Here is a 115,343-nt window from a genome sequence, read left to right on the forward strand (position 1 = left end):
CAAAAAGCAGGTAAAAAAGTAGTAGTGGTCGCTAACCATATTTCATATCTAGATCCGCCGCTAATTGCTACTTACTTACGAGAAGAAATGACTTTTGCAATTAGTCCCGATATACAAAAAATATGGTGGATTAAACCGTTTTTACGTATGGCAAGAACTTTGCCGGTTGATCCAAGTAACCCAATGGCAATAAAGACTTTAGTAAAAGAAGTACAAAAGGATCAGAAAGTAGCAATTTTCCCTGAAGGTAGAATAAGCGTTACCGGCTCTTTAATGAAAATATACGAAGGACCGGGAATGATTGCCGATAAAGCCGGTGCTACCGTCTTACCGGTTAGAATAGACGGTACTCAATTTACTCATTTATCAAAATTAAAAAACATATTAAAAAGAAAAATATTTCCTAAAATTACTATAACCATTTTACCGCCGGTAAAATTCGCTAATATGGATGCTACAAGCAATCAAGAACGACGCAGTTATATATCTAGGACTCTTTATGATATCATGGCTGACATGATGTTTGAAAGTTCAGACTATCAAAATACTGTATTCTCATCTCTTATAGAAGCTGCTAAAATTCATGGATTTAAGAAAAAAATAGTTGATGATTTTGAAAATAATGCGGTTACTTATCGAGATTTAATATTAAAATCTTTTATCCTAGGTGATTTAATCAAAAAGAATAATATCTTTGGCAGAAATTTAGGCTTAATGTTGCCTAATACCACGGATACGTTAATTACTTTTTACGCTATGCAATCTAGCGGTTATGTGCCTGCTATAATTAACTGGAGCAGCGGCATAAGTACTGTTATTAACTCCTGTAAACTTGCACAAATTAAAGTAGTTTACACTTCAAAACAATTTATTGAGAAAGCAAATTTATATGAATTAATAACTAACTTATTAGATTTCGGTATTAAAATAATATATTTAGAAGATTTTAAAAATCAGATTGGTACAGCCCTAAAACTAAAAGCAAAAATAGGCAGTTATTGTGCCCAAACTTATTACAATTATTTTTGTCGTAATCGTGATGACGAAAAACCGGCAGTGATAATTTTTACTTCGGGTACTGAAGGTAAACCTAAAGCCGTATTATTATCTCACAGAAATTTACAAACTAATAGATATCAAATAACTGCTAAAGTACCTTTTAGCCCTGAAGATATAGTATTTAATGCGTTACCGCTATTTCATTGTTTTGGTCTTAGTGGTGCAATTATTACAACTTTAAACGGTATTAAGCTGTTTCTATATCCTTCTCCACTAAATTATCGTAGCATTCCTGAAGTTATATACGATATTGGAGCAACTATATTAATTTCTACCGATACTTTTTTAAACGGTTATGCTAATTACGCTCACCCATATGATTTTTACTCATTACGCTATATATTTGCCGGTAGCGAGAAATTAAAAGAATCTACACGACAATTGTGGCTTAATAAGTATGGCATACGTATTTTTGAAGGATATGGGATTACAGAAGCCTCACCTATTATAGCTTGCAATACCCCTATGCATAATAAAGCAGGCACGGTAGGAAGATTATTACCGAAAATTGATTATAAGCTTGAGAAAGTAGAGGGAATAAATGAAGGGGGACGTTTATTCATTAAGGGTCCTAACATAATGCTTGGTTACTTGGACTTAGAAGGTCACCGTACTTATAAAGAATGGTACGACACAGGCGATATAGTCAAAATTGATTCTGAAGGATATATAACAACTCTAGGACGTTTAAAACACTTTGCTAAAATAGCAGGGGAAATGATATCTCTTACAAAAATTGAAGAACTTGCAAGCGAAATTGATCCTGATTCCTTGCACGCTGCTATTTCTATTCCCGATAAAACGCACGAAGACAAGATTATTTTACTTACTACCGGTTCCAATATAAATAGAGAGAACTTTGCAGATGCTGTATCTAAAGCTCAAATTCCTTTACTACATTTACCGAAAGTAATTATTACCGATTCAGAAATACCTCTACTTACAAACGGCAAAATTGATTATCTTGAGATTATGAAAAACGTGGATAGATTTTAACGTCATTGCGCGCGACTGCAAGGAGCGTGGCAATCTCAGGAATCGTGCATGAGATTTCTTTGTCGACGCCTATGGCGTCTTCTCGCAATGACGGAAAAAAATGCCACACACAACAACGCTGGTCAAACCACAGGACGACATTTATTTTTTCTTTTGACTATTTAATAGCAACATTCAAAACTAATTTAAACCACTTACCTAATAACTCTTGATCCTCCATAATTTCAGGTAACACTTTCCAATATTATAGAGTTACAAGTTTACCTTTACTTTGATATACAAATGACTCAGAACCGAAAGATTGAAAATATTCATAAGTGTTTAGGTCTAACTTAAAATATAATTCATTGCTCTTAATAATTCCTATCATAACACCACCCTTATATATACCATACCCACCAAACATTACACGAACGACTACTGAACCATATTGGTTCTAACAATTCTTTGACATATTCAGTAAATGCATTTTGGTTCATAATAATCGCTTTAAATACAACAAACCATAAATAAACGTACCTAATATAATAAACAATGGAGTTAAAGGTAAATCAAAGTAGAAAGAGCTAAATGCAGCACAAAAATTAATAAATAAAGATATAAGAATTGATATTATAATCATCTGGGAGGGGCTATATGCTACAAACCGTGCAATCATTGCAGGAATAAGTAAAATAGCAGTTACCATAAGTACTCCGACAATCTTTATAGCAGAAAATACCGATAATGAGAGAAGAAGTAAAAATATTAGCTCAATAATATTAACCTTTAAGCCTTTTATGACGGCAATATCTCTATTGATAATGATAAGAAGAATTTGATTATAAAAATATACTATAAAGCCTATAATAGTTATGAGCACTATTGCAAGTATCATCAAATCATTAAAAGATACGGATAAAATATCCCCAAACAACAAATTCACTATATTATTCTGCAAAGAAGTAAAATAATTAATAACTAAAGCAACAGCTAGCATAAAGCTAGAAATCAAATTAATAACTGCGTTTTTTTCAGAATTATTTTTAAAAATAAACACAAAAAACGAAAAAAGAATTGCAACTATTATGCCTGAATATATTAATGGAACATGTGCTATAATACTTATACTAGCCACTAAAAAACTACTATGAGCAAGCCCGTCACCGAAATAAATATATCTCTTCCATAGGGCAATGCAGCCAAGCGGGGCAAATATGCAGCTAATTAAAATTAAGGCTAGTATTATTAAAGTCATCTGAGTATATTATATATGTTTGTTGTATGGCCTCTTGTTATCCCGTGGCTTGACCACGGGATCCACTAAAGTTCTTAGGCTGTACTTATGGAGCCCGTGGTCAAGCCACGGGATAACATTGGAAAGAATCATAGACTATGTCTTCAATCGATAAAAAAGAATTAGAAAAATTTGAGAAAATTTCTCATAATTGGTGGAATAAGGACGGAGAATTCGGCATCTTACACCGAATAAACCCTATTCGCCTTGAATATATAATAGAGAAAATAACTACGCATTACAATAGACACCTTTCCAAACTCGCTTATAGAGAGGAATTTGTAGGAAACATGCAGCACAGCACTGCAGCGTACGCTTTGGTACGTGAGGATGCAAGCAGCAGATTGATACACAAATTACCTCTAGAAGTAGAGTTTGAAAAGATGTCTAACGATATTTCTAAATTAGAAATATTAGACGTCGGTTGCGGTGGAGGGTTAATTGCAACGCCTTTAGCGGCTCAAGGTTTTAACGTTACAGCCATTGATGCACTGCAAAGTAATATTGAAACGGCAACTGCTTATGCTAAGGCAAACGGCGTAAAGATAAATTATTTACAATCTACTATAGAAGAATTAGAAAGTGACAAGCTATATGATGTGGTAATTTGTCTTGAGGTTATTGAACACGTAGCAAACGTACAGCAATTTATACTAAATTTGGTGAAGCATATTAAGCCAAACGGTATGGCAATAATTTCTACGATTAACCGTACTAAAAAAGCTTATATACTTGGAATAATAGTTGCCGAATATATTTTAGGTTGGGTACCAAAAAACACTCATGATTATAGCAAATTCCTAAAACCGTTGGAAATTTACGAAATGCTTACGGATACCAAAATTGAAATTCAAGAGCTGAAAGGCTTGGTATATGATCTGGCTAAAAATGAGTGGAAATTAAGCGATGATATAGATGTAAATTATTTTATGTGTTTGGGGAGAAAGAGTATGTGTTATCCTAGCTAACTTGATCAGCCTTGTGACATGAATACCGAATCGTCATTGCGAGCGACTGTAAGGAGCGTGACAATCCAGAAAAATAATAAAAAAATGCTAACTTTGAGCATTTTTTACTGGATTGCTTCGTCAATTGCTATGCACTTTCCTCGCAATGACGCAAAAACTGATCCATACAACACAGCCAACTTGATCGCGGGATCCAGTTAAACATACTAATAATATTAGTATGTTTAGTTGTTTTCTGGATACCGTGGCAAGCCACGGTATGACACAGTTCTTAGTATATATTTAAAAAAGATAATAAATGAATAATAACGTAATTACTAGATTTGCTCCGTCACCGACAGGGTTTTTACATATAGGTTCGGCAAGAACCGCCCTTTTTAATTATTTGTTCGCAAGGCATCATAACGGTAAGTTCTTGCTTCGCATTGAAGACACTGATAAAGAAAGGTCAACTAAAGAAGCGGTAGAAGCTATATTCTCAGGTCTAAAATGGCTAGGGCTTGATTGGAACGGTGAGGTTATATTCCAGTCTAAACGTAATAATCTTTACAAAGAAGCTGCACTAAAATTACTGCAAAACGGTAAAGCATATTATTGTTTTACTCGCCAAGAAGAAATAGAAAGACAGCGACAACAAGCTTTAGAAAATAAACAGCATTTTATTTTTAATAGCGAGTGGCGTGACAAAGATCCATCTATCTATCCTACTGATATTAAGCCGGTAATACGTCTAAAAACTCCAAGAGAGGGTAGCATAACAATTCATGACACTTTACAAGGTGAGGTAGTAATTGAAAACTCTCATATAGACGATATGGTACTATTAAGAGCAGACGGCACTGCTACTTACATGCTAGCCGTTGTAGTGGACGATCATGATATGGGTATAACTCATATTATTAGAGGTAACGATCATTTAACCAATGCAGCAAGGCAACTCGCTATTTATCAGGCTTTCGGATATGCAGTACCGAGCATGACTCATATACCGTTAATTCATGGAGCAGACGGAGCAAAATTATCCAAAAGGCATGGAGCATTAGGCATTGAAGCTTATAAGGATATGGGGTATTTACCGGAAAGTTTGTGCAATTATTTACTGCGTCTTGGATGGAGTCACGGCGATGATGAAATTATCTCAATGACTCAGGCTATAGACTGGTTTAATCTTGATTCACTCGGTAAATCACCTGCTAAGCTTGATTTTGCTAAGATGAATAGCCTTAACTCTCATTACTTAAGAATGCTTGACAATGATAGCTTAACTTCAAAGATTGTAGAGATATTGGAACAAAATTATAATAAACTTCTTCAGAAGCTCGCTTATAGGGAGGAATTTGGAGGAAACACGGAACGCAGCACCACAGCGTATATAGACATACGTGAGGATGCGAGTACCGGATTGACGTACAAATTACCCCTAGCAGTAGAGTTGCCGAAAAAGTTTAAGGTTAGTGAGCAGGAAATAGGCTATATCAAACAAGCAATGCCAAGCTTGTTAGTTAGAAGTGAAACATTACTAGAACTAACACGCCTTGCTCAAATTTATCTAGTAGATTCGCCTATCATCTACAGCCAAGATTCAAAAGAAATTATAGAAAATTGCGATAAGAATTTAATCAAACAAATTATAGAAAACTTAAGCGAACTTGAGCAGTTTGATAAGGAATCCGTACAGAATAAATTTAAAGAAATAGCAGCAGCAAACGACTTAAAGCTGAATGACATTATGAAACCGGTAAGAGCTTTAATAACAGGTATGACTGCATCACCTAGCGTATTTGAGATTGCAGAAATTTTAGGAAAAGAAAATATTTTAAAAAGGTTAAAAATTATATGAAAGATTGTATAAAAAAAATTGCTTTTATTTTTAGTGGATTATTTATAATAACCGGCACTTTTGTTTTGTATAGCATAGAAAACGTCAACGCATCAACAGCACCAAAAAAGTACGGAGCTTGGACTTTAAGTTGTACTCTTAATAATGAGAAAAAACAACTTTGCTTCTTATCACAACAAATTAATAATCTAGAGAAAGATAAAGAAAAGGAAATATTAGCCATTTATCACATAGGTTATTTCAATGGGGAACAAGAAAAACAGGAATTAAAAATAATAGAAATAGTCCCGTCAAATGTTCAAATTCCGGCAGGTACAGTTATTAATAGCGGTGACAAACGAATAGCAGCCGGAAAATACGTAAATTGTACAGTAAACGGCTGTCAGGCTTTAGCTATTATTACAAAAGACGATCTAGACATGATTTTATCAAACGATAATTATATAGAACTAATTACCGCAGACGGCAAACAAGCTAAAATTTCATTTATAAAAGACGGCTTAAAGGAAGGCCTAAAAGCTTTAAGTAGATAGTAACGCAAGAATTTAAGCATTGTTGCTGCGAGCAACTGAAAGGAGCGTGGCAATCTCAAGATTTTGGTCCGAGATTGCTTTGTCAAAATTTTTAATTTTTCCTTGCAATGACGACTTGGGTATCCGCACAACAAAGCTTTGAGTCGCTTAGCGCATAACCACGCGCTACTAAGTTGCTTTAAAGCTTAATTAAGCATCGTGATGATGGTGTCCATGTCCAGCCCTTCACCGCCTAAACTTGCTTCATATTCAAGAACCCATTATTGATGAAATGCCATGCCGGTCAGCGACTATCCATCTCTCTAAAAGAACGCGAAACCGCTCTTCTCTTTCCAGAAGAATTATTGAGTGATCAGTATAAGCAGGTAATGGATGGCTCCAAAATGGCTTTTCTTGGCTTATATTTTCAAAAAATGTCTTAAGCTCATTAAAAGTTAGTCTTTGAGAAAAATCATTAGGATAATCAGTGATCGCATATGTATAATAACCACGTGTTTTATGTGCCATGGTATAACCCCAATGTATATCAAACTTGTCACCGACTTTTACTTTATGAACATGATGGTGCTTGCTTCTATCTCTCCAATCAAATGTTTTGTCAGATGAAAATTGTCACATTTCTGCATTAGTATAATTAACAGAATCTCTCTTATCTTCTTTTCCAACGCTAAGAAGATGTCCCTCTTTAATTTATACTAATTCAGCTAATAGTTATACTTACGAATAACTAAACACCAATTAAAGCAATAAACTTAATGAAGTTCTATTAATATTTCTAATTAATTTGCTATTTTTAGTAAATATTAATAAAACCCAGCTTTAGTTGATATTAATAGGAAAAATTAAGCTTGTGGCGAGCTTCGCACTACCCCCTACCCTATTATTTTATCTTTTATCCTTTAGATTGCTTTTAGAACCTAATTTTTTAAGTTTTATATATAAAATTTAAATTATCTTATTTTAGTCTTTCTTAACTGTATAAATTATAAGATTTTTTTAAAATAAGAATAGTAATTTTCTAAAACCTTACTAATTTTAGTTAGCATAGTTTAACCAACCAAAAGCTAGAAACTGTTATTACTAATTTTTTAAATTAAACGAATATAGATTAACCTTGCCTATAACTACAACAAGAAATCTATTCTTAATAATTAAAGCGTAAAACCGCTTAAAACCTTTTGATCATCCTATATAAGGCTGTTAACAAAATAACTTTAATTGATAATTAAAGAGATTTTTACAGTAATAAATATCCCTATTTCAAAAAAATCTTATAATTTGTAGTTAAAAAGAATTTAATGAGCTTTAAAATTATTTTGTTAACAGTCTCATAGGATAAATACCAAAGGTTGAGCTATTATAATGAATTAAAAAATATTTGCAGTCATTTATTGAAATAATTACAAGAAATTCTATATTTTATTTTTTTAGGAAGAGTTTTATTAAAGAGTTTATTTTCACATTAAGCAAAGAATCGCTTTAAAACCCATTTGTTGCATAAATCAGTTGTGTCCTACTGCGACTTTTAATAATGTGTTGTACAGCACGTTGTTAAAATCGTCATTGCGGAGCAGGGCATTGCCTGCGTGGACTAGTTTCTCAATTGTCATCCTGCGAGCTTGTAGCAGAATCCAGTTTAAAATGCTAATATTATTAGTATTTTTTCTGGATACCATGGTTAAGCCATGATATGACATTGAACAGGTTTTGCGGTCCACGCAACAATGCCTCCTTACAATGAGGGGAACAAGCAATACAACACAACGGGTTTATTAGATCTATTGCATAACCTATCTTATAGAGATATAGACTTAGAAATCCATACCGCCCATGCCTCCCATACCGCCACGCATTGGCATTGGCTCTGCCTTATCAGAAGGTTCGTCAACAATTAAAGTTTCCGTGGTAATAATTAACGAAGCAACGGAAGCAGCATCTTGAAGTGCAGTACGCACTACTTTAGCCGGATCAATAATTCCTGCTTTAATCATATCGACATATTGCATATCTTGAGCATTAAAGCCATAATTTTTATCCTTATGTTCTAGTAATTTACCAACTACTACGCCACCGTTTTCACCGGCATTTTCAACAATCTGTTTTAACGGATCCTTTAAAGCTTCTATTACTATTTCAATACCAGCTTGTTGATCCTTATTCTCTACTTTAAGCTTTGTTAAAGGTTGTGATGCATGAAGTAATGTTACACCGCCACCGGCAACAACACCTTCCTCAACTGCCGCTCTTGTAGCAGCAAGTGCATCTTCAACACGATCTTTACGCTCTTTCACTTCAACTTCCGTAGCACCGCCAACCTTTAATACGGCAACACCGCCGGAAAGTTTAGCTAAACGCTCTTGCAGTTTTTCTTTATCATAATCAGAAGTAGTTTCAGCTATTTGAGATTTAATTTGTAATACTCTATCTTCAATATTTTTCTTATCACCGTTACCGTCAACAATTACGGTATTTTCTTTAGAAATTGTTACTCTTTTTGCTGTCCCTAGACTCTTAATACTCACATTTTCAAGCTTCATACCTAAATCTTCAGTAATAAGCTCACCTTTAGTTAGGATAGCAATATCTTCCATCATTGCTTTTCTTCTATCGCCAAAACCGGGAGCTTTTACTGCCGCAACTTTTAAACCACCACGTAATCTATTGACTACAAGCGTTGCAAGAGCTTCGCCCTCAACATCCTCAGCAATAATTAATAGCGGACGTTGTGATTGTACTACAGCCTCAAGTATAGGTAACATCGGTTGTAAATTTGATAATTTTTTCTCAAATAGTAAAATGAAAGGATTTTCAAGCTCAGCAACCATTTTCTCGGAATTCGTTACAAAATACGGTGATAGATAACCTCTATCAAACATCATACCTTTAACTACTTCAACATCGAAGCTAAAATTCTTTGCTTCTTCAACGGTTATCACGCCTTCTTTACCGACTTCCTCCATTGCCTTAGCAATTTTCTCACCGATTTCCTTATCACCGTTTGAAGAGATAGTACCGACTTGTGCGATTTCCTCTTGGCTATTGATTTTTTTACTGGATTTTTTAATTTCTTCTACTACTGCGTTTACCGCTAAATCCATACCACGCTTTAAATCCATAGGATTATAACCGGCAGCTACTAGCTTATTACCCTCACGAGCCAAAGCTCTAGCAAGTACCGTAGCTGTAGTAGTACCATCACCGGCTACTTCTGCAGCTTTTGTAGCAGCTGATTTTAATAGCTGAGCTCCCGCATTTCTAATTTTATCTTTTAACTCGATCGATTTTGCAACCGTCACACCATCTTTTGTAATTTTCGGTGAACCGAATGATTGCTCTATAAGTACATTTCTGCCTTTTGGACCTAAAGTAACTTTTACTGCATCTGCAAGTATATCAATGCCTTCTAACATTTGCTCACGAGCTTTTGAGCCGTGTTTAATAAGTTTTGTTGCCATATTTAATTTCTCCTTAAAAACAAATAATTAATTAATAATACCAAATACGTCGCTTTCTTTCATAACGATCAGTTTTGTGCCTTTAATTTCAATTTCGGTACCTGCCCATTTACCGTATAAAACTTTATCGCCTACTTTTAGCTCTAAAGGATGAATTTCGCCTTTTTGATTACGAATACCATTACCTACGGCTACTACTTCACCTTGCATCGGCTTTTCTTTTACAGTATCCGGAATAATAATTCCACCTTTAGTTTTTTCTTCTTGTTCGATAGGCTTTATTGCAATTCTATCATGTAATGGTTTAAAAGACATTTTAACCTCCAATTATTAAATCTTTAAATGTACATACTATATATATTTTATTTTTGTTAGTTCAAGGGGCAAGAATAAATTTTTTTTATTAGAGGTCTATTCTTTCTCAAAATCCTCTAAACTAGTGCCGTGTTTAGTTTTACTCCATTTCAAATTCACAGGACAGAAAATTATTTCAAATACTGCTTTATATGAAGCTACAGTATGTAATATAAAATAACTAGCCCATAAGCTCAAAGCTACTATATCCTGAAATTTTACTTTTCCGCTTTTTAAAGAATTTTTTAATATATACAGAGCTGTACCATATAGATATAAAAGCGAAAAAATACTATTAATAAGCCATAAATAATTAATTATAGAATTTTTATTTATAACAATAGAAAATATTATAAAGGGTAAACTCCAAAATTATAAGTAGATAAGGAACACATACATTGTTATTACTTGCAATAAAGTAAACTTTTGGCATTTATCTTTTTGTGCTTTAAATACCAAAAATGTTTCAAAAAGCCTTGAATCCAATGTGATCTTTGATTTAGCCAATTACCTAAACTATTCGGAACCTCTTCTAGAGTATAGGAATCACGAATAGCTACTTTATAGTTCTGTGAGTAAATTCTTATACCAAGCTCGGCATCTTCTGTTACATTATAAGAATCCCATCCGCCAAGCTTATTTAATATATCCGTTTTAAAATGATTACTAGTACCCCCAAGAGGTGTAGGAAGTTTTAGTAAACTTAATCCTTTCAAGATATATTCAAACCATAAACTATATTCTATATTAAACATTTTTGAGAATAGGTTAAAATATTCTCATTTTTATTATAAAAATTAAGCTTAACTTGAAGACAAGAATATTCTAGAGGTAAGTTTTTAAACATTGCTAGAGCTTTAAGTAGCTGTTCAGGTTTATCTTCAGCATCATATACTACTAGATACTCACCACGTGAATATTCTAGAGCATAATTAAGGGCTTGCGGCTTTTAGTTCTTGGTAGACTTTTCAGAACAGATATAACATGAAAATAAGACGGTAAATTATATATTTCTTTAATCATTAGATAATCGTCATCTTCGATAATCATTTTAACGCCTAGCTTATCTTTTGGATAATTAATTAATGAAATATTTTTAATTATTGACCTTAACTTACTTAATTCTATAACGGTACTAAAACTGTATAAACCGGTAAAGCTTTCTCCTCATTTTGAAAAATTTGTGATTCCACCGAATGATTTTTAGTACTACTTGTTTTGTGAAGCGATTCCACCTCTATCATCCCGCGACTTGATCGCGGGATCCAGTTAAAAATACTAATATTAGTATTTTTAATTATTTTCTGGATACCGTGGTCAAACCACGGTATGACACCGAATACGCTTTTCAATCCATGCAACCCTTACCGAAGGCGATGCTCTTACTACCCTTATACATAACAGAGATTTTAAAATATTTTGCAAACAATAGCTTATATTATTAACAACATGAAATAAAACCGGCAGATAAATCAATGTGGCTATAAACACGACGAAAAATATTATTATTTTATTGGTATAATTAATATTCTTAGCAATAATCGGCCCGACTTTAAATTCAAGAGCATATTTTGCTTTGATACTAGTTAAATAGGCGAAATTTTTTTCTAATAATTTATAAAAATAATATTTCTTGATCAGCATTATAGAGCTAAAAATATTATTATTACTAAACAATATTTTTAGATCTATTTATAGCAGTTATTGTATTACTATGAACATCGTCATATATACAATAACCATTCACTACATAGGCTTGTATATAAGAATAATTATAAATTTTAATATAAGAAATATTGCTTATTAGCAGCAATATTCCATTTTCATATAATATATCAATCATTATCTCATTATCGATAATTGCTTCTTCGATCATAGCTTTTAAACTATTAGCTTGTTTTTTACCTAATAAATTTTTATCTCTGATTATCTGTAATATTATACCTTCATTTATACATCTAACCATGCTGAAAATTTATACCTGATATTTTATATTTCTTAATTTGAAAGACTGTGATCCCAAAAATGACCGATTTGAGCAGTTAACAAGTTTCTATTCTCTTTACCAAAATTAATTATCTTTACAATTCCTAACTGCTCATAAACTGAACTATCATATACATAACCGTAATTTTGCCGAGTATGGTATTTTGTAAAACTTGTAAGCATTATGCCGTTTTTAAATTTAATCCCTTCACAAATAGAAAAATTACATCTTCTTAGAACCAATATTAATTGAATGTCCAAAGCTAAATATATTGTGATTAAAAATAATAACAGGGCGGATATTTTTAGACATTCCCATTAGTAAAGATATCTCGCCTAAAAAATCTTCTTTAAGTTTTTTACGCTTACTCATTAAAATTTTAGGCTGAGCCGCAATAACAAAATCTTTATCTTCAAATAGCTTCAATTTATAGTAAATAGAAGCATCCGTGCTTATGTTTTTTTCATTCAAAAATTTATCTTCTTTGTACAAAAAATGTACTCCAATATTTTGATTATCGGTAATACCGTATTCTACAGTACTACTTACAAAGTGCTCATATTGATCAGAGGATAATTCTACTAATAAGGCATAATAGACAATAATATAATCTTAATACCATAGCCGCTTAAATTTAAAAAATACACTATAATAGCAATTATAAATTGAGTAAAGAGCTAGGTTAAAAAATTTTTAATTGAAGTAGTATATGGCATATTGTAGTAATGATTTTATAACTTAAAATTCATTCAAAGAGGAAAATATGAAAGATCCAAAATATAGAACTATTACTTTTACCGAAGAAAGTAGAACAGCAAATATTAACATATCCCCTCAATAAAATAACAATTGGCGCTAATCAGCGTGTTACGTTTGAAAGCCTAGGCAATGTTGCGGAATTAATCTTAGGACTACATAGTAGTGTTAAAGTAACAGATCTTAATCATAAGGTATTTATAAATAATACCCGAGATAAGATAATTATATTATCAGGTGAACATATTGCTTTTCATGATAATCCATACGCTTAATAAATACGTTCTTCTCGTGGAAGATTGGTTGCGTGGATACATGCACCGTCATTGCGAGGAGCAAAGCGATGCGGCAATCCAGAGCAATAATAAAAAAATACTATAAATTAGCATTTTTTGCAATGACGGGAACACTGATCCACTTAGCAACTTTCTAAGACCCAAGCAGTACCTGATTTTGTAGTTTAAATAATTCCGCAGCTCCGCCTTTAGCAAGTTTTAACATTGCTAAAAACTGCTCTTCGGAAAAAGGATTTTTCTCTGCCGTGCCTTGTACTTCGATTAAATTACCGTTACCTGCAAACACAAAATTACTATCCACGTCCGCATCACTATCTTCTAAATAATCCAAATCTAGTATCACCTCACCTTTATATATACCGCAAGAAATAGCTGCAATTTGACTAATTAACGGGTTCACCTTTAAAACTCTCTTTTTCATCAAGGACCTAATAGCTAGGTGCAATGCTACGTAGCTCCCTGTTATTGCTGCAGTTCTAGTACCGCCGTCAGCATTAATAACATCACAATCTATGATAATTTGCCTCTCGCCTAGTTTCCTCACATCAATTACACATCGCATCGCCCTACCTATTAAACGCTGTATCTCTTGCGTTCTTCCGCCTTGTTGCCCAAGTGCCGCTTCTCTTTTAATACGCTGTGATGTAGAACCGGGAAGCATACCGTACTCGGCAGTAATCCAGCCTTGATTTTGTCCCCTCAAGAATGGCGGTACGGTAGTTTCACAAGTAGCACTACACATGACATGTGTATTACCGATTTTAATAAGACATGAACCTTCCGCATTAATAAGCGGGGATAATTCTAATGAAATAGGACGTAATTGGTTACTTTTTCTTCCTGACTGTCTCATAATACAATTTGTACTCCATAAGTAAAAATAAATAGTAAAGTTTAATGTGGAAAAGAGTAAGGAGTTTCATATTTTTTGACCGCAGCATACATACTAGTACGTGAGGATAAAAAAATACGAAACAACGACACCAATTTTTCAAATTAAACGAGTATACCATTGAAAAAATTTTTATTATATCTATATATACCTCAAAAAAGAAATAAATATAAAGTAAATAATATGATAGACGATAATATAGAAAATAATGAACAAACAATAAATGATATTGCTGAAGAGATAGTTGAAACAGCAAATCCGGAGGTAACAGCGTTAAAAGCCGAGATTGAAGAGCTAAAAGATAAGCTAATAAGAACTACTGCTGAAATAGACAATACAAGAAAGCGTTTAGAAAAAGCACGTGACGAAGCAAAAGATTATGCAATTGCTACATTTGCTAAAGAACTACTAAATGTTAGTGATAATCTTTCAAGAGCATTAGCACATAAACCGGCAAATTCTGATGTAGAAGTCACAAATATTATTGCAGGCGTTCAGATGACTAAAGACGAGCTAGACAAAGTCTTTCATAAACATCATATTGAAGAAATAAAGCCGGAAATAGGATCAATGTTCGACTATAATTTACATAATGCAATTGCACAGATAGAACATCCTGATCATGCACCGAATAGTATTATTACTTTAATGCAATCAGGATATAAAATTAGAGATAGACTACTGCGTCCTGCTACCGTACAAGTAGTTAAAAAACCTTAATGCTCGATCAACTTCAAAAATTGGCGTCGTCGTTTTACAAGACACGTATTAAGTATACGCTGTGACCTTCGCCTTGTGAACTCCTAGCTCTTTTTGCAGTTGATCTTCGTATAGAAAATGAGGAAAGTAATAATGAATAGAACCGTTATATTTTGGCTAGTTTTTTTAGGGCTTTTTATCAGCGGTTTTATGCTAATTTCAGACGCAATAAAACCATTTTTTATCGCATTTATAATATCTTACTTACTACAGCCTGCTATAGGTTTTATCGCATCAAAATTTAAAATATCAAATAAATTTGCATCAAGCATAATTTATCTGATATTTTTGAGCATATTTTTCTTAAGCTTAACTATTTTAGTGCCGATAATTTATGGACAAATTTTTACTTTTATAAATAATATTCCAAAATATAACAATTATTTACAGGCAGAAATATTACCGCCTATAATGGTAAAAATTTATTCGATAGAACCTGATATTGCCGATAAAATCAAGAATTCTTTAAGCAATTTTATAAATAGTATATTTACTATACTTGGCAGTATTGCTAATAATTTTTGGCGTTATACTATTATAACTATTAACATATTTGTTTTATTTTTACTTATACCTATAATATTATTCTATTTCCTACGTGATTGGGCTAAAATTATTGCAAACATGAAATCATTATTACCTATAAAAACCCGACCGAAAATCCTTGAAATATTATCGGCAATTAATAATCTGTTATCTGCTTACATAAGAGGACAGCTAAATATTTGCTTATTATTATCTACTTATTATAGTATTGCATTTACCGTAATAGGTATTGATCTCGCTCTTTTACTTGGCATTTTAACAGGATTTTTAGTTATTATTCCTTTCCTTGGTACTTTTATATCATTTCTTTTAACTCTAATTATCGGCTATTTAACTTTTGGTGTAACTACTAAATTACTATATATAATGATAATTTATCTAGTTGGAAATATTTGCGAGTCTTATATTTTCACCCCTAAAATTATCGGTGATAAAATAGGGTTGCATCCTCTTTGGATTATATTCTCAATTTTTGCCTGCGGCAGTTTATTTGGAATTATTGGAATATTTTTTGCTATACCGATTGCAGGGATTACAAAAATTTTACTTTTGAATCTAATTAAATTTTATCAATCTAGCCAATTCTATCGAATAGACGACTAAAAAATTTTTATAACAGTGCAGCAATATATATTTCGTTTTACTACTTCTAGTAAATATCATCCTGATGAATTTATTGTTTCTAGTTCTAACGATCAAGCTTATAATATTATAAAAAATTGGCAGTGCGGCTTTGGCGTTAACCCTTATAAATTTACTTTATTAATTAAAGGCCCTTCTTCATCAGGCAAAACTTATTTAACCAAAATATGGCAAAATTTAAGCAATGCCTATATTATTAAAGATATTTTTTTTAATGAAGAAATTTCAGAAAAATATAATGCTTTCATCATTGACGATATTGAAAACTGGCAAGAGCCGACATTACTTCATATATTTAATATTATTAACGAAAAACAAAAATATCTTTTACTTACCGCATCTGATAAAAGCAGAAATTTTACTTTACCCGATTTATCTTCACGTATTAAATCAGTACTTAGTATTCTATTAAACTCACCTGACGATGAATTAATCAAAATTCTAATATTTAAGCATTTTGCTATTGCTTCGGTAACAATATCCCGACAAATAATAGATTTTCTTTTAGTAAATTTGCCTAGGGAATATTCGAAAATTATAGAAATATTAGACAATATTAACTATTTTGCTTTAATTTCCAAAAGAAAAATCACAACTTCATTAGTCAAAGAAGTTTTAAATAAGTATAATCATAAAACATTGTAACTTTTGCCTTGAATTTATAGACTTGAAATCGTCTCAATATAACCTTTCTATAAATTAACTTTTTAGAAAAAATTGTGTTGGGATACGAAAAAAAACAAAAAAGTTTAAACAGAGAACAAAAACGGGCTATAGGCATAGGCTTACTATCTATAGGTACTTTTTGAGAATATTTTGATCTTATGCTATATGTTCATATGGCAGTACTAATTGATGAGCTTTTCTTTCCGCAATATGATACTCACGTTAATCGACTTCTTGCAGTTTTTTCTTTTTGTTCTACTTTTATTTTTAGACCCTCTTAGGAGCTTTATTATTTGGCTGATAATATAGGTCGGAAATCCACAGTCATTATTACCACTATTTTAATGTCATTTTCTTGAATCGTTATGGTTAATCTTCCTACTTATGCCTAAGTAGGTGCTAGTGCCGCCTGCATAGTAACAATATGCCGTATAGTGCAAGGTATGTCATCCATGGGAGCAAGAGTAGGAGCAGAATTATATTTAACGGAATCTGTTGGAGTTCTTAAACGCTTTCCTGCCTTAGCATAGGGGTGTGTGCTAGCTTAGGATTAACTGTGGGCCCTTGGCGTAGAAACCTGAGTTACATCCTATGACTTTAATTAGCGTATCGCATTTTGGGTAGGTACAGGAATTGCATTAATAGGTAGTGCTGCTAGGACTACTTTGCGAGAAACACCGGATTTTGTTGATGCTAAGTGTAGAATACAAGAAACGATAAAAGATAGTAATATAATTGATGTAGCAAAGATAACAAATAATCCTGTATGGCAGGAAAAAGTTAATAAGCAGGCTGCAATTTATTATTTTTTAATACAAATTTCTATAGTAGAATTTTTTGTAGCACTAGCACTTACGTGTTTATGCTATAAATGCAATTAGTAATATTTTTAACTTTTCTTCTATCTAGTCCATTAATATTAGATAATATAACGCAAGGTTAGCAAAGTCTCTTAATTCCACTAATTGTAGTGACTTTTTCTCCAAGTGAATCCCCGGCAATGCCAATATTTTACAAAAGTTTTCCGGTTGTAAAACGATTTACCTATGCTAGCTTTATATATGCTTATTCAAGAGCTATGTATGTAATTAGTTCTTTTGGGCTTGTTTATTTAACAGAACGTTTTAATAATTTAGGATTGTTGATGATAGTAATTCCTATTATTATAGGGTATAGCCTCGGTATATCACCTTTTAAAAAGCTAGAAGTTGAAGCAGGAAATTATTATTGAATATAAAAGGCGAAATGCGGCTTGCACGCTTGCAGCTTTTATATAAATTAAATTAGTTATATACTGTATCTTCTTCAGCTAATTCAGTTTTAATTCTTTCAAGCAGAGCAAAAACCTTACAATATTCTTCAAGCTTTGCGTTTATTGTTTGCAGCTCATCTAAAGTACTACTCAAATCTTCTTGTATTAAATAGGTTTCTACAATTTGATTCTGCTCTAATGTTTTAAGCATAATATCTTGTAACAATTTATTATAGTGATTTTCTAACTTAGGTGTATTTGACATAATGATTAATAAATAACTTTGTATTTTAATTAATATATGAATTTTTTAATAATACAATCACTTTTAGTTAGTGTATGTTATTATTTATCTCTCTTTGCTCTATTAACACTAATTCATGATAAAGATTTACCTTAAATTTGCATTTTAAGTAATTTAATTATAGATAATTATTAAAATTTGTTAATAATTATCTATAATGCACCCTAAAACAGATTAAAGGCATACAAATGGAGCGAATAGAATGGCAAGACCTATAAAAAAGAAAAGAAATATGCCACACTCACTAGAAAAGGATTTAGAGATTGTAAAGGCATCATCCAATAATATAGACACAGTAACTAAAAAGCAGCCTCCAATATTTAGAAGTATGGATGATATAGAAGTTATACAAAGGCGTAACTTGGAGCGTATAATTTCTCAAGAAACAGTAAAAAGTAAAGATGATTTATATATAATAGAGCAAGAACGAATACAGCAATTAATGAGTAGAGGCACACACGCCTTAACAACCCATGAACAACACCGCAATACTAATTTATAAAAGTGAGTATAAAGCACAAAATAACTCAAGAACATCCAGTATTATAAATAGTATTAAGACCTCAAAATGGGGTAATATAAAGAAAATAAGCAACGTAACAGGAAAGATTCTTTTTAATAAAACCACAGCTAGCGTACTTGGATTAATAGCAAGTAGTATTATGCTGGCAACTATAGCATGCCACAGCTCCATTTATGTTTGTATCAGCTGCTGCCATGGCAACATCTATAGTAGGTAAAGCCATAATAGATGTAGTACATACTCGCAAGATACGTCTTCTTACACAAGAAAATAAATTATTAGAAAAACATCGTGATGATTTGAGTAAACAACAAGCTCTTCTAAAAATTGATCCAAAGTTAAAAGATATTTTAAAAGATGATTTATATATACATAATGAGCAGCAACAAACGAAAGACAAAAGTAATAAAGGTACTAAATCATTATTTATAGCATCGGTTATAACAAATGTAATAAATAATATAGTAAACGTGGCGGGGATATAAGCATCTATAGTCGGTAATAATGTAGCACAAATAATTTCATCAATAAATATAGGATTACAATCATTAAACGGTTCTAAAGATTCGGTCAATCAGATCCAAGATAGGATAAAGTTAATTAAGGAGCTAAACCATAATATTAATCAAGAAACACAAAAAGCAGATATAGGTAATTATAAAAATATACAAGCATTAGCAGAGATAGGATATAAACACACTATTCAAACTGTAGCATTAAACTCATTACTACAAGATAAGAATTACTTTAGATTTACCGATCAAGAAAAACAACAGCGATTTAATCAGCTTAGTGCAGAAATAACATCACAAAATATAATAGTAGATATACTAAAAGATATAGATAGGGCACATAGTCCTTTTTATAAACAACCGAAACAAATAACTACTCATAAAAGCGTGTTAACAAAAACAGTTGAAAATACAAATACTAACGATCATAAGGAATACAAAACGATACAGTAAAAAAAGAAATTAGAACTAAGCGGCACAGAAAATATAGTAAATAGAATTGGGAAACAATTAATTAATAATACTATTTCTAATAAAAATACAGGTACGCCAAATAATTATATAAAAAGAATTGAAAAAAAAGATTTAGGGTTAATAAGGTAAAATAGGAAATCATCAATAGACTTCTTAGCAAAATTTCCTATTGACTTTTATATAAAACAGTATAATTTCTTTACAATTTAACTTTTGTAAAGAAATTATACTCGGCTATGAGAAAGAACAAAGAAGCTTAACACATAAGCAAAAAGAAGCAATAGGACTATTTATCTATTGGTATATTTCTTGAGTATTGTGACCTAATGCTTTACGTGCATATGGTAATACTTTTAAATGATTTATTTTTGCCTAAGTATGATCCTTTTGTTAATTCACTTCTTAATGCTTTTGCGTTTTGTTCTACTTTCGTTTTTAGACCGGTAGGGGCTATATAATATTTGGTTGGATTAGTGACAATATAGGCAGAAAAGTAACTGTTATTATCACCCAAGCTATTATGGCAATTACTATTACAGCGACTCTTGCTCCTTACTCAGAAATAGGTATAGCTGCTACCTATAGTTATAACATTATGTAGAGTTGCTCAAGGGATCTAATCAATGGGCGAGATTATGGGGGCTCAAATTTACTTAACCGAAATCACAAAACCTCCTACTCAATATTCAAGCGTGGCTATGATTTCACAGCATCTACTGTAGGAGGCGTTGCAGCACTCGGTATAGTATCTATAGTTACCAGCTATAGTTTTAGTTGGCGTATAGCCTTTTGGATGTGAGCAGTTATTGCCGTGATTGGACTAACTGCACGAACTACTTTATAGGAAACTCCTGTATTTGCAGATGCAAAACACCAACTTCAAGAAAGCTTAGCTGATGCTATTGAAAAAAAGGAGATATAAATATTAAAAAATTAAAAAACCATTTTCTGCTACAAGAAAAGGTCAATAAAAAAACCTGTTTAGCTTATTTTTTAATTGAATGTTGCATGGCCTGGTATCATTTTATTTTACCTACTCACATTGTAGTAATATATTAAAAAATACCTTTGGTTACACCAGTGAACAGATCATACATAATAATTTTATTGTCTCAATAGTAAATTTAGGTTCATATATAATATTAACTTATCTATGCTATAAAATATATCCATTAATTCTTATAAAATTTAAGTTATTAATATTTTGGTTATTTGCTTTATCACAATCCTTAATGCATATTTTCTTTTCTCAGGTGATTTAGCTCCTAAAGTCTGTATATTATGGACTCTATCAAAAAATTTTATAAGTGCCGTATTATATCTTTGCTGTTTAATTAATAGATTTAAGCTTTCTTCAGCAGTAATTTTCCCGTAAGGTTTTAATGCGAGTTAGGTCTTCTACATGTTTTGCTACCTCCTGCTCCAAAAATGCCGTTAATCATTTCTTCAGTTAATTCTGTATCCTCAATAGTATCATGAAGTAACGCAGCTTGTAGCATTATTGTATTTAAACAACTATCATTTTACTTTATTAGCTGCTTTAACTTCCACTTCCTCGTACAATTTATACTTTGCTATTTTTTTTTGAAAATCTAGTAAAAATAAAGGCAAAAGTAATAAATAATGCAGAAAAGAATTACAGTAGAATTCAGAAAGGTTCCGACAAGATAAATGTCAAGGCGAGCGAGCTAGGCGTATATTAATATGTGAGCAAAGGCGATAGTACAAAATTCGCTTGTATCAAGCTTTATGAATTATGCTGTATATGAAAGATTCTAAAAACTCGTATGGATCAGGACATTTATTCAGTGTCATACCATGGCTTGTTGACCACGATATAGCATTATTACGCAGATCGATTCCACCCATATCATTCTAGTTCGCTTGACCGCAGGTTCCAAAAACAATCAGCCAAGTAATGTATAATATTAATACGTAACTATGGCTAAAGCAAGATAAAAAAGATATAAACTGTCATACCGGGACTTGTTCCCGGTATCCAGAAAACCTTAAAAAGTTTTGGATGCCGTGGTCAAGCCACGGGATGACAAATTAATAGCATACCATTTTTATTTAACCCTAGCTATATCAATCTCTTCTCGTTTTCTTCTTGTCAACGAATTAACGTAAACTTTATTAGACTTCTTCAGAAATAAGGATTTAGAGAGGAATTTGAAAGAGACACTTCACTTTGAACCGAAGCATACATACTAGTATGTGAGGATGAGTGGTAAGGATCGACATACACATTACCTCTAGAAGTAGAATGTCTGAAGAGGTCTATTGTATGAAACTGAACGTATTTCCTGATTTACACAATAAAAAACTATAACTATAAAGAACCCGGGAATTTAGAAAAAGTACTAAAAAATGCTAAAATTTAGTATTTTTATACTGGATTATTTCGTCAATTACTTTGTAATTTTCTAGCAATGGCATTAAATTATTAACTAATATATACTTAGTTAGAAATGCCATTTCACAAAGATATTGTTTTTCTTGATAGGTTTAACTATTGCAACATTTAAAACTGAAACACTTGAGTTTAAGCTTCATTCATTGTTTGATCGTTGAAATACTAAAAACTTTTGATTGGTGGGCGATGACGGACTCGAACCGCCGACACTCTCGGTGTAAACGAGATACTCTACCAGCTGAGCTAATCGCCCATATTTTTTATTAATTAGTAAAATAACATCATTTATAATCAATAAGAAGTATATAAATAATTTAGCAAAATTTTATTAGTTTTTGCTTTTAAATTACTATAAAGTGTTATTTACTTTCAAACTTTTTATTTGCCTTGATAATCTGCTGATTTTTCTTGAGGCGGTATTTAATTTAATTATATTTTTTTTCACACCTTGCATTACCTTAGACTGAGCAACAGATAAAGCTATGTTAGCATTTTCTTTATTACCAAGACTGATTTCATGTACAACTTTCTTTATAAAAGTTTTTATTGCACTAGATCGTTTTTTATTGATTAGAGTTCTTTTTACTGTTTGTCTAGCAGCTTTTTTTGCTGAAGAATGATTAGCCATCACCGAGTCCCTTATATTTTAATTTTTAATTTCTTCATTAGCATCTTGCTGTATATTTCCTTTAGCATTAATATCTCTATCCACAAATTCAATATATGCTATCGGTGCTAAATCACCATAACGGAATCCGGCTTTTATTATTCTAGTATAACCGCCAGGTCTATCTTTATATCTGGTACCTAAAATATTTATAAGCTTTTCTACTGCTGTTTTATCTTTTATTTTTGATAAAACGCTTCTTCTTACCATTAAATCAGCTTTTTTAGCTTTAGTAATTAGAGTTTCAATATAAGGTCTTAATTCCTTAGCTTTTGGTAAAGTAGTTTTAATTTGTTCATGGGTTACAAGTGCTACAGCCATATTAGCGAGCATTGCTTGCCGATGACTACTTGTTACATTTAACTTTCTGCCTTTAATTTTATGTCGCATTTTTTAGTCCTTAATTATAAGAATCTTCATAACGTTTAGATAATTCCTGCATATTTTCCGGTGGCCAATCCGGTACATCCATACCGAATCTTAAATTAAACTTTGCCAATATTTCTTTAATCTCATTTAAAGATTTTCTACCGAAATTTGGAGTTCTTAGCATATCGGCTTCCGTTCTTTTTACTAGATCCCCTATATATATTATATTATCATTTTTCAAACAATTTGCCGATCTAACCGATAATTCCAATTCATCAACTCTCTTAAGTAAATAAGGTGAAAATGGTAAAGCATCAGTTTTAACTTGCTTATCTTCTTCCTGTTCTTCAAAAGAAATAAATAATTGTAATTGCTCCTGTAAAATACGTGCAGCTAAACCTACAGCCATTTCAGGTAATACAGCACCGTTAGTTTCTACAAACATAATTAATTTATCATAATCGGTAACCTGACCTACCCTAGTATTTTCTACCTTATAAGTAACACTCTTTACCGGATTAAATAAAGCATCTATAGCTATTTCACCAATAGGTAAATTATCCTCATAATTATTTGTGCTAAGTACATATCCTTTACCAACCTTGCAAGTTAATTCCATTTCAAGCTGCTTGTCCTTAGCTAGATCACAAATTACATGATCCGGATTCAGTATTTCTACATCATGACCTGTCTCAATCATACCGGCCGTTACAACACAAGGTCCTGTTGCTTTTAATTTCATGATACGTTTTTCTGCAACATACATTTTTACTTCAATACCTTTAATGTTTAAAATCACTTCTGATACATCTTCTTTTACACCGGGTATAGAAGAAAATTCATGTTCTATAGCAGGGATCTTTATAGACGTGATAGCTGCTCCTTGTAAAGAAGAAAGTAATACTCTTCTCATAGCATTACCGAGTGTTAAACCAAAACCTCTTTCTAAAGGTTCAACTACAATTTTAGCTTTATTATTGGTTTCTGGAAAATTTTCATAAGCAACTTTATTCGGCTTTATTAAAGTATTCCAATTTTTACTTAACGATAACATTTAATACCTATGATTCTCTTATACTCTTCTTCTTTTTGGCGGTCTTACTCCATTATGAGCAATTGACGATACATCTAAAATTGATGTAACCACAAAATTTTGTCCGAATAAAGCTCTCATTGCTGATTCACGCTGAGCCCCCGGTCCTCCAATCCTAATAGAAATAGTTTTTAGACCATATTCTTTTGCTTTTTCCGATGCTCTATCAATTGTTACTTGAGCTGCATAAGGTGTTGCTTTTCTTGCCCCTTTAAACCCATTACCTCCTGCCGATGCAGAAGAAATGGTATTACCTTGGATATCAGTAAATGTTACTATAGTATTATTAAATGATGCTCGGATATGCACAACACCAAGAGTGATAGTTTTTTTCTTTTTCTTAACTTTAACCGTCTGATTCATTATTTATACTCTATACTTAAACTATTATTTTACAGCTTTTTTCTTTCCGGCTATCGCAATAGCTTTACCTTTTCTAGTTCGAGCATTAGAATGCGTGTTCTGTCCTCTCACCGGCAACTTACGTATATGTCTAAGTCCTTGATAACATCTTATATCTTTCTTTTTCTTAATATTAAGCGTAACTTCTCGTCTTAAATCACCCTCAACTTTATACTCACTTTCAATAATATTACGTAAGCCTATTAACTCTTGATCTGTCAGTTCTTTCACTTTTTTATCTTTCGATATTTTTGCTTTATTACAGATCTCTGCTGCCATAGTAGGCCCAAGACCGTAAATGTAAGTTAAACTCACAACTAAACGTTTATTATCAGGAATATTAACACTTGCAATTCTTGCCACAAATAATCTCCAACATTTTACTGGTAACTAAAAGATAATATAAAAATCTTTGATAAAGTCAATTTATTTTTAGTATTTTCTGTATATCCATTTCTATTTCTTGTTCATTTTTACTGCCATTAACTATATAAAAATTACCACTATTTTTATAATAATCTATTAACGGATATGTTTCTGTTTTATATACTTCAATTCTTTTTTTTATTACTTCTTCATTATCGTCTTTTCTATAATCAAATGTACTTGAACCACAAACATCACATACATTATCAGTTTTAGGCTGCAAGAAGTACCTATTATATATTTTACCGCAATTTTTACAACTATATCTTCCTAAAATTCTTTTAATTAATAATTCACCTGAAACATCAAAATATATTATTTTAATTTTTTCTTTAATAAATGATTCAAAAAATTGCGCTTGCTCTAAATTACGCGGATATCCATCTAATATGTAGCCGTTTTTATATTCAAAGGATAATAAAAAATTTTTGATTACTTGATTAACTATTTCATTAGGGATAAGCTCCCCTTGCCTAACATAATTATTAATTAACTCTGCTTCACTAGTTGATGTTTTAATAATCGTTCTAAATATATCACCGATTGCTATATGTGGTAAATCAATTTTTTTAGCTATCTTTTTTCCTTGTGTGCCCTTTCCCGCTCCTGGAGGACCTAAAAAAATTACTATCACTATTTAAACTCATTTTTAATTTTTTAATTTTATTTTCTTCATTAAACCTTCATACTTACTACTAAATAAGTAAGTTTGAATCTGAGTCATAGTATCAAGTACCACGTTCACTACAATTAAAAAACTCGTACCTCCTAAAGAAAGAGAGATTACATATTTATTCATTAATAGCTCCGGAATTACACATATTACACTTAAATATATCCCACCTATAACCGTAAGCCTTGTAAGTATATAATCAAAATAATCAGACGTATTTTTTCCTGGTCTTTTACCTGGAATATAAGCACCGTACTTTCTTAAATTATTAGCAGTTTCTTCAGAATTAAATACTATTGCAGTATAAAAAAAACTAAAAAACATAATTAATGCTACATATAATAAAATATATACAGGTTTTCCATGCCCTAAGTAATAAGTAAGCATGCCCATAGTTTCTGAATTACTATTAGAAAAATTAGCAAGCGTAGCAGGAAATAGTAAAATTGAACTAGCAAATATTGGAGGTATTACACCAGAAGTATTTAACTTGAGAGGCATATGGGTTGCTTCGCCTCCATAAATTTTATTTCCTACTTGTCTTTTAGGATACTGCACCAATAATTTTCTTTGGGCTCTTTCAAAAAATATAATTATAGCTATTAATACAACTACTCCAATACAAACAGCTATCGCTATTAAAGGCGATAATGCTCCTTTTCTTGATAATTCAAACATACTAATAATAGCACTAGGTACTCCTGAAATTATACCTATAAATATAATTAAAGACGTACCATTACCTATTCCGCGCTGTGTAATTTGTTCTCCTAACCACATTAATAGCATCGTGCCTACAACTAAAGTAATTACGGTTGTAACTCTAAAGAAAAAACCTGCTAAGATTACTACAGGACCAGTATTTGTTACAATCGACTCTAAACTTATAGCAACTCCATAAGCCTGAAAAGAAGCAAGTAGAACCGTTAAATATCTCGATAGCTGATTTACTTTTCTTTTGCCGACTTCCCCTTCTTTTTTTAAATTTTCCAAAGGTTTATATGCAACTGACATTAATTGGATAATAATTGAGGCAGTAATATACGGCATAATTGCTAAAGCAAAAATGGACATTCTACCTAGCGATCCTCCGGATAGCATATTAAACATTCCGAGTATTCCGGATTGATTCTTTGCAGCCACACTACTTAAAGCAATTGAATCTATACCAGGTATAGGTATAAAAGACCCAAATCTACATACTATAAGAATGAGCATAGTAAAAACAATGCGACTAACTAAACCATTACCGGATTTTTTAGAAAAATTCTGCCCCATATACTATAATAATTTTCCACCTGCTTTCTCGATTAAATCCTTAGCTTTAGAAGAATAAGCATCTAATTTTAATGATAGAGGAGCAGCGAAATCATCACTACAAATAGATAATAATTTCACTAATTTCTTATTATTTTTATTATTAACTACTCTGGCTTCTACCAATTTTTCTTTCGTAATATTATCATCAGCACTTAAACGCCCATCGGCTAATGCTTCTTCAATATTATAAATATTTATTATATTGTATTTTTTAGTTGAAATACAATTAAACCCTCTTTTAGGTAGTCTTTTGATCATAGGTGTTTGACCACCTTCAAAACCTTTTATTGCAACGCCGGATCTAGATTTTTGACCTTTAATTCCTCTACCACCGGTTTTTCCTTTACCACTACCAATACCGCGTGCTATTCTTTTCTTATTTTTTTTAGCACCTATATTATTATATAATTCATTTAATTTCATTTAAAAACTCTAATTACATATTTTCTATTTTTAACAAATGCTTTACTTTTTTAACCATCCCTTTGATTGAATTAGTATTTGCAAGAATAACGCTCTTATTAATTTTGTTTAAACCAAGCCCAACTAATATCAACCTTTGATCATACTTACGACCTATAGCACTGTGAACTTGAGTAATTTTTATATTATTGATCTTATTATTCATAACTTCACCTTACTTATGCAACATTATTCATTAACTTGAATGTCAGCAGATTTTACAGATATTTCATTTACTTTTTTATCTCTTCTCATAGCAATAGATTTTGGTGATGCAAGTTTATTTAATGCATCAAATGTTGCAGAAATCATTGCGTAAACATTCGTTGAACCTATTGATTTAGCAACAACATCATGAATGCCTACAGAGTCAAAAATTGCTCTCATAGATCCTCCGGCTATAACGCCTGTACCTGCTTTAGCTCTTCTTAAAATCACTTTAGCAGCTCCACTTTTACCGACAACGTCATGGTGAATAGTCCTATTTTGATATAACGGTACTTTCATCATTCTCTTTTTAGCGGCTTGTTTTGCCTTTCCTCGAGCTTCATTTACTTCTTTAGCTTTTCCGTGTCCCGCTCCGACTCTGCCAGCTTTATCACCGACCACTACATAAGCAGAAAAAGCAAAGCTTCTACCGCCTTTTACTACTTTTGTAACTCTATTTACATCAACTAAAACTTCACTTAAAGTCTCGTCATTTTTTTTAACTTTAGACATTACTACAACCTTATAACCTAAAATTTTATTTTCTCTCTAGCTGCATCAGCTAGCGCTTTTACAACACCGTGATACTTATATCCGCCTCTATCAAACACTACGTCTTTTATCCCTGCAGCATAAGCTTTTTTTGCTATTTCTTCGCCTACTTTGATAGCATTTTCAATATTACAATGAGATTTTTTTCTTTTCTCATCTAAAGTTGAAGCAGCAGCAATCGTTATAGACTTAGAATCATCAATAATTTGTGCATATATATGTCTACCTGACTTAAATATTGATAATCTAACTCTATTAGATGTTTTAGATATTTTATGTCTTATTCTACTTCTTCTTTTTTCAAATTTTAGCTTAGCACTACGCATATTTAACTCTTAAATTTAATTTTTCTTACCTTCTTTACGCGGTATAAATTGATTTTCAAATTTAATTCCTTTTCCTTTATAAGGCTCAGGTGGTCTCTGTTTTATAATAATTGAAGCAAATTGTCCTAATTTTTCTTTATCTATTCCCTCAAGAATAATAATATTTTGCTTAGGCATCTCTATTTTAATATCTGAAGGTATTTCAATTTTTGTATTATGGCTTTTAGCAAGCATTAAATTTAAATATTTACCTTTTACCATCGCCCTGTAACCGACTCCGTTAATTTCGAGTTTAAGCTTAAAACCTTCTTTAACGCCGGTAACCATATTTGATATTATGCTTCTTGCAGTCCCCCACATAGCACGTGCATTTTTCTTTGCGGCTAAAGGTTTTACTAAAAGCTTATTTTCTGCCAATGAAATTGCTATATTACCTTTAAAAGTTTTTGATAATTCGCCTTTAGGTCCGGATATTTTTACTTCTAAATCATTTAAACCAATTTTTACACCTTCAGGTATAGTAATTGGCAATTTTCCAACACGTGACATTTTTTACCTTAAAATACTTTACAAATTACTTCGCCGCCGACATTTTTAATATGAGCTTCTCTATCAGACATAACACCGTAAGGAGTAGAAAGAATATATATACCCATATTATTATAATATCCTTTCAAATCTTTAATAGCAGAATATACTCTTTTTCCAGGCTTTGATACTCTATGAATTTCGCATATAGAAGCATCGCCATTAACAGAGTATTTTAAAGCTACCTCAGTATAACTAATATTATTTTTTTGAGTAGTTATATAATCTTTTATATAACCTTCTTTTTGCAAAACATCTAAAATTGAAGTTTTAATTTTAGAACTAGGAAAAGAAACATTTATCAATTTGCTTTTATAAGCATTTCTAATTCTAGTTAACATATCTGCTACATTATCCGTCATTGACATATGATTTACCTATCGACTCTTACCAACTTGACTTAACTACACCGGGAACTAAGCCTCTGCCTATTAATTCTCTAAGCTTATTCCTCGATATACCAAACTTTCTTGTAACACCTCTTGGTCTACCTGTAAGCTCACATCTATTTCTTATTCTAGTAGATGATGAATTTCTAGGTAATTGTGCAAGTGACATTACCAAAGAAAAACGCTCTTCTAATGAAATATTTTTATCATAAATTTTACTTTTTAGTGCTAAACGTTTATTATGTAAACTTTGTGATTTTTTTTTCCTACTTTCGTTCTTTTTTATAGAACTTACTTTTGCCATTATATATATCCTAAAAATTAATTATAAAAAGGTAAATTAAACCCTGATAACAAAAATTTACTTTCTTGATCTGTTTTAGCAGATGTAACGATTGTAATATCCATACCTCTTATTGTATCGATTTTATCGTAATTAATTTCAGGAAAAACGATCTGCTCTTTTAACCCAAAAGTAAAATTCCCTTTACCATCAAAACTTTTATAAGAAAAACCGCGAAATTCCTTAACACGGGGTAATGCAACAATTACTAACCTCTCTAAAAAATCATACATTCTATCTTTACGTAATGTAACCTTGCAACCTATTTTCATATTTTCGCGTAACTTAAAAGTTGCAATAGATTTTCTTGCTAACGTTACAACCGGCTTCTGACCGGAAATCAAAGTAAGATCATTTACTGCATTATTAATTACTTTGGAATTGGCTGTTGCTTCCCCTACTCCCATATTTATCACAATTTTCTTAATTTGCGGTATTTCGTGTTTATTTTTATAAGAAAAATTTTTTTGTAAGTTTTCAATAATTTTTTGCTGATATAATTCTTTAAATCTTAACATTATTTACCTTCCTTACCAATAATTTCCCCTGATTTCTTTGCTACTCTAACCTTAGAACCGTCTTCTAAGACTTTAAAAGCTACCTTGGTAGGGTTACCGGTTTTTGGATCGATGTGTGCAATATTTGAGATATGTATAGGTAATTCTTTAGTTATTATCCCGCCTTCACTCATTTGATTAGGTTTAGTATGCTTTTTTACTACATTTACTCCAGAAACAATTACTTTACTGTCCTCCGGGAAAACGTTTAATATTTTACCTTTTTTTCCTTTGTGCTTTCCGGTAATAACAACAACTTCATCACCTTTTTTTACTTTTAATTTAATCATTTATAACACTTCCTCTGCAAGCGACATTATTCTAACATATTTTTTCGCTCTAAGTTCTCTTGTCACAGGACCAAAAACTCTAGTACCGATAGGCTCATCTTGTTTATTCAAAAGCACTAATGCGTTTTGATCAAATTTTATTGTACTACCATCAGGTCTTACTACTCCAGTCTTTGTACGAACAATCAGGCCTTTATAAACATCACCCTTTTTAACCTTACCGCCGGGTATAGCGTCTTTAACAGATACAACTATAACATCACCCAACTTTGCCACCATATGGTGAGAGCCACCTAAAACTTTAATACACATAACTTTTTTAGCACCGGAATTATCTGCAACTTCCAAGATGCTCTGCATTTGAATCATAAACTACTTCCAATTTTTTATACACGAGAAATAAAATAAACAATCTACCTTATAAAGTCAAAGATTAAAAAACTTTATTCCCCATTTACCACTACCCATGTTTTGGTTTTTGAGATAGGCCGACTTTCAATTATACTAACTTTATCTCCTTCTTGATATTTATTTTCTGAATCATGAGCAGCATATTTTTTAGATACTTTCACAAATTTTTTATAAATAGGATGCTTAAACTTTCTTTCTACTTTTACTGTAACCGTCTTATCAGCTTTTGAACTTATAACCACACCTTGTAACACTCTTTTCGGCATTTTAATATTCCTCACTATTAGCTCTTTTTGTTAATTCAGTTTTAATACGTGCTATAGACTTTTTGACTAACGAAAACCTACTAGTATTTTTTAAATCACCTAAAGCTTGTTGAAATCTTAAATTAAACAATTCTTTTTTTAAAAGATTAAGGTTTTTATAAAGCTCTTCTATTGTTTCAGTAGATAACTTACTTCTTAATAATTTTAAATCATTCATAACGTCTCACTATCCTTGTTCTAACAGGTAATTTTGCACTTGCAAGCTCCAAAGCTCTAAGTGCAACATTTTCTTCTACCCCTTCAATTTCAAACATAATTCTTCCAGGCGAAACTCTAACTGCAAAAAATTCAGGAGAACCTTTACCTTTACCCATTCTTACTTCGGCAGGCTTTTTAGAAACGGGAACATCCGGAAAAATGCGAATCCATAATCTTCCTTGCCTTTTCATACATCTAGTAGCAGCTTTTCTTCCTGCTTCTATTTGTCTTGCAGTAACACGCCAACCATCTATAGATTTTAGACCAAATGATCCAAAAGCAAGCGTCGTACCTGCTTTTGCTGTTGAAGCAACCCTACCCTTATGAGCTTTTCTAAATTTTTGTTTTTTCGGAGCTAACATTTTAATACTTAAAATTAATTATATCTTTTATTTTCTGTATATTCACCTTTATAAATCCACACTTTAACCCCTATAACTCCATAAGTAGTTATAGCCTCAGCTGTTGAATAATCAATATCAGCTCTTAAAGTATGTAACGGCATTCTTCCTTCTATATACCATTCGGTTCTAGCAATTTCAGCACCTCCAAGTCGTCCTGAACAACTAACCCTGATACCTTGTCCACCTTGTTTAAATGACGCCTGAATTGCTGTTTTCATGGCTTTTCTAAAAGAAACTCTTTTTTCAAGCTGTAGTGCTATAGTTTGAGCTACTATAGCAGCATCTATATTAAATTTTCGAACTTCGTGAATATTTATATAAACTTCTTTTAAAGAAGTCATTTTCTCGATAGCTTTTTTTAGCTTATCAATTTCACTACCGTTTCTACCGATAATGATATTTGGTTTTTTGGCATTAATATTAATTATAATACTTTTATTAGACGGGCGTTCAATTAAAACTCTACTAATTTGGGCTTGATTAAAACCCTTATTTATTAAATCCCTAATTTTTAAATCTTGTATAAAAAGAGTTTTATAATGTTTTTCTGCATATAATATGGAATCCCAACCTTTAATTAAAGTCGGTCCAACTCTAAAACCATGTGCACAAACTTTCTGCCCCATTTTAATTATCCTCTTTTTCTGTAACAGTTATATAAAGATTACTAAAAAACTTATTTATTCTAGTTGCTCTTCCTTTTGCTCTTGGCATAACTCTTTTCATTACTAAAGCCTTACCTACAGTCGCTTTAGTAATAACCAATCTATCTATATCTAGACCTAAATTATTTTCAGCATTTGCAACAGCAGATTGTAAACAATCTTTTACAACTTTTGCAATTCTTTTAGGAGAAAAAGTTAATTGTACCAATGCTTCAGATACTTTCATATTTCTAATAAAGGCTGCAACTAAATTGAGCTTCCTTGAACTTACTCTAATAGATTTAGCTTGTGCCGTAGCAAAATTTTTATTTTCCTGTACCATATAAATCTTTATTTTCTTTTGATTTTTTTATCTGCTCCATGACCGTGAAATGTTCTAGTAGGAGCAAACTCACCTAATTTTCTTCCAACCATTTCTTCATTTACAGAAACCGGAATAAATTTATTTCCATTATGCACAGAAAAGGTAAACCCTACAAAAATAGGTAAAATCGTTGACCTTCTAGACCAAGTTTTAATCATTTCAGATTTACCTGATTCCATTAATTTTTGAACTTTCTTTATTAAATAACCGTCTACAAAAGGCCCTTTCCATATTGAACGTGCCATACTAATACCTAATTAATTTAAAATCTATTTTCTTTTCTTTACGATAAATTTTGAAGTACGTTTATTTTTACGTGTCTTCTTACCCTTTGTTGGGAATCCCCAAGGAGTAACAGGATGGCGACCTCCTGAAGTTTTACCTTCACCACCGCCATGAGGGTGATCTACAGGATTCATTGCTACACCTCTAACATGCGGTCTCCAACCTAACCATCTATTTCTACCGGCTTTGCCTAAATTAATATTTTTTTGATCCGGGTTAGATATACTACCTATAGTAGCTTTACAATCTAAAGGTACTAACCTAAATTCACCTGATCTTAATTTAATCTGAGCATATCCTGAATCTTTACCCACTAGATCTACTGAAGTACCTGCAGACCTTGCAATTTGACCGCCCTTACCGACTTTCATTTCAACATTATGTAAAGTAGTACCGATAGGAATGCATTTTAAAGGTAAACAATTTCCTATTTTTATATCAGCATCTTGACTTGATATTACTCTATCACCTACAGATAATTTTTGTGGTGCTAGAATATAAGAATATTCCCCATCTTCATATTTTATTAAAGCAATAAAAGCAGTTCTATTAGGGTCATACTCTATTCTTTCAACAATAGCAGAAACATCAATTTTATTTCTTTTAAAATCAATAATACGATATAATTTTTTGTGTCCTCCACCTCTGTGCCAAGAAGTAATTCTACCTTGATTATTTCGTCCACCGGTTTTAGATATACCTTTGGTCAAAGATTTTAAAGGTCTGCCTTTCCATAAACTAGTTTTATCAACTTGAACTAACGCTCTAAGAGAAGGAGTAATTGGATTAAAGTTTTTTAAAGCCATTTATTTAATTCCTCCGGCAAAATCGATATTATGGTCTTTTTCTAATGTAACAATAGCTTTCTTTCTATTGATTTGAGTCCCTATAATTCCTTTAAATCTTTTCTTCTTACCTTTAACGTTTAAAATATTCACTTTTTTTACTTTTACTTTAAATATTTCTTCTATAGCCTTTTTAAGGGTAAGTTTTTCAGCAAATTTATCTACATAAAAAGCGTATTTATTTTGTTCCGAAAGGGTTGTAGTTTTTTCTGTAATAATAGGTTTTCTAATTAAATCGTAGTATTTATAAGCACTCATCTTAACCTCTCTTCTAAAGCACTCACTGCTTCTTGTGATAATAGGACATATTCATGTCGTATTATATCATAAACATTGGCTCCTATTTGTGGAACAATCACAGTATTATAAATATTTTTTGCAGCTAAAGAAAAATTAATATCTACTTCATTTCCGTCTATTACAAAGAAACTTTTCCCTTGAAATTTGTTTAATATATTTACAAGAGCAGAAGTTTTAGGCTTATCTAGCTTTAAAGAATCTATTACTAATAATTTTCCTTCAGCGCATTTCTCGGATAAAGCATGAATTAAACCCAGTTTTCGTACTTTTTTAGGTAATTTCGTTGCATGACTACGTACTCTAGGTCCATGAGCTACACCACCACCACGCATCTGTACCGATCTAAGGGAGCCTTGTCTTGCATTACCTGTACCTTTTTGCTTAAACGGTTTTTTTGTGGTTCCTAATACTTCTGATACTGTTTTAGTTTTGTGGTTACCGGACATTGCCTTAGCTCTCTGCCAATCAATAACCTGCTTTATTATATCATCTCTGATAAATTCAACAGCAAATATATCTTCATTTAAGCTAATCTCACCAACTTCTTCATTAGCAAGACTTAATATTTTAGTTTTCATCTTTATTTTAACCTTATACAGTCTTATATAAAACTTTTATATAAATAATATTGCATGGCGTTTTGTTAATGTGATAATCTTTAACCTCAACAAACATGTCTAAATATCTATTATACAGTTATTGAAATCTTTTTTATTGCATCTTTTACTGAAAGATACGAATTTTTGTGACCGGGTATACTACCCTGAATCATAATAAGCTTACGCTCTTTATCAACGGCAAATATTTTCAAATTTTGAATAGTAACTTGGTTACATCCCATATGACCGGCCATTTTTTTGCCTTTGAAAACCTTTCCTGGATCTTGTCTTTGTCCTGTAGAACCATGCGAACGATGGGATATCGAAACACCGTGAGAAGCCTCAAGACCTCTAAAATTATGTCTTTTCATACTACCGGCAAATCCTTTACCTATAGTAGTTGCCGTTATATCCACAAATTGTCCTGCCATAAAATGGTCTACTTCTAAACTTGCTGCTATATCAATAAAATTCTCTTCAGAAATTCTAAATTCTTTTAATTTAGTTTTAGGAGATATTTTAGCATTAGCAAAAACTTGTCTCATAGGTTTGGTTACTCTAGATATTTTTTTATCTTTTACACCTATAACCAAAGCATTATATCCATGTTTTTCTAGAGTTTTATGCCCTACTACTTGACAATCATCAACTTTTACCAATGTTAAAGAAATTCTTTCGCCTTTATCATTAAAAACACTAGTCATCCCAATTTTTTGAGCAATTATACCAGTTCTCATTTATTCCCCACTCTCTAATTCAATCACTACATCAACACCTGCTGCTAAATCGACTTTACTTAAAGCATCGACAACCGCCGGATTCGGATCACCTATAACTAATAATCTTTTATGCTTTCTAATTTCAAATTGCTCTCTTGACTTCTTATGTACATGAGGAGACCTATTTACGGTAAATCTTCCAATTTTTTTAGGTAAAGGAATAGGACCATTAATGTTAGCAAACGTTCTTTTAACAGCACTAACTATCTCTTTTGTAGCTTGATCAAGACTACGGTGATCAAATGATTTTAAACGAATTTTGATTTTATTTTTCATTCAGTAAACCTAATATTTAAACAGCAAGATGTTTTTTTAGACATCTTTCTAAACTGTACTTCTAGAGGTAATTTGTACGTCGATCCGGCACTCGAATCCTCACGTCCGTTATATACGCTGTGGTTCTGCATTCCGTACCTCCTTCAAATTCTTCTCTATAAGCGGGTTCGGAAAAATGTCTATTACACCTTAAAATATAAATACCTATTATTAAAAAATAATAGGTATTTATAAAATCAATTAATTATTTATTTTAGTTACTACGCCGGCACCTACTGTTCTACCACCTTCACGTATAGAGAATTTCAACCCTTCCTGCATCGCAATCGGTTTAATTAATTCCACTGTAAAAGTAGCATTATCTCCAGGCATAACCATCTGCTTATCAGCAGGCAATTTTATTGTACCGGTAACATCTGTTGTTCTAAAATAGAACTGCGGACGATAATCATTAGTAAATGGGGTATGACGCCCACCTTCTTCTTTACTAAGCACATATACTTCAGCTTCAAACTTATCATGCGGTTTTATGCTACCAGGTTTTGCGAGAACTTGTCCTCTTTCAACTTCTTCTCTTTTTGTACCGCGTAGTAATATGCCAACATTATCTCCGGCTTGTCCTTCATCAAGTAATTTTCTGAACATTTCTACACCGGTACAGGTAGTTTTTTGCGTATCTTTTAGACCGACTATTTCAATTTCCTCACCTACCTTAATTATTCCTGACTCTACTCTACCAGTTACAACAGTACCTCTTCCTGAAATAGAGAATACATCTTCTATTGGCATTAAGAAAGGTTTATCCGTAGCTCTTACAGGCTGCGGTATATAGCTATCTACTGCATCCATTAGCTCATTAATAGCTTTTTCACCTTCAGGCTTTCCTTCTAAAGCTTGAAGTGCAGAACCTTTAATAATAGGTATTTCATCACCCGGGAAACCATATTTTGATAATAATTCCCTTACTTCCATCTCTACTAGTTCTAATAGATCAGGATCATCCACCATATCTATTTTATTTAAAAATACTACCATAGCAGGCACACCTACCTGTTTTGCTAGTAATATATGCTCTCTAGTTTGCGGCATAGGACCATCAGCAGCAGAAACTACTAATATTGCACCGTCCATCTGAGCGGCACCGGTTATCATGTTCTTTACATAGTCAGCGTGTCCCGGACAATCTACGTGTGCATAGTGTCTATTTTTAGTCTCATATTCTACATGTGCAGTAGAAATAGTTATACCTCTTTCTTTTTCTTCAGGAGCAGCATCAATTTGATCATACGCTGTAGCTTGTGCTCCACCTGTCTTAGCAAGTACTATAGTTATTGCTGCCGTTAAGGAAGTTTTACCGTGATCTACGTGACCGATCGTACCTATATTAACGTGCGGTTTAGTGCGTTCAAATTTTGCTTTTGCCATATTATTACTCTCTACAATTTTTTAGGTTTAATACAAGTTTTTTTATAAGTGCATTTTCTTGCTAAATTTATCTGTTACCACTATCTCTGGAGCGGGTGATGGGAATCGAACCCACACAGCCAGCTTGGAAGGCTGGAACTCTACCATTGAGCTACACCCGCATTGTGGCACTATTAATAAAATAATTTCAAAGTTATTTTGTTAACAGTGCTATATCAATTTTATTCAGATTTATAAATATACACAATTATGTTTTATTTTTAAATAAAATGATATGCTTCCCTGAACCATTTAAGTGGTGGAGGGAGAAGGATTTGAACCTTCGAACGCTTACGCGGGCAGATTTACAGTCTGCTGCCATTGACCACTCGGCCACCCCTCCTAAAGAACTTTACTGTATTAAATAGACTAATTCACTGTAAAATACAATATATAATTAGTATTAGGACTTAATAAAACTTCTTGCCGAATCATCAAATAAACAAATAGCAGCTTGCACATTTATTTAGTTGTAACTTTCTATAATAAATAGTAGTTTCTGTCAAGAACAAATTACTGACGGTTTTCAATAAGATGCAAAATAAAAAACTTGATTCTAAACATTGTTATTATATGTATGGGAAACATCCTGTCTTTTCTGCTCTAAATAATCCAAAACGTCAAATTGACAATATTTTATGCACTAGGGAAATTTTTGAGACACATAAAAAATTAATAGGTACTAGAGCTTATGAAATTGTTAATAACGATATTTTATCTAAATTACTGGAAAACCAAACACATCAAGGAATAGCTGCAAAAATTAGACCAATTTTTTCTTACAATTTAGAGGACATAGATATAACAAATCCAAAATGTAAAATTGCGATTCTTGATCAAATAACAGACACACAAAATATTGGCACAATTATTCGTAGTGCCGCTGCTTTTGATATAAATGCTATAATATTACCTCAAGATAATTCTCCAAATGAAAACGGCAGCATTGCTAAAGCGGCTTGCGGTACTTTAGAATTAATACCTATAATTAAAGTTACTAACTTACGCTCATGTATGAATTATCTTAAAAAACACGGCTTTTGGATTATAGGTCTAACAGGTTCTGCAAATGACTACTTTACCGATAAATTAATTTCCGACAAAATAGTATTGGTATTTGGCTCAGAAGATAAAGGCATACGAAGATTAGTTGCAGAAACATGTGATTATTTAGCCAAAATCCCTATTTCTCAGAGAGTAGAAAGTCTTAATGTATCAAATGCCGCTTCTATACTTTTTCATTCATTACATAAATAATATTTTTAATAAATCACATATTGTTTTTTATTTACTTCGATATAAATATTTAGTCTACTAAAATTAAAGTCATAAACTTTGATTATATCAATTAACTTGAGAGACAAGTCATGAAAAGGGAACCAAATGAACAAATTATCGAGAGTTTTGAAAAACAATTAGACATATTTGTAAATGCACTTACAGAAAAAGAGATAACAACAGCTATATTAAACAATTTTTTTGATAAAGTGATCAATAACCTCAAGAATGAAAGATTAATTAATGATATTATATTTGATATATATCAAGGTAAAACAGTAATTACTAAACCTATATATTCCGATTATATAGAATCCTCTGAACCTAAATATAACGAACATTGGCAAAAATTTTATAGTTTTAATCGTAATCTTATGATAGAAAGCACATTAATATTTATTGCTAAGAATCTAAAAAAAGCTTCTTTAACAGACAAATTATATTATAGCTTTGCTAAATTAGCCCAGCAATTAGACTTGAATGCAGTAAGTGATCATTTTATGAAAAAAATAGATAATTATATAACATTTAACAATTTATGAAAAATTACAGAACCGAAAGTGATTCTTTTGGAGAAATTCAAATAGAAGAAAAATTTTATTGGGGGGCTCAAACTCAAAGATCTTTAGAAAATTTTAAAATAGGCAAGCAAAAAATGCCTGAAATTTTAATTCGTGCTCTTGCTATTTTAAAAAAATGTGCAGCACAGGTTAATCATGAGTTTGGTGCTTTAGAAGCTAAAATCGCTATAAGTATAGATAAAGCCACGGATAGAATCTTAGAAGGCGAATTTGAGGATAATTTTCCTTTAGTAGTTTGGCAAACAGGTTCAGGAACACAAACAAACATGAATATGAACGAGGTTATTGCCTCTATTGCCAACGAAGAATTAACAGGCAAGAAAGGCGGCAAATCTCCGGTACATCCTAACGATCATGTTAATAAAGGACAATCATCCAACGACTCTTTTCCAACCGCTATGCATATAGCAACCGTACTTGCAACTAAACAGCAACTGATACCAGCTTTGAATAATATACTGACCTCTTTGCAGGATAAGTCAAAAGATTGGGACAAAATCATAAAAATAGGACGTACCCACTTGCAGGATGCAACTCCTTTAACTCTTAAACAGGAATTCTCCGGATATATTACACAAATAGAGTATGCTTTAGAACGCATAGAAAATGCACTACAAAAAGTTTATCTACTTGCCCAAGGAGGCACAGCAGTCGGTACAGGTATTAACTCAAAAATAGGCTTTGATATAAAATTTGCCGAGAAAGTGGCAGAGTTTACTAAACAACCCTTTAAGACGGCTCCTAATAAATTTGAAAGTCTAGCTGCTCACGACGCACTAGTAGAATTTTCAGGAACTCTTAATACTATAGCAGTTAGCTTAATGAAAATAGCAAATGATATAAGACTGCTCGGCTCCGGTCCAAGATGCGGTCTTGGTGAGCTACATTTACCTGAAAATGAACCTGGTTCTTCTATTATGCCCAGTAAAGTAAACCCTACACAAGTCGAAGCTTTAACAATGGTGTGCAGTCAGGTGATGGGAAATCATGTTACGGTTACTATTGCCGGCTCAAACGGACATCTTGAACTTAACGTATTTAAACCCGTAATAATATACAATATCCTACAATCTATAGAGCTGTTATCCGATAGCGTAAATAGCTTTGTTACTCACTGTGTTAAAGGATTAGAACCCAATATAGCACGCATTAATGATTTACGTGATAAATCTCTAATGCTTGTTACAGCTCTTAATCCGCATATAGGCTATGATAATGCTGCAAAAATTGCTAAAGAAGCACATAAGCACGGGATCACTTTAAAAGAAGCAGCTAAAAAACTCAATCTTCTATCGGAAGCAAAATTTGATAAAATAGTAGTACCTGAAAAAATGGTTAGTCAATCTTAGGTTTGATACAAAGATATTAATTTAAATTATTAATGTTACTGTATAAAATCTTATAAATAGGATAATATTAAATTAGTCTATTATTATATTACCTATGTGAAACAAAATTTATCTAATCAAATTAACCTACTCGAAGCAAAAACTCATTTTTCTGATCTAATACAACGTGTACAAGACGGAGAACAAATTACCATTTGTAAGCATAATACGCCGGTTGCAAACATTATAACTCAAAAACCTAAAATGGATAATATAGTAAAGCAAATAAGAGAATTCCACAAAGGCAAAACATTAGAGCTCCTTATACTATAGAGCTTAGAGATGAAGGTAGCAAATGGTGAATTCTAAACCGTTTATAGCCGATTGCTCCATAACTGTCTCATGGTTCTTTTATGATGAACGTGATAAATATTCAGATTTTACATTAGATTATTGTTATAAGTTTAGAGTGATAGTACCGCCTCTTTGGAGACTTGAAGTAACTAATGTAATATTAATAGCAGAAAAACGTGCTAGAATAAAATCAGTAGAGGTTATTAAAATTATAGATTTTTTAAACTCTCTCCCCCTTAATATATCAAATTTAAATTTTTCCATACATGAAATTAAACTGCAAGAGCCAACAATCTTACTACATATGATACAACTTATTTATTAACTGCAATGCATTAAGTACTTCCTATGGCCACTAACGATAAAGCATTAATCAAAGCATGTCATAATAACGGCATTCCACTATTTTATAGTGAATTAGCTTGAATTAGGGATGATTTATAAGAAATATTTTATTTTTTTAAGGGCATAGCGAATACCGTTAATACTAATCCATTTACGGTATGAGATATGTTCTTAAAAAAATAAAATATTTCTTATAAATCATCCCTAATTCAAGCTAATTCACTATAAAATACAATAATCCATATTTTTCATAAAAAGTTTATGGAAATTTCTAAATCTTTTATTATACTTAAACATTAATTATATAAAATAAAAGAGTATCATGGTTTTAAATATCAAAGCTCCTGAAAATATAGTATTAAAACCGACCATTACAGTTTTTGGCGTTGGGGGTGCAGGTAGTAATGCAGTAAATAATATGATTAGTGCTAATCTGCAAGGTGCTAATTTTGTAGTAGCTAATACTGATGCACAATCGCTTGAACATTCTTTATGCACTAACAAAATACAACTCGGTGTTTCTACGACTAGAGGTCTTGGGGCAGGAGCTTCTCCTGAGGTTGGAGCACTTGCTGCTCAAGAATCAGAAAGCGAACTTCGTAATTACCTAGAAAATAGCAATATGGTATTTATTACGGCAGGTATGGGCGGTGGTACAGGTACCGGTTCTGCACCGGTTATTGCACGCATTGCTAAAGAACTAGGCATCCTTACGGTTGGGGTAGTAACTAAACCTTTCCATTTTGAAGGCGGTCATCGTATGAAAACTGCCGATAAAGGACTTATTGAATTACAGCAATTCGTTGATACTTTAATTGTAATACCGAACCAAAATCTATTCCGTATTGCTAATGAACAAACGACGTTTGCCGATGCTTTCAAAATGGCAGATGACGTATTACATGCAGGCGTTAGAGGAGTAACGGATTTAATGATTATGCCGGGACTTATTAATCTTGATTTTGCCGATATTAAAGCAGTAATGAGTGAAATGGGTAAAGCAATGATGGGTACAGGTGAAGCTAGTGGCGAAGATAGAGCTATTAAAGCGGCAGAATCTGCAATTTCAAATCCACTGCTAGATCATAGCTCAATGTGCGGTGCAAGAGGTGTATTAATCAATATTACCGGCGGTTCCGACATGACCTTATTTGAAGTTGACAACGCTGCTAATAGAATTAGAGAAGAAGTAGACAACCTTGATGCTAATATTATTTTCGGTTCAACATTTAATCCGGAATTAAAAGGAATGATCAGAGTATCAGTTGTTGCTACCGGTATTGATGCCGATAAAGTACCGACATATAAACCCGCAATAGCTGAAACTACCAATATAGTTCCTGAGGAAACTTATAATAAAGCTATAGCACAACCTACACAAATAGAAGAAATGCCTGATTTTAACAGCTACAGTACCAAAAATATTGAAATTACCGACTCTCCAATAAATCAAAATTTGATCGGAAATGAAAAAGAGCTAGGGTTACATGCCAATACTTTCAACAAATCTGAAGATGACTCACCCAAACCATCATTTTTAGGAAAAATATGGGGTTCTCTGCGTGCTTCAAATAATCAAACTTTAGAACGCAAAAACGTTGTTGTTAGTACTCTAGATCAAGATAATAAAGAGTCTGATATTCATGACATACCGGCTTTTTTAAGAAAGCAACGAGATTAGATTAGAAAATGACTATAATTTCAGAACAGCATAAAACAAGAATTATTAGAAATAACTAAAAATTTTCCTGCAGATACTGCATCACTAATAAATTATGTAGATAAAACATTTAAATGTCACATTCATGATTTATCTTTATCGGATCCAAAAGATTTAAAGTTTTTTATAGCAAAAAGCTTTGCAAATCAAATTGATGTTTGTAAAACTAAAGAACATGTTCAAAATTTTTTACAAGAGTTACACGAGCTATGGGAAGATTTATTTGAAGAGATATTGGAAGATAAGCCTGTATATAGTTTAGACATTGACTGAGCAACATACTATGCCGAATTAGATTTTACCGAATTAAATCAAAATAATATGCTGAATACAAGATTTAGCGCAACCTCCCCTTGATTTTCATTTAATAGAAACGCTACCTAACTTCTCTAGTGACAAACAAAAATATAAGGCTGAACTAACCTTTACAGAATTAAAACAAAATAATTTTGCAAAAACATATTTGGAAAAACAACAATATAACTCTCAAAGTATTCTTATTTCAAATATACAAAATAATCACAATAATTACATATTATGTCCTAAGATTATAAACCTTGAAGAACAAGTTACCATAGATATATTAAATAATTTATTATTAGGTGCTTATAATAAATGTAATTTTTTTGAATCCAATAACGGATCAGAAATATATTTTAGATTACCTAATAATGAAAGGCTTGCCATGAAAGTTTTTAGTTTAAATAATCAGCCTATATTAAAAGAAAATAAATTTGAAAATTCTATATTATTTTTAAGTACAAAAATAAACGAAAATGGTGCTGTTGACTATAGTGAAGGCTTTAGTACTGATATTATAGCCAATGGTAAAATAAATGCTTCTTATATAATTCCTCTAGGCGAGATAATGGATTCTAATTAAAAAAATAATCATATGCCAAATAAAATTATACTATTTCTTACATCATGTTTTTTAAATACTGATTTATTACCGATAAGCGGTTAAAAGATATTGCACCCTATCCTACACCACTTGAAAATCAAAAGTGTTATGTAATTCATTTACCTACAGAGTCCAATGAAGAAAAGCTAAAAGTAGAATTGCAAGCAACAAAAAATGCAATGCAAGATTGTAATCGTGTTGGGTTTGGTGGTAAGCTGGAAACAAAAACTTTAGAAGGATGGGGATATAATTATTATATAATCGATCAAGTTAGCGATCACCCTGCTAGTACAATGATGGCATGCCCAAACGTAAAAGCAACCATACAACCGGTTAGTGTATTTTTAGGCGATGAAACATTTTTAAGCTATAATAGCAAACTACCTATCGTAGTGCTCCAAAAGATGTTGAACTACACTACGTTATTTGGCATCACAATGATACAATCAATTCTGCAAAGGAAGAATAGGACATACTATTCTTCAAAAAAATTTAATATACTATATGATATTTAACGTCATCGCGAGCAGTCGTAGACTGCCTGGCAATCCAGAAAAAATAATCAAAATTCTGTAAATCAGAAATTTTTACTAGATTGCTTCGTCGAAACTTGCAGTTTCTTCTTGCAATGACGAAGACTAACACAGTTAGCATACTAAATTACTCAAAATCTTCCCCTACAGCTTCAACTTCTTGCACTTCCGGTACAAAATGTTTAAGCATGGACTCAATGCCGTTTCTTAAGGTTATGGTGGAACTAGGACATCCAAGGCATGCACCACGAAGTGCTAATTTAACTACACCGTTTTCAAAGCCTTTATATATTATATCGCCACCGTCTTGTGCAACAGATGGACGCACCCTAGTTTCAATAATCTCTACGATTTGTTTCTCTATTTCCGAAAGCCCATCAAGGTTATGATTTACATTATCTGCTTTGGTGTTTTCTTCAAATACAGGCAAGCCTGAAACAAAATGATCCATAATAACCATTAAAATCTCAGGCTTTATAACTTGCCAATTACCTTCAGCTTGTTTAGTTACTGTTATAAAATCACTACCGAAAAACACCGATTTTACATTATTAATATAAAATAATGATTCTGCAAGTTTGCTTCTTCCTTTTACTTCAGCAAGCTCACTAAAAAATACCGGCTGATCACTACTTATTTCCTGCCCTGGGAAAAATGTTATTGCATCCGGATTTGGAGTATCTTCAGTTTGAATAAACATAATTAAAGCACACTAATAAATTTGTTGATTATTATAAATTGATAGTACTACTTTTACAATATATTTGTATTTAGGCATTTTTACATGGCGCTCAAAAGTATGTCATTCCTGCGGCAGCAGGAATCCTATACTACCTATCCACGTCATTGCGAGAAGGCATTTATGCCGACTAAGCAATCTCATGCAATTTAAGAGAGATTGCCACGTCGCTACGCTCCTCGCAAGGCATTGTTGCAGGGACCGGTAAAGCACTCGGTGTCAAGCCACGGGATGACAGAGGTGCAATTGATCCACACAACAACGCCTCCTCGCAATGACAATTATAAATATTTTGCTAGATTCCCGCTTTAGCTAGAAATAACATAAGGCGGCAAATATCTAATTAATATACAAGCCGGTATAAAACAAAATCCTGCTACAATAAAGAAATAAGTCCAGCCTAAATAAGTAGCTGCATAGCCTGAAATACTACCAAACAATATGGTACTAATATAAGCAATAGAAGTAATTAAAGCAATTTGGGTTATACAATATTTAGAACTACAGCATCTTAATTGGTAAGAAAAAAACGGCGACATAGTTAAGCCCTTGGTAAATTCTTGAAAGAAGACCGCTATATACAAACTTGTAATATCTCGATTATAAAAAGAGAGAAATAAAAAAGATAGGCTAGATAAAGCATGATATATTAATGCTCTTTTAAGCAAATAAGAATATTCATATTTTCGGCACAAAAACCCACCTATAAAACCTCCAAGGATTGTAGCACACATACCGAAAGCTTTATATCCAAGAGCTAAATCTTTCTTCGTATACCCAATATCAAGATAAAACATATTCGGCATAATTGACAGAAAATTATCTTGAAGACGATATAGAAGCATAAAACTAACAATTATTAGCCATTTAGGTTTCTTGACAAAATCATAAAAAGCATGCCAAAATCTATCAAAATCATTAATAATTATCTTATCTTTAAATTTAAGCGGATAGATTATAATTAATAGTAATGATGGTATACATAAAATTGCCATAGCACGATAAACATCTTGCCAGGATATGATAGTAGATAAATATAACGCTCCTGAACCTGCTATAAGTATACCTATTCTAAAGCCTGTAGTACAAGCTGCCTCACTTATGCCCCAATTTTTATTTGTAATCAGTAACATCTGTGATGATTGAAGTAACATATCATAAATGGACGAAAAAAATGCCACAGCTACTAAGCATAAAGCAAATGGTATAAAATGAGTGTTAGGGTTAAAATTTGTTAGAATATATACACAAAAAATACAACTCACCAAAGCAATAATTAAACAATATTTATATCCCCGCTTACTTAAAGGAGCAAAACTTACTTTTTCAAGCAAAGGACCCCATAAAAATTTAAATATATGAATAAAATTCACTAAACTAAAAAGCCCTATAGTGATTTTATCAAAACCGGATTCTCGAAGCCAAAAAGAAAGAGTTGAACCGGTAAGTAAATAAATTAAACCTCCAGGAAAAGAAATTATTAATATAAAGAAAATATTAGATATATATTGAAATCGTGAAAAATTTAAACTTATGAATTTATCCTCCTTTAAAATATACGGTTGTCATGCCTGCAAAGGCATCGCCCGCATGGATATCTAATCGTCATGAGCAGCCATAAGGCTACGTGACACTCTAATGAAATAATAATAAACTCTTGAGATTGCTTCGTCAATTACTCATGTAATTGCCTCGCAATGATATAAATCTAAACTACGATACTTTCTTTCTTTTATTACCGTAGCTGTTACCATCAAAGGTTCCTTTACGGCTACTATCAAAAGCATTAAACTTTTTACCGTCACCGCCGGCTCTTTTACCGAATGATCTTTTACGATTATTTTTATCACTTCTAAACTCACTACGCGGCGTAGATTCTCCTTTATTTACTAAACGATCGATTGCACGCCATCTAATAACATCATCAGGAGAAATAAAAGACAACGCATGTCCGGTAGCCCCTGCTCTACCCGTTCTACCTATCCTATGTAAATAATCTTCAGGACACATAGGTAAATCATAATTAATCACATGCTGTGTATGAGGAATATCAAGCCCACGAGCCGCTACATCAGTTGCTACCATTATTCTATGGTTTGACTTACGAAATGATAAAATTACTCTTTCACGTTGACGCTGACTTAAATCACCGTGTATAGCTTCTGCTGTATGATTTTCATATTTTAACATTTTAGCTAATTGATCGGCAGAGCGTTTAGTCTTCACAAAAATAATGACCGATCCTTCCCTATTACCAAGTTGTTTAGTTAATGCACTAAATTTTTCTTTATCAGAAACATGCATTGATTCCTGTTTTATTTCTGCAGCTGCTTTATTAGTAGCACCTACCGTAATACGTACCGGATTGTTTAGATATTTTTGAGAAACAGCAATAATATGTTTTGGCATAGTAGCGGAAAACATTAAAACTTGTCTTTTTTCCGGTAAAAATTTATTGATTTCTTCTAATTGTTCTTTCATCCCCATATCAAGCATTCTATCCATTTCGTCAAGTACGGTTATGCCTATACGATCAATTTTTAGACTTCCCCTATTTAAGTGATCGATAATACGCCCCGGCGTACCGACAATCACTTTTGGATTCTTTTTTAATTGCATAAATTGTTTAGGCATCGGTTCACCGCCTATCAAAACTGCACTATTAATTTTATAGGATGTAGTTACTTTATTTAAAGTACTGTGTATTTGCGTTGCTAATTCTCTAGTCGGAACAAGAATTAAAGCAGTAGTTTTATTTTTAATAAATGAATCAATTAACGGCAATAAATAAGCAAGAGTTTTGCCTGAACCTGTTTGGCTAGAAGCGAGTATGTCCGATCCCGCCATTGCAACCGGAATCGATTGCTTTTGTATTTCAGTCGGCTCAGTTATATTCATTGTCTCGAGAGCAATAATTAATTCTTCAGATAAATTAAAATTTTTCATTATATAATCCAATATAGTTTTAAATCAAAATATGCACATTATTGATTAGACTTCTTAACATAACTTATTTCTTAAAGATATATGAGACATCGATGCTGCTCTCTCATCCTTACATACTTAACTATGTACGCTGCGTAGAGTAGCAGTTCTTATTCCCTTTATAAGATAAGTTATGCAATAGGTCTATTGTATAAAAAATAAGTTATAGTAAATTAAAATAACGACTTATATAATTATCCTGAATCAAAAAATATGCTTAAGCTAGATTACAAAACACCTACTAAATATATAAAACGATAATGAATAATGAAACTATTTTAGAATCTTATTCAAGCCAGAATAATATTATTAGATTTAGGGCATTTTCATGCCCTTTAGTAAAAATAATTTATTATACTTAAAATTATATAGGTTATTATAAGACAAAAACAAAATATTTACTATTTTGATAAAGATGACTAGGCTACCCTAAATTATAAACAATTGTGGATAGCTGCTTTTGGTATTATAAATTTATTTAATTCTGAGGTTAACAGCATAGGCTTTTCCTTGCTTTTCTTCAAGATCAAAAATTACATCTTGTCCTTCTTCAAGGCTATGTAAACCTGCTGCGTCTACGGCTGATTTGTGTACAAACACATCTTTGCCGCCATTGTCCTGTTCAATAAATCCAAAATTCTTTGTAGAATTATACCACTTAACTTTACCTACTATATTTGTAGCCATAAAAACCTTTATTAGATAGAAATTACTTATTTGAACTTAACACACGCTTATAATAACTAAAACTTAAATTTTACTTTAAGCCTTACTTAAATATAAGAGCCGATAAAAATTCATTATGTAAAACTACCTTACCTTGCGGCATTTGTCAATAAACATGTCAATAACATGCAAGAGAAAGTATTACTTCCTGAAACTAATCTATCATATTATTACTATTTTGTCACTATTTAAGTTAATTATCTAATAAATTAATGAGTAAACTAACGATTTTAAATGTGTTTAATAACTTTTTCATATCAGACTAATATATTAACGATAAAAGTACTTGCTTTTTCGTATTTTTTTTATTAATCTGTCCACTTAGCAAATGCAACCTTAATATCCACAGCTGCCCGCGTGATGGAATGGTAGACATAACGGACTTAAAATCCGTGGAGCGTAAGCTCTTGCCGGTTCAAGTCCGGCCGCGGGTACCATTCGCCATTTTTAGGCAAATTCACCAATGTATCAAACAGTGAACACAGCATAAAATCAAGCTTTTCAGGTTTCAATATTAAGTTCCCAAATATTAAATTTACTAAACGTCTTTTTTCACTCACGCTGGAACTTCTTAAATATCTTATAGGCACTTGAGACTGTTGATATCAAGGAAACCTGTAGCGATAACCGAAATTAATGCGTAGCTGTGACCCTAATGTATTAATGCACATCGCAACTAGATATTAATGAGTGAAACTGATTTAGAGATTGCCACAAAAAACTAACCACCAAACCAATGCTATTTAATATGTTTACTTTGGCTGAACATTTGTATATAAGACAATTGTCGAAATCAAGCAAATTACAATAGACGAATAGCATCACTGCTTCGCTTATTTTAGACTAAAGAAATCTAGCAAACAGAATAGATTGAAAAGGCAATAAGTAAAAGCTTTGCAGCGTTTTTTACTTAATAATACATACGCTTTAATAAATGTTGTTTATTATATTGTGCTTTAGAATTTGTAGGATCAAGTTCAATTGCTTTATTATAAGACTCAAGAACTAAATTGTATTTACCTAGTAAATAGAAAAAGCCGTATTTTTGAGTAAGATAGATTTATTAAATATATAATTATTGACTTATTCCCCCCCCTATAAATTACTTCTCTCACATGATAATTAAACTCTATCATTAATATATAAGCTAATTTTAGAGAGTTAAAATATAAAGAAGAAATTTTAACCTCTGAGTCTTATATTGATGAAGAGGAAGAAAAGAAATTAAAAGCTCAAAATGCATAGTTTTGACTAGTTTTTGAACTTTCTGTTATTTCTTTTTTAACTATATAGATGAAAAAGCAGCAGAATAGAAACTACAGCAAGAAGCAGAAGCAAAAAAGTTAGATAAAGCTGAATGATGCAAGCTATAATATTTCAGCAATTCTCAAATAATCTTGAGGGGCAAGATTTTCAGCGCGATAATTATCATTGATGTTCAACTGAGTTAATACTTCATGTATATTAGGTACAAGATTTTTCAGTGATGATTTGATCATTTTCCGTCGTCCTGCAAAAGCAAGCTTTGTTATTTGCTCAACTTTATTTATCAGAGCAATAGACAGCGGATTTTCTAAAGGTATTAGTTTAACTATCGCAGAATATACTTTAGGAGGTGGATAGAAAGCAGTTGGCGCTACGTCAAAGCACTTTTCCACTTTAGCTATTAACTGACATATTACCGATAACCTGCCATATGCTTTAGTTGAGGGTATAGCACAAATACGTTCTACTACTTCCTTTTGCAACATTAGCGTCATACTAGTAATTAGCCGTGCTTCTTTCAGCCATCTAATCACTAACTCAGTACCTATATGGTACGGTAAATTAGAGATTATAGTGACTTTATAGTCAATTAATTTAGACTCGCCTATATCGTTCGCTCTCCTATTAGTTATAGGCTTCGCTTCTCGCTTCTTGTATGCAAATCCAACTGAATTGACTATATCACAGCTTAAATCGGTTAAATTTATTTTAAGAGCATCTTGTTTAATAATATTTAGATTAGGATAATATTCTTTAATCTCATTAAGGAGCGGGAGGCATCTCTCATCTGTTTCTATAACAGTTAAGGATTCAGGATTTTTCTGCAATATTGACCTAGTTAACCCTCCTGTGCCGGGCCCTATTTCTAATACTCGGCTATTTTCTGCCAGGTTACTTGCACGTACGATTTTATCACATAGACTACTGTCAAAAATAAAATTTTGTCCGTGCTTTTTAAGAGGATTCACTTGATGTAAAGCTGCGTGTTTTGCAATTGAAGGGAGCATAGGGTATTTCATTCCCGTGAAAGCGGGAATCCAGTAAAACATATAAAAACTTGTTTTTATCAAATATAATTCTGTATTAATAATCAAGGTTATTTTCTGGATTCCCGCCTACGCGGGAATGACATAGAATAACACATACTAAGACGGCAGCATTATTTTTATAGCTGCTTTCTTACGCATATTTTCAAACATTTTTTGTGCTTTTTGCGAAATCTTTTTATTGGTTAGGAAATTTACTACATAATTATTTTCATCTTCATTAACATTTAAGATTTTTTTGCTGCACACTAATGTTATTTCAAATTTGTTATTTACTTCAAAAACATTACTTGCTTTATCAGGAGTTAAGTCCTTTACAATAGTTTGTTTTACGCCTTCTATCTTGCTAAGCTTATCGGTAATAATTTGCATAGTAGCAAAATTATCATAAAGCGATTTTTTAACATCCGCACATTTTTTTAGTCGATTTTTCAAATTATTCATCTGCGTAAACGCTTTATTGCCACCATCTTTAGATGTAAATACTTGCATTGAAATTTCTACGTCTTTTTGATCGCTAGATAAAATTGCAACATCTATTTCTTTATTACTTACTTGTACCGATCTTGATAGACTTGATAAAATATTCATTTTAATCAACTCGGATTTAATTTGGGAAATAAAACTATCAGGATTAACCGATCTGCTTTTTAGATACTGAAGAAGAGAACCGTGAGGCATTTTATTACGATCTTCAATAGACTTAATAGCGTTCTCTATCTCTTCTTGCGGAATTTCTCTATCTCCTGCATATTGAAAAAGCAAAGATTCGTCAATTAAGCTCTTAAGTGCTAAGTCACTTAGCTGCTTATCTTGAGCAGGCGTTAGACTTGCAACATTATTTAGTGCCATAATCATTTTTTTTCTAGCACGGAACTCATTAAGAGTAATAGGTTCATCATTTACGGATGCTACTATATTCGGTAATGATGCTTGTGCTACATTAAAAGTAAAAAAAACGGTAATGATTAATAATAATTTTCTCATGTGATACTCTGAATAAGTGACCAGTAAGTAGACGAAGTTTTATTTGGAAAAGAGCAAGGAGTCTATAAGTCAAGGAGCGGAGCGTACATTTAGTACGTGAGCACCGCAGAACTTATAAGACGACATAGCCAATTTTTCAAATAAAACGAGTATACTCACATGTTTAAAACTTTTAAACCGATAGAAATAGTCGGCGAAGAGGTAGTCTTTTTGATTCCTCTACTTCCATCGGCTAGATAATCGGAATAAATCTTTGCAGTAATTCTAACACAATCTTTAGCATATGTCATCCTAATAGTTCGCGTAAGCAAATTTGGAGCTCGTCTAGAGAGATCAATGCGTGCACCAAAGCCTATAGTCCAATTTTCCGCTAGCTGATAATTTATGTCTCCATAAAATTGTCGTACTCTATTATTTGAAACCTTTATACTTTCTACGGAATCATATTTGTTAAGATTGGTAAGCTGAATAAAACTACCTAGACAGTTAATCTTATCATAGTTAAAATTGCCTCCCACTTCATCCCTAATAGGTCTGAAATATCTATCTTTCCGAAAGCTATAAAACACTTCTAAATTATTAGAAAGATTACCTAGTATCTGCCCTACATTTTCCTTATCATCAGCTGGCAAATTTATACTATATCTTGTATTACGGGAGTGTCCTAAAAATAATTTTAAATAATTTTCTTCTTTAGCAATACTAGTATTTAAGCCGTAACTTAATCTATTACCGAAATCATGGCAATCAATACCGCTATAACGGTTGGATAAAAAGATATTTTTTTCGGATAATTCATATTTAGCAGGATCAATTATAACAAAATTTTTATCTTTCTTAGATAGTTTACGTCCCATAGTAAAAGAAACTACCGGCTCAATAAGTAAATTTATCGTTTTTGTTATATTGCCTACTAACGGATAACGCCATAAAGTTTGCAATTCCGGTATATTCCTTTGAAATGATTTACTTTCTCTCGGCTTATCTACATAAGCCCGCCTAGCAAGATAAAAATCGCCTCTATCTTTAGCAGCAAAATCAAAAATTTGTCCTGAAGCAGTCAGCACATTATGCATAAAGGATAGTTGCAAAGAGGTTCTAGCAACTTGTTTTCCTATTCTTTCTTTGTACATTAACGTATTATTTTCAACAACGATATGGCTGTTGTCATTATCATTCAAATTTATCACGTTTTTTGTATTGATTTTTGGTAATACTAGAGGATCGTTATATTTACGATCATTACTACCTAAGCCTTGAAAACTTAATCCTTCCGCCGAAAAATAATCAACCTCATGAATTTTATTTAAGAATATTTTAGAAGTTAAATATGAAGCGTAGTTATTATAATAATTTTTTAAATAAGCTTTATCCGATGTACGCTCCACCCTGAAACCGTAATCATAAACTTTATCGGTACTAATAAAATTACCGCTTGCTATATAATGATAAGAAGAAACTTTTTTATTTTTCACTACACTTCCATCTTTTTCTAGAAAATACGGTAATTTACCGTAACTAACTTGAAAATTCATATTATCGGTATCATTCAGGCGATAACGTGCTTCTAGCTCATAAGTTTGATATTTACTAAAAATTCTTGGCGTGAGCGTAAAATCGATATTAGGTTTTGCACGTAGATATAGGGGGATGCCAAACCCTTTATTTTTGACGTCAGGTACCAATAATCCAGAAGTTGCAGGGGCCGTATGAGTCGGATGGAAAAAATACGGTAAGTAACAAATCGGTACACCGTATACTTCAAAAAACACGTTTTTATAAACTACTCTATGCTCTGCGGAATGAATATAAGTATCCTTAGCAGCAATTTGCCAAATAGGGTTTCTATTACAAGTAACAGCACAAGGGGTAAACTCGGCATGGTGCAGCTTAAGATTATTTTCATCTATTCTTTCGGCAAGTTTAGCAATTAAAAGATTATTATCACCGGAAAGCAAAATGAATTCCGATATGATACCTTTCTTAAATTCATCTTTTAAAACCGCTTTGTCTCCCTCTATTATCCGATTTTGTTTATCCTTAATTCGGATATTACCTTCTGCCCATAAAATATCATTTTCTATATCATAAAGTAAATTATCTGCCATTAATAAATACTCATCCGTGATAATTCTTATATTACCTTTAGCATATATCAAATCCTGATTTTCATTATACTCTACGAAGTCAGCTATAATATTGCTTATTTTAATATTTTGACCATTCTTAGAAAGAGCGCCAAAACTTACCAAAGAAAATATTATGATAATAAGCAAACATATTATTCGCAGTAGCATTTATATGTAATAAATATATTTTAATAGTAAAAAATAATAGCAAGCTATTAGCAATATATCAAATAATAAAAAATTTTGCTTGCTCTTTTGTAGTACAAGGTTATTCTATGGAGATGATAATCATCATTGCGAGGAGATGCATAGCATCGACGTGGCCATCTCATAAAGTAGGATAAACTCCTGAGATTGCTTCGTCAAAACTTATAGTTTCTCCTCGTAATGACGAATAATGTGTTACCCTCAGCGCAAAACACCAAATACTAATAAAATGCTAGACAATTTCATTGCGCATCAAGCAACCAAAGAGTTTTCAGTTAGTGAGATTTCTAATAAAATCAAAGAGCTATTAGAAAATAATTTTGGCTATATTAAGGTAAAAGGCGAAATTTCAGGCTTAAAAATAGCAAACTCAGGTCATGCTTATTTTAACTTAAAAGAAAATACCGCCATTTTAGCCTGTACTTGCTGGCGTCCTATTCTTGCTAAAATCAAATTTCCTTTAAATGACGGCATGGAAGTAGTAATTAGCGGTAAACTCTCAAGTTATGCAGGTAATTCACGTTATCAATTATCGGTAGATAATTTGCAACCCACAGGACTTGGAGCTATGCTGCAAATTCTAAATGAGCGTAAAGCAAGGCTCGAGAAAGAAGGCTTATTTAATAAAATACGTATTCCTATACCCTTTTTACCTGATAAAATAGGCGTTATCACTTCAATAACCGGTGCTGTTATTAAAGATATTATTCATCGTATTCGCGAACGTTTTCCGACTCGGATAATAATATGGCCGGTTAGCGTACAAGGCGAAAATTCTGGCAATGAAATTGCTGAAGCAATTGAAGGATTTAACAATTTAGAAGAGGTAAATAAACCACGTGTTATAATCGTTGCTAGAGGTGGCGGTTCTATAGAAGATCTTTGGTCATTTAACGATGAGATATTAGTACGTGCTGCCTATAACTCAAAAATTCCTATTATTTCCGCAGTAGGTCATGAAGTGGATTATACTTTAATAGATTTAGCAGCCGATAAAAGAGCTCCAACACCGACTGCTGCCGCAGAATTTGCTGTACCGGTACGCTCTATTTTAAATAATACGCTACAATCTTATGAAAAAATATTATTGAATAATACTAGCCGGTTAATTAAATATCACGAACAAAATATAGTAAATTACAATAAAATACACAGATATCTCTCTCACTATATAAATAATAGGCAGCAATTACTGGACGAAACCGGTTTTAATTTACTAGATGCTTTACCGTGCTTTATTGAACTACAAGAAACAAAGATAAAATCTTTTTCTAAAGAAAGAGTTAACCCTGCTAAAATAATCAATTACAAAACATTAGAATTAACACATCAAACAGCTTATCTATCAAAATCGGCAAATAATACTTTGAAAAACTTTGAGTATAAATTAGAATTAAATAGTACGTTACTTGCAAGCCTTGATTATCACAACGTATTAAAACGAGGTTTTGCTATAGTTAAAGGAGAAACGGGTAATTTTTTATCTTCTAAAATTACTGCTGCGAATGAAAAAATTTTTAATATTAAATTTTCTGACGGTGAAATTAAAGTAGTTCGTGCTTAAAGGCTTTGGTTTTATACTTCTCATTTCTAAAAATTTGTATGCTTTAAGCATAGGCACGAACGAACAACAAGCAATTTTAGAATGCGAAGGGACAGCTGATAAAAAAACTTTGATAAATGCATGGTATGTAAATGAGCCTTATCAATACTTAATTGCTGCTTCAAACGGTCATACTACCGTTTCCGGTATGGATATAGAATTAATGAACGCTATTGCTGCAAAAATAGGTATCAATATTGAGTACAATCAAGATAGCTAGATATTCAAAGCGGCAATGCCGACATGACAGCAGGAGCTACTGATACTACTGAGAGGAGTTGCAATTGTTATTATTCACAAAATTGAGCCTCTAAGTTTTTGGGGACCGTTTTTTGCTTTCATTACAGCTAATTGCGATACAATATTACGAGATTTTATTATGAAAGAAAATTCAATTAAGAGGACACCAAGAGGAGTGAGTATTGCAATCACTGTATTTATGGGCTATAGCTTTTAGCATATTATTAGATATGTACAGTAGTAATCCAAATTATCATACAATAATATTCAATTAGGATAGTAATTGCCAGAGCATTTATTACTAGTCTCTTAGTTTATCATTTTGGTTTTCTTGAGTGGCGATTCCGTAATACAAAATTAGAAGATATAGCAAAACAAACATGAAAATAGCTACTTGGAATATTAATTCCATAAAAACAAGACTTAATTTATTGCGTAATTTTTTATCTAAAGAAAATCCGGATATTTTATTATTGCAAGAAATAAAATGCGAAACCGCAAAATTTCCTTTTGATGCATTATCCGATCTACCTTATAATTCTTATGTTCACGGACAAAAATCATATAACGGCGTTGCTATAATTTCAAAATTTCCTGTCGATGAAATAATTAAGGATTTTCCGAATAATTACTGTAGTGATCAAGCAAGATTCTTAGAAATAAAATTATCATTACCTATAGGGTTTTGTAATATAATCTCGCTCTATGCTCCTAACGGTTCATTTGTCGGTAGCGATAAATTTGTAGCAAAACTAGCATTTTATGATAATTTTATCAATTATCTATCAACTAAAAAATCTTTTGACGAAAAAACTATCATAGGCGGTGATTTCAATATTGCACCGTTCGATATAGACGTATATTCACCTAAGCTACTGGCTGAAACTACGTGTTTTACTGAGGTTGAACAAAAAAAATTACGCACTATTCTAAATTCCGGATTTGAGGATTTATACAGATTAATGCATCCGAGTAAACAAGAATTTTCATGGTGGGATTATAGAGCCAGATGTTTTGAACAAAATAAAGGTATGAGGATTGATATGATTCTTGGTTGTAATAATACTATTGACTATTTAGAAAATTGCTATATGGATTATAATTTAAGGACTCAAGAAAAACCTTCAGATCATATACCGGTAATTGCGAGTTTTAAGGGATAGTCAATGTGGAATGTTGCTATCTTAGGGTGCCGTATGTCATTCCCGCCTACGCAGGAATGACATAGACCACTTTTTAAAAATAAATATATGTCTCCAAAATTCATGACATTTTACGAAAAATATATGACGATTGTCGGTACAATAGGCAATTTTATGTTCTATGTACAGGCTCATAAGATTTTCACCTGCCAATCTTCGGCTTCTGTGTCTATGCCCGCCTTTACTATAAGTGCTATTGCTCTTTGTAGTTGGCTTATATACGGCATATTAATAAAAAATACACCTATTATAATAGCAAATATAGTAGGTTTTATCGGGGCATTATTAGTTCTCTTAACCATAATAATATATTAAATAATGACTAAGCAAATCATTACTTTAGTTGGCCGTCCGAATGTAGGCAAATCAACGCTTTTCAATAGATTAAGCATACGTAAAAAAGCTATCGTTCACGATTTGCCAGGCGTCACTAGAGATAGAAAATATACAGACGGCAAAATCGGCTCTTTTGAATTTTTGTTAATTGATACCCCAGGACTTGACGAGCATCCTAATAGTATGGGAGAGAGGTTAATTGAGCAGACTACTAAAGCAATTTTAGAGGCAGATTTAATTTGCTTTATGGTTGACGCTAGAAGCGGAATATTACCTGATGATAAGCTACTTAGTAGTTTTGTTAGAAAATATAATAAGCCTGCTATATTGGTAGTTAATAAATGCGAGAAAGCTTTTGATTTTGATAAAGAGTACTATAAATTAGGGTTTGATAGTATGATAGCTATCTCTGCCGAACATGGCACAGGCTTAATTGATTTATATGACGAAATTATTGCCAAGTTACCTGAAGAAGAATCAATCGAGACAAATATAGCCGATCCAATTAAAGGAGATTGTTTGCAGATAGTAGTTAGTGGCAGACCTAACGCAGGAAAATCTACTTTTATAAACGCTCTTATTAATGATGAAAGATTATTAACCGGTCCTGAAGCCGGCATTACTCGTGAATCAATTGAAATTGATTGGCAATATAAAAATAATCATATTAAATTGATTGATACGGCAGGACTCCGCAAGAAATCTACTATTACAGAGTCTTTAGAAAAATTATCGGCATCGGATACTATTAACAGTATTAAATTGGCTAATACCGTAATCTTAATGATTGATGCTTTAGCTCCTTTAAAACAGCAAGATTTAAATATTGCAAGCCATGTGGTCAATGAAGGAAGAAGTATAGTTATAGTAGTGAATAAATGGGATTTAGTTAAAGAATCCGAAAAAGAAGCATTTCAGGAAGAATTTTATTATCAAATCAATACTCATCTGCCTCAAGTTAAAGGTATCCCCGTTCTATTCATTTCAGCAATAAATAAACAAAATATTGAACAAGTGCTAGATGCGTGTCTTAAAATTTATAAAATTTGGAATAAGAAAATAACTACTAGCAAATTAAATGAATGGCTTAATTTTACTACGGAAGCACATCTGCTGCCTTTACAAAAAGGAGGCAGAAGAGTGCGTGTAAAATATATGACTCAAACAAAAACCCGCCCCCCTACTTTCAAGCTATTCTCCAATAATCCGGAAAAAATTACCGATAGCTATACTAGGTATTTAGTAAACAATATGCGTGAGGCTTTTGACATGCCGGGCGTTCCTATTAGATTCACTTACGTAAAAACTAAAAACCCGTATGTGTAGTTTAAAATTAATTAATAACAGTTTAGTTATTAGCACCGAAAAAGCTGAATTAGATATATTACTAGATAATATTACTGATTCTAATTGTCATCATGAATTTATTAAGTAATGATAAGACTAAAGGTAATGAAATATGGTAACTTATATACTTTAACCAAACTGTAAATTAGATAAGTTCGCTATTCCAACTACACTTATTTTTCTGTTTTTTTATATGTATTATTCCCGGCGGTAACAATATATAAATGTTCTAACTGCAAATCGGCAAGAACGGTATGCATTGATTTAGTAATACTAGGAGCATCAGCATTTTTTACTTCACAGCCGTATTTCTTACCATTCTTAATAATTAATAAATCTAATTCCTGTTTGCGTTCGCCAAAAAAAATACTCTGCATCCGTTTTAAATTTACGTATTAACTCCTCTATTACAAACCCTTCAAATAAAAGACCGCGTTTTGGATGAACATACCAATCATGTTCGTGAATCCCTAATAATGCATGTAGTATTCCGCTATCTCGTATATAGACTTTTGGTGCTTTCACTTGACGTTTTGAGATATTTTCATACCAAGGTTTTAATAGCCGAATCATAAAAGTTTGCTCTAATATTTTAGTATAACGTTTTATAGTCATATCCGTTAAACCGAGCGACCTTCCAAGTTCGCTATAATTTAATAATTGCCCATGATTATGAGCAAGCATCATCCATAACTGCCTCATTACATGTGCATTAAGAGATATTCCTAAACTAGGCAAATCACGCTCGATAAAACTAGTGATATAGCTATTACGCCATCTAAGACTTTGGACATAATTTTTTGCTAAATATGATTTAGGAAAACCACCTCTTAACCATAACTCCCTAAAATCATTTATCTCTATTAAATTGAACGGAGTAAGCTCCGTATATTCAATACGACCGGCTAATGATTCTGAAGATTGTCGCAATAATGCTCCAGAAGCACTACCTAATATTAAAAATTTTTTGTTTGAATAGTCAGCAAGAACTCTTAAATAAGGAAAAATTTCAGGTTGTCTTTGAATTTCATCTTAAACCGTTTAAAGGCTCAAGAGTTGTTTTAAGATTCTTAAATTGATCTAAGTGAGATGGATCCTCAAGGTCAAAAAAGTAGCTCTTTTCATCTTCTTTAAGCTGTTTAATATAAGCGTGCGCTAAAGTAGTTTTACCACATTGCCTTGGACCGAGCATGACACAAATAGGGAATATCTCAAGGGCACCTGTGATATGTGTTAACTAATAATTTCTGTCTATCATCCTTGTAATTTCATAATGACACTTTGAATTTACAATATAATTTTAATCAAATAATAGCAAGATGTTTCTAGGTCCTGTGCACTTTTGATTAATGATTATAATTATTAGATCTTTTTAAGCGAAAATTAATAAGATTTTTGAAGGAATAGTTATGCATATTTCAAAAAAATTTGATCATTTCCAACTAAAAAGAGCCATAATTATGATTATTCTATTAAAAGTGCACAGGACTTAGGCTCCTCTACCGGATTTTCCTATCTCTCTTTGTCTTTCTTCTAATACCTTACTTGTATGCGGTCCTACCACTGCTTTATCTTTACTAAATTTACTTTTTCCTAAATGAACTATAGTTTCTGCTACTACTCCTAGCACTTTTGGATCTGATAATAATTTTAACGCCAGCAATAATAATTTTACCGTATTCATGTTTGCTAAATTTATCGGCAATTTGAATTAATTCAGGTGCATGTTTACTTACCGGCTATCTTTACTAATTTTTCACCGTCTAATTTTAATTTTTGACCCTTAGGTGTTTTATTTCAAAACTCATCTACAACCGGTCCTAAACTACTTGCATGTTTTGTTAATAGTTCAGGAAGGTCTTGTTCAATTATTTTTCTTATTTCCGGATTATGGTTTTTAATTTGTATCAAAGGACTAATCAATTCCTTTACCTCTTTTACCTTTTCTTCTTTTGATTTCTCTTCCTTTGGAAGTGGCTTAATTAACTGAAATTTTTGTATTATATTAGCAACTTTATCGCTATCGGGAAGAGCGAGACTTGCAAGTTTAGTAATTGACGGCAGAGCATCTTTTAAAAAAGACGTAGATGCATCTAATGCCTTATGTATAAACTCCGGATCTTTCCCTTGTGATTCTATTCTTTCCGTTACTTTAGGATATTTTAAAACATCTAATATATCCTGTTTATTACTATCTAAATATCGCGGTAATTTTTTTCTAAAACAGGAGATAAATTATCAATAATTTTTTTGGCATTTTCAACTAATATTTGAGGTTTTTTGCCTTTTAATAACTCTTTTTTAGTTTCAGTATCTCACCCTTCCATATTTAGGTTAATTTTAGTCCAACGCTGATTTGCTTTAAGCTGACTATAAGCTTTTATAGCTGAAGGAGTACTTTCAATTAATTTTTTGCTAGAATTTACAAGTAGTGCTACTGTATTTGCAATTAATTCAGGTTTAGCGATTTTTTGTGCTTGAAATGTCATGTATATTTTTAATATAGCACCTTGAGATGACGCGTTTTTTTGTTTAATATTCTTATATATTTCTTGTACTTTTGGGTTTAAATCGCTTTCTAGTGCTTTAGATATTAAATCTACTCCTAGTGTAGATAATTCTCTGATAAATTTAGGACTTATTTTGTCTAATACATTTATTTTTTCTGTTTCGGAAGTTTGAAAGTGTTTTGTTATTTTGCTAAGCCTCTTATTTAAAATAGGCGTGAGAAGATATGAGATAACTTTAGACTGTAAAAGAGTTTCTTTTGAACTATTAGATATAGTTTCGGAATGTAAAACAGAAGCACATTTTTTTATAAGCGATGCTGCATCTGCTATCATCTTGCAACCAGCGTCAATAGAACCTACACTAGTGTTAGCACTGCTCGCTTTTCTGAGGTTATTAAGCTCCAATGCAAGATCAGGTAAAACTTGAGAAGCCTCCCAGGTAAACTGCAATGCACTAGGAACATTCCCGACTGCTTGGATAACACTTTGTATTATACCTAAATTATCCTTATTAAGATCTAGATATCGTTTATTTAACTCATCATATTTTTTGTTACCTGTGTCAGCTCCAAGAGCTAAATATCCAACTTGAACCCACGAAAGATTTTTATATTCTTTATCAAACTGTTGCCTTATATTATCAATGGATTCCTGCTCTTGCTCTTGGCTTTTAGACATTTCAATACCTTTATATAATTTAAAGATTTATAAAATTTAATTTTTGTTAATTTTAAAAGTCATGGTTATCTTGCAATGGTTTTTTACTATAATTTTTCATTTACCGGTAAATCCATACTAACCTCTCCACACAATAAAACAATATTCTCCATTACCTGAGGATCTATATCCGGGTTGTTATACTCTTTATTTTTCTGAATCCAGTTGTAATAGTAAGGGTCAGGCCATAATTCCATGATTTTCGGTAAAGATTTTTGCTGTATAGTACCGACATTATACTCGCGTTTTAAAACTTCAGTCGGCATTCACCCTACATCACCGATAAAATATATTTCTGAGAAATGCAAAATCGATTTAATATTATTATCGGGATCTATATGGATTTATAATATTCACGTTATACATCATTAAGCAATTTCGCTACTATAAATGATTTATCGAGATGTCTTTCTATACTTACTAAAGCTATATTTTCTAAGTTTTCGGGGTATTAAACAATTTTATCTAAAGCCGTTAATTTTTCAAACTCTTCCTCTCCTATTTTTTCTTTTAGATCTCTTTTATATTTTTGTTCTTTATCTGAAGGAAATACTAATTTATCATTTTTACAATCAACCACAAAAGGAGTAGTAATAGGATATTTAATAAATAAATCTTTTAGTTTCATAATAAAAAATTTCTTAATATATAAGGCTAATTTTTTATATGTCAAATAATATCCTCTAGACTATCTAGGTCATGCTTTACCAATCGTAACAACTTCGCTTCAGGGCTTAGATTTTTCACGGCCCATTTTTTAATCCAAGGTTCGGCGAGCTGCCACATATTAACATTACCGTCTAACTGTCTGCCTATCCCTTCCACCATTATTAAAGTCTTTTGCAATAGCAACAACTCCGGTTGTACTTCCATGCCGAAATCTTCCGTGATTTTAAATAAATGTGCAAGCAGCTTACCTATGGAAATATTTTTTATGGGCGTCCCTACTATAGGCTCGGTAACTGCTCTACAACTTTGAGCGAATAAAGCTAAATCGGTATTTGATGGGATATAGCCGGCTCTTAAATGTACTTTAGCAACTAATTTATAATCACGCCTTAAAAAGCCAAATAGACTTTCGGCAACGGCTAAACGATCTTTTTCTTTAAGTCTGCCCATAATACCGAAATCAAGTAAAATTATTTTACCTTGCTTATTCACTAAAATATTCCCTGCATGTAAATCAGCATGAAAAAATCCGTCTCTATAGGCTTGATTGAAAAACATTACGGCAAAATCCTGAGATATTTTTGAAGGCTCTAACCCCATTTCCTTTAGTAGCAAAGTATCATATATAGAAGTGCCGTCTAACCACTCGGTGGTTAGTATATTTTCTGATGTTAAATCCCAATATATTTTAGGGATTATCACGTTAATATCATTTCGCATATTATCCGTAAGCTCAGAAGCTGCTGCCGCCTCTAAACGTAAATCAAGCTCAAATTTCATAGTTTCATGAAATTTATCGACTACTTTAATCGGTTTGAGCCTTTTTGCTTTAGAAAATTTTGAGATAATTTTTGCAAGAAAATATAGCAGCTTAATATCTCTGTTATATTTTTTATGAATACCCGGACGCAAAATTTTTACCGCAACATATTCACCGGTTATAAGTTGTGCTTTATGTACCTGCGAAATGGATGCGGCAGCGATGGGGGTATCGTCGAGGTGTAAGAAAGGGAGAGCGTCATGGCTCACAGTCATAGACTGCGTGGCAATCTTTTGTTTGCTTGCTGAGATTGCTTCGTCGACATACATGTCTCCTCGCAATGACGTTATCAACCTTCTCGCCACCCCACCATCAAACGGAGGTAGCTTATCTTGCAGTAACCTTAAATAACCTGCTATCTCTGCTCCTACTAAATCGGCTCTTGTCGAAAGAGTTTGTCCAAATTTTATATAAATAGGTCCAAGATCACTTAAACAATCTATTAAGCGTTTGCCGTAATCTTCCCGTGATTTTTTTATTAACGAGACCGGAGCAAAAAATAAGGCTAACATATAACCGATAAACCTGCAATATTTAGGGCTTCTTGAATCAATTAAGATTTGCTTTTTACTGATGATACGAAAAATACGTATTAAATTAAAAAAATTACTTATCATCTATTATATACTCCGAAGTAAAATAAAGTATAGTATACGAAGATCAACTTCAAAAAGAGCAAGGAGTTCACAAGTCGAAGAGCGGCGCGTATACTTAATACGTAAGTACCGCAGATCTTGTAGAACGACGTAGCCAATTTTTGAAGTTCATCGAGTATACGCACTGTGGATAGCAACTATTCCGCCACTTAGATTTTTATAACCGACCTCCTCAAAACCGGCGTCTTTAAGCATTATTCTAAACTCGTCTTGTGAGGGGAATAAATCTATACTTTCAACCAAATATTCATATGCCTCTTTATTACCCGCTATCATTTGACCAATACTCGGTATAATATTAAATGAGTAGAATTTATAGAAATCTTTTATGTACCCTTCCTTTACTTTTGAAAACTCAAGACATATAAACTTACCCATTGGCTTTAAAACCCTACATGCTTCCTTTAAAGCCTTATTTATATCAGGTACGTTTCTAATACCGAATGCTATAGTATAATAATCAAAACTATCATCCGGAAACGGTAGTTCTTCAGCACTTGCTACAGTAAATTTAAGATTTTGAAATAAATTCAGATCTATTGCTTTTTTCTTAGCTTGCTTTAACATTTCTTCATTAATATCACTTAAAGTTAAAGAGATATTATTAACTCTATCCCTTGCTTTTTTAGCAAGTTTTAAAGCAATATCACCGCTACCGCTAGCAACATCTAATATATGAGAGTTAAGATTTGGAATTTGCCTAATAAATTCATCTTTCCATAAGCGATGTAATCCCAAACTCATTAAGTCATTCATTAAATCATACTTATCAGCGACATTAGAAAAAACGTTATTTACTAAACCTTGTTTTTTAGTGTAGTCTACTTTTTTAAAGCCAAAATTTGTTTGGTTCATAGTTTTTTATTATAAATATTAGTATCAAATGCCGGAACTTCCTGAAGTAGAAACTCTTAAAAACTCTCTAAAAGATAAGCTAATCGGGCTTATTATAGAAAATGTAGAGTTAAAAAGAGATAATTTACGTTATAAGCTATCCCCGCTTTTAGCTACAGAAATCTTAAATACTAATATACTGGATGTTAGGCGTCGTGCAAAATACTTAATTATAGATTTTAATAATGATTATTCTTTAATAGTTCATCTAGGCATGAGCGGCAGATTTACTCTGCAATCTGCTAATTATAAAACTCAAAAACACGATCATGTGATTTTTGATTTAAGTAACGGCGAAAAGTTAATTTTCAACGATACTAGACGATTCGGTATGATTTATAGTTTTAAGACTGATCTCTTAGAAAAAGAATTTTTTAATGATTTAGGCATAGAGCCTTTTTCTGATTTATTGACGTTAGAATATCTAAAAGATAAGCTACAAACTAAAAAAATACCAATAAAAAACTTGATTATGGATAATAGAGTTATAGTCGGAGTCGGTAATATCTATGCTTCCGAAAGTCTGCATTTAGCTAGAATTCATCCGGATAAATCAGGTAACGATTTAAGGGATGATGAAATAGAAAATTTAATTAAAGCGATTAGAGATGTGTTAACTAAAGCTATAACTGCCGGCGGTACTACTCTTAAAGATTTTGTAAACGGCGATAACAAACCTGGTTATTTTACTAAGCAACTTAAGGTTTACGGTAGAGAGGGACAAAGTTGTTTAAGCTGCTCTAGCACTATTATCAAGATAAAGCATTCAGGCAGAAGTACTTTTTATTGTAAAACTTGCCAATATAGTTAATTCACTTGACATATTTTTTAAAACTATTTATAAAGCGCTTTATTATTTAATTCAATTAATAGTTGTAAAATATATGGAAGTAGACTCCTTACATAACCTATCTTATAAAGAGGAATTTGAAGGAGACATGAAACGCAGCACCACAGCGTACAAAAAGGTAAGTGAGGATGCGAGTATTGGATCGACGTATATCGCAGATACTTCAGAAGTTGGGAGTCAAATAAGTGGTGAGCCTGTACAGCGTATAAAAATACCTGAGCACAGACAAATCCTGCAATTTAACGTACCAAATCTTGAAGTATCAAAGGTATACAAATTACCTTTAGAAGGAGTTTATGCAAGGAGTCTAATAAAACCGGTGATTATGGCAGGAGGTAACGGTAAAAGACTATGGCCTTTGTCATCTAAGAATAAACCGAAACAGTTTAAAAAAATATTGAGTGATCTAACTTTACTTCAGCAAACATTAAACCGCAATAAATTTTTAGGACAACCTACTATTATTACTTTCAAAAAATATGAATCAATCACCAAAGAACAAGCAGCAGAAATAGATTTAGAAATAGCATTAATTACGGAGCCTTTACAAAAAAATACTGCCGTTTGTGCCATTATTACGACATTATCGGCTACAGCACTAGGATTTGATATTGTAGTGTTACTACCTTCAAACCATCATATAGCAGATGATATAAATTATCTTAATACTATAAATAAAGCTTTACATTATGTTAATGAATGCGGCATTTGCACTATATTCCTATAAATGTTATAAGTGCCAAGTATGGCTATATAAACACAGGATTATCAATTGCAGAAAATGTTTATCTAGTTGATCATTTAATTGAACAACCTGTATTAGAGCAAGCAAACATTTTCAAAGTAATGAATATTTTTGGAATTCAGGAATTTGTGTATACGATGTTAACTTCTTCTTAAACTTAGCAATGAACCTTCAACCTGATTTATTCTGTATTGCAGAAAAAGCATTTAATACTGCCGTAAAAAATGAGAATAGTTTGGCCATAGACAATGAGGCTTATAATGAAATCGCAGCAATTTCTATAGACAATACCATAATGGAATATATTTCGGGAATGGTCATGATAAAAGCCGATTTTGCTTGGAACGATCTTGGTACTTGGCATTCTTTATTACAGGTAAAACACCGGAATATAAACGATAATTATTGCGAGGGAAACGTAGTAACAAGCAATACTACAAACTCTTTCATTAGTTCTAATAATAAATTAAGGTCTTGACAATTCCATAATTATCGATACTATGAAAACGGCCTTTTGGTTGCCGATAAATCAAAAATGAATGATCTAGAGAAAGCTAACATCCTATTTACTGCTCTTTTTAATGGACAATTTGATTCATCACCGAATTATGAAATATATGAAAAAGCTTTTCTAAATAATATTTTATCTTCTGAAGAAATAAAATTAGAAACTATGAAGGGAAATAACGAAGCTTGTTATATTCTTGCTAAAACTTACGAAATAATTAATCGTAACACCCCCAAGATGAATATAACTCTATGTTATTAACATTGATTGGAAGTAAATTAGGAAATACAGAATGTACACAGCTTGTTTATTCATATCCTAAAAATATACAAACTTTGAATCTACTGTTAACAATTTTATTCAAGACTATATAGGACAGCTTAATATCACTTTTGATGATGCTATATTATCAGCTGCTTACTCCGATACTTTAAATACTTCAATGTTAGGAGACTCAAATTATCATAATATGTATAACCTTAGTTGAACACCGCTAATATTCAAGGCTATTGACATAGCGTTATTGCTTATATATCCTATTTTTATGAGTTTAAACCTCATCATTCAAATATAGCTAATCTTATAAACTTCAAAAATCTGTAAGTTATAGGAACAACTTAGTAATAAAGCGGTTCATTTTAGTTGAGTTACAACATGGAAAATACTACAGAAGAACAAACAATAATATCTGAAGTCAAAAATGATGAAGACATAGATGAAGAAGAGAAAAGGTTAAAAGCAGAAGATTCACGAAAGCAACTTAAAGCAATACTAATAACATTTGGTATTATTTTGACCGGTTTTTTAACTTTTACTTATTTCTTTTTTAATTACATCGAAGAAAAAGCGGAAGAATACAGACAACAGCAACAACAAGAAATTCAAAAGACTAATAAGAGTTGAATATTAGATTACCACCCTTCTCCTTTAATTATGATCTTGTTGTATGGCTGCGCTATAATTCCAGCAAGGTATTGTTGCGTGGATACCACCCCGTCATTGCGAGCGACTGAAAGAAGCGTGACAATCCAGAAAAAATAACAAAAAAATGCTGTAAATCAGCATTTTTTACTGAATTGCTACGTCAATTACTTACGTAATTTCTTCGCAATGACGGAAAAAACAATCCACGTAGGCAATGCCCGCTCGTAATGACTATTTTTATGCTGCTTTAAGTTTAGATTGTTGAAATTAGTTTTATCAAAATCATAGATAAAATCTTTGATAATAGGCACTATAAACTGTTTAAATTTACTTCCGCTAAATACCCCGTAATGCCCTGCCCCTTTTTGTCAATGGTATCTTTGCATTGATTCAGGTATATTTGAACAAAGTTTTAAAGCACCTTTTGTTTTGCCCTACCGCTGCAATATCATCTAATTCCCCTTCAATACCGAATAAAGCACATTTAGTAATATGTTTTAAATCGATCGGACGCTTCTCAGAAACTAATTTACCTGTTGCTAACGAAAATTGTTAGAATACTTCATCTATAGTTTGTAAGTAACACTCTGCCGGCATATCCATACCTGCTAAATACTCATCATAAAATTTAATAGTATGATCGGCTTTTTTATAGTCAGAATTTAATAAACTTTGCCATAATTCTAAATGTGAATCTATATGACGCAATAAGTTTAAACCCATAAAGACTGCAAGTTGGAGGAAACCGGGATATACTTTTCTACCATGTCCGGGATAGTTTGGCGGCACCTGCATTGTAACCATTTGGCAGAACCATTCTAAACGTTTACTTTGAGCGAATTCATTAACTGCCGTGGGATTTTTTCTAGCATCTATAGGGCCGCCCATCAAAATCATCGAACTCGGCACATGTGGACTATTACTCTCCGACATTAAGCTAATGGCGGCAAGCAATGGAACAGTAGGTTGGCAAACTGTCATAGTATGAACATTCGGTCCTATAAAATTGATAAACTCCATTACGTAATCAATATAATCATCCATATCAAAATGCCCTGCTTCAAGCGGCACATAACTGGCTTCCGTCCAATCTGTAATATAAATACCGGTATACAGTAATAATTCTTGTACTGTTGTTCTAAGTAAAGTAGCGTGATGTCCCGCCATGGCCATGGGTGCTACTATTAATAATTGAGGTAATTCTTTTTTAAAACCTATTTTCTGAAAATGCCTTAGTTCACAAAAAGACTTTTTTAGTATAACTTTTTCATTAATGTTATAGGTTTTATCATCAATAATTGTTTCAATGATTATTAAATTCGGGTTTTTCATATTTTCTAGTCATGCGTTCACAAAGCGTTAAATAAGCATGCATAATTCTTGCAAAACCGTTATCTCATGTTAATATGCTTCTTTTAGAATTTTTATACCTAAATGCATTGGAGCAATTTGTGCTCTAAGCCCCTCTAACATATAATATGTATAATTAGTACTTAAATCACAGTTAATCATAATTTATTCACAAATTTAAAAATAATGAATATAAATTTAGTTTAACACTAAAAATTCTTAGTACATTAATTTTAGGACTCACTGCTTAAATTTTTATAAATGCATGATAATAATGATCTATATATAAATATGTTTATTTTTTCTTCTTATTTTGCTTAGGAATTTTATTTACGTGGTCATTAATATTAAACCAAGTACTATCATTTACTTTCTGTTTTTTATAGACTGTATCAATATTATTTATATAATTTTCAAAATCTTTATTCTCTTCTGCTAACCTATTAGCCATATTCCAATCTATTTCTGGTCTTTCTCTAGCAGGAATTGATATGTTACTATCTTCAGGATTTTCTATATCTACTAAAATAAATCCTATACCATGCCTAGTATCATTTTATCTACTTTCAATTAAATCAGCAGCAACTACATAACCATAATGTGCACATGAGGAATTTGAGAAAGCCTGAAAAAACGATTCTCGTAAATTACTACGATTGATAATTTTTTTTGCTTCAAAAGACCAAAGCCTTGCTTGTTTTCATGCATAATATTTAGCACAATCTTTAATTAGTAAACTCCACTTTTCATTAAGAACTTCCATACCTACCCAATCTGGGATAACCATTTATTATTACCTTTAGTGCCTTGTTTATTTGAAGAAAAATTATGCTTAATAAGCATATTATGAATCTTCAATTTGTTTTGAAGATATAATGCCAGTGCATCACATACTTGCACTGCGGTTATTTTATCTTCTTTATTTGCATTTATTTTAGGTTCTGTGGCTTGTTCATTATTGACATAGTAATCAGGGTTTTGCGAATAATAAAACTTTAGCTTAGGTTTTAGCTCTATTCTAATATTAGGTTCTTGTCTTCGTTCAGCAGAAAGCTTACTACTGCTAATTTCACCTGCATCAATTCCTATAATCTCCTTATCTTTTTCTTCTTGAGTCTTGCTTCGTCAATGTGATTTTCTACAAACCATTCAGCTATACCATAAGAGGTAAATTTCTGATCTTCATGTGCTTTTAAAAAACCAATGATGGTATTTTTGCGATTAAATTCCATATCAAATATACTAATAATTGAAATACTATAAAATATACATATTATTTTAAAAATTGCAACTTTAAATTATCAAACTTGCTGTTTTTATAAAGTATTATTTATATATTTTTCAAATTTAGAAAATAATGTTTTGAAGTTACGAGTAGTAACATTTGCTACTTCTTTTGATGTTATATTTTTGAGTTCGGCAACTTTTTCAGCGACATACCTAACAAATGCCGGTTCGTTTTGTTTGCCTCGCATAGGCGTAGGAGCTAAATAAGGAGTGTCTGTTTCTATTAATAACCTATCAAGCGGTATATATTTGACTATTTCTTGTAAATCAGTAGCATTCTTGAAAGTTATAATCCCTGAAATTGAAATATATAAACCGATATCTAGCATTTTTGCCGCTAGATTTTTTGACGAGGTAAAGCAATGTATTAAACCTGGAAATGTGCTGTTACGCATTTCTGAGGTTAAAATGTCAATAGTATCTTCGTCTGCTTCTCTTGTATGAACAATAACAGGCAGGCGTGTACTAGACGCCGCATGTATATGTGCTACAAACAAATCTTTTTGTAATTTTTGATCGTAAGGCTGATGATAATAATCAAGCCCCGTTTCACCGATTCCGATAATTTTCGGATGCTGGGTTAGCATAATAATTACCTCAGCATCTGAGTTCGGGAAGACGTAGTCTTGACGTAGCAATCTTGTCCAAGCTTCCTGAGATTGCCACAGCACTTGCAGTGCTTCGCAATGACTAATAAAAGAATTCACTTCACACGGATGCACCCCAACACTCGCAAAAACATTTGCATATTTTTCAGCTATCTCTAAAATAATAGGTAAATCTTCAATTTTAGTGCAGATAGTTTGCATATACTGCACATTATTTTCTAATGCTCTTTGAATGACAGAATCTAAAAGCACTGCGTCATACCATGGTTTGACTACGGTATCTAGAACACAACTAATATTAGTTGTTTTAATACCCTCACTAGATCCCGCGATCGCGTCGCGGGATGAAAAGTTACTACGTAAATTAAGATGACAATGTGAATCTATTAACATATTATACTCTTAGTAGGTGTGTCATACTGCGGTCTCGCCACGGTATGACACACTATTCAAATTTTGGAAATAGTATGGTAGGTTCTAAAATATTGCGACCCGCTGTTAAAGTATAATCACGTATTAAATGCTTAAATAGACGTTCTTCTTTATTTACCCCTAACTGATCAAGCATTTTATTTGCTGAACTCGGTATAAAAGGCAGAAGCATTATCGCAATATAGCGTAAAACTTCTAGTAAAGCATATAACACTTCTAACGTTTTATCTGGATCGGTTTTTTTCAAATTCCAGGGTGCTTCGCTATCAATATAGATATTTGCCTCTTCGGCCAAATTAATAATATTTTCAAGAATTTTATTAATCTCTGTTTTGTCCATCAATAAAATATTCTGCTCGACACATTTACTTGCGGTTTTTAAAATCGGTAGCTCATATATTTTATCTATAACACCTTGCGTAAGCAAAGGCACTTTGGCGTCATTATTCTTATAAACAAAAGATGTAGTACGCTGTAATAAATTACCTATTTTGTTTGACAACTCGCTATTAATACGGGTAATTAAATTACTACGAGCAAAATTGCCGTCCGCACCAAAAGTTACTTCACGCATCAGAAAATACCTAACTTGATCAACACCGAATTCATCAATTAACTTAATCGGATCAATGGTATTACCAAGAGATTTAGAGATTTTCTGCCCATCATTCGTCCACCAGCCATGAGCCATAATTGTTTTCGGCAGCGGAACTTCTGCAGCCATTAAGAAAGCAGGCCAATAGACGGCATGAAAACGCAAGATATCTTTACCGACTACATGTAAATCAGCCGGCCAAAACTTACCGTAATTACTTTGTTCGTCAAGATAACCGAGTGCTGAAATATAATTAGCCAGTGCATCAAGCCAAACATAAATTACATGTTTTTCATTATTTGGCACTTTTATTCCCCAGTTAAAAGTAGTACGCGATACCGATAAATCTTTTAAACCCGATTTAACAAAGCTAATTACTTCGTTACGCCTTGATATAGGTCTGATAAAATCAGGGTTTGCTTCATAAAACTCAAGCAATTTATCCTGCCACTTTGAAAGATTAAAGAAATAGCTAGGCTCTTTAACCCATTCAACTGGAGCACCCGTCGGTGCTAAACCGTCCTTCGTAAGTTCCGACTCATCAAAAAAAGCCTCATCTCGCACTGCATACCACCCTTCATAAAAACCTTCATAAATGGTGCCGTTATCTAGTAATTTCTGCCAAAAAACAGCTACAGCTTCTTTATGTCTGTGTTCCGTTGTTCTGATAAAATCATCATTGGAAATATGCATAGCAGTCATCAGATGACGAAAACTCTCGGATGTTTGATCGGTAAATTTTTGTGGGTCAATATTTTTATTCATAGCTGCTTTTTCTACTTTCTGCCCATGTTCGTCAGTACCTGTTAAAAACATTACATCGAAACCTCGAAGTCGCATGAAACGAGCGATTACGTCACTTGCAACGCTAGTATAAGCATGACCGATATGGGGAATATCATTAACGTAATATATAGGGGTAGTAATGTAGTAAGTATTGTTCATAAATGCTTTTTTATTAACTCATGTACTTCAAGTGGACTTAAATCTGAAGCTTTAATTGTTTTTATTCTCTCAGGAAATCTATTACTTAATTCTTTAAAACAATAATAGATTTTTTTATAAAAATCTATACCTCTTATGTCAAATTTATTGTTCATATTTCGTGAATTGACTCTCTTAATAGCAGTATCCGGCTCTACGTCAATAAAAAACGTAATATCCGGCATAAGAGAAGGCATTAAAGTTTTGTGCAGATTATAAACTAAATCTATGCCGTTTTCTAGCTCTAATCCTTGATAACATACAGTTGAGTCAATAAACCTATCACATATTACAATATGTCCCTCTTGTAGAGCTGGTATAATTTTCCGTGCCATATGATCATAACGTGCTGCCATAGCTTGTAATAGCTCGGACATGGGTAGTAATTCTTCATGTACTAGAATTTCACGCATTTTTTCGGCTACAATAGTACCACCGACTTCACGAGTTAAAATAACGGGAGTATTTTGAGATTGTAAATATTCATAGAGCATTTGAGATTGAGTAGATTTGCCTATCCCTTCCCCTCCCTCAAATGTAATAAACTTTCCTTGTTTCAAATTATTCATTCATTACAATTACTTTAAGCTATAACTTTATAATCATATCTCTTAAAAAAATATTTACAAGGAAGATTACATACTTATATACTCCTACAAAACGAAGCGCTGTTATACGAAGATCAACTTGGGAAAGAGTAATCGTTCTGTAAGCCGAGGAGCAGAGCGTATATTAAACGTTCAGCATCCGAGGACTTACAAAGACATTGTCACCAATGTTCCAAATTCATCGAGTATAATCCATTATAAATTTTAAATTATTAATATATGAATAATGCATTAAGTAAAAGGGATTTTTCGATCCTAATCGGTAATGCGATGGATCATTTCGATACTGCACTTTATGGGTTTCTTGCTCCGCTACTTGCTGGTATTTTTTTTCCGCATCATGATAAAGTCGTTGCTTTAATACTTACCTATAGTGTTCTTGCTACGTCTTTATTTACACGTCCCATAGGCTCCTATTTTTTTGGCGTAATTGCTAAAAAATACGGCGGTGTTTTTGCTTTATCTTACTCTTTAATCGGCGTTGCTTTAACAACTAGCCTAATCGGTTTAATACCTTCACATGCTCAAATAGGCTGGCTTGCACCGCTATTATTAGTGTTGCTTAGAACGTTGCAAGGAATATATTCCGAGGGTGAATGTGCCATTGCTAAATTATTTATTTTAGAGAATAAAGAAGAAAAAAAAGCGTTTAAAGCTTCTTACCTTTATCAAACATCTACTATGGTCGGTATTATTCTTGCTTCATTTATCAGTACTATAGTTTTAAATGTAGAGTATAATACATATTGGCGTTTATGTTTCATATTTGGCGGACTTACAGCACTGGTAGGTTATTTCTTAAGAAAGCGCGAGGATATTGTAGTCAAGCCCTCATTTTCATCCTGCGGCTTGACCACGGGATCCAATAAAAAAGATAAAATTACTTTACGTAATTTTTGGATACTGTGGTCAAGCCACGGGATGACACCTGGGTCCTCTCCTCGCAATGACTTAGTATCATCACTATTACAAGACTTAACTACAATTTGGAACTGTAAACTAAGTATCTTACGCATTAGTTTTGCCACAGGTTTCTCATATATGACTTATATAGTACCTTTCGTCTTTTTGAATAGTTTTATTCCGCTTATCACTGATATATCACTCGAAATAATGATGAAATTTAATACTGAGTTTCTGATTTTTGATATGATTATGATTCCGATAATAGGGCATCTAACAAAAAAGCTACATTACCTTAAAATACTAAACGGTACTCTTATTTTAATGAGTTTAAGCATAATTCCTTTATGGCTCTGCTTGAATAATGCATCTATATGGTATGTTAATTTTGTACGTATTTGGATTATAATACTCGGTGTCGGGTTCTTGGCACCTTTGAACTGCTGGCTAAATGATTTATTTAAAACTGCCGATAAATATATGTTAGTCGGTATTGGCAGTAGTATAGGTGCTTCATTAATAGGACGTCTTACTCCGTCAATCTGCCTAATGCTATGGTATGTAACCGGCAACTCTTTATCAATTGCAGTTTATATAACCGCAATATCGATTGTCACTTTATGGGCTGTTGGAGGAGTTGTTGCACGGGTCAATGTCATTCCTGCGAAAGCAGGAATCCAGTAAAACATATAAAAATTAAATTCTTATATGTTTTTTACTAGAAATGTAATACTTACAGCAATATTAATGTTATTTTTATGGATTCCTGCTTTCGCAGGAATGACATCAAGAACATTATCTAATCCCTAACAAGACTGTTATTAGGAAAAGAATTTAATAAAACACCATACTCAAAACTAATCCGATATAATTATTAGCTCTGAATCTTGTCATACAATTGGCAGGATTTTCAATATCAAGAGTTGCTACTTGTAATATCAGTAAAATTAAAGCAGCTAAAATAGGTAAATAGTCGATATTATGGTTAGCCATTTTTGTTGCTAGAATAAATAACAATATAAAACCTATATAACATATATAAAGCCAAAGCTTAGAATGCTTGTTCTCTAAATATATACTTAACGATTTCACTCCTATTTTCTTATCATCTTTTATATCCATATATCCGTAAATCGTATCATAACCGATGGCCCAAAAACAACATGCTAAATACATAATAATCGCTGCTATATCAAGTGTATCCTGAACTGCCGCATAAGCTATTAAGGCCCCTAGCTTAAATGTAAATCCCAAAAAGATTTGCGGGAAATAAGTAATACGTTTCATTAACGGGTATAGGCTAATCATTATTACCGCAAAAAAACCTATATATATAGCTGTTTTGTTTAAAAGTAGCAAAATACAAAGTGAGATAATGCTAAGAATAAAGAGTATCAAAATAGCATAAGAAACAGATAAAGCCTTGCTAGCTAAAGGTCTCTCTTTAGTCCTTGCGACATGCTTATCAAATTTTCTATCAAATATATCGTTAATAATACACCCGCTACTTCTAGCTGTTATACTACCTAAAATAAATAACGGTAATAAATGTATTAACTCCGTTCTTGAGGGGTTTGCAAGCAGTAACCCAAATAAAGCAGGAAAAAAAACCAGCAAATAAGCTACCAGCTTATCTGCACGCATTAATTTTAAGGTAAGCAAAAGTTTGTCTAGAATTAGCATATTAAACTTTAAATTTAAATAAATATTTATAGATAATTTAAGATAAAATACGCCACGCAATAAAGCTACTAGATTTTTATGGCTAAAAAATTAAAACATGATTCATTAGTAAAAATAATAATGAACGACCCAGTAGCAGCACAAGAATTTTTGGAATATTATTTACCCGATGATTTTAATAGTAGATTTATAAAAAATAACGGTAGAACAAGAAAGCTACATTGAGGAATCTTTAAATAAGAAATGTAGTAATATAACATATAAAATTAGCACCAATAATAAAGAAGAAGCATTTGTTTATGTATTAGTAGAGGCCCAATCAACAATTGATTATTGGACGGCTTTGCGGTTATGGAAATATACACTATTATTATGTGAAAGACATAAGCAAGGCAAGGATAAATTACCAATTACCGCTAGTCTATAATTTAGTTATTTACAACGGTAAAGAAATTTATAATGCTCCAAGAAATCTGTGGAGTTTATTTACTTATAGTGTGATGGCAAAGAAATTAATGGGGGAAGATTATCAATTAGTAGATTTGCAAGCTATGACAGATGATGAAATCGTCAAGAAAAAACATTTAGGTATGCTAGAATATATGATGCAGCATATCCAATATGCAGGATATGATAAAACTATGGGAGAAGTTTTTAAAAGAGTTTAAGCATATTATAATATTGGATAAAGAAAAAGGTTATATTTACCTAAGATCGTTCTTATGGTATACTAACGCAAAATTATCAAAACAAAAACAACCGGAATTAGTAGAAGTATTAGATATACATCTATTACCGCAAGATAAGGATACTATTATGAAAACTATCGCTGATACATATCGAGATGAAGGCAAGGTGCAGGGTATTGCGATAGGCAAAGCTGAGGGCGAACATAATAAGGCAGTAATTATAGCGAAGGAAATGTTCAGTCAGGGCTGTAAAATTCCTGTTATTGCCAAAATTACAGGTCTTCAAGAAACTTTCGTTCGCTCAATTGTAAATAAGTAATTAATCATGCAAGCACCACTTGCACAAATCCTAAATATCCATATCCTCCCAAAGAAAAGCATCTATTGTCATAATCACATATAACCTTTATAATAATATTCTTGAATCAACTACAAAATCTATGAAAGAATTTCCAAAAAATTATAATTTTACCGAAAATGAAAAAAAGTGGCAGCAAATTTGGCAAGAGAAACAAATTTATGCTTATAATCCAAACGTTGCAAAAGAAGAAACCTATGTAATCGATACTCCGCCTCCAACAGTTTCAGGGCAGTTACATATCGGTCATGTTTATAGCTATACGCAAACCGACTTTATTGTACGTTTTCAGCGTATGATGGGTAAAAATATCTTTTATCCTATGGGTTTTGACGATAACGGGTTACCGACCGAGAGACTTGTTGAAAAGCAGAAACAGATCAAAGCTTATAATATGGAGCGATCTGAATTTATAAAAATTTGCGAAGAGGTAGTAGAAAGTGAAGAAGAAAAGTTTAGAAGTCTATTTAACCAAATAGCTTTATCGGTTGATTGGAGTTTAGAGTACCAAACTATTAGTCCGTTATCACGAAAAATATCACAAATGTCTTTTCTTGATTTAGTACAAAAAGAAGAAATTTATCGTACTAATCAACCGATTTTATGGGATCCAGTAGATGGTACAGCTCTTGCCCAAGCCGATATTGAGGATAAGGAACAAACCTCTTTAATGAATTATATTACGTTTAAAACCGAGCAAGGAGACCCGCTTACTATAGCCACTACCAGACCTGAGTTATTACCGGCTTGCGTAGCCGTATTTTATCACCCTGACGATGGACGTTATAAGCATCTAGCCGGTAAATCAGCTATAACCCCACTTTTTAATGAGCAAGTTCCACTGCTTGCTGACCCTTTAGTACGACAAGATAAAGGTACGGGACTGGTAATGTGCTGTACGTTTGGTGATCAAACAGATATTACTTGGTGGAAGACACATAATCTACCTTTAAAAACTATTATCACTAAAAAAGGTACAATAGACTGCCAACATGAAACTTCTATAGATGGGTTGAAAATTAAAGAAGCTCGAACAAAAATAATAGATATTTTAAAAGAACAAGAGTTGCTTATTAAACAAGAAGACATCACTCATACCGTTAAATGTGCCGAGAGGTCAGGTGCTCCTCTTGAGATACTAACTGTACCGCAATGGTTCGTTAAAACTATATCACATAAAGAAGCATTGCTTAAAAGAGCGAATGAGTTAAATTGGCATCCTAAAAATATGAAGATTCGTTTAGAGAATTGGATTAATGCCATTAGTTGGGATTGGTGTATAAGTAGGCAGCGTTATTTTGGTGTACCTTTCCCTGTTTGGTACTCTAAAAGAGTAGGTGAGGAAGGAAAAATCTTATATGCCGATGTTACGCAACTACCTATCGATCCGTTAAAAGATTTACCTATGGGTTATAGTAAAGAAGAAGTGGAACCTGATTATGACGTAATGGATACTTGGGCAACAAGTTCCGTTTCGCCTCAACTTTCTACTCATGGAATTTCTGACGATTTCGCTGTTAATAAAGATAGGCACGATAAATTATTTCCGATGGATTTAAGACCTCAAGCACATGAAATTATCAGAACTTGGGCGTTCTATACTATTTTAAAAGCTCATTTACACCAAAATACTTTGCCGTGGAAAAACATCATGATAAGCGGTTGGTGTTTAGCTGAAGATCGAAGTAAAATGTCAAAATCTAAGGGCAATGTTTTAGTTCCTGAAAAACTGTTAGAACAATATGGTTCCGACGTGATACGTTATTGGTCGGCAAATTCAAAGCTAGGTGCTGATACCGCCTATTCTGAAGACGTTATGAAAAACGGCAAAAGGCTTGTTAACAAGCTATGGAGTGCCGCTAAATTTGTTTTTATACATTTTGATAAACTGAAAGGTGAAGATAAAAAAGCGAGTTTACTCGATATTAAAGAAAAAATCACTAACGAGTTTGATAAATGGATGGTTAATAAGCTAGTGGAATTAGTTAAGCTAGCTACAAATGAGTTACAAAACTACGAATATGCAAATGCTATGCATCTGACGGAAAAATTCTTTTGGGTGGTATTTTGTGATAATTATTTAGAAATAAGCAAAACAAGAAGCTATGATGAGGAACACCAAAATCCACAAGGACAATATAGTAGCATATTAACTTTATATCATGTTATGCAAACGTTACTGAAACTATTTGCACCTTTCATGCCGCATATTACCGAAGAATTATACCAAATATTATATAGTGAAAATTCTATTCATGTTAAAGGTAGCTGGGTTAATTACAGTGACTTAAATTATGAAATCAATGCAAAAGGAGCAGAAGGGCTGCTTGAAATACTAGATATCGTCAGAAAATTCAAAGCTGAGAAGAATCTATCTATAAAAGCTCCAATAAAATTGCTTGAAGTTAGCGGCATAGTATTATCTGCAGAATTAGCAGAAGATTTAAAAAACGTCACATCGGCAGAAGAAATACAATTTGAGATGAAAGATGATAAAATTAAAGTCAATATTATCCTTTAAAAATATTATAGGTTTAATATTAATTATATTTGCCGGGATATTTTTTTATGTTTATATATTAGAACATGACTGGCGATATGTAACCTTAAGTGATGAACAAGTAAAAAAATACAGGATTAGCGAGAAAAAAGCTATTGCCCTTTATCAGTTAATGAAAGACACTCATGAGCTACTTGGTAAGAATAATATTAATTATTGGATAGACGGCGGCACTCTGCTTGGAGCCGTTAGACATCAAGGCATAATTCCTTTTGACGATGATTTAGATATCGGCATTATGCATGAAGACGAAATACGTTTGCAACAAATATTACCACAATTTGAACAACTTGGTTATACTGTTTCCTATAAGAGAGCTTATAATATATGCAAAAAAGCTTGTTTAGATATTTTCATTTTTCATAAAGAACAAAACAAATTTATATATACTAATTTAGCGGTTCGAAATAAGTATCCGAAGAGTGTATTTTATGATAATGAATTATATCCTTTAAAAAAATATAAATTCGGTAGTATAGAGGTTTACGGTCCCGCTGATCCTATAGGAAATCTAAATAGGCAATATCCAGAATGGGATAAATATGCAATAATATACAGCCCTCATAGCTTACATTTACCTTTTTTATCGAATATCGAGAAAAAAACTAAATTTATATTAACGCCGGAATTGTTAAAACCGGCTCAGCCTTTTAGTCCTTTAGAGGATAGAATAAACTTTTAAACAAATTGAGATAAAAAAGTCATAACCGGTTGTTTTATATAGATTAATGATTTATATTAACGCCGGAATTGTTAAAACCGGCTCAGCCTTTTAGTCCTTTAAAGGATAGAATAAACTTTTAAACAAATTGAGATAAAAAAGTCATAACCGGTTGTTTTATATAGATTAATGATTTATATTAACGCCGGAATTGTTAAAACCGGCTCAGCCTTTTAGTCCTTTAAAGGATAGAATAAACTTTTAAACAAATTGAGATAAAAAAGTCATAACCGGTTGTTTTATATAGATTAATGTAATTTAAGATTCAAGGTGATAAAATTAAAGTCAATATTATCCTTTAAAAATATTTTACGCTCAATCCTTACTATTTTCGTCGGTATATTGTGTTATGCTTATCTACTAGAACATAATTGGCGATATGTAACCTTAAGTGATGAACAAGTAAAAAAATACAGGATTAGCGAGAAAAAAGCTATTGCCCTTTATCAGTTAATGAAAGACACTCATGAGCTACTTGGTAAGAATAATATTAATTATTGGATAGACGGCGGCACTCTGCTTGGAGCCGTTAGACATCAAGGCATAATTCCTTTTGACGATGATTTAGATATCGGCATTATGCATGAAGACGAAATACGTTTGCAACAAATATTACCACAATTTGAACAATTAGGATATCGTGTTAAACATAATAAAATTTATGTAATTTGCGGAGAAAGATGCTTAGATATTTTCGTATTTCATAAAGAAAATGATAAATTTGTTCATTTTAATCAAAGTATGCGTAATAAATATCCAAATGATTTTTTTTATGATTATGAGCTATATCCTTTAAAAAAATATAAATTTGGTAGTATAGAAGTATATGGGCCATCTGAATATAAAGAGAATTTGAATAGACAATATCTAGAATGGGATAAATATGCAATAATATACAGCCCTCATAGCTTACATTTACCTTTTTTATCGAATATCGAGAAAAAAACTAAATTTATATTAACGCCGGAATTGTTAAAACCGGCTCAGCCTTTTAGTCCTTTAGAGGATAGAATAAACTTTTAAACAAATTGAGATAAAAAAGTCATAACCGGTTGTTTTATATAGATTAATGTAATTTAAGATTCAAGGTGATAAAATTAAAGTCAATATTATCCTTTAAAAATATTTTACGCTCAATCCTTACTATTTTCGTCGGTATATTGTGTTATGCTTATCTACTAGAACATAATTGGCGATATGTAACCTTAAGTGATGAACAAGTAAAAAAATACAGGATTAGCGAGAAAAAAGCTATTGCCCTTTATCAGTTAATGAAAGACACTCATGAGCTACTTGGTAAGAATAATATTAATTATTGGATAGACGGCGGCACTCTGCTTGGAGCCGTTAGACATCAAGGCATAATTCCTTTTGACGATGATTTAGATATCGGCATTATGCATGAAGACGAAATACGTTTGCAACAAATATTACCACAATTTGAACAACTTGGTTATACTGTTTCCTATAAGAGAGTTTATAATATATGCAAAAAAGCTTGTTTAGATATTTTCATTTTTCATAAAGAACAAAACAAATTTATATATACTAATTTAGCGGTTCGAAATAAGTATCCGAAGAGTGTATTTTATGATAATGAATTATATCCTTTAAAAAAATATAAATTCGGTAGTATAGAGGTTTACGGTCCCGCTGATCCTATAGGAAATCTAAATAGGCAATATCCAGAATGGGATAAATATGCAATAATATACAGCCCTCATAGCTTACATTTACCTTTTTTATCGAATATCGAGAAAAAAACTAAATTTATATTAACACCGGAATTGTTAAAACCGGCTCAGCCACTCGGACCGCTAGAAGATAAAGTGCATATAGTCAATTCAGCTACATTTAGTGGTATGTGCGAGGATACAGCTTATCATTAAATGTCGAATTGGTAATGACTATTTCGATATAAGCAACGAAATAGTCATATGATTTACATTTGCCTAGATTACCTTTTTTGCAAAAATTCATATCAAACAAGTTGAGATAAGAAAGTAATAGCCGGTACTATCCATAAACCCGGTGTATCAAAGCAAGAGTCTGAAATAGCTTGTTTATTTTGAATTACTTGAAAACTAAACTCAGGGTTAAGTAATGCATGAAAATATTTTAAGCTTGAAGAAACGGTTGAGTCACTTACTTTTGCTTCCACTAAAATCCACGGTTGGTTATCTTTTGTTATTACTAAATCGACTGCACGTTTTTGTTTATCACGCAGATAGTATAAACCAAAATCACCAAGCCCTGTTTCGTTCCAAAAATATACGGCTTTTAAAAGGTGAGAAGCTACAAGATTTTCAAATCTCGTTCCTATATCTTTTATTTGCGATCAATCCCAAAGGTAAATTTGGGGCTCTTTTATCAAACTTTTTACAACATTTTTAGACCAAGGTTTGATAGCAAAACAATAATAATGCTTTTCTAGCAAAGAGAGCCATCTTCTTATTGTTTGGTCTGAAACTCTAACTTTGTTAGCAAGGTTTGTATAGCTTATTAATGAGCCGGCTTGCTCATTTATAATGCTAGCAAGTCATTCTAACGCACAAATATTGTTGATGTCTTCAGTATTTCTTACATCTTCTCTAAATAATTGCTCGAATCTTTGATTACTCCATATTCTATGAAACTTAGCAGTTGCTTTTAAATAACTTTCTGCAAATCCTCCAAAATTTATTAAAGCTTCAAATTCATCTATAGTGATATTTTTGGGGCTTTTTATATAATCAATGTCATTATCAAAATTTTTAGCTATTTCAGATACCGATAACGGATGCACGGTTAAACTTATATAACGTCCCATTAGGCTATCACCGCCTTTTTTATATATATTTAATTTGGCACTACCTGTTATAATAAATTCAATATTTTCTCCGAATTTATCATAAAATCCTTTTACAAGATTTTTCCAATCTTTATATTTATGAATTTCATCTAATATTAAGCACGGTTTCTTATCGGATATAGTAGAAAGTAGATTTTTAAAAAGTTCGGTGTGTTTGTTTAAGATTTTATTTCTATCTTCTAGATAATCCCAATTTAGGTAAATTGAATTAGGATTAGGCTTAATCACTTGTTTTGATATAGTTTTTCCTACGTACCTTGCTCCGCTTATAAATACAAGCTTACCATAATTTGTTAGATATTCTTCAACGTGCTTTTTATATAACCTATCCATTATAATATCTCTATAAGTTTATAAAAATATTATAGGTTAATATCGAAATAGTCTTACTTGTAGTATTGAAATTGAGCATTGCCTAGAAAAAGTTATTTTATAGTTTAGCCTTCCGATGTCATTCCCACGAAAGCGGGCATGCTTTGTTGCGTGGACCAGTTTCCTAATTGTCATCCCGCGACTTGATCACGGGATCCAGTTTAAAACATTAAAATTTTAGTATTTTAAGTTGTGTTTTTGGATATCGTGGTCAAGCCACGGCATAACACCGAACGGGTTTTTCGGTCCACACAACAAGACCTGCGCAGGCATGACATAAAACGAGCCATGCAACAACACCTGCAGTAACTCACAATGACTATATCAACCTTTTCTAGGCAATGCCAAAATAATTAGTGCAAATTATGCGGTACTTTAGTATTATTTAACATTAAACTTTGCTTCATTCTATGCCTTATTTATTACCCACTATTATAACTACGCTACTTATTTTATTAGCACTAATAATTTGGTTTTATGTAAAAACTCAAACCTTAAGGACACAGCTACAATTTTTATCAGAGCAGAATCTAGAAATTAGCAATAACAACCAATTATTAAATCAAGAAAAGATAGGATATTTACAGAAAATTGAGCAATTGCAGTGTAAAATAGAATATCAAGCACAGACTATTAAGGATTCAGAAAAAATACGAGAAGAGTCATTTTCATCGGCTAAAGCTGCGTTATTTGATTTAGGTCAAGATTTGTCTAAACAATTAATAGCGATACATAAAATGGAAAACACGGCTGCAAGAGAGCTAGCCGAGAAAAATATCGCTACTGCTTCAGGAAAATTTAATAGTGAGTTTGAACGGTTAATTACGATGGTGGGAGCATTAAATAAAGATATAGAGCAATCAAAAGGTACGGTTGATTTGATAAAACAGTCTCTACTTTCTCCGATCGGGGCGGGGCTACTTGCTGAGATTACCCTTGAGAATATCTTAAAATCTTCGGGCTTACGTCCTAATTTAGATTTCATTATGCAATACGGTCTAACTACATTAGATAGCGGAAAGCTAAGACCTGATGCGCTCATTTTTCTTCCTTCCGGTAATTTAATGGTTATTGATTCTAAAGCTTCAAAGTTTCTTGTAGACGAGCAAGATAATAACATGAGTCTTAATAAAACTATGAATTACCATTTAAAATCTTTGGCGAATAAAGAATATGCCGCAAATATTTTAACTAATCTAAACAAAAAGGATCAGAGCTTTAACAATGTTATTACTTTAATGTTTTTGCCGACTGAACAAGCGGTTGAGAAAGTTATTGCAGCCGACCCTGAATTTTTACAAAAAGCTTGGGGCTGTAATATCTTTCCGGTAGGACCTAGCGGACTTATGAATATGCTATCATTTGCAAAATTTCAAATTACCGATCATCGCCGCTCAGAAAATTATAAGGTAATCATTGAAGAAGTGAGAAAGCTATTAAGCTCCATCGGTACTATGGCAGATTATTCTCAAAAGATCGGTAATAACCTGCATAACATGGTTACTAATTACGATAAATTTGCTGCCTCGTTTAATCGTAATTTTATGTCAAGAGTAAAGAATATTCAAAAACTCGGTATTGATTCAGGGAATAAAGCCATGCCGGCTACCTTAGAGCGTTATCAAATCGTTTCCTCTAAATCTGAGATTATTGAAGTGGAAGCAGAAAATCCACCAAAAATAGCAGAAAAATTATAAATAAATTTTTCTCGTAATAGGTAATTTAAATGTTAAAAAAACTTTCCATAATGTGTATAGCCATATTGTTACTATGTGTAAGCATATAAGATTAAAGCTCCTAAAAAAGAAAACAAACATGCTATAAGGGTGCGTTTTATTAATATGTGGCCGGGCTTTACAATAGACGAGCTACCGATGATAAAAGAAATCATTGAAGAAAACAGACGAACAATTGTTATAGATCATAACAATTATGACCTTATTATTGATAGTGTTTTTGGTCAAAGAACTATTAGTAATAAAGATAGTATAAAGATATTTTTTACCGGTGAATCGGTTAGACCAAAGCTAGAAAATTATGATATATCTATAGGTTTTGATTATATAGATCATCCAAATTATATAAGAATACCTTTATATTATATGTATTGTACTAATGACATCAGTACTTGAATAAACGCTCACAATACAATCCGAACAAAACGTATTTTGCTTGTTTCTTAGTCTCTAACGGTATAGAAGATCCTGAGAACGACGGCTGCATAGCAAGAAAAATCGATTTTTTCATAAATTGTCGCTGTATAAAAAAGTAGTAAGCGGGATGTAAACCCTAATTCAGTAATATTTGCTAAAGATTATTCAGAAGAAGATTTATATAATTATATTATTTTATATTATTTCTGTTGATAAAGATGATGAAAAATATTATAAGATATATATACCGGCTTCAGAAAATAATTACATCGCAGTAAAAGAAAAGTTTTTAATTTGTATTTAATAATTAAGAAAAAAATTACCTTTATTAAATACAAATTAAAAACTATTTTTATAATATCAATTATAATTATTTGTTTATCATTACTTTTTATTAAAAACTTATCAAATAGGTTCTTGCTCCACTTGAAGAAAAAGATATTAAAATTTTTATAGTAAACCTACGCAGCACTGATAGATATAACAATATTAGTAAACAATTCGACAATAATAATTTATTCTATGAAAGGTTTAGTGCAGTAGACGGTTATAATTTATCTATAACAGATTCAGGGGGAAAAAGATTTACCGGATTAGATGTAAAAAATAACCCTACTCTTTATATCCCTTAATAACGGTTATACTGTACTTTGTCCTTCGGAAAATATAAATTATTATTCCGATAGCAAAATATTAAATCATACTTTAACGGCAGGTGAACTCGGTTGTTATTGTAACCATAGAGAAATTTGACTTAAAATGGTTAAAGACAATATACCTTATGCCCTAATAATAGAAGATGATGCTATACTAAATGACGATTTCCGTAATAAATTTTTAACAATGCTTAAACATTTACCTACCGACTGGGATTTAATTTATTTGTCCTTGTCACATTCTAAAAACAAAATATTTTATAATATTTACAATAATCCGTATTTAAAGAAGATAGGTCATGGTGGTTACTTTAATACAACTACAGGTTATTTGATACACTTAAAAGCTGCTCAAAAACTTCTTGAATATAGCAAAAACTTTACTTTAGAGATTGATAATGTACCAAGCTTTTATGCATAGCGCAGTGCAGTCCTATGTCATCTCGCCTTTTTTAATATATGCAACACTTAATTCTGAAGATTCAATTATATTTGAAATGGGAAGAGCACATTAAATAACGTAAATTTTACAACCTTAATCGAGGTTTTGTGAACATTTCTAAAAAGATTTAATTTTGGCTATTTTTTGCTGCAAAATAGCAAATCAATTAGCAGTGTCCACAAAACCTCTAAGCATGGTACTTCTTCTGTAAGATCAATATCAATAACTGTATCATCGTTTGTGCCTGAGGTAACCTTATTAAGCCAAGTAAGGGTAGTAGCGGTTTTCTCGGCAATATTCTTGCCTACACTACTAATTGCCTTGCCGACATTGAAATCCGATATAACAGTTGTTAAAACATCTATTAAAGTTGCAAGACTTAAGAATTTTAAATCTTTAATAGACTCAAACATTATTAAAGGTACTATCGCTACGGTCAATCTTGCCGCATCATTATAGTAAAACTTTTGCAAAAACACATCATTAGTTAATGTTTTGTTGGTGATATTTTCTATAACTTTATTGCCGTAATATGTTGATACTAATATAAAGAAGCAAGACGCATGAATTTAACAGAAGTTGATGCATAAAACATTGGATCTTCATAAAATCCTAATGCTGGATTACGAAAATAAAAACAGATATACTCCAAAATCAGTGTGGCTATTGCCGAACATATAGCAGTACTCTTCCATCCATGATAGATACTAATGTCTGATTCAATATTGTTAAAATCTATATCTTGATTGGTAAGTTTATTATATATTGCCTGAAGTTTTATTTGCGTATTCTTATCTGTTTTGGAATGTTTATATAGTAACTGAAAATATGGTTTAATTTCTTCAGCTGTAAATTGCTTATGCTCAATTAAAGCCGGTACAATTTTATCATGCAAAAATTTAATTAATTTATTTTGCATAAAATTTGTAACTTTACTTTGTTCTTCTACTACTCCTGCAACTGTATACCATCATAAAACCCGTATATACAATTATACGATTAATAGTATAATTATTTAATCAATCAATAGGCTGCAACCCTAAATTAGCAGCATATCTAAAACAAATCGCAGTTGTATTTACGGCATCATTAGCAAAGCTTGGAGTATGATCAAATAAAAATTTAACATCTTCAGCATTGTCATTGTTATTTTCTAATGCTTGAAACATATTATTATTCATCTCTTTAGTTTGTCTATTTGATAAGACCGTACCGGGAAAGATAATAAAATTTGTAGCATCGCAAGGTTAGTGGTCGGTAAAGCACATAATTCATACCAAGGATCCTTTTCGTCAATTACATATGAACGTAAAGCAATTACACCCACTATAAGAGAAACATAAGTAATTGCTATTTTGCCTGAATGATTACTAACTAAAACTGATTTTTCGGTTAACCAAGAAGCAATTTTGTGATCTTCATTATAATTATCACTAGCTTTTTCTATTCTAGTAAGACTTTGCTCTAATGAATTAAGATAATTTGCAAAATTTAAATGAGCTTTTTTTACTATATTAAACTCGTTTTCATACGAGGAAGGCGCATTTAAAGTATTTGTAAGTAATATTGCTTTAGCTATATAGCGAAAAATATTCTCTCGTCAGAGGATATGCCATAGCATCGATTTCTTTGGCTGCTTTAATCAAGTGTTCAGATTGATCTAAATTATTTTTTAAAAACACTTGGACTTTAGTAACTAGGGTACTAAAATCTAATGAATTTATATCCCCTATATCATCTAGCATAGCATCAATGATATTCTTGTTTTCTACTCACCTAAATTAAAACTAGCAAGTGCTGTAGTAGTTTTCCATAATCTTACGCCTAAATTTGATATATCATTATAATATTGTATTATTACTTCTAGTTTATTACTCATAATTTCAATTAAATAAATATTAAAAATATAAACATCTCTTAATATTTATTCAAATCTTTTATATATAATCATTTATAATCTTTAATTATTTTAACATTAAAGTCACACACGAGCAACCCCAGTGTATGATAAGAGAGAAGAGGATTGGGTTATAAAAGTTTTTAACAAAAAAAACAATAGTTGTGGACATAACATATCCTTTTTTATCTTCTATTGGCAATAGGATCTGATTAATGATATAAAAAATGTCAGTACCTGAATCGTTTATATATATAATGAGAATACTAGTAACAGGAGCTAACGGCTTGATTATATTACAACTGAATGATTAAAGAATAATTATAAAGTAATATGCTGTGTTAGAGATGTTGAATCGACCAGGAAAAATTCCCTACTGCAGAAGTGATATACTGTGATTTTAATATAGACCTAACACCACAAAGCTGGATAAATAGATTAAATAACATAGATATAGTTATTAATGTATCAGGTGTGTTAACGTCTAGTCATGCAATAATATTGGCAATGTTCATGTCAATGATCAAAAGGCTCTATTTAAGGCTTGCACCCTTACTAACGTACAAAGAATTATTCATATTTCAGCTCTTGGAATAGATGATGAAAAAAACACTGCTTATGCTTTAACTAAAAAAGCAGCTGAAGAATATGTACAAAAATTAGAAATATAGACTGGATAATTTTACAACCATCTCTTGTAAGCGGTTGTTATGGTGGTACCTCGCTATTTAGGGCTCTTGCAACATTACCGTATTTTATTCCTTTAATAGGTGATGGTTTACAACAATTTCAACCTATTCATATTGATGATTTAACGAAAGTAATTATTCACTGTATAGAAAGGGAAGGAAAAATCCACACATTATTAAAAATAGTTGGACCAGACATAGTGAACATGAAGGATATCTTGCTTGGATTCAGAAGATGGCTTGGAGTCATGGAAGACTAATAAAAATTTCTTTAATATTCATTAAAATAGCAGCTAAATTAGGGGATTGTCTAAAAATAGGACCCATTAATTCTACTGCGTATAATATGTTACTTCAACCTAATATTGCTGATAAAAAAGATTTTATCGATTTTACTTCTATAATCCCTAGAAACTTGCAACAAGGTTTTGCAACCGAAACTTTAACCGTACAATCCATATGGCACGCTAGGCTTTATTTTTTAAAACCTATAATAAAAATTGTCTTAGGACTATTTTGGATAATGACAGGAATTATTTCAAGCATTTTTGTTTATGATGCTAGTATGCAAATTATAATATCACTAGGATTTGATAAACAAATAGCACCTTACATATTATATGGAAGCTGCTTTACAGATATTATTCTTAGCATTCTATTAATTATCAAAAATAAAATAAATAGGATATGTAGTTTACAAATTTTATTAATACTAGCTTATACTCTACTATTAACATATCTTAAGCCAATATTGCGGCTAGATCCGCTTGGCCGATATTTAAAAATATTCCAGTAATATTACTTACTTTAGTATTCATGGCAATAGAACGAGATAAATAATGGATTATCTTTTTATAAAAACTATTCATATTATTAGCTCTACCACTTTATTTGGTACTGGAATTGGTACTGCCGTTTTTATGTGGTGGCAAATAAAACCGGTGATTTGAATGCAACGGCATATGCAACTCGCACTACAATAGCTGATCTTCTTTTTACTACTCCAACTGTGATAATTCAACCGGTTAGCGGCATAATATTAGTAAATATGCTTGGCTATAATTATTTTGATTTATGGCTTACCTTAACTTATAGCGGATACATAATCGCCGGTAGTTGTTGGCTTCTGGTGGTATGGATTCAAATTCCACTACGCAATATGGCACTTGAAGCATTAAAACCGTGCATTCCCCTACCGGAAAAATATTATAAATTATTTAAATTATGATTCTACCTAGGCTGGCCGGTATTTATCAGTTTGAGTATTATTTTTTTCTTAATGGTATTTAAACCGCTATAATACTAGTTTAGGATAAATTTTATACTAAATTAGTATTGTCCTGTGGTCAAGCCAGCGTTGTTGTGTGGATACCCACCCATCATTGTGAGCAGTCGTAGGTCTTGTTGCAGGCTTGTTTATGTCATTCCCGCGTAGGCGGGAATCCAGTAAAACATATAAAAAACTTGTGTTGTATAGGTTTACTTTATCACATGTGTCACTTCTTACATCAATATTGAAGTTATTTTTCTGGATTCCCGCCTACGCGGGAATGACATAGAGAAGAAATAATATTTACGCCGGTATATCTGCAATAATCGGTTGTTTTTTGTTTGATTTTGTAGAAATGATAGAGGTCATTATCGGTTCGACTAAGCCGTTAACTACCTCTTTTGTAATAGTAACACGCTGTTTTTTGAGCTCGGCAACTTTATACATACTATCAAGCAAAAGATGCTCAAGTATTGAACGCAGTCCTCTTGCTCCCGTCTTTTTAGCTAGAGCTTTTTCGGCAATAGTTTCTAAGGCTGAATCATCAATTACAAGCTCAGCATCATCAAGCTCAAATTGTTTCTGATATTGCTTTACTATGGCGTTCTTAGGCTTAGTTAAAATTGTAATTAAAGCTTCTTTGTCTAACTCATCTAAAGTAGTAACGATAGGTAATCTACCGATAAATTCAGGAATTAAACCGAATTTAGTTAAATCCTCAATCTCTAGGGATTTAAGAATCTCACTATTATTTTTCTCTTTATCTATATTTACGTTAGCTGCAAAGCCTATAGAACTATGATTAGTTCTTGAGGTTATAATGCTATCAATCCCCATAAAAGCACCACCACAAATAAATAAGATATTTGAAGTATCTAACTGTACGAAATCTTGTTGTGGGTGTTTCCTACCGCCTTGAGGAGGCACGGAAGCAACTGTTCCTTCCATAATTTTAAGTAATGCCTGCTGTACTCCTTCACCCGATACATCCCGTGTAATAGAAGGATTCTCCGATTTACGGGCAATTTTATCAACCTCGTCAATATAAATTATACCTTTTTGTGCTTTTGCTATATTAAACTCAGATGCTATCAATAAACGTAGTAATATATTCTCAACATCTTCACCGACATACCCGGCTTCCGTTAAGGAAGTAGCATCCGCCATAGTAAAAGGTACGTCTAAAATTTTAGCAAGCGTTTGAGCAAGTACAGTTTTTCCTGAACCGGTAGGACCGATCAGTAAGATATTCGACTTATTAAGCTCAACGTCATTATTGCCGGATTGTACATATTCAAGCCTCTTATAATGGTTATAAACCGCTACTGCTAAAATCTTTTTCGCTTGATCTTGCCCAACTACATAATCATTTAGAATGCCACATATTTTTTGCGGCGTTGGAATTGAAGAAGTAATTTGCTTTAAAGCAACTTTATTTTCTTCTTTCATAATATCTGTACATAAATCTATACATTCATCACAAATAAATACTGCAGGACCTGCTATCAGTTTTTTTACTTCATGTTGTTTTTTACTACAAAACGAACAAATCAATGCTTTTGTATCAGCTTCTACTACCATTAACTTTCTTTTTTATGTTTATTTTAACAATTCTTACTATAGTACTCTTGCGTATATATAATAATCTTTATGCTCATCTGCAACTATTTCGTATTTTTTAAGAATTCCTTCCCTAGCAAAACCGCATCTCTCAAGAAGATTAATTGAACGAAAATTATCAGTAATTACTGTTGCTTGTACTCTTATAATACCAATATAATCAGCAAATTTTAAAATATTCTTTATAGATTTTAACATCATACCTTGACCCCAAAAATTAGGATCTAGATCATAACTTATTTCTGCTCTATGATGCTCTAGATTTATTATATTAAAACCGGCAGTACCTATTAATTTATTATCGTCTTTAATGGCAATTCCCCAATAAAAACTTCTATGATTTTTATATAAACTAGACCAATAACGTATTTCCTCTCCGGCTTCTTCTACATCTTTAGGCCTATTGCTATCAGTTATATAAATAGCCATTTCCGGCTTACTCATATAATTAAAATAATCTTGTGCATCCTCCGCGACTAACTCTCGTAAAACTATATCGTTTAAATCAAGCACAGGAAAAGGGGCATATAAATGTCCTCTATTTATCATATATACTAACTATTTTTCTGTATAATATGAATATGCAATATTTATATTATACAGAAGATTTTTAAATAATGAGTATACAAGGTGAACAACGGTTTCCACCTTGTATACAAATTTACTTCATATTATTTTATTATTAATTTTATTTATGAGTATATATCTATAATTATACATACTGAATCGGGTCTTGTACATTATTCTTTTTAAAAGCATCAAGTCGTACAATGCATGATAGACATTGACCACAAGATAAACCGTCTTCTGTTGGATCATAACATGATATTGTTTTACTATAATCTACTCCAAGCTCAAGCCCTTTTTTAATTATTTGCTCTTTGGTCATATTTATTAAAGGAGCATGGATAGTAATTTTTTCTCCATTTACTCCTACCCTAGTTGCTAAATTTGCCATTGCTTCAAAAGATTTTATATATTCAGGACGACAATCAGGATAGTTAGTATAATCATTAGTGTGTACCCCAATAAAAATATCTCTAGCTCCTATAACCTCAGCAACTCCTAGTGCGTAGCTTAAAAATATTGTATTACGTGCCGGTACATAAGTAACCGGTATGTCACTTGGTAATTGATCTGTGTTTTTAAATTTTGGTACATCTATATTATCATCAGTCAATGCAGAACCGATAAATGACTGCAAATCAATATTAATAACCCTATGTTGTTTTACATTATAATCTTTAATTAATCCTTGGATTTTTTGGACTTCCAGACTATTGCGTCTATGATAATTAAAACTTAGAGCATAAATTTCATAATCCGTTTTGCTAACTATCTCAAGAACCGTAGTAGAATCAGGTCCACCGCTTAATAAAATCACTGCTTTTTTTTTCATTGTTTTACCGATAAAGTTAATTTTTGAGATACTAAAGCATTTAAACTAATTTTTGCTCTAAGTGCTTCAAGTACTAAAGCTCGATGCACACGTTTATCTACTCTAACATTAAACTGTCCGCTATACTCTTTCCTAGACGGAGCTAAGGGGATAGATTGATTATGACTTATATAACTTTCTTTCATTAAAGTCCAAGCTTGTTGTAATTCTTGCAGCGCTGTTTCAGGCGAATTACCAAAAGCTGATACATTCGGTAGCTCTTCAAACCTTGCTAGCCAATCTCCATCCGTATCTTTAAAAAGTTCTATAGTAAACCCATCAAATGTATCATTTGTTTTCATCTTCATTTCCTTTTGCAAAGTTTAAAAATGGTCGAACTTGATATTCTTTTTCCATATTTCCAAAAGTGTGAATAGATAACCTATTTCCTTTGGGCAAGTACCAAATCTGATGGCTACCTTTTTGCCTATCTTTAACCCAACCGCACTTAGTCATTAAAGTATGAATCAGAGAAACTGAATCCTTTAGGATTTTGTTTAGCTTTCTTTGTTTTATATACTCATTCATGTTGTAACTATATATAGTTATAATATATAAGTCAAATAATATATGTTAATACAATAAATATTCTTGACTAACTCCTTCTGATAATCTAAATTTATGTTGTTAATTTATGGCGGGTGTAGCTCAGTTGGTTAGAGCATCAGGTTGTGGTTCTGAGGGTCGCGGGTTCGAATCCCGTCACTCGCCCCATATTGTGGAATTGTTGTGTGGTTACCAAATCATCATTGCGAAGAAAATTACAAAATAATTGACGACGCAATCCAGTAAAAAATGCTAAAATTAGTACTTTTTTGTTATTTTTCTGGATTGCCATGTCGCTTCGCTCCTTGCAATGACGATTTGACATCCATGCAACAACGCCTACAGTCGTTCGCAATGACATTTTTTTCTTATGGATATCAAACTTTTATATAGACTAGCTAAATATCTAAGGTTCTATAAAAAAGATTTGATCATCGTTATGATCTCTTTACTTAGCGTATCAGCTTCATTATTACTAATCGGTAGTGTTTTTAGAAATTTAGTTGATAAAGGCTTGAGCAAAGACCATATTTTATCGGTTGATAAATCTATATTATATATTTGTTTATTAATTATCATCTTAAGTATTGCTAGTTTTTTTCGTTCATATTTTATCAATAATGTTGCTGAAAAGGCAGTTAATCAAATAAGAAAAGAAGCTTATAGTAATTTAATTAATTATGAAATTGAAGAGTTTGAAGAACTAAAAATCGGCGATATAATTTCACGCCTAACAAATGATATAGATCAAATATCTACTCTCATCGTTAATTTCTTATCTTTTTTTATTCGCAATTCGGTGATGCTAATTGGCGGCATTACATTAATGTTTTTTGAAAGCTTTAAACTCGCTTCTATAGTAATTATTACCATTCCTATCTTATTAATTCCTTTAATTAAATTCGGCAAGCATGTTAAGGTTTTATCTAAAAAAGCTCTAGAATCTAAGTCACTTTTAGCATCGGATATTGATGAAACTTTTAATAATATTAGAGCTATTTATGCTTTTAACCATCAAATAAACAAAATTGCCGATTTTGACACTAAATTACAAAACTATTTAATATACTGCAAAACCCGTTTAAAAATTCGTGCTTTATTCTTTGCGATTTCAATAGCCGTTATATTTCTTGCGATTACTTTAGTCGTTTGGATCGGAGCTTCAGATATAGTGAAAGGTCATTTATCTGCGGGACAAATTATCTCGTTTATTTATTATGCGATTATCGCCGGAGTTAGCTGTGGCGGTATTTTTGAGCTACTAAGCGAAATGCATTTACCTGTTACAGCCCTTGAGAGAATAATTACAATTATAGATAAGACACCTATAGCACATAATAATTATTTAGAATTAAATAATTCCGATCCAATCTCGATAGAATTCAAAAATGTTGATTTTACCTATCATTCAAGACCTAATTTAAGGATTATTAATAATATGTCTTTGAAGATAAATGCCAATAAGTTTCTTGGTATTGTAGGTAGATCAGGTTCAGGCAAAAGTACTGTGATGCAGTTACTGCTGCGTTTTTACCGGCAAGAAAACGGCACTATCCTTATTAACAATCAAGATATCACTCTTTTAAATCCTGCTGAAATTCGTAAATTAATTGCCTATGTTCCTCAAGAGGCTAGCATTTTTTCCGGCACTATAAAATCAAATATTATATTTGGTAATAATGAAGCAAGCGACGACGAAATAAATGAGATAATAAAAATTACAGGAATAGAAGAATTTGCTGCTAAACTTCATGACGGTATAAATGCTAAAATCGGTGAAAGAGGGGTTAGATTATCAGGAGGACAGAAACAAAGAATAGCTATTGCTAGAGCATTACTACGCATGCCGCAAATTTTGCTTCTTGATGAGGCAATGAGTGCTTTAGATACGATGAGCGAACAGAAATTACTAGAGTCTATAAAAAAAATAATGAGAGGGAACATTATTATATCAATTGCCCATCGCATTAGTAGTATAGAATCAGCTGATTATATTTTAGTCATAGATAAAGGAGGAGTAGTCGCTGAAGGATCACATAATGATTTATCTAAAAACTCAGAAATTTATCGAAATATTTGCAGAGAGCAGTTAACAATATAAAGGGGTATGTCATTCCTGCGAAAGCAGGAATCCAGTCAACCTTAATGTCATACCACGACTTGAGCGTGGTATCTTAGGGCATAATCTGTGACACAAGCTCCCGTGGTCAAGCCACGGTATGAGACTGAACGCTTTTTACTAGATTCCCGCTTTCGCGGGAATGACAATAAAGTGTATAATTGATATATTTATTACAATAAAAGTTCCTTAGTATAAAAAATTTAAATGTTTAATATAATTTAGCTTGAAAGCTGCCGTAGCTTTGTTATAATCGTAATTACAAAACAAAAAAGGTTTACAAAATGAAAAATTTATTAAAGATTTTATTAATTCTAACTTTCGCGAGCTCAGTATTTGCTTCATCAATGCAAATGCCTGCCCCAACTTCAGTTACAACAACCCAAATACAAGCTATGAGTACTGACGATCAACAAGCTTGGGTTGCTAGTTTAACAGCAGATCAGTATAATATGTTAAGTCCTGATGTTCAAAAGTGGGTAATGGAGAATACTACCGATACTCAAAAACAAGCTTTAGGAATTAATCAGTAATATTTTAATTAATTTTTAAAATTATTGATAGGGGACTGGGAACAAAATAATTTTAATTGATAATTAACAAGAATTTTTAGCGAAAATTAATAAGAGTTTTGAAGGAATAGTTAATCTTATTTTAAAAAAGCCTTATAATTTGCAGTAAAAATAAATTTAATTAGCTTTAAAATTTATTTTGTTAATAGTCCCACATCTTAGAAATCATTATTATTAACATATATTACTAAAAGTTTCTGCTTGCACTTCCTTTTAGTCTTCCTGTTATCGTATCATGTATATACTCCTGATAAATAAAAATTGCTAGACGAGCATAAGTATTCATTTATTCTTTCTTTAGTAAAACAATACACTAATTATTGTAAGCTATAAGAATATAGAAAGCTAATTTGTTGTGTGGCTTTGCTGCCATTCCTGCGTCCTTATTTATGTCATTCCCGCAAAAATGTTGTTGCGTGGATCGGTTTTTCCATCATTGCGAGAAAATTTACAATAGTAAATTGATGAAGCAATCTTGGGAAGAATTCCTGAGATTGCCATGCTCACTAACGTTCGCTCGCAATGACGACTTGGTATCTATGCAACAATGCCTCGCAGGGATGACATCGCGCAAGGCTTTCGGCTTCAATAATACTTTGCTAAAATAACCTCAAACTAACAATTAATTATTACCGTAATCATCATGGAATACTCGCTGGAGCGGAAATAGATTTATTAATTCCAAGTCTTCCTGAAATACAAGATACATTCAACCTTTCAACTTTTATGACAGAGTTACTACTTGGTGTTAATCTAACTGCTTATTGTATTACTTCGCTTATAGTCGGTAATTTAGGAGATAGGTACGGACGCAGACCGATTATTATACTCGGTTTACTGATTTTTAATCTTGGTATTTTATTTTGTGTATTTGCAAATAATTGTGCAGCGATATTATTTGGAAGATTTTTGCAAGGATGCGGGATATCATCGGTTGCAGTACTAGTATATATTGTTCTTGCCGATATTTATTCGGTACAAGAACAGCAAAGATTCATGGGCATTGTAAACGGCACTATTGCCCTTTCTATGGCAATAGCACCAGTTGTAGGTAGCTATGTCAATTTATTTTGGGGCTGGCGTGGCAATTTTGTTTTGTTGCTTATAGTAGGTTTGATCAGCCTAATTCTTGGTATATTATTTATGCCAAAAAGAGAAGTTAATAAAAAAATACGTACTTCTTTAAAAGAATATATACCTATCTTCAAATCGCCAAAAGCTATATATTATATACTTACAATGATATTTCTTGCACAAGGATATTGGATATTTATTGGGATTGCTCCTATTTTATATATGCAAGATTTAGGTGTAACTTTAGAATATTTCGGATTTTATCAAGGAGCAATGGCAGCTCTATTCTCAATTATGAGCTTTTCAAGCGGTTATTGCTTTAAAAAATTCGGTATTAAAAATTGTTTATATTTTGGAGTTATATTTATAATACTATTCCTACTAGGCAATAGCATATTAGTTGTATATAATATTAATAATCCTTTAACCATAACAATAGTTACTTTATTATTATCTCTTGGCGTGATATATCCGATTAACATATTATGGCCATTGCTTTTAGAAGCTATTCCGGACGGTGAAGCTCGTATGACGGCTATTTTCACTGTGGCTAGATTGATTTTAACGGCATTTGGGCTGCAATTAGTAGGATTTTTATATAACGGTACTTTTACTCCTCTTGGCATTACTATATCCAGTGTTACACTATTTGGGTTAGTAACATTACCTAAATTATTTAAGTATGCTAAAGTCTTTGAGATTTCTAGTAACGTGTAGATGTCTTTATGTCATCAATTGTGTCGTCATTGCGAGGAAAAACTGTAAGTGTTGACGAAACAATCTCAGGCATTTGTTATTATTTCATAAGATTGCCACACAGCCTACGGCTGTTCACAATGACACAAAAGCTAATTCACACAGGAATAACCTAGAAACGGATGTAAGAAAAAATAAACAAATGATCAATAACAATTTTATCTTCAAGATAGCTTTCAGATATTTTAGAGCTAAGAAAAACGAAAAGTTTGTTTCTATTATTTCTGCCTTTTCTTTAGTGGGCGTCATGATCGGCGTTGCAGCATTGATAGTAGTCATGTCCGTTATGAACGGTTTTCATATAGAGCTTACTAAAAATATTATCGGCTTAAATGGGGATATAGTGATAAATCGGCAAGGTGGTAGTATTGATAACTATGAAGAGATTAAAGCCAAACTCCTAAAACAAGATTATATAAAACATGTAACATTCATTGCTCACGGTCAAGCTTTGGCTCTTGGTAAAAGTAATAATAGCGGTGTGCTTGTTAAAGGTATGAAATTAAAGGATCTAAGTGTAAGAAATGAAATTTTTAAAAATGTAAATTTTGGTAGTTTTGATAATTTTCACGGCAAAAACGTAATAGCACTCGGAGAACAATTAGCAAGCAATTTAGGCGTAACCGTTGGGGATAAGATTAGATTAATTTCACCGAATTCAGTTTCTACCACCTTTGGCAGTATGCCAAGATCAAAAGAATTTAAAGTTATAGCAATTTTCAATAGCGGTATGTATGATTATGATTTGACAACGATATTAATGCCGCTTACCGCAGCACAAAATTTCTTATCTCTCGGCAACGATATTAATTTAATCGAAATTAATAGTCTAGATCCCGATAAAGCTCTCACATATTCACATAAAATACAATCACTCTTAGGTCCAACCCTATATGTATTTAATTGGCAAACCTTAAATTCACAATTTTTAAGTGCTCTTGCTGTTGAGCGTACGGCTATGTTTACTATTCTATCTTTAATTATTACGGTTGCCGCATTTAATATTATTTCAAGCTTATTTATGCTTGTTAAAGATAAAACTTCAGATATTGCAATTCTTAGAACTATGGGAGCAAGCACTAAGCAAATAATGCTTATTTTTATCTATAACGGAATGTTTATAGGATTACTTGGCACAACACTAGGTGTAATCCTTGGTGTTACCTTTTCTTATAATATTCAAACTATCAAGAATTATTTGGAGCGTATAACCGGTACTAAAATTTTCGAGGCAGCTATTTATTTTCTTTATAGTTTACCTTCAAAAGTAAGAGCTGAGGATATTATTTTAATTACCTCTTTATCTATAATATTGTGTTTTCTTGCGACAATTTATCCTTCTTATAGAGCCTCAAAATTAAATCCCGTGGATGCCCTAAGATATGAATAATACAGTCCTCATTTTAAAAAATATCTCAAAACATTACAGCCAAGGCAAAACTATTGTTAGAGTACTAGATGATCTTAATCTAACGGTTAATGAAGGTGAATTAATCGCTATAATAGGTTCTTCAGGTAGCGGCAAATCAACTTTACTACATATTGCCGGCTTGCTTGATAAACCTACAAAAGGTCAAGTCATCATACCAAATAGCAAGTATCAAAAATATCATCTAATTCGTCTTCATTATTTAGGTTTTATCTATCAACAACATCACTTACTTAAAGATTTTACCGCTCTTGAAAATGTTATTATGCCAAGGCTTATTAGTGGTCTTGATCAAAAAGAAGCAATAGAAGATGCAACAAAGATATTAGATGATTTAGGGCTTGGGAAAAAACTCTATAATATGCCTGGAGAATTATCGGGAGGAGAACAACAACGGGTCGCTATAGCTCGGAGCTTAATTAATAAGCCGAAAATTATTTTAGCAGATGAACCGACAGGTAATTTAGATCCCAAAACTACAAATGAAGTATTTAATTTATTTTTAAAAGTAGCAAAAGAACAAAATACCGCAATTATTATGGTAACACATAACCATGCATTAGCACATAAAATGGATAAATTATATAAGCTAAAGCACAGATTATTAAATATAGCTTGATTTAAAGCTCAAAAATTCTAATAATTATATGTAGATTCTGTGAAGATTTCTAAAAAGATTTAATTTTGGCTCTTTTTTGCTGCAAATTATAAGATTTTTTTGCAATATGAATAACTATTCCTTCAAAAACCTTATAATTTTTGCTCAAAAATATCTTAAAATAGCAAATCAATTAGAAATTTTCACAGACCCCAACATTCTTTTAATAAAGGTTAGTAATGGCTGCGCCTATTATATTTACTCTGTTACTTGGAGATGAAGATCGGATATTAGAGAAAATAAACAAGCAGGAAACTCAAAATAAACTGCCTATTATCCGGCTAGAAGTTAATAAAGCATCACATATACCCGATAAAGAACGTATTTTTTCGGAGATCTTACAAGAATCCCACAAAAAGGGCAAAACACCGATTTTTAATATTCAACTTAATAACAATAATATACAACCCATTTTTAAGGTACAAGATTTAATTAATTTACGAAATTTAAATATAAAAACTACTATTACTTTTGATCAATATAATTCATTACCCCAAAATTCTGCACTAGAAGCTTATTGGAAGCAAATTATGAAAAAAGTTGATCATGTTTTTTTTACAAATGAAGCAGATCAAAATTTATCTATAGCCGATGGTATAGTACCAAAAGATAAAGCCACTACAATTACAGATATAAGTTTAGTAACATCTGTTTTTAACAATCTTGTATCTGATCGTAAAGTTGATCAATTACTTTCCGGTACAATACCTGATAAAGAAACGCTAGATAAAATAATAAAAAACGCTAAAAATCAAGGCGGTAGAGTGATTATAGAAACTTGGCCTCTTTCTGCAGACGAAGCAACAAATCTTATCACTGCTAAATTCGGTATTACCTCTGAAGATCAAATTTACGGATTGAAACTCGAAATTAATGAAATCTTAAAAGATGCAAATAATGCTGCTGAAAACTTAAAAAAATATGTATCACAAATATCTAGGCAATTTCAAAAAGATTTAGGTAAAACTGATGTAAATCCTATTGACTTTAATTTTATTAATACAAAGAAAGTTATGAATGATAGACCTAAGGATATACAAGTAGAACAAACAATATCATATGAACCTCCAAAAGCAAACCAACCACAACCGCAAGGTTTTTTTAAAAGAATTTTTAACTATTTTAAAGATATAATAACTAGTTTTAAAGAAGCAATATTCGGCAAAAAAGAAGAACCTAAAACTCACGAATCAACAACTCCAACTACGGAAGCAAAGCCAACAATAACAGAAGAACCACTAACCACTGTTGCATCTTCTATAAATCCACCGCAACAGCAAGCTCCCGCTAATAATCAAAAACCATGGGAAAAATTAGGAATTCCACAGGAAATGTATAAGGAATCTCTAAAAGCAGAACAACAATTAGCTAAACCAGTAATAGAACCAAAACAGCAGATACCTGAAAAAAAATCATCACTGGTTATAAATACTGAAGATCAAGTTGGTGTTTATAATACAGGAAATATAAAACAACCTACTTATTTATACACTGAAGATGATATAAAAAATATATTGGAAGCAAATATAGATAAGAATATGTTCTCTATATTTCATCATGCCTCTTTAGAAGAGCCGGAAATACTAAAAGATACTCTTCGTGTTACAGTAGAGGATTTAATACTAGATAATAAGCCTGCAATTATACCACTAAATACAGGACATAAACATTGGTTACTCTTAATGGCTAGTAAAGATGATAAAGGTAATATAAACTTTATGTATAATGATCCCTATGGTGAGCCATTGGAATCTCAACCAAAAGTAACAGAATATATTACCGAAATTTATCCCGATGCAAAAATAACAGACCTAAATACCAAGCAACAAGCAAATGTATATGATTGCGGAGTTTTCGTATGCGATAGTGCGATCAAACTCTCTAAAGGGCAAAAAATTCTAACTACTGAAGAATCTAAAGACCAAGGTATAAATTTAAGGCAAGCTCAAGCTAATACATTATTAATACAGCAACAAGCAATAACGATTGGACACGAATCACGCAAGACATCATCGACAAATAACAAATTTCACAATCTTATTAACAGCCGAAAAACAAAAGATACTGAAAGGAGTCGTTGATAACAAAAAAACATTAGGCAAAATCTATAATTACTAATATAATTATTTATAGTTAATTTATATTTTAACAAAGAATGACTACCATACTTGTGATCGTTATTATAATAATGATCGCCTTATCTGCTTTATTTGCCGCTACCGAAACTGCTATTACCGCTTCTTCCCCAGGGAAGATTCATAAGCTTAAAATCGCCGGTAATAAGCGTGCTAAAACAATTTTAGAGGTTCTTAAGAAAAAAGAAAAGGTCATAGGAACTTTATTAATAGGTAATAGTTTAATCAATACTGTTTGTACCACTATTGCTACTACTCTCTTTATTAGCTTTCTTGGAGATAATGGACCCATTGTTGCTTCCGGCGTTATGGCTTTTATAATTATTGTTTTTGCCGAAGTAGTACCGAAAGCAATAGCCGTTGCTAAACCTGAACAATTAGCATTAAAAATGGCTTCAACTATCGTAATATTTTTAAAGCTTTTCAAACCTATTAATATTGCTCTTGATTACATTACAAAAATATTTTGCTTCATATTTCGTATTAATTTAAATCCTCAAATATCAGGAACGGAAGAAGTAAGAGGCGTGATTGAGCATTACCATCAAGAAGGCGGAGTTTATAAATCTGATCGTAATATGCTCGGCGGGATATTAGATATACGTAATATGACGGTATCGGAAATTATGACTCACAGAAGTAGTATTATAGCCCTTAATATCGACCTACCTCATGAAGTGATAATTAAAACTTTATTATCGGGTGCTCATACACGTATACCTTTGTGGCAAGATAATAGAGATAATATAATAGGGATTCTCAATCTCAAAGATTTGCTTAAAGCATTATACGAAAATAATAATGATGCAAAAAAAGTTGATATTAATAAACTTCTAACTCCACCTTGGTTTATCCCTGAGAATGCACTTGTAGTAGACCAGCTACATGCATTTAGAGAACGTAATAATCATTTTGCTTGTGTTGTAGATGAGTATGGTACTCTACTAGGTATTATTACTCTTGAAGATGTTATAGAAGAAATCGTAGGACCCATTACTGATGAACATGATAGACTTAATAATGAAATTATTAAGAAGTCTAATACCGAGTTCATTATAAAAGGAACTACGACTATTAGAGATATTAACCGAGAACTTGATTGGAATTTATCGGATGAAGATGCAAACACTATAGCAGGATTAATAATCCATAAAATTGCTAGAATTCCAAATCAAGGGGAAGTAATTGAAATATTTAATTTAAAGGTAATTATTTTAAAGAAAATTGCCAATAAGATTGATAGTGTAAAAATTACCGTATTACCTACTACCGAGGCAACAATAAGCAGTGAGTGAAATCGGTAATTTTTTACTACTAACAACGATGTACTTGTCGGTTATCGGTTTGTCTTTTGTCTTTTATGTCATTCCTGCGAAAGCGGGAATCCATAAAAAATCTCTATTTTATAGACTGGATTGCCGCTTTCGTGGGAATGACAACTACCTCATTACTTGCCCCTTCTACATAGCTGCCTCATGTACTATACTTGCCTTTTTTACCCTAGTCTATTCTTTTATTATCTCTGACTTTTCACTACAAAATGTTTTCTTAAATTCCAGTACTTTAAAACCTTTAATATATAAAATAGCCGGTAGTTGGTCGAGCCACGAAGGCTCAATGTTATTATGGTTTTGTTTATTACAAATCGTTAGTTGCTGTTATATATTTTTACTTAAAGATAACCGTCTTAAATTGTTATCTATTATTATTCTATCAGCCATACAATTATTTTTTAGCAGCTTTATTTACTTTACCTCCAATCCTTTTAACGTGTTTTCTTTCGTTCCTAAAGAAGGGTTAGGCTTAAACCCAATGCTACAAGATATTGCTTTGAGCATCCATCCTCCTCTGCTTTATTTAGGCTATGTTAGCTATGTAGTACCGTTTACTATTGTTTGTGCTTCTATGTCATTCTCATACCCACTTATGTCATTCCCGCGAAAGCCGGAATCCATTAATGACATAAGACTTCTCAAAACATTTTCCAATATCGGTATCTTATTTACTACCATAGGAATTAGCCTTGGTTCTTGGTGGGCATATAGAGAACTCGGCTGGGGCGGATTTTGGTTTTTTGATCCGGTAGAAAATATTTCACTATTTCCTTGGTTATCCGGAATTATGCTCCATCATTCTATAATTGTAACAACAAAAACCAGACGTATGCAAAACTGGACAGTAATTTTATCCATCATTACTTTTTTATTAGTAATATTTAGTGCTTTTTTAGTACGTTCCGGTTTTATTACCTCAATTCACTCTTTTGCATTCTCACCTGAGAGACGAATATACTTGCTTGGGATATTTTTGATTATGGGGATTGGTAGTATTGGGTGGTATACTACCACATCATTGCGAGGAAATGCATTAGCATTGACGAAGCAATCTCAGGAAACTAACCGAGATTGCCACAGCCACTTTCGTAGCTTTGCAATGACGAATTGTGGAAACTCCATACTCCTTGGTAATATATTCCTCCTTCTTAGCCTTATTGTGCTAATAGCTGCCACACTTTATCCGCCAATTTACTCTTTATTCGACGATAAATCTATTATTATTAGTGAAACATTTTTTGTTAATAATTTTATTATATTCGTTATCCCTATTCTTGGTACCATAGGATTATTTACTACCAGAAGCTCTATTAAAAAACATATTATAATTCTAATATTATCTCTAATAATTACTTATTTAATATCATTAAAAGTAACATTTAGTGTTATATCGATTTTAACTATAATCGCATCTATATTTCTTATGCTTCATAATATTCATTATCTTTTGGTTAAAACTAATTATTGTAGAAATAGACTTAAAGCAAGTAACGCTAGTATGATCCTTGGGCATTTTGGTTTTGCACTAATTAGTTTTAGTATTACTATGAATACATTATTACAAAGTGAAATGGATTTTACCGGCAGAGTAGGAACAAGTAAAACATTTAACGAATTTAAAGTAACATTGCAAAATATTAAGTTTGCTCAAGGTAAAAATTATTATAGACAAATCGCTGAATTTTGGCTTGAGGATAATAGCCGTAATATAACTATATTAAAGCCGGAAAATAGACTTTATATCGTTGAAAAGAGTTTATCGCAAGAAAGTGATATATACTCTTACTTATTATATGATCTTTACGCAGTTTTAAGTAATATAGACGACGATATAATCCATGCTAAAATATATTACAAGCCAATGATAAGCTTTATTTGGCTTGGAATTATTCTTACCGCGTCCGGTTTTTTTATTGCACTAATCAGAAAAAATTCTAGCTAATTTGCACCATCACATTTAAGGTTTAAAATTTTAATACTATTCGGATGATCAGCACCGAATTGTTCTATCTGATTATTACGGAATTTTTCATACCAAAATTTCTTAGGTAAAGTACAACTCTGCAAAATACATATTACTTATTTCATACACATTTTTCATATTTTCTTTATAATTATTCCAATATATATTTTCAGCAGTAGCATAAGCATCTACCGCCTCCTCATTTTGATTAAGTAACACTAGTGCATCCCCTTCAGCAACAAACGTTTTTGCCAAATCTATATCCGGTGATATAATAATCTCTTTGTTAGGTCTAGTTGGATCATTAAGAAAAATTGCTTTAGCTTTTTTATTCTAGAGCTTCGGTAACATCACCTAAACCTAGTTTTGCTCTTGATTTTTGGGTAAAAATTCGTCCAAATACTTGATTTGTCTCTTTTTTACTCGACTTATTCATATCATATACTTATTCTAATAAAGAAAGAGCTGCCTTATATTTCTTAAGATTATTTAATACATCTAATTTAATGAGATATGAACCGGTAAGAAATAAATCTTGAGGTTTCATCCCGTTTTCGATACAAGCATTTATAGTATCGTCAATTCTTCTTCATGCTTCACAATTTTTACCTTAGATATTAAATAATTTAGCTTTTGCATAATATATAGTTGCTATGTCAGTTTGATCTACTAGATTTTGATTGAACATATCTTCCATCATTTGGATATTTTTTTCTGCTTCTTCTAGATTTCCTAGCTGAATATTGGATATAGCCGAACCGAAAACTACATCACATTTTATGGAATCATATACTTTCACTTCATCAAATACCTGCTTAGCTTGCGTATCTATTCAATTGCTTTTTTAGGATTTGACCAAGTTCTATAATACCACCCTATGCATCCTAAATATGCAGCATAAGAAAATTTTTCTTCATTATTCATTGTCCATAATTTAAATTTACCTTTTTGATCGTTTTTATCAAACCACTTTACTAATTTTTTGAGTTATATAAATCGGAAGAATTAGCATATTGTATTAATAAATTTATAACTCTAAAATTTTATATATTGATATATCGTATTTTTCTGCATTTTTTGTAATTAATCCGGTATAGTTTTAGCATTTCTAAAAATACGCCCCTTTACTAAACTTTTAGGTATAGAATTTAAAAGATTAGTAACACTACGTTTAAGATATTCTTTATTTCCTTTATCTCTATTTATTTGTAATATTTTTTCCATCATGCATTTCAAATATCGGATTAACTTCATTAGGTTCAATATTAGAGATCAAAGCAAATTTAGAAAACTGATAAATATCATCATCTAGACTATGCTTATCTTCAGTAATAGAATTTAATAATTCTTTTGAAACACTTTGATTATTAAGCAATGCTATCCCATCTAGTAATCTCTTGGCACTAGGCTTTAATTCATTGCTAACAAGTTTTATATTTAGCTCAATTTTATCCTTAGAGGCTTTTATCTTTTTCTTGTATTTCTCTAAGTTTAAACCTTGTATTTGATTTAATATTTGTGCTCCTTGCACTATGAGAATCGGATAACCTCCAAATGCTTGAGTCAAACAATTTATTAATTCCAGATTTTTATTTTCCAATATATTTTTTGCAAGTAATGCAGCTTCCGGCTTAGTGAAAGCGTTTGCTTTGACTATGTTAGATAATAATTCATCGTCTTGGGTACAAAATATAATATTACCTTTATACTCCCAATTAATACTTATTCTCGCCTATTTTTAAATTCTCAAACACCAATAACCATTTATCTTTACTTACTAAATAAACCATTAAATCTTTCTTCATCACTGCCATATCTTCTGAAATCACCGGTAATTTTACCTCGGTATTAATAGTTTTAGATAATTTGAGTAATTGCGGCTCTATATTTAGATTACAATCAATCAACCAAATTATGTTATAGTTATCTTTATTTTCATAAGCGTACATTCTAGCAAGCTGTGTTTTACCCATACAGCTTACCCCCACTACACTAGATTGCTTATATTTATTAAGATTTTCCTTTAAGTTTTTCCAATTGGGATACATGATTTATAAAATAGCTAACCGGTACAACGAAATTGGATATTTGGCTTTGAGCAAATATACTTCCGCTTATTAGAAGCATAATAATCACTAATATATATTTTTTTCATAATATTTATTAATTTTAAATTCTTAGCTGTAAAAATTTATATCTTTTCGACTAGAAGTCAATAAAATTTGAGGTTAGTGAAGGTATTGCACGGGGGGAAAAGTAGGTGATGTAATTCTCGAATAGGCGGAGGGTTGTTGTATGGCTCGTTTATGTCCTTCCCACGAAAGCGGGACTCCAGTAATTTAAAGATTATACACAATAAGTTTGTAAAATTAAAAGCTCGATTTATCTCGCTTTTTTCTGGATCCCTGCCTACGCGGGGATGTAATAGGTTTTGAGCCATGCAACAAGGCATGTAGGCGGGAAGAAAGAACAAACGAAGCCCCCTTTTTTCAAAGAGGGCTTTTTTTCTGGAGGAACTTATAAACTTGCTAATCGGGAGCGATTAGAAGTTTACACGGACTTTTAGAGTACCTTGATGTGCAGTATATTTACTTGAAATCTGAGCATCGTAACCGATTCCGTACTCCATCTTAGCATCAGATCTTATGCTTGCACTTAAACCTAAATTATAAGATGTTTTAGTGGTTCTGTCAGGCTGGCTGATACACGGAGTAACTTGTCCGTCTAATACAGACTGAGTTTTAGATAATCTACCGGTTACTTTGTGAACCACAAAAGCGTGAACTTCCGGATATACCGCAAGATCAGTTATGTTCATAGTACTGCCGGCTACTTTAGCACCTACTATTAAATCGGTTCTATCGCTAAATTTGCTGTTAACTTGCTTGTTTGCAACTGTTGTACCGGTTTCTTTGTAGTTTTCGTCAGAAGACTTTAAGTAGCTAAGTCCTGCCATTGGAGTTACTAACACACCTTGCATTGCATTGTAATCATAACCGACTGTTAAGTTACCACCAAATGTCATGTTATCGTAATGACCGGCAGCAATTTGCTTGCTCATATTACCGTTAGCATCGAAGAAGTAACGCTGACTTTTGTTCTTCACTTGGTTTAAGCTAAATATTGCACTACCTTGAGCAAAGAAGTTCTTAACAAGCTGCTGGGCACCATATAGAGAGAATGAGAAACCGTTAACGTCGGTTTTATCACCTTTCTTATAATCTTGATGTTTTATATCAGTTTTAGTGATACCGATAGCAGCACCGATCATTAAATTATCGTTAGCTAGCGTATCTAAACCGATTACGACACCGGTGGTTTTAGCTTTATAACCAGCTAAACCACCTTTCTTACTTTGATGTGCATCAGTATAGAAAGGTTTTGCCCATATACCGTAAGCTACATTATCCATAGCCTCGTCACCTGCAGCAACCGCAGCCGATATTGCTCCAGCTTCAGGTCCAGCCATTTCAGCAGTTTCAGGAGTACCTAAATATCTAAGAGCACCTAATCTGTTACCAAGTTGAGCTTGGATATCTTTAGCTAAATCTAATTGTACATTAGTTATGGCCGCACTTGTATCGGTAACGATAGCTCCAACAAAGTTAGCAGAATTAGCACTATTTTTAGCTAAAAGAAGATTATTATATGCTGCAGTATTAGTTGCATTTACAAATGTTGTAATGTTCTGACCTACACCCGGTGCACCTCCAAACGGACTATTTGCGATATCATTAGTAACTACGTTTTCTGCATTGTTAGTACGTGTTATTACATAATCTTGGTTAGCAGCACGTATTAAACCGTAATTTACGAAACGATTACTTCCGGTTACAGCAAAGTTGGGACCTCCTAAAGTACCGTTAAATCTAGCACCACCTTGGATTAAAGTATAAGTTTGTGTACCACTGAAATTTGCATTGGCATTATCTTGTACTTTAATGGTTGTAGTTCCTGTGGTTGTTGTTGTATTAACTTGCGCACCTTCCAAGATAACGATGTGACCTATATTACCGTTTGCTAATGTTAAAGTAGTTTCAATAGAAGTATTGTTGCCCCATGTTGAAGTACCACTTGCAAATGTTAAAGTATTTGTAACAAGATCGATTTTACCGTTAATAGCAGTAGTACCGCCGCCTAAAATTATATTAGAATTTACAATACCTAAGTTATAAGTACCAAAGTCTATGACTTGTGAATAAATATTTCCTTGTAATCCTGCACCACTATCACTACCTGTAAATCTAACAGACGCTACAGGAGTATCTGAATTACCTATATTACCGACGAATGCATTACCTAAATAAGTTACAGTACCATTATTAGCTTTAGTAGTACCAATAATACTTGTAGAATTAGACAATATACCGTCAGCAAATCTTACATTACCGTTACCGTTAACACTTCCAAGAGTAATTTTACCGTCAAAACCTATTCCGGCTATACCGCCTGTAGTAACAGTGACACCGTCATTAATTGTTGCGTTAGTTGCAATAATATTACCTAAGTTGTTATAGTCTGTAGTAAACGTTACTTGCTTGAACTTTGAAGCGCCAATACCTGTGCCTAAGCCATAAACTGTACCAGGGGTATTAGGAACACCACCGCTAAGTGTGACAGTACCTTGATTATTGTTTATAGTACTGATACCTGCATATAATGTAGTAGCATTAACGATTATGCCGTTATCGCTTCCAAGACCTAGATCTACGATATTATTTTGATCACCGATTACTTGACCGTCAGCGATGACACTATCAACACCTAAAACAACCACGCTAGGAACATCAAAACCTTTAGCTGTTTTATTACCTACGGTACTTTTAATTGTTAAAGGCATTGTGTTGCCTGCATCATTGAATGGAATGCCTCTAGGTAAGAATACAACTGCACCTAAACTTGAATTTTCAAAAGCAATCGTATCAGTCACGGCACCATGATGATTACCTGCATTACCTATCTCATTAATCACTACGTTACCGGGACCAGAAACCGTTATTTGTTTTAAAGCATTAACAGGTGCAGCTTGTTTGTTTAATGTTACGGTAATAGGACCGGTGTTAACGAATTCTACTATACCGGTACCATCGGCAGATGCAACACAGTCTGCAGTATAGTTACCACCGATTTGTAAGGTAGAATTAGCTGCAATTGTAGTGTTACCGTTAAATGTTGCATTACCTAAGAACTTAACAGTAGTACCGTTCTCTAATGCTACAGCATTAAACTTATTACCTTGCTGTCCACCGACTGTACCGCTTACTATATTTGTTCCACCGGCATTAAAGACGAAAGAACCTACGTTAGCATCGGTAGTAGTAATATTAGTAGCATATAAATTTACACCTTCACCAACATTTAATACAGTATCAACATTAACCCCTTTAGATCCAAAATTAATTTCTGCAAGTGGATTTGTAGCACTACCTAAATTTGTACCGGCTGCAAGAGTTGTATCATTATTGACAACAGGATTAAATATTATTTTACCTTGACCGGCAGCATTTGTAGTTCTTGTTATTAAATAAGTATCATGAGCGAATTGTACTGCACCGTCATTTCCAATAACTAACTCGTTAATAGCAACATTACCGTTACTTAAAGCTGTTTTACTTGAGCCAATATTAAATTGTCCAAGAGTTTTATTATTAGCTCCAATAGTACCGATTTTACCGTTAATAGTTAAAGTTTGAGCATTTGTTAGGCTACTCGCATCAACAACGCCTGTTTGATCAGTAGCTATAGCTAAATCAAAATCAACTACAATATTATTTTGAGTGCTTGTTAATTTAATAGTACCACCGTTAGCTTGCAAATCAATCGTTCCACCATTAGCACCGATAATATTTGCTCCACCAAGTGTTAATGTTTTTTTAGCATCGTTAGCTAAAGTAATGCGTTGTAACGCAGCAGCACCGCCAGCGTTCCCTATATCGCCGGTAATTGTAGCACTACCGTCTAAGGTAATAGTACCGGCTGCAAGAGCACCGCCGACAAGAGCAGTTTGGTTAACTTTACCGTTTATAACTGTACCGTCAGCAAGTTTAAAGATAGAACCGGCATTTCCTAAACGTAACTCGGCAGCATGTGTTCCTGATAATTGGACAACTCCGGCACCTGATGCTTCAATTGCTGTAATATTATTTGTCACCGCAACATTTGCATCTGCACTAGCACTTTCTAAAGTACCGTTAGAATCAAAAGTTATCACACCTGCAGTGTTAGCGGGATTGCTAGCATCACCTGTAAAATTACCGGTAAGGGTTATACCATTAGGAACTTTAATCTGTGCTGCAAGATTACCGAAATCAGTATTACCAAAGTTTGAGTCTTGGGTTATTGTAACTTTAGAAGCTGCTGTTTTAAAGGCAGTAGTACCGTCTGCACCAACGTCAACTATGTGTCTAAAATTTACTTGCCCAGTTGCATTAGCACTTTGTATAACCATGTCTTTAGCATAAACTTGTCCATCGATTGTTGCTACCTTACCATTATCTACGCTAACAACAAATCCTGCAGCTCTACCTGCGCCATTATTAGTACCTATTACTGCATTAGCAGCGCCTGCATTAGCTGTAAGTTGACCGTCTACTGCAACAGTGTTAAATTCGATAATACCTTTTAGATTACCGCCTAAACTTCCTGTAATGTTAAAGTTGGTAGCAGCAGCATTCTTACTTAATAATACTAATCTACCCGTACCGTCTGTTCCATTAAAATTAATAGTAGTACCACCTGCTTGTAAATTTAAAGTATTAGCATTATTAGCATCAGTATTGAATATGATACCTTGACCGTCAGCGATATTAATTGCCTTAACAGTAGCAAAACTTTTATTTGAAACTTGAATAAATCCATTAGTAACATTTAATGTACCGTTAACACCATTAACTATTACAGCATTATCTCCAAGTATAAGAGGAGCTTTTTGAGTTGTAGGATTTGCTAAATTAAATACTAATGTAGAAGCCGGAGCACCGAAGTCTATTCTTCCTACACCTTTAAGATCATTATTGTCAATAGCAGCACCATTATTAAATTGTACAACAACATTTTGAGCATTTTTTGTAGCAGCAGCTTGTGCATTAGTAACACCTTGACCTGTTATAGTAAGAGTTTTACCGGCATTAAGCGTAAGGTTAAAGGAGTGAGCGTTATTAACAACATTAGTGATGAACCCTAAGGTAGTATCTTCACTCACTGTCACTGCTAAATGGTTTGCAGTATTTAAAAACAAACCGTTAAAACTACCGGCTGGAGTATTTAAATTAATACCATTATTAGCATTAGCAGTAATAACTGCATTTAGAGCAACTCCAACATTTGCAAGAGCGGCAGTTTGGTCAAATCCCGCAC

120 protein-coding genes, 5 tRNA genes and 12 pseudogenes (2 of these 137 cut by a window edge) are annotated in these 115,343 nt (G+C 32.2%); 53 read left to right on the plus strand and 84 right to left on the minus strand.

Annotated elements, in window-relative coordinates; translation table 11 throughout:
- A protein-coding gene (locus RSA_RS04785; protein WP_014364902.1) for an acyl-[ACP]--phospholipid O-acyltransferase crosses the window boundary here: on the plus strand, positions 1–2,055 show its 3' portion. The gene continues 1,368 nt to the left of window position 1, outside the view; 2,055 of the gene's 3,423 nt are visible here — the last part of the coding sequence; its start codon lies beyond the left edge, outside the window; the stop codon is at positions 2,053–2,055.
- 141 nt (positions 2,056–2,196) lie between these two features.
- Here RSA_RS04785 and RSA_RS10315 read toward each other — a convergent pair.
- Positions 2,197–2,534, minus strand: a pseudogene (locus tag RSA_RS10315) (TfoX/Sxy family protein).
- Positions 2,531–3,292, minus strand: coding sequence for a metal ABC transporter permease (locus RSA_RS04795; protein ID WP_004997884.1), 762 nt, complete (start codon positions 3,290–3,292; stop codon positions 2,531–2,533). The pseudogene RSA_RS10315 and the gene RSA_RS04795 overlap by 4 nt, the downstream one beginning before the upstream one ends.
- Before the next feature lie 137 nt (positions 3,293–3,429).
- Between RSA_RS04795 and ubiG the strand changes: the two genes are divergently transcribed.
- From ubiG to RSA_RS04810, 3 genes are all read left to right on the plus strand, one after another.
- Positions 3,430–4,299: a bifunctional 2-polyprenyl-6-hydroxyphenol methylase/3-demethylubiquinol 3-O-methyltransferase UbiG gene (ubiG, locus tag RSA_RS04800; protein ID WP_014364904.1), complete on the plus strand. Its 870-nt coding sequence runs from the start codon at positions 3,430–3,432 to the stop codon at positions 4,297–4,299.
- Between the two features lie 298 nt (positions 4,300–4,597).
- Positions 4,598–6,139 carry a glutamate--tRNA ligase gene (gene gltX, locus RSA_RS04805; RefSeq protein ID WP_014364905.1) on the plus strand — a complete coding sequence of 514 codons (1,542 nt, stop codon included), beginning with the start codon at positions 4,598–4,600 and terminating at the stop codon, positions 6,137–6,139.
- The gene (locus RSA_RS04810) at positions 6,136–6,672 is read left to right on the plus strand and encodes an invasion associated locus B family protein (RefSeq protein WP_014364906.1); all 537 of its coding nucleotides are present in this window, start codon (positions 6,136–6,138) and stop codon (positions 6,670–6,672) included. The genes gltX and RSA_RS04810 overlap by 4 nt, the downstream gene beginning before the upstream one ends.
- A gap of 249 nt (positions 6,673–6,921) precedes the next feature.
- Here RSA_RS04810 and RSA_RS04815 read toward each other — a convergent pair whose 3' ends face one another.
- From RSA_RS04815 to rph, 8 genes and pseudogenes are all read right to left on the minus strand, one after another.
- Positions 6,922–7,197 carry a lytic polysaccharide monooxygenase gene (locus RSA_RS04815; protein WP_231284270.1) on the minus strand — a complete coding sequence of 92 codons (276 nt, stop codon included), beginning with the start codon at positions 7,195–7,197 and terminating at the stop codon, positions 6,922–6,924.
- A 1,286-nt stretch (positions 7,198–8,483) separates the two neighbouring features.
- Positions 8,484–10,127 carry a chaperonin GroEL gene (gene groL / locus RSA_RS04820; protein WP_012151120.1) on the minus strand — a complete coding sequence of 548 codons (1,644 nt, stop codon included), beginning with the start codon at positions 10,125–10,127 and terminating at the stop codon, positions 8,484–8,486.
- 27 nt (positions 10,128–10,154) lie between these two features.
- A complete protein-coding gene (locus RSA_RS04825) occupies positions 10,155–10,442 on the minus strand; it encodes a co-chaperone GroES (RefSeq protein WP_012151121.1) in 288 nt (95 codons plus the stop codon).
- 443 nt (positions 10,443–10,885) lie between these two features.
- Entirely contained in the window at positions 10,886–11,236 is a 351-nt protein-coding gene (locus tag RSA_RS09640) for a glycosyltransferase family 2 protein (protein WP_041472355.1), read from the minus strand.
- A gap of 369 nt (positions 11,237–11,605) precedes the next feature.
- Positions 11,606–11,842: a hypothetical protein gene (locus tag RSA_RS09645; RefSeq protein ID WP_155813335.1), complete on the minus strand. Its 237-nt coding sequence runs from the start codon at positions 11,840–11,842 to the stop codon at positions 11,606–11,608.
- A 308-nt stretch (positions 11,843–12,150) separates the two neighbouring features.
- Positions 12,151–12,447 carry a hypothetical protein gene (locus RSA_RS09055; RefSeq protein ID WP_196792861.1) on the minus strand — a complete coding sequence of 99 codons (297 nt, stop codon included), beginning with the start codon at positions 12,445–12,447 and terminating at the stop codon, positions 12,151–12,153.
- Between the two features lie 32 nt (positions 12,448–12,479).
- A pseudogene (locus RSA_RS04840) lies at positions 12,480–12,960 on the minus strand (hypothetical protein).
- Between the two features lie 693 nt (positions 12,961–13,653).
- Positions 13,654–14,373, minus strand: a complete 720-nt coding sequence (gene rph, locus RSA_RS04845) for a ribonuclease PH (RefSeq protein ID WP_012151123.1) — start codon at positions 14,371–14,373, stop codon at positions 13,654–13,656.
- A gap of 222 nt (positions 14,374–14,595) precedes the next feature.
- Between rph and grpE the strand changes: the two genes are divergently transcribed.
- The 5 genes from grpE (at position 14,596) to RSA_RS07855 (ending at position 18,256) form a co-directional block, all read left to right on the plus strand.
- On the plus strand, positions 14,596–15,132 hold the full coding sequence (gene grpE, locus RSA_RS04850; protein ID WP_010977570.1) for a nucleotide exchange factor GrpE: 537 nt from the start codon (positions 14,596–14,598) through the stop codon (positions 15,130–15,132).
- A 132-nt stretch (positions 15,133–15,264) separates the two neighbouring features.
- Complete coding sequence (locus RSA_RS04855) at positions 15,265–16,320, plus strand: AI-2E family transporter (RefSeq protein ID WP_014364908.1); 1,056 nt, start codon at positions 15,265–15,267, stop codon at positions 16,318–16,320.
- A gap of 15 nt (positions 16,321–16,335) precedes the next feature.
- Entirely contained in the window at positions 16,336–17,004 is a 669-nt protein-coding gene (locus RSA_RS04860; protein ID WP_014363185.1) for an HdaA/DnaA family protein, read from the plus strand.
- A 686-nt stretch (positions 17,005–17,690) separates the two neighbouring features.
- A complete protein-coding gene (locus RSA_RS04865; protein ID WP_231284211.1) occupies positions 17,691–17,906 on the plus strand; it encodes an MFS sugar transporter in 216 nt (71 codons plus the stop codon).
- Positions 17,907–18,025: 119 nt separating this feature from the next.
- Entirely contained in the window at positions 18,026–18,256 is a 231-nt protein-coding gene (locus RSA_RS07855; RefSeq protein ID WP_155105207.1) for a hypothetical protein, read from the plus strand.
- A gap of 52 nt (positions 18,257–18,308) precedes the next feature.
- On the opposite strand, the gene RSA_RS04875 is transcribed toward RSA_RS07855, so the two are convergent.
- Complete coding sequence (locus RSA_RS04875; protein ID WP_014364910.1) at positions 18,309–18,542, minus strand: hypothetical protein; 234 nt, start codon at positions 18,540–18,542, stop codon at positions 18,309–18,311.
- Between the two features lie 241 nt (positions 18,543–18,783).
- On the opposite strand from RSA_RS04875, the gene RSA_RS04880 reads away from it, so the two are divergent.
- From RSA_RS04880 to RSA_RS10325, 3 genes and pseudogenes are all read left to right on the plus strand, one after another.
- Positions 18,784–19,083, plus strand: coding sequence for a hypothetical protein (locus RSA_RS04880; protein ID WP_012151129.1), 300 nt, complete (start codon positions 18,784–18,786; stop codon positions 19,081–19,083).
- Positions 19,084–19,277: 194 nt separating this feature from the next.
- Positions 19,278–19,589 carry a hypothetical protein gene (locus RSA_RS07865; RefSeq protein WP_014364912.1) on the plus strand — a complete coding sequence of 104 codons (312 nt, stop codon included), beginning with the start codon at positions 19,278–19,280 and terminating at the stop codon, positions 19,587–19,589.
- Positions 19,590–20,316: 727 nt separating this feature from the next.
- A pseudogene (locus tag RSA_RS10325) lies at positions 20,317–20,548 on the plus strand (hypothetical protein).
- 736 nt (positions 20,549–21,284) lie between these two features.
- Here RSA_RS10325 and RSA_RS10330 read toward each other — a convergent pair.
- The 34 genes and pseudogenes from RSA_RS10330 to RSA_RS05060 all read right to left on the minus strand — a co-directional run.
- Positions 21,285–21,595, minus strand: a pseudogene (locus RSA_RS10330) (HD domain-containing protein); the annotation flags it as partial.
- A 1,088-nt stretch (positions 21,596–22,683) separates the two neighbouring features.
- Positions 22,684–22,759, minus strand: a tRNA-Val gene (locus tag RSA_RS04905).
- 96 nt (positions 22,760–22,855) lie between these two features.
- A complete protein-coding gene (rpsT, locus tag RSA_RS04910) occupies positions 22,856–23,134 on the minus strand; it encodes a 30S ribosomal protein S20 (RefSeq protein ID WP_014364913.1) in 279 nt (92 codons plus the stop codon).
- Between the two features lie 18 nt (positions 23,135–23,152).
- Positions 23,153–23,563: a 50S ribosomal protein L17 gene (gene rplQ / locus RSA_RS04915; RefSeq protein WP_004997844.1), complete on the minus strand. Its 411-nt coding sequence runs from the start codon at positions 23,561–23,563 to the stop codon at positions 23,153–23,155.
- Between the two features lie 10 nt (positions 23,564–23,573).
- Entirely contained in the window at positions 23,574–24,596 is a 1,023-nt protein-coding gene (locus tag RSA_RS04920; RefSeq protein WP_014364914.1) for a DNA-directed RNA polymerase subunit alpha, read from the minus strand.
- Between the two features lie 18 nt (positions 24,597–24,614).
- A complete protein-coding gene (gene rpsK / locus RSA_RS04925) occupies positions 24,615–24,998 on the minus strand; it encodes a 30S ribosomal protein S11 (RefSeq protein WP_008580920.1) in 384 nt (127 codons plus the stop codon).
- Positions 24,999–25,022: 24 nt separating this feature from the next.
- A complete protein-coding gene (gene rpsM, locus RSA_RS04930) occupies positions 25,023–25,400 on the minus strand; it encodes a 30S ribosomal protein S13 (protein WP_004997837.1) in 378 nt (125 codons plus the stop codon).
- Positions 25,401–25,458: 58 nt separating this feature from the next.
- The gene (locus tag RSA_RS04935; protein WP_014364915.1) at positions 25,459–26,097 is read right to left on the minus strand and encodes an adenylate kinase; all 639 of its coding nucleotides are present in this window, start codon (positions 26,095–26,097) and stop codon (positions 25,459–25,461) included.
- A 15-nt stretch (positions 26,098–26,112) separates the two neighbouring features.
- On the minus strand, positions 26,113–27,414 hold the full coding sequence (gene secY, locus RSA_RS04940; RefSeq protein WP_014364916.1) for a preprotein translocase subunit SecY: 1,302 nt from the start codon (positions 27,412–27,414) through the stop codon (positions 26,113–26,115).
- Positions 27,415–27,417: 3 nt separating this feature from the next.
- Positions 27,418–27,879: a 50S ribosomal protein L15 gene (gene rplO / locus RSA_RS04945; protein ID WP_014273685.1), complete on the minus strand. Its 462-nt coding sequence runs from the start codon at positions 27,877–27,879 to the stop codon at positions 27,418–27,420.
- Positions 27,880–27,892: 13 nt separating this feature from the next.
- The gene (rpmD, locus tag RSA_RS04950; protein ID WP_012151139.1) at positions 27,893–28,084 is read right to left on the minus strand and encodes a 50S ribosomal protein L30; all 192 of its coding nucleotides are present in this window, start codon (positions 28,082–28,084) and stop codon (positions 27,893–27,895) included.
- 23 nt (positions 28,085–28,107) lie between these two features.
- On the minus strand, positions 28,108–28,638 hold the full coding sequence (rpsE, locus tag RSA_RS04955; protein ID WP_014364917.1) for a 30S ribosomal protein S5: 531 nt from the start codon (positions 28,636–28,638) through the stop codon (positions 28,108–28,110).
- Between the two features lie 17 nt (positions 28,639–28,655).
- A complete protein-coding gene (gene rplR, locus RSA_RS04960; protein WP_014363192.1) occupies positions 28,656–29,003 on the minus strand; it encodes a 50S ribosomal protein L18 in 348 nt (115 codons plus the stop codon).
- A gap of 15 nt (positions 29,004–29,018) precedes the next feature.
- On the minus strand, positions 29,019–29,552 hold the full coding sequence (gene rplF / locus RSA_RS04965; protein WP_014364918.1) for a 50S ribosomal protein L6: 534 nt from the start codon (positions 29,550–29,552) through the stop codon (positions 29,019–29,021).
- An 8-nt stretch (positions 29,553–29,560) separates the two neighbouring features.
- Positions 29,561–29,959, minus strand: a complete 399-nt coding sequence (rpsH, locus tag RSA_RS04970) for a 30S ribosomal protein S8 (RefSeq protein ID WP_010977581.1) — start codon at positions 29,957–29,959, stop codon at positions 29,561–29,563.
- Between the two features lie 19 nt (positions 29,960–29,978).
- Positions 29,979–30,284, minus strand: coding sequence for a 30S ribosomal protein S14 (gene rpsN / locus RSA_RS04975; protein ID WP_008580947.1), 306 nt, complete (start codon positions 30,282–30,284; stop codon positions 29,979–29,981).
- Positions 30,285–30,301: 17 nt separating this feature from the next.
- Positions 30,302–30,841 (minus strand): 50S ribosomal protein L5, encoded by a 540-nt coding sequence (gene rplE, locus RSA_RS04980; protein ID WP_014363193.1) that lies wholly within the window; start codon positions 30,839–30,841, stop codon positions 30,302–30,304.
- Complete coding sequence (rplX, locus tag RSA_RS04985) at positions 30,841–31,170, minus strand: 50S ribosomal protein L24 (protein WP_014364919.1); 330 nt, start codon at positions 31,168–31,170, stop codon at positions 30,841–30,843. Before rplX ends, rplE begins: the two co-directional genes overlap by 1 nt.
- Positions 31,171–31,539, minus strand: a complete 369-nt coding sequence (gene rplN / locus RSA_RS04990; RefSeq protein ID WP_012151146.1) for a 50S ribosomal protein L14 — start codon at positions 31,537–31,539, stop codon at positions 31,171–31,173.
- 74 nt (positions 31,540–31,613) lie between these two features.
- Positions 31,614–31,847 carry a 30S ribosomal protein S17 gene (rpsQ, locus tag RSA_RS04995; RefSeq protein ID WP_004997812.1) on the minus strand — a complete coding sequence of 78 codons (234 nt, stop codon included), beginning with the start codon at positions 31,845–31,847 and terminating at the stop codon, positions 31,614–31,616.
- Between the two features lies 1 nt (position 31,848).
- Positions 31,849–32,064, minus strand: a complete 216-nt coding sequence (gene rpmC / locus RSA_RS05000; RefSeq protein WP_004997809.1) for a 50S ribosomal protein L29 — start codon at positions 32,062–32,064, stop codon at positions 31,849–31,851.
- Positions 32,057–32,467 carry a 50S ribosomal protein L16 gene (gene rplP / locus RSA_RS05005; protein ID WP_004997806.1) on the minus strand — a complete coding sequence of 137 codons (411 nt, stop codon included), beginning with the start codon at positions 32,465–32,467 and terminating at the stop codon, positions 32,057–32,059. Before rplP ends, rpmC begins: the two co-directional genes overlap by 8 nt.
- A gap of 14 nt (positions 32,468–32,481) precedes the next feature.
- Complete coding sequence (gene rpsC / locus RSA_RS05010; RefSeq protein ID WP_010977584.1) at positions 32,482–33,135, minus strand: 30S ribosomal protein S3; 654 nt, start codon at positions 33,133–33,135, stop codon at positions 32,482–32,484.
- 1 nt (position 33,136) lies between these two features.
- Positions 33,137–33,496, minus strand: a complete 360-nt coding sequence (rplV, locus tag RSA_RS05015) for a 50S ribosomal protein L22 (protein ID WP_004997796.1) — start codon at positions 33,494–33,496, stop codon at positions 33,137–33,139.
- A gap of 8 nt (positions 33,497–33,504) precedes the next feature.
- The gene (gene rpsS, locus RSA_RS05020) at positions 33,505–33,783 is read right to left on the minus strand and encodes a 30S ribosomal protein S19 (RefSeq protein WP_004997794.1); all 279 of its coding nucleotides are present in this window, start codon (positions 33,781–33,783) and stop codon (positions 33,505–33,507) included.
- Between the two features lie 24 nt (positions 33,784–33,807).
- Complete coding sequence (rplB, locus tag RSA_RS05025) at positions 33,808–34,629, minus strand: 50S ribosomal protein L2 (RefSeq protein ID WP_014364920.1); 822 nt, start codon at positions 34,627–34,629, stop codon at positions 33,808–33,810.
- Positions 34,630–34,926 carry a 50S ribosomal protein L23 gene (gene rplW, locus RSA_RS05030; RefSeq protein WP_012151150.1) on the minus strand — a complete coding sequence of 99 codons (297 nt, stop codon included), beginning with the start codon at positions 34,924–34,926 and terminating at the stop codon, positions 34,630–34,632.
- A complete protein-coding gene (rplD, locus tag RSA_RS05035; RefSeq protein WP_014364921.1) occupies positions 34,923–35,546 on the minus strand; it encodes a 50S ribosomal protein L4 in 624 nt (207 codons plus the stop codon). The genes rplW and rplD overlap by 4 nt, the downstream gene beginning before the upstream one ends.
- Before the next feature lie 110 nt (positions 35,547–35,656).
- Positions 35,657–36,304 (minus strand): 50S ribosomal protein L3, encoded by a 648-nt coding sequence (gene rplC, locus RSA_RS05040; protein WP_014364922.1) that lies wholly within the window; start codon positions 36,302–36,304, stop codon positions 35,657–35,659.
- Positions 36,305–36,622 (minus strand): 30S ribosomal protein S10, encoded by a 318-nt coding sequence (rpsJ, locus tag RSA_RS05045; protein ID WP_010977588.1) that lies wholly within the window; start codon positions 36,620–36,622, stop codon positions 36,305–36,307. It abuts the gene before it with no gap.
- Positions 36,619–36,753 carry a palindromic element RPE1 domain-containing protein gene (locus RSA_RS07880; protein WP_014364923.1) on the minus strand — a complete coding sequence of 45 codons (135 nt, stop codon included), beginning with the start codon at positions 36,751–36,753 and terminating at the stop codon, positions 36,619–36,621. The genes rpsJ and RSA_RS07880 overlap by 4 nt, the downstream gene beginning before the upstream one ends.
- 109 nt (positions 36,754–36,862) lie before the next feature.
- Positions 36,863–38,047: an elongation factor Tu gene (tuf, locus tag RSA_RS05050; RefSeq protein ID WP_004997779.1), complete on the minus strand. Its 1,185-nt coding sequence runs from the start codon at positions 38,045–38,047 to the stop codon at positions 36,863–36,865.
- Positions 38,048–38,134: 87 nt separating this feature from the next.
- Positions 38,135–38,208, minus strand: a tRNA-Gly gene (locus RSA_RS05055).
- Between the two features lie 135 nt (positions 38,209–38,343).
- Positions 38,344–38,429 (minus strand) — tRNA-Tyr (locus RSA_RS05060).
- Between the two features lie 191 nt (positions 38,430–38,620).
- Between RSA_RS05060 and rlmB the strand changes: the two genes are divergently transcribed.
- The 8 genes and pseudogenes from rlmB (at position 38,621) to RSA_RS05100 (ending at position 45,111) form a co-directional block, all read left to right on the plus strand.
- Positions 38,621–39,343, plus strand: a complete 723-nt coding sequence (gene rlmB / locus RSA_RS05065) for a 23S rRNA (guanosine(2251)-2'-O)-methyltransferase RlmB (protein WP_014364924.1) — start codon at positions 38,621–38,623, stop codon at positions 39,341–39,343.
- A gap of 110 nt (positions 39,344–39,453) precedes the next feature.
- Complete coding sequence (locus RSA_RS05070) at positions 39,454–39,906, plus strand: hypothetical protein (protein WP_014364925.1); 453 nt, start codon at positions 39,454–39,456, stop codon at positions 39,904–39,906.
- Positions 39,903–41,294, plus strand: coding sequence for a class II fumarate hydratase (gene fumC, locus RSA_RS05075; RefSeq protein WP_012151157.1), 1,392 nt, complete (start codon positions 39,903–39,905; stop codon positions 41,292–41,294). Before RSA_RS05070 ends, fumC begins: the two co-directional genes overlap by 4 nt.
- Positions 41,295–41,390: 96 nt before the next feature.
- Positions 41,391–41,635: pseudogene (locus RSA_RS05080) on the plus strand (type II toxin-antitoxin system Phd/YefM family antitoxin).
- Positions 41,629–41,952 carry a type II toxin-antitoxin system VapC family toxin gene (locus RSA_RS05085; protein WP_012151159.1) on the plus strand — a complete coding sequence of 108 codons (324 nt, stop codon included), beginning with the start codon at positions 41,629–41,631 and terminating at the stop codon, positions 41,950–41,952. The pseudogene RSA_RS05080 and the gene RSA_RS05085 overlap by 7 nt, the downstream one beginning before the upstream one ends.
- 342 nt (positions 41,953–42,294) lie before the next feature.
- Positions 42,295–43,653, plus strand: a complete 1,359-nt coding sequence (ftsZ, locus tag RSA_RS05090) for a cell division protein FtsZ (RefSeq protein ID WP_014364927.1) — start codon at positions 42,295–42,297, stop codon at positions 43,651–43,653.
- Between the two features lie 502 nt (positions 43,654–44,155).
- Entirely contained in the window at positions 44,156–44,575 is a 420-nt protein-coding gene (locus tag RSA_RS05095; protein WP_014364928.1) for a hypothetical protein, read from the plus strand.
- 134 nt (positions 44,576–44,709) lie between these two features.
- Positions 44,710–45,111: an ecotin family protein gene (locus RSA_RS05100; RefSeq protein WP_230455936.1), complete on the plus strand. Its 402-nt coding sequence runs from the start codon at positions 44,710–44,712 to the stop codon at positions 45,109–45,111.
- Positions 45,112–45,256: 145 nt separating this feature from the next.
- Here the strand turns inward: RSA_RS05100 and RSA_RS05105 are convergent, their stop codons facing one another.
- From RSA_RS05105 to RSA_RS05120, 4 genes are all read right to left on the minus strand, one after another.
- Positions 45,257–45,829: a NifU family protein gene (locus RSA_RS05105; protein ID WP_014364929.1), complete on the minus strand. Its 573-nt coding sequence runs from the start codon at positions 45,827–45,829 to the stop codon at positions 45,257–45,259.
- 347 nt (positions 45,830–46,176) lie between these two features.
- The gene (locus RSA_RS05110) at positions 46,177–47,403 is read right to left on the minus strand and encodes an MFS transporter (RefSeq protein WP_081498225.1); all 1,227 of its coding nucleotides are present in this window, start codon (positions 47,401–47,403) and stop codon (positions 46,177–46,179) included.
- A gap of 178 nt (positions 47,404–47,581) precedes the next feature.
- A complete protein-coding gene (locus tag RSA_RS05115) occupies positions 47,582–48,814 on the minus strand; it encodes a DEAD/DEAH box helicase (protein ID WP_014364931.1) in 1,233 nt (410 codons plus the stop codon).
- Positions 48,815–49,327: 513 nt separating this feature from the next.
- Positions 49,328–49,540: a cold-shock protein gene (locus RSA_RS05120; RefSeq protein ID WP_004997759.1), complete on the minus strand. Its 213-nt coding sequence runs from the start codon at positions 49,538–49,540 to the stop codon at positions 49,328–49,330.
- A 390-nt stretch (positions 49,541–49,930) separates the two neighbouring features.
- Between RSA_RS05120 and RSA_RS05125 the strand changes: the two genes are divergently transcribed.
- Positions 49,931–50,016 (plus strand) — tRNA-Leu (locus RSA_RS05125).
- A gap of 473 nt (positions 50,017–50,489) precedes the next feature.
- On the opposite strand, the gene RSA_RS08595 is transcribed toward RSA_RS05125, so the two are convergent.
- The 4 genes from RSA_RS08595 to RSA_RS05140 all read right to left on the minus strand — a co-directional run bounded on the left by RSA_RS08595 (position 50,490) and on the right by RSA_RS05140 (position 55,175).
- Positions 50,490–50,639: a tetratricopeptide repeat protein gene (locus RSA_RS08595; protein ID WP_155114835.1), complete on the minus strand. Its 150-nt coding sequence runs from the start codon at positions 50,637–50,639 to the stop codon at positions 50,490–50,492.
- A 307-nt stretch (positions 50,640–50,946) separates the two neighbouring features.
- On the minus strand, positions 50,947–51,852 hold the full coding sequence (gene rsmA, locus RSA_RS05130; protein ID WP_014364932.1) for a 16S rRNA (adenine(1518)-N(6)/adenine(1519)-N(6))-dimethyltransferase RsmA: 906 nt from the start codon (positions 51,850–51,852) through the stop codon (positions 50,947–50,949).
- A gap of 138 nt (positions 51,853–51,990) precedes the next feature.
- Positions 51,991–52,878 carry a SurA N-terminal domain-containing protein gene (locus RSA_RS05135; protein WP_012151167.1) on the minus strand — a complete coding sequence of 296 codons (888 nt, stop codon included), beginning with the start codon at positions 52,876–52,878 and terminating at the stop codon, positions 51,991–51,993.
- Between the two features lie 155 nt (positions 52,879–53,033).
- A complete protein-coding gene (locus tag RSA_RS05140; protein ID WP_041472356.1) occupies positions 53,034–55,175 on the minus strand; it encodes an LPS-assembly protein LptD in 2,142 nt (713 codons plus the stop codon).
- Here RSA_RS05140 and RSA_RS10335 point away from each other — a divergent pair.
- From RSA_RS10335 to der, 6 genes and pseudogenes are all read left to right on the plus strand, one after another.
- Positions 55,141–55,351, plus strand: a pseudogene (locus tag RSA_RS10335) (hypothetical protein). The gene RSA_RS05140 and the pseudogene RSA_RS10335 sit on opposite strands and share 35 nt — an antisense overlap.
- 92 nt (positions 55,352–55,443) lie before the next feature.
- A complete protein-coding gene (gene xseA, locus RSA_RS05145; protein ID WP_014273705.1) occupies positions 55,444–56,778 on the plus strand; it encodes an exodeoxyribonuclease VII large subunit in 1,335 nt (444 codons plus the stop codon).
- Positions 56,771–57,037: a hypothetical protein gene (locus RSA_RS05150; protein WP_014364934.1), complete on the plus strand. Its 267-nt coding sequence runs from the start codon at positions 56,771–56,773 to the stop codon at positions 57,035–57,037. Before xseA ends, RSA_RS05150 begins: the two co-directional genes overlap by 8 nt.
- A gap of 400 nt (positions 57,038–57,437) precedes the next feature.
- Positions 57,438–58,220 carry an exodeoxyribonuclease III gene (gene xth / locus RSA_RS05155; RefSeq protein ID WP_012151171.1) on the plus strand — a complete coding sequence of 261 codons (783 nt, stop codon included), beginning with the start codon at positions 57,438–57,440 and terminating at the stop codon, positions 58,218–58,220.
- Between the two features lie 87 nt (positions 58,221–58,307).
- Positions 58,308–58,574: a SemiSWEET family sugar transporter gene (locus tag RSA_RS07905; protein ID WP_010977607.1), complete on the plus strand. Its 267-nt coding sequence runs from the start codon at positions 58,308–58,310 to the stop codon at positions 58,572–58,574.
- 3 nt (positions 58,575–58,577) lie between these two features.
- A complete protein-coding gene (der, locus tag RSA_RS05165; protein ID WP_012262543.1) occupies positions 58,578–59,921 on the plus strand; it encodes a ribosome biogenesis GTPase Der in 1,344 nt (447 codons plus the stop codon).
- Between the two features lie 150 nt (positions 59,922–60,071).
- On the opposite strand, the pseudogene RSA_RS10340 reads toward der, so the two are convergent.
- The 7 genes and pseudogenes from RSA_RS10340 to ubiE form a co-directional block, all read right to left on the minus strand.
- Positions 60,072–61,170: pseudogene (locus tag RSA_RS10340) on the minus strand (ATP-binding protein).
- A 261-nt stretch (positions 61,171–61,431) separates the two neighbouring features.
- A complete protein-coding gene (locus RSA_RS05175; RefSeq protein ID WP_041472407.1) occupies positions 61,432–61,626 on the minus strand; it encodes a hypothetical protein in 195 nt (64 codons plus the stop codon).
- 631 nt (positions 61,627–62,257) lie between these two features.
- On the minus strand, positions 62,258–63,130 hold the full coding sequence (locus RSA_RS09665) for a hypothetical protein (RefSeq protein ID WP_231284213.1): 873 nt from the start codon (positions 63,128–63,130) through the stop codon (positions 62,258–62,260).
- Between the two features lie 86 nt (positions 63,131–63,216).
- A complete protein-coding gene (locus tag RSA_RS05190; protein ID WP_014364936.1) occupies positions 63,217–63,435 on the minus strand; it encodes a hypothetical protein in 219 nt (72 codons plus the stop codon).
- Positions 63,436–63,620: 185 nt separating this feature from the next.
- Positions 63,621–63,842 carry a hypothetical protein gene (locus RSA_RS05195; protein WP_012151176.1) on the minus strand — a complete coding sequence of 74 codons (222 nt, stop codon included), beginning with the start codon at positions 63,840–63,842 and terminating at the stop codon, positions 63,621–63,623.
- Positions 63,839–65,275 (minus strand): 2-polyprenylphenol 6-hydroxylase, encoded by a 1,437-nt coding sequence (ubiB, locus tag RSA_RS05200; RefSeq protein ID WP_014364937.1) that lies wholly within the window; start codon positions 65,273–65,275, stop codon positions 63,839–63,841. Before ubiB ends, RSA_RS05195 begins: the two co-directional genes overlap by 4 nt.
- A gap of 147 nt (positions 65,276–65,422) precedes the next feature.
- Positions 65,423–66,169 carry a bifunctional demethylmenaquinone methyltransferase/2-methoxy-6-polyprenyl-1,4-benzoquinol methylase UbiE gene (gene ubiE, locus RSA_RS05205; RefSeq protein ID WP_014364938.1) on the minus strand — a complete coding sequence of 249 codons (747 nt, stop codon included), beginning with the start codon at positions 66,167–66,169 and terminating at the stop codon, positions 65,423–65,425.
- 28 nt (positions 66,170–66,197) lie between these two features.
- Here ubiE and mutM point away from each other — a divergent pair, with 28 nt between their 5' ends.
- The 5 genes from mutM to RSA_RS05235 all read left to right on the plus strand — a co-directional run bounded on the left by mutM (position 66,198) and on the right by RSA_RS05235 (position 69,214).
- Complete coding sequence (gene mutM, locus RSA_RS05210) at positions 66,198–67,019, plus strand: bifunctional DNA-formamidopyrimidine glycosylase/DNA-(apurinic or apyrimidinic site) lyase (RefSeq protein ID WP_012151180.1); 822 nt, start codon at positions 66,198–66,200, stop codon at positions 67,017–67,019.
- A 73-nt stretch (positions 67,020–67,092) separates the two neighbouring features.
- Positions 67,093–67,785: a sugar phosphate nucleotidyltransferase gene (locus RSA_RS10060; RefSeq protein ID WP_014364939.1), complete on the plus strand. Its 693-nt coding sequence runs from the start codon at positions 67,093–67,095 to the stop codon at positions 67,783–67,785.
- 142 nt (positions 67,786–67,927) lie between these two features.
- A complete protein-coding gene (locus RSA_RS10065; protein WP_269208635.1) occupies positions 67,928–68,281 on the plus strand; it encodes a hypothetical protein in 354 nt (117 codons plus the stop codon).
- Positions 68,282–68,338: 57 nt separating this feature from the next.
- Positions 68,339–68,572, plus strand: coding sequence for a hypothetical protein (locus RSA_RS09060; RefSeq protein ID WP_014364940.1), 234 nt, complete (start codon positions 68,339–68,341; stop codon positions 68,570–68,572).
- Between the two features lie 393 nt (positions 68,573–68,965).
- On the plus strand, positions 68,966–69,214 hold the full coding sequence (locus RSA_RS05235; RefSeq protein WP_012736970.1) for an RP671a family tick cell line-upregulated protein: 249 nt from the start codon (positions 68,966–68,968) through the stop codon (positions 69,212–69,214).
- A gap of 266 nt (positions 69,215–69,480) precedes the next feature.
- Here RSA_RS05235 and phaZ read toward each other — a convergent pair.
- The 6 genes and pseudogenes from phaZ to tmk form a co-directional block, all read right to left on the minus strand.
- Positions 69,481–70,747 (minus strand): annotated as a pseudogene (gene phaZ / locus RSA_RS08600) (polyhydroxyalkanoate depolymerase); the annotation flags it as partial.
- A 133-nt stretch (positions 70,748–70,880) separates the two neighbouring features.
- Entirely contained in the window at positions 70,881–71,036 is a 156-nt protein-coding gene (locus RSA_RS09065; RefSeq protein ID WP_004997723.1) for a hypothetical protein, read from the minus strand.
- Between the two features lie 634 nt (positions 71,037–71,670).
- Complete coding sequence (locus RSA_RS09070; RefSeq protein WP_012151186.1) at positions 71,671–71,817, minus strand: hypothetical protein; 147 nt, start codon at positions 71,815–71,817, stop codon at positions 71,671–71,673.
- An 84-nt stretch (positions 71,818–71,901) separates the two neighbouring features.
- Positions 71,902–72,873 carry a TatD family hydrolase gene (locus RSA_RS05245; RefSeq protein ID WP_014364943.1) on the minus strand — a complete coding sequence of 324 codons (972 nt, stop codon included), beginning with the start codon at positions 72,871–72,873 and terminating at the stop codon, positions 71,902–71,904.
- A 52-nt stretch (positions 72,874–72,925) separates the two neighbouring features.
- Positions 72,926–74,452, minus strand: coding sequence for a methionine--tRNA ligase (gene metG, locus RSA_RS05250; RefSeq protein WP_014364944.1), 1,527 nt, complete (start codon positions 74,450–74,452; stop codon positions 72,926–72,928).
- Complete coding sequence (gene tmk / locus RSA_RS05255) at positions 74,449–75,060, minus strand: dTMP kinase (protein ID WP_014364945.1); 612 nt, start codon at positions 75,058–75,060, stop codon at positions 74,449–74,451. The genes metG and tmk overlap by 4 nt, the downstream gene beginning before the upstream one ends.
- Positions 75,061–75,318: 258 nt before the next feature.
- Here tmk and RSA_RS05260 point away from each other — a divergent pair, with 258 nt between their 5' ends.
- Positions 75,319–76,686 carry an MFS transporter gene (locus tag RSA_RS05260; RefSeq protein ID WP_014364946.1) on the plus strand — a complete coding sequence of 456 codons (1,368 nt, stop codon included), beginning with the start codon at positions 75,319–75,321 and terminating at the stop codon, positions 76,684–76,686.
- A 150-nt stretch (positions 76,687–76,836) separates the two neighbouring features.
- Here RSA_RS05260 and ubiA read toward each other — a convergent pair whose 3' ends face one another.
- Positions 76,837–77,685 (minus strand): 4-hydroxybenzoate octaprenyltransferase, encoded by an 849-nt coding sequence (gene ubiA / locus RSA_RS05265; protein WP_041472409.1) that lies wholly within the window; start codon positions 77,683–77,685, stop codon positions 76,837–76,839.
- Between the two features lie 78 nt (positions 77,686–77,763).
- Here ubiA and RSA_RS10070 point away from each other — a divergent pair.
- The 5 genes and pseudogenes from RSA_RS10070 (at position 77,764) to RSA_RS05290 (ending at position 83,902) form a co-directional block, all read left to right on the plus strand.
- Positions 77,764–78,693: pseudogene (locus RSA_RS10070) on the plus strand (Rpn family recombination-promoting nuclease/putative transposase).
- A 121-nt stretch (positions 78,694–78,814) separates the two neighbouring features.
- Positions 78,815–81,253, plus strand: coding sequence for a valine--tRNA ligase (locus tag RSA_RS05275; RefSeq protein ID WP_014364947.1), 2,439 nt, complete (start codon positions 78,815–78,817; stop codon positions 81,251–81,253).
- Positions 81,222–81,974 carry a LicD family protein gene (locus tag RSA_RS05280; RefSeq protein ID WP_014364948.1) on the plus strand — a complete coding sequence of 251 codons (753 nt, stop codon included), beginning with the start codon at positions 81,222–81,224 and terminating at the stop codon, positions 81,972–81,974. The genes RSA_RS05275 and RSA_RS05280 overlap by 32 nt, the downstream gene beginning before the upstream one ends.
- 309 nt (positions 81,975–82,283) lie before the next feature.
- Positions 82,284–83,036 carry a LicD family protein gene (locus tag RSA_RS05285; protein ID WP_014364949.1) on the plus strand — a complete coding sequence of 251 codons (753 nt, stop codon included), beginning with the start codon at positions 82,284–82,286 and terminating at the stop codon, positions 83,034–83,036.
- Positions 83,037–83,101: 65 nt separating this feature from the next.
- Entirely contained in the window at positions 83,102–83,902 is an 801-nt protein-coding gene (locus RSA_RS05290; RefSeq protein ID WP_014364950.1) for a LicD family protein, read from the plus strand.
- A 92-nt stretch (positions 83,903–83,994) separates the two neighbouring features.
- On the opposite strand, the pseudogene RSA_RS10495 reads toward RSA_RS05290, so the two are convergent.
- Positions 83,995–84,543: pseudogene (locus RSA_RS10495) on the minus strand (DUF4143 domain-containing protein).
- A gap of 9 nt (positions 84,544–84,552) precedes the next feature.
- Entirely contained in the window at positions 84,553–85,197 is a 645-nt protein-coding gene (locus tag RSA_RS09700) for an ATP-binding protein (RefSeq protein ID WP_231284215.1), read from the minus strand.
- Between the two features lie 449 nt (positions 85,198–85,646).
- Between RSA_RS09700 and RSA_RS05305 the strand changes: the two genes are divergently transcribed.
- The 4 genes from RSA_RS05305 to RSA_RS05315 all read left to right on the plus strand — a co-directional run bounded on the left by RSA_RS05305 (position 85,647) and on the right by RSA_RS05315 (position 88,466).
- A complete protein-coding gene (locus RSA_RS05305; protein WP_012151197.1) occupies positions 85,647–86,933 on the plus strand; it encodes a DNA recombination protein RmuC in 1,287 nt (428 codons plus the stop codon).
- A gap of 144 nt (positions 86,934–87,077) precedes the next feature.
- A complete protein-coding gene (locus RSA_RS05310; RefSeq protein WP_014364951.1) occupies positions 87,078–87,368 on the plus strand; it encodes a hypothetical protein in 291 nt (96 codons plus the stop codon).
- 172 nt (positions 87,369–87,540) lie between these two features.
- Entirely contained in the window at positions 87,541–87,693 is a 153-nt protein-coding gene (locus RSA_RS09705; protein WP_231284216.1) for a hypothetical protein, read from the plus strand.
- 455 nt (positions 87,694–88,148) lie between these two features.
- On the plus strand, positions 88,149–88,466 hold the full coding sequence (locus RSA_RS05315; protein ID WP_004997682.1) for a glycosyltransferase family 25 protein: 318 nt from the start codon (positions 88,149–88,151) through the stop codon (positions 88,464–88,466).
- Positions 88,467–88,624: 158 nt separating this feature from the next.
- Here RSA_RS05315 and RSA_RS05320 read toward each other — a convergent pair whose 3' ends face one another.
- The 4 genes from RSA_RS05320 to RSA_RS09710 form a co-directional block, all read right to left on the minus strand.
- Positions 88,625–88,966, minus strand: a complete 342-nt coding sequence (locus RSA_RS05320; RefSeq protein ID WP_231284217.1) for a hypothetical protein — start codon at positions 88,964–88,966, stop codon at positions 88,625–88,627.
- Between the two features lie 62 nt (positions 88,967–89,028).
- On the minus strand, positions 89,029–89,406 hold the full coding sequence (locus RSA_RS05325; protein ID WP_041472359.1) for a hypothetical protein: 378 nt from the start codon (positions 89,404–89,406) through the stop codon (positions 89,029–89,031).
- 100 nt (positions 89,407–89,506) lie between these two features.
- On the minus strand, positions 89,507–89,668 hold the full coding sequence (locus RSA_RS09080; RefSeq protein WP_196792882.1) for a hypothetical protein: 162 nt from the start codon (positions 89,666–89,668) through the stop codon (positions 89,507–89,509).
- A gap of 390 nt (positions 89,669–90,058) precedes the next feature.
- Positions 90,059–90,232 carry a hypothetical protein gene (locus RSA_RS09710; RefSeq protein WP_228368839.1) on the minus strand — a complete coding sequence of 58 codons (174 nt, stop codon included), beginning with the start codon at positions 90,230–90,232 and terminating at the stop codon, positions 90,059–90,061.
- Between the two features lie 1,076 nt (positions 90,233–91,308).
- Here RSA_RS09710 and RSA_RS09085 point away from each other — a divergent pair.
- Positions 91,309–91,869, plus strand: coding sequence for a DoxX-like family protein (locus tag RSA_RS09085; RefSeq protein ID WP_014364952.1), 561 nt, complete (start codon positions 91,309–91,311; stop codon positions 91,867–91,869).
- Between the two features lie 43 nt (positions 91,870–91,912).
- Positions 91,913–92,301: pseudogene (locus tag RSA_RS05345) on the plus strand (DUF2269 family protein).
- A 345-nt stretch (positions 92,302–92,646) separates the two neighbouring features.
- On the opposite strand, the gene clpX reads toward RSA_RS05345, so the two are convergent.
- From clpX to RSA_RS05370, 5 genes are all read right to left on the minus strand, one after another.
- A complete protein-coding gene (gene clpX / locus RSA_RS05350; protein WP_014364954.1) occupies positions 92,647–93,924 on the minus strand; it encodes an ATP-dependent Clp protease ATP-binding subunit ClpX in 1,278 nt (425 codons plus the stop codon).
- A gap of 36 nt (positions 93,925–93,960) precedes the next feature.
- Positions 93,961–94,512: a GNAT family N-acetyltransferase gene (locus RSA_RS05355; protein WP_014364955.1), complete on the minus strand. Its 552-nt coding sequence runs from the start codon at positions 94,510–94,512 to the stop codon at positions 93,961–93,963.
- A 163-nt stretch (positions 94,513–94,675) separates the two neighbouring features.
- Positions 94,676–95,362, minus strand: a complete 687-nt coding sequence (gene queC, locus RSA_RS05360; RefSeq protein WP_012151205.1) for a 7-cyano-7-deazaguanine synthase QueC — start codon at positions 95,360–95,362, stop codon at positions 94,676–94,678.
- Positions 95,359–95,703, minus strand: a complete 345-nt coding sequence (locus RSA_RS05365) for a type II toxin-antitoxin system HicB family antitoxin (RefSeq protein ID WP_014364956.1) — start codon at positions 95,701–95,703, stop codon at positions 95,359–95,361. The genes queC and RSA_RS05365 overlap by 4 nt, the downstream gene beginning before the upstream one ends.
- On the minus strand, positions 95,690–95,857 hold the full coding sequence (locus tag RSA_RS05370; RefSeq protein WP_004997648.1) for a type II toxin-antitoxin system HicA family toxin: 168 nt from the start codon (positions 95,855–95,857) through the stop codon (positions 95,690–95,692). Before RSA_RS05370 ends, RSA_RS05365 begins: the two co-directional genes overlap by 14 nt.
- Before the next feature lie 181 nt (positions 95,858–96,038).
- Between RSA_RS05370 and RSA_RS05375 the strand changes: the two genes are divergently transcribed.
- The 9 genes and pseudogenes from RSA_RS05375 (at position 96,039) to RSA_RS05415 (ending at position 107,966) form a co-directional block, all read left to right on the plus strand.
- Positions 96,039–96,115, plus strand: a tRNA-His gene (locus tag RSA_RS05375).
- 202 nt (positions 96,116–96,317) lie between these two features.
- Positions 96,318–98,048 (plus strand): ABC transporter ATP-binding protein, encoded by a 1,731-nt coding sequence (locus RSA_RS05380; RefSeq protein WP_014364958.1) that lies wholly within the window; start codon positions 96,318–96,320, stop codon positions 98,046–98,048.
- A 302-nt stretch (positions 98,049–98,350) separates the two neighbouring features.
- Positions 98,351–98,599: a DUF2673 domain-containing protein gene (locus tag RSA_RS05385; RefSeq protein WP_012151209.1), complete on the plus strand. Its 249-nt coding sequence runs from the start codon at positions 98,351–98,353 to the stop codon at positions 98,597–98,599.
- 682 nt (positions 98,600–99,281) lie between these two features.
- Positions 99,282–100,429, plus strand: a pseudogene (locus RSA_RS05390) (multidrug effflux MFS transporter).
- A gap of 181 nt (positions 100,430–100,610) precedes the next feature.
- Positions 100,611–101,858 (plus strand): lipoprotein-releasing ABC transporter permease subunit, encoded by a 1,248-nt coding sequence (locus tag RSA_RS05395; RefSeq protein WP_014362405.1) that lies wholly within the window; start codon positions 100,611–100,613, stop codon positions 101,856–101,858.
- On the plus strand, positions 101,851–102,516 hold the full coding sequence (locus RSA_RS05400; protein WP_012151212.1) for an ABC transporter ATP-binding protein: 666 nt from the start codon (positions 101,851–101,853) through the stop codon (positions 102,514–102,516). Before RSA_RS05395 ends, RSA_RS05400 begins: the two co-directional genes overlap by 8 nt.
- A gap of 218 nt (positions 102,517–102,734) precedes the next feature.
- Positions 102,735–104,636 carry a Ulp1 family isopeptidase gene (locus RSA_RS05405; RefSeq protein WP_014364960.1) on the plus strand — a complete coding sequence of 634 codons (1,902 nt, stop codon included), beginning with the start codon at positions 102,735–102,737 and terminating at the stop codon, positions 104,634–104,636.
- A gap of 74 nt (positions 104,637–104,710) precedes the next feature.
- Complete coding sequence (locus tag RSA_RS05410; protein ID WP_004997632.1) at positions 104,711–105,985, plus strand: HlyC/CorC family transporter; 1,275 nt, start codon at positions 104,711–104,713, stop codon at positions 105,983–105,985.
- Entirely contained in the window at positions 105,978–107,966 is a 1,989-nt protein-coding gene (locus RSA_RS05415) for a heme lyase CcmF/NrfE family subunit (RefSeq protein ID WP_081498229.1), read from the plus strand. Before RSA_RS05410 ends, RSA_RS05415 begins: the two co-directional genes overlap by 8 nt.
- A 102-nt stretch (positions 107,967–108,068) precedes the next feature.
- Here the strand turns inward: RSA_RS05415 and RSA_RS09715 are convergent, their stop codons facing one another.
- The 6 genes from RSA_RS09715 to ompB all read right to left on the minus strand — a co-directional run.
- Positions 108,069–108,242 carry a hypothetical protein gene (locus RSA_RS09715; protein ID WP_230455896.1) on the minus strand — a complete coding sequence of 58 codons (174 nt, stop codon included), beginning with the start codon at positions 108,240–108,242 and terminating at the stop codon, positions 108,069–108,071.
- Positions 108,243–108,597: 355 nt separating this feature from the next.
- Complete coding sequence (locus RSA_RS05420) at positions 108,598–108,786, minus strand: hypothetical protein (RefSeq protein WP_049796661.1); 189 nt, start codon at positions 108,784–108,786, stop codon at positions 108,598–108,600.
- A gap of 284 nt (positions 108,787–109,070) precedes the next feature.
- On the minus strand, positions 109,071–109,214 hold the full coding sequence (locus RSA_RS08615; protein WP_155105210.1) for a hypothetical protein: 144 nt from the start codon (positions 109,212–109,214) through the stop codon (positions 109,071–109,073).
- Positions 109,186–109,587, minus strand: coding sequence for a hypothetical protein (locus tag RSA_RS09720; protein ID WP_080582447.1), 402 nt, complete (start codon positions 109,585–109,587; stop codon positions 109,186–109,188). Before RSA_RS09720 ends, RSA_RS08615 begins: the two co-directional genes overlap by 29 nt.
- Positions 109,588–109,702: 115 nt before the next feature.
- Positions 109,703–110,035: a hypothetical protein gene (locus RSA_RS09725; protein ID WP_231284218.1), complete on the minus strand. Its 333-nt coding sequence runs from the start codon at positions 110,033–110,035 to the stop codon at positions 109,703–109,705.
- Between the two features lie 494 nt (positions 110,036–110,529).
- Positions 110,530–115,343 carry the 3' portion of an outer membrane protein OmpB gene (ompB, locus tag RSA_RS05430; protein ID WP_014364963.1) on the minus strand. Its footprint extends 154 nt past the window's final position, so the window shows 4,814 of its 4,968 coding nt (coding positions 155–4,968); its start codon lies off the right edge, out of view — the gene reads right to left on this strand; its stop codon occupies positions 110,530–110,532.

This window comes from Rickettsia philipii str. 364D (assembly GCF_000283995.1).
In the GTDB taxonomy this organism is placed as follows: domain Bacteria; phylum Pseudomonadota; class Alphaproteobacteria; order Rickettsiales; family Rickettsiaceae; genus Rickettsia; species Rickettsia rickettsii.

Coding starts and splice junctions, on each gene's coding strand:
- RSA_RS04795 (WP_004997884.1), bottom strand. CDS start 3,292: ATGACTTTAATAATACTAGCCTTAATTTTAATTAGCTGCATATTTGCC.
- ubiG (WP_014364904.1), top strand. CDS start 3,430: ATGTCTTCAATCGATAAAAAAGAATTAGAAAAATTTGAGAAAATTTCT.
- gltX (WP_014364905.1), top strand. CDS start 4,598: ATGAATAATAACGTAATTACTAGATTTGCTCCGTCACCGACAGGGTTT.
- RSA_RS04810 (WP_014364906.1), top strand. CDS start 6,136: ATGAAAGATTGTATAAAAAAAATTGCTTTTATTTTTAGTGGATTATTT.
- groL (WP_012151120.1), bottom strand. CDS start 10,127: ATGGCAACAAAACTTATTAAACACGGCTCAAAAGCTCGTGAGCAAATG.
- RSA_RS04825 (WP_012151121.1), bottom strand. CDS start 10,442: ATGTCTTTTAAACCATTACATGATAGAATTGCAATAAAGCCTATCGAA.
- RSA_RS09640 (WP_041472355.1), bottom strand. CDS start 11,236: ATGTTTAATATAGAATATAGTTTATGGTTTGAATATATCTTGAAAGGA.
- RSA_RS09055 (WP_196792861.1), bottom strand. CDS start 12,447: ATGGTTAGATGTATAAATGAAGGTATAATATTACAGATAATCAGAGAT.
- rph (WP_012151123.1), bottom strand. CDS start 14,373: ATGAGACAGTCAGGAAGAAAAAGTAACCAATTACGTCCTATTTCATTA.
- grpE (WP_010977570.1), top strand. CDS start 14,596: ATGATAGACGATAATATAGAAAATAATGAACAAACAATAAATGATATT.
- RSA_RS04855 (WP_014364908.1), top strand. CDS start 15,265: ATGAATAGAACCGTTATATTTTGGCTAGTTTTTTTAGGGCTTTTTATC.
- RSA_RS07855 (WP_155105207.1), top strand. CDS start 18,026: ATGCCAATATTTTACAAAAGTTTTCCGGTTGTAAAACGATTTACCTAT.
- RSA_RS04875 (WP_014364910.1), bottom strand. CDS start 18,542: ATGTCAAATACACCTAAGTTAGAAAATCACTATAATAAATTGTTACAA.
- RSA_RS04880 (WP_012151129.1), top strand. CDS start 18,784: ATGGCAAGACCTATAAAAAAGAAAAGAAATATGCCACACTCACTAGAA.
- RSA_RS07865 (WP_014364912.1), top strand. CDS start 19,278: ATGTTTGTATCAGCTGCTGCCATGGCAACATCTATAGTAGGTAAAGCC.
- rpsT (WP_014364913.1), bottom strand. CDS start 23,134: ATGGCTAATCATTCTTCAGCAAAAAAAGCTGCTAGACAAACAGTAAAA.
- rplQ (WP_004997844.1), bottom strand. CDS start 23,563: ATGCGACATAAAATTAAAGGCAGAAAGTTAAATGTAACAAGTAGTCAT.
- RSA_RS04920 (WP_014364914.1), bottom strand. CDS start 24,596: ATGTTATCGTTAAGTAAAAATTGGAATACTTTAATAAAGCCGAATAAA.
- rpsK (WP_008580920.1), bottom strand. CDS start 24,998: ATGAATCAGACGGTTAAAGTTAAGAAAAAGAAAAAAACTATCACTCTT.
- secY (WP_014364916.1), bottom strand. CDS start 27,414: ATGGGGCAGAATTTTTCTAAAAAATCCGGTAATGGTTTAGTTAGTCGC.
- rplO (WP_014273685.1), bottom strand. CDS start 27,879: ATGAAATTAAATGAATTATATAATAATATAGGTGCTAAAAAAAATAAG.
- rpmD (WP_012151139.1), bottom strand. CDS start 28,084: ATGAATAATAAGATCAATAATATAAAAATTACTCAAGTTCACAGTGCT.
- rpsE (WP_014364917.1), bottom strand. CDS start 28,638: ATGTCTAAAGTTAAAAAAAATGACGAGACTTTAAGTGAAGTTTTAGTT.
- rplR (WP_014363192.1), bottom strand. CDS start 29,003: ATGCGTAGTGCTAAGCTAAAATTTGAAAAAAGAAGAAGTAGAATAAGA.
- rplF (WP_014364918.1), bottom strand. CDS start 29,552: ATGTCACGTGTTGGAAAATTGCCAATTACTATACCTGAAGGTGTAAAA.
- rpsH (WP_010977581.1), bottom strand. CDS start 29,959: ATGTCAATGACGGATAATGTAGCAGATATGTTAACTAGAATTAGAAAT.
- rpsN (WP_008580947.1), bottom strand. CDS start 30,284: ATGGCAAAAGTAAGTTCTATAAAAAAGAACGAAAGTAGGAAAAAAAAA.
- rplE (WP_014363193.1), bottom strand. CDS start 30,841: ATGTTAAGATTTAAAGAATTATATCAGCAAAAAATTATTGAAAACTTA.
- rplX (WP_014364919.1), bottom strand. CDS start 31,170: ATGATTAAATTAAAAGTAAAAAAAGGTGATGAAGTTGTTGTTATTACC.
- rplN (WP_012151146.1), bottom strand. CDS start 31,539: ATGATTCAAATGCAGAGCATCTTGGAAGTTGCAGATAATTCCGGTGCT.
- rpsQ (WP_004997812.1), bottom strand. CDS start 31,847: ATGCCGAAAAGAGTGTTACAAGGTGTGGTTATAAGTTCAAAAGCTGAT.
- rpmC (WP_004997809.1), bottom strand. CDS start 32,064: ATGAATGATTTAAAATTATTAAGAAGTAAGTTATCTACTGAAACAATA.
- rplP (WP_004997806.1), bottom strand. CDS start 32,467: ATGTTAGCTCCGAAAAAACAAAAATTTAGAAAAGCTCATAAGGGTAGG.
- rpsC (WP_010977584.1), bottom strand. CDS start 33,135: ATGGGGCAGAAAGTTTGTGCACATGGTTTTAGAGTTGGACCGACTTTA.
- rplV (WP_004997796.1), bottom strand. CDS start 33,496: ATGGTACAGGAAAATAAAAATTTTGCTACGGCACAAGCTAAATCTATT.
- rpsS (WP_004997794.1), bottom strand. CDS start 33,783: ATGGCACGTTCAATATGGAAAGGGCCTTTTGTAGACGGTTATTTAATA.
- rplB (WP_014364920.1), bottom strand. CDS start 34,629: ATGGCTTTAAAAAACTTTAATCCAATTACTCCTTCTCTTAGAGCGTTA.
- rplW (WP_012151150.1), bottom strand. CDS start 34,926: ATGAGTGCTTATAAATACTACGATTTAATTAGAAAACCTATTATTACA.
- rplD (WP_014364921.1), bottom strand. CDS start 35,546: ATGAAAACTAAAATATTAAGTCTTGCTAATGAAGAAGTTGGTGAGATT.
- rplC (WP_014364922.1), bottom strand. CDS start 36,304: ATGAGAACTGGTATAATTGCTCAAAAAATTGGGATGACTAGTGTTTTT.
- rpsJ (WP_010977588.1), bottom strand. CDS start 36,622: ATGAAAAATAAAATCAAAATTCGTTTAAAATCATTTGATCACCGTAGT.
- RSA_RS07880 (WP_014364923.1), bottom strand. CDS start 36,753: ATGCAGAACCACAGCGTATATAACGGACGTGAGGATTCGAGTGCCGGA.
- tuf (WP_004997779.1), bottom strand. CDS start 38,047: ATGGCAAAAGCAAAATTTGAACGCACTAAACCGCACGTTAATATAGGT.
- rlmB (WP_014364924.1), top strand. CDS start 38,621: ATGCAAAATAAAAAACTTGATTCTAAACATTGTTATTATATGTATGGG.
- RSA_RS05070 (WP_014364925.1), top strand. CDS start 39,454: ATGAAAAGGGAACCAAATGAACAAATTATCGAGAGTTTTGAAAAACAA.
- fumC (WP_012151157.1), top strand. CDS start 39,903: ATGAAAAATTACAGAACCGAAAGTGATTCTTTTGGAGAAATTCAAATA.
- RSA_RS05085 (WP_012151159.1), top strand. CDS start 41,629: ATGGTGAATTCTAAACCGTTTATAGCCGATTGCTCCATAACTGTCTCA.
- ftsZ (WP_014364927.1), top strand. CDS start 42,295: ATGGTTTTAAATATCAAAGCTCCTGAAAATATAGTATTAAAACCGACC.
- RSA_RS05105 (WP_014364929.1), bottom strand. CDS start 45,829: ATGTTTATTCAAACTGAAGATACTCCAAATCCGGATGCAATAACATTT.
- RSA_RS05115 (WP_014364931.1), bottom strand. CDS start 48,814: ATGAAAAATTTTAATTTATCTGAAGAATTAATTATTGCTCTCGAGACA.
- RSA_RS05120 (WP_004997759.1), bottom strand. CDS start 49,540: ATGGCTACAAATATAGTAGGTAAAGTTAAGTGGTATAATTCTACAAAG.
- rsmA (WP_014364932.1), bottom strand. CDS start 51,852: ATGCTCCCTTCAATTGCAAAACACGCAGCTTTACATCAAGTGAATCCT.
- RSA_RS05135 (WP_012151167.1), bottom strand. CDS start 52,878: ATGAGAAAATTATTATTAATCATTACCGTTTTTTTTACTTTTAATGTA.
- RSA_RS05140 (WP_041472356.1), bottom strand. CDS start 55,175: ATGCTACTGCGAATAATATGTTTGCTTATTATCATAATATTTTCTTTG.
- xseA (WP_014273705.1), top strand. CDS start 55,444: ATGCTAGACAATTTCATTGCGCATCAAGCAACCAAAGAGTTTTCAGTT.
- xth (WP_012151171.1), top strand. CDS start 57,438: ATGAAAATAGCTACTTGGAATATTAATTCCATAAAAACAAGACTTAAT.
- RSA_RS07905 (WP_010977607.1), top strand. CDS start 58,308: ATGTCTCCAAAATTCATGACATTTTACGAAAAATATATGACGATTGTC.
- der (WP_012262543.1), top strand. CDS start 58,578: ATGACTAAGCAAATCATTACTTTAGTTGGCCGTCCGAATGTAGGCAAA.
- RSA_RS05175 (WP_041472407.1), bottom strand. CDS start 61,626: ATGAATACGGTAAAATTATTATTGCTGGCGTTAAAATTATTATCAGAT.
- RSA_RS09665 (WP_231284213.1), bottom strand. CDS start 63,130: ATGTCTAAAAGCCAAGAGCAAGAGCAGGAATCCATTGATAATATAAGG.
- RSA_RS05190 (WP_014364936.1), bottom strand. CDS start 63,435: ATGCCGACTGAAGTTTTAAAACGCGAGTATAATGTCGGTACTATACAG.
- ubiB (WP_014364937.1), bottom strand. CDS start 65,275: ATGATAAGTAATTTTTTTAATTTAATACGTATTTTTCGTATCATCAGT.
- ubiE (WP_014364938.1), bottom strand. CDS start 66,169: ATGAACCAAACAAATTTTGGCTTTAAAAAAGTAGACTACACTAAAAAA.
- mutM (WP_012151180.1), top strand. CDS start 66,198: ATGCCGGAACTTCCTGAAGTAGAAACTCTTAAAAACTCTCTAAAAGAT.
- RSA_RS10060 (WP_014364939.1), top strand. CDS start 67,093: ATGGAAGTAGACTCCTTACATAACCTATCTTATAAAGAGGAATTTGAA.
- RSA_RS09060 (WP_014364940.1), top strand. CDS start 68,339: ATGAATGATCTAGAGAAAGCTAACATCCTATTTACTGCTCTTTTTAAT.
- RSA_RS05235 (WP_012736970.1), top strand. CDS start 68,966: ATGGAAAATACTACAGAAGAACAAACAATAATATCTGAAGTCAAAAAT.
- RSA_RS09065 (WP_004997723.1), bottom strand. CDS start 71,036: ATGGCTAATAGGTTAGCAGAAGAGAATAAAGATTTTGAAAATTATATA.
- RSA_RS09070 (WP_012151186.1), bottom strand. CDS start 71,817: ATGGAATTTAATCGCAAAAATACCATCATTGGTTTTTTAAAAGCACAT.
- RSA_RS05245 (WP_014364943.1), bottom strand. CDS start 72,873: ATGTTAATAGATTCACATTGTCATCTTAATTTACGTAGTAACTTTTCA.
- metG (WP_014364944.1), bottom strand. CDS start 74,452: ATGAACAATACTTACTACATTACTACCCCTATATATTACGTTAATGAT.
- tmk (WP_014364945.1), bottom strand. CDS start 75,060: ATGAATAATTTGAAACAAGGAAAGTTTATTACATTTGAGGGAGGGGAA.
- RSA_RS05260 (WP_014364946.1), top strand. CDS start 75,319: ATGAATAATGCATTAAGTAAAAGGGATTTTTCGATCCTAATCGGTAAT.
- ubiA (WP_041472409.1), bottom strand. CDS start 77,685: ATGCTAATTCTAGACAAACTTTTGCTTACCTTAAAATTAATGCGTGCA.
- RSA_RS05275 (WP_014364947.1), top strand. CDS start 78,815: ATGAAAGAATTTCCAAAAAATTATAATTTTACCGAAAATGAAAAAAAG.
- RSA_RS05280 (WP_014364948.1), top strand. CDS start 81,222: ATGATAAAATTAAAGTCAATATTATCCTTTAAAAATATTATAGGTTTA.
- RSA_RS09700 (WP_231284215.1), bottom strand. CDS start 85,197: ATGGATAGGTTATATAAAAAGCACGTTGAAGAATATCTAACAAATTAT.
- RSA_RS05305 (WP_012151197.1), top strand. CDS start 85,647: ATGCCTTATTTATTACCCACTATTATAACTACGCTACTTATTTTATTA.
- RSA_RS05310 (WP_014364951.1), top strand. CDS start 87,078: ATGTGGCCGGGCTTTACAATAGACGAGCTACCGATGATAAAAGAAATC.
- RSA_RS05315 (WP_004997682.1), top strand. CDS start 88,149: ATGGTTAAAGACAATATACCTTATGCCCTAATAATAGAAGATGATGCT.
- RSA_RS05325 (WP_041472359.1), bottom strand. CDS start 89,406: ATGCAAAATAAATTAATTAAATTTTTGCATGATAAAATTGTACCGGCT.
- RSA_RS09080 (WP_196792882.1), bottom strand. CDS start 89,668: ATGAATAATAATATGTTTCAAGCATTAGAAAATAACAATGACAATGCT.
- RSA_RS09710 (WP_228368839.1), bottom strand. CDS start 90,232: ATGCTAGATGATATAGGGGATATAAATTCATTAGATTTTAGTACCCTA.
- RSA_RS09085 (WP_014364952.1), top strand. CDS start 91,309: ATGGCTTGGAGTCATGGAAGACTAATAAAAATTTCTTTAATATTCATT.
- clpX (WP_014364954.1), bottom strand. CDS start 93,924: ATGGTAGTAGAAGCTGATACAAAAGCATTGATTTGTTCGTTTTGTAGT.
- RSA_RS05355 (WP_014364955.1), bottom strand. CDS start 94,512: ATGATAAATAGAGGACATTTATATGCCCCTTTTCCTGTGCTTGATTTA.
- queC (WP_012151205.1), bottom strand. CDS start 95,362: ATGAAAAAAAAAGCAGTGATTTTATTAAGCGGTGGACCTGATTCTACT.
- RSA_RS05365 (WP_014364956.1), bottom strand. CDS start 95,703: ATGAAAACAAATGATACATTTGATGGGTTTACTATAGAACTTTTTAAA.
- RSA_RS05370 (WP_004997648.1), bottom strand. CDS start 95,857: ATGACTAAGTGCGGTTGGGTTAAAGATAGGCAAAAAGGTAGCCATCAG.
- RSA_RS05380 (WP_014364958.1), top strand. CDS start 96,318: ATGGATATCAAACTTTTATATAGACTAGCTAAATATCTAAGGTTCTAT.
- RSA_RS05385 (WP_012151209.1), top strand. CDS start 98,351: ATGAAAAATTTATTAAAGATTTTATTAATTCTAACTTTCGCGAGCTCA.
- RSA_RS05395 (WP_014362405.1), top strand. CDS start 100,611: ATGATCAATAACAATTTTATCTTCAAGATAGCTTTCAGATATTTTAGA.
- RSA_RS05400 (WP_012151212.1), top strand. CDS start 101,851: ATGAATAATACAGTCCTCATTTTAAAAAATATCTCAAAACATTACAGC.
- RSA_RS05405 (WP_014364960.1), top strand. CDS start 102,735: ATGGCTGCGCCTATTATATTTACTCTGTTACTTGGAGATGAAGATCGG.
- RSA_RS05410 (WP_004997632.1), top strand. CDS start 104,711: ATGACTACCATACTTGTGATCGTTATTATAATAATGATCGCCTTATCT.
- RSA_RS08615 (WP_155105210.1), bottom strand. CDS start 109,214: ATGATGGAAAAAATATTACAAATAAATAGAGATAAAGGAAATAAAGAA.
- RSA_RS09725 (WP_231284218.1), bottom strand. CDS start 110,035: ATGTATCCCAATTGGAAAAACTTAAAGGAAAATCTTAATAAATATAAG.